Genomic DNA, 115343 nt, shown 5'->3' on the forward strand with positions numbered 1-115343 from the left:
CGAATGTGGGCAGGTCCGGCTTCGGGAGCCCCAGCTCGCGGTAGATGTCCTTCGTCAGGTTTTCGCCGAAGAGGCGAAGCTTGACGAGCGCGCTTGCTGGGTCTGCGTGAGCATACGACTCCGCAAATCCGCCAAGGCCAGCAAGTTCGGGCCAGCCGTCACGCAGGATTTCAAAATTGAGAGACTTCATGCCATCGCCTCCGCAAGAGCGGCGTCGAATGCAGCACGATTGGCCACCACGACCGGGATTTCGTGGGGGTTATCCAGCTTGTCGGCGACATCCAGACGGAGGCGCTTCTGGAAATAGTAGAGCAGTGCTTTGCGCACCATCACTTCGGTGCGCCCATCCTTCATTTCATAGTCTTGGGCTATGATCGACCGCTGGCTCTCGCTCAAGGCTGGATTGGGCGCGAGCGCCACCGCGAAGCGATCATGCCAAAGCTTATCCTCCTTCGCGGATGCGACCGACAGTCCATGCTTTCGGGTCTTCATGCATCGTGACAAGATGAAGTCTTTGAACTTTTGATCGACGTGACAGAATGCACGGACATGCCAGCGTAGTCCGTCATTGCCGAGCGCATGGGGTGAAATCTGCCTCCACTCGGGGGCAGGCTTCTTGGCACTCATCGACTGGTAGAAGATCTCGATGGAGTGGCCTTCCCGCGCGGCTTTGAGGACATCGCGAAGGATGCCAGCCTCCACGCGCCGATGTGGAATAGGCAGAGCATCGTGCTCGGGTGCCGATGCAAGCCAGGCCTCGGTCACACCAGATGCTCCCCCGTTCGACTCGCGCAGATGAGCGAGGTACGTGGACGCATTGGGCTGCATGAACACGGGTTTGAATTCATCAGCCGCCTTATAGCGTTTGGCACTCTTGTCGTAGATTAGGTTTCCGGGTGCCTTGTCCTCGTAGAGTGTCAGGTCCTTGGAGGCTTGGGGCACGGAGACGCCAAACTGGTCGACGATGTCGGCGCGGTTGATCCCGCCCTCCCAGAAGAGGCGGAACTCAATGAACTCCAACCGTTTTTCGACACCCCAGCGCATGGCAGGCCCTCGTTGAGCTGACGGGACAAGAGCGCCCACCAGAATCGTTTGATGATGGGTATATAAACTATACGCGTGTTGACGATCAACCCCTTCGCGCGATGTTTTTTTGGAGGGAGTTCAGGCTGCGGTGCTTACCGAAAAGCGCTGGCGCTGCTCGTTCCACGCTGTGGGAAATGACTCTAGCGTCAGCGACAGCGTCACCTCCGGCCCCTGCTTCCCGTCCACGATCGCCTCGACGATGTCCGGCGCTAGCAGCGTCAGGCGCAGGACGCGGGTCATGTAGGATGGTGCGATCCCCTCTCGCCCGGCCAGTTCGGCGATGGTGGCAAACTCCCCGGAATCCAGCATGCGCTTCCACCGGAAGGCGCGTGCCAGCGCCTTGACCAATGTGTTGTCCGGCGTTCGCTCTGGTCGGACACGGTCGGGCATCTGCATCTCCTTGCGCCCTCCGCGCTTCACGATGCGGAATGGCACGTGGATTGTAACCGTCTCGGGGACCGCCGTCGGGCGGGTCATGCCGCTGCTCCGATGCTGCCAGACAGCATCTCGCGCGCGAGCCCTCCGAGGCCGTCCATCCGGAGCCGGAAGTTGAGCCCGTTCGTGCCGATATCGACGCGCTCGACCAGCAGCGTGACTATGCGCGCCTGCTCGGCGGGGAAGAGTTCGTCCCACAGCGGATCGAGCCGCTGCAACGCCGCGCGGGCGTCGGCCTCGGAGACGTCGTCGGCGTGGGCACGCGCCGCCTTCCAAGTCCCCGCAACAATTTCAGGCTGCCGGAACACGGCACGGAGTTGGTCGATGACCGCGGCCTCGATCTCCCCTGCTGGCACGCGGCCCACGGGGCATGACCCGGCACCATGCTTCAGGACTGTCTGGCTGACGTAGTAGCGGTAGAGCCTGTCGCCCTTGCGGGTATGCGTCGGTGAGAACGCGGCGCCATCGGGCCCGAACAGCAGCCCCTTCAGCAGCGCGGGCGTGTCGGCGCGAGTGCGTGCGGCGCGCTTTCTGGGGCTCTCCTGCAGGATGGCGTGCACGCGGTCCCAAGTCTCGCGGTCGATGATCGCGTCGTGTTCGCCAGGATAGCTCTCGCCCTTGTGGACCGCCTGGCCGATGTAGGCGCGGTTGCTGAGCATCCGATAGATGTATTTCTTGTCGATCCTGTTCCCGCGCGGGGTGCGTATGCCGCGGGCGCCGACCTCGCGCGCCAGTTCCGTGCAGGAACCGATCTCGAGGAAGCTGGCGAAGATCCAGCGCACATTCGTTGCGGCTTCTTCGTCGACCACCAGTTTCCGATTCTCGACGCGGTAGCCGTAGGGCGGGAGGCCGCCCATCCACATGCCCTTCTTCCGGCTGGCGGCCACCTTGTCCCGGATACGCTCGGCTGTTACCTCGCGTTCGAACTGGGCGAAGCTGAGCAGGATGTTCAGCGTCAGCCGCCCCATGGACGTGGTGGTGTTGAACGACTGCGTGACCGAGACGAAGGTCACGCCGTTGCGGTCGAACACCTCCACCAGCTTGGCAAAATCGGCCAGCGACCGGGAGAGACGGTCGATCTTGTAGACCACGACCACATCAACGAGCCCGTCCTCGATGTCAGTCATCAGCCGTTTCAGGCCCGGGCGCTCCAGCGTGCCGCCAGACACTCCGCCATCGTCATACTGATCGCGCACCAGCACCCAGCCCTGCGACCGCTGGCTGGCGATGTAGGCCTCGCAGGCCTCGCGCTGGGCATCAAGGGAGTTGAATGCCTGATCGAGCCCTTCCTCGGAGGATTTGCGGGTGTAGACCGCGCAGCGCAGCTTGCGCGGCGTGGCTGGCGTGTCATCTGGCCGGGTCATGAGCGCGCCCTTGCGTTCTTGAGGCCGAAGAACACCCAGCCATTCCAGCGCGTGCCGGTGATGGCGCGCGCGATGGCGGAGAGCGAACGATACGGCCGGCCCTGCCACTCGAACCCGCCGCGCGTGACGGTCACCTCATGCTCGACCCCCTGCCATTCGCGGATCAGCCGCGTGCCGGCGATGGGCATGAGATCGGCGCGGATGCGCCGTATGGTGATGTTGCCGCCGTCGAGCTCTTCTCCCAGCCGCTCCAGCCTGCGCAGGGTCTCAGGTTTAAGCCCGCCATAGGCAAGCTCCTGGATGCGATAGGCCAGGCGGGTCTCGAGATAGCGGCGGTTGAAGGGCGGCGCCTCGCTGTCATACAGGTCGCGCCACTGCTTCTTGAGTTCCAGCGTGGGCGTCGATTTCAGCGCCGCGAGGCGCGCGGGGATGGGGTCATGTGTGGTCATGCGTTCTCCGTCTGGTCCGGATTTGCATGACGCCATGGGGTGGCCGCACAGTGTAGGCGAACGTCTCCACTATTGTCACAAGCCGCGCCGCGCTGGCGCTGGCGCAGCCGGATGAGACCCAGCGCCAGCAGGTCGCAGACAGCCGCGCGCCGCTCGGCAGGGGTCATGAGATGTGAGGCAAGTGGGTTCATCATCGCTTTCCCGGGTCTGAACCGGGACCATGACGGGCCTGCAGCGCACGCGCCACGCCTATCGGCGTGCTATCCAAGCGCAGCGAGGAAGAAAGCAGGGATGCGAAAACCGGCCCCGCGACCGATCAGATCGTCCCTTTCGCCCACATCAGGCGCTCGCTCGACAGGGTCTCCTCCCCGTCCCAACGGTAAGCGGCGAGCAGGCCGCCTGGCCGGGCGACGCTGTAATCAAGGCAGCAGACATTCGGTGAGCGGGTGAGTTCGGGCGCTCCGTTTCTGGCGGACATCCAGTAGTGACTGAAGAAGACCGGCTTCTCGTCATCGCCATAGCTCAGGGCGCTGTCCGGTGAGCCCTCAAGGTGGGCAATGGCGTCATAGAGCGGGGCTGTGCCGATAACGGCGTCGCGCCAGCTCGACCCTTCGCTCCACCATTTGAGCCTGGCTTCCTTACGGACATGGCCGTCCTTGTCTTCAAAACTGACGTTGTCGGGCAGTTTGATCTCGGCGCCTTTGAGGATGACATCGACCGCCTCTCCAAGGGGGCGCCCGGTGTCGGCCGCTTCCTGCCAGACGTCGCTCCTGTCTGGTCCAGCCAGCACGAGCGGATCTGCGAGGCGATCGATATGGGCTTGGCTCCAGCAGGCATGAACGGCGCGCAGCCCGGGCAGTTCGATCCATAGGGGCAGGCTGGCGAACCACGCGAGGTCCTTGCGCATGCGGTCGCGCGCCTCTGGCCCCGCATGATACTCGCGCAGGAAGGCCACGTGCTGGCCAATATTCTTGTCGCTGCGCGCGCGCAGATGCCGGCCGGGAACCTGCGGGTCCTCCATGGAAAAATGCACCGCATTGAGCTCGTGATTGCCCATGAGGCAGACCGCTTCGCCGGCCTCGACCATGGATCTTACGGTCTGGACGACGCCCATATTGCTGGGGCCACGGTCCACGAGGTCTCCCAGGAACAGGGCCTTGCGCCCCTCACTGTGGCGCCAGATCCCGCTCATGCGGTCATAGCCAAGCTCGAGAAGCAGTCGCTCGAGCGGCGCGAGATGACCATGAATATCGCCGATCACATCGATGCCCTGTGCGCTCGACAGAAGGTCATTCGGGTCGATGTTGGCAGGGGCCATGGTATGTCCTCAACAGGGCGCTGCGCGGATGCTCGCGGCGCGGGATAGTAGGTGTGGGCTCACCTATCTGGCGATCTCCACCAGGATAGGGCAGTGGTCGGAGGGACGCGTTGGGCCTGTCTCGGTGAATGTGGTCTCAGCGAACGATCCCATCACCTTGCGGGTGAAGGCGTGCTCGTTGAGCACCAGAAAATCGATGAACTCGCTGTAGCGCGGATCGCAGGCAGGACGGATGCCGGCGCCGGCGATATGAAGAGCGTAAGGATCGCCGTCATTAAGCCCGCGCCAGACCTCGTCGCCGTCCATCTCGAAGCGCCGGTTGAAATCACCCCCGACGACAACGGCGCGCCCCGAGGCGCTGCGCATATCCACCCAGTCTTCCAGAACCTCCGCCTGCGCAAAAAGGGTCGGGCATACATTGGACGTGTCGCCCTGATGGCATCCCGAAGCGAGATGCACGCTCATGATGTCGAGAGGCTCGCCCTCCGCCAGCGAGATCGCCACGCCGTGGCGCATCCGGCCTGAGCCGCGCACATCCAGCTGCGCAAAATCAGGCAGGCGCACGTGGGCAAGGCTGTCGCGGATCGCGATGGCGGTGTTCTGGGCGCGCAGGCGCGAGCCGTCATCGCGGCCGCGGCACAGCGGATAATCGCCAGAGGCAGGGCGCTCCTCGACATGGAAGGACCAGCCCGGGCCGAACACGCGCTCGAGCGCGGCCTCGCCGTCGATCTCCTGGAGGAGCCATATGTCGGCATCGACCTGGCGGATGTAATCGGCCACGCGATCCAGACCGGCCTCGTCGCGCGGGGCGCAGCCTGCGCCGAACTCAGCGGTGAGGTGCTCGATATTCCAGGCAGCGATGCGCAGCGTGGAGGCCTCACTGGCCGGCGTGGCTGTATCGGTGGGCGCCTCGCAGGCTCCCAGCAGCATCGCGGCGCCAAAGCTCAGGACAAAGCGCATCATGGGCAGGCCTCCTCTGATATCGGTTGGCTGAGCGATAGCCTCCGCCACGAAGGCGCACAACCGCCCTTCGGGCTTTCTGGCGAGCGATGCCTGTTTGCCCTGGCAGCCCGCGCGCCATGTGTTGCCATGCGGTGACAGCCAGATCCGGGGCCTCGGGTTAAGGTTTGCGCCTCGTTGAGTGCAGGCCGACAAGGGGGGCATGATGTTCGGACGCCGCAGGGCTGGCACGGTCGGGCTGGTCGGGTTTCAGCAGATACTCGGTGTGGGCGGCGCGCTGACGCTGGCCAATGTCCTCAAGGATTTGATCTTCTGGACCGACATGATCCGCACCATTCTCGGGGGATGGGCGGAGTTCGTGCAGACCTGGCTGTGGCCAGTCGCCGCATTCCTGTTTGGCTGGGTGTTCGAGCTTCTACAGCTCGAGCTTACCGCCTTCTGGAAGGACTATCTGACCATCGGGCTCCTGTTCGCGGCCGGGTTCCTGCGTCATTTCTGGCTGGTGGTTCGTCGCATAGACGAGGAGGCGGACGAAGATCTGGGATTTGATGTCACCATTCCTTTCCCAGTCTACATGTCGCCTGCCTTGCGCTGGGCGCCGCTGATCCTGACGCCCCTGTCGATCGTGGCCTGGCCGGCCACCCTGGTCCTGTTTGCCGGGATGATGGTCCTGTCACGCGAGGATGTGCGCTTTGTCATTTATGGGCTGGTGTCGATCCTGCTGCCGCTGATCTATCTTGGCCTGCTGATCGCCCTGAACGAGCTGGTTCTCAAGTAAGACAGGACAGGGCAGATCATGGGGTTGTTCAATCGGCGCACATTGATCCTGCCGCGCATGGTGCGCATCAAGCCGGGCCGGTTTATTATGGGCTCGCCGGAAAGCGAGACCGCATACCGCGACTCTGAATCCCCCCAGCATGAGGTGAAGATCGATTACGCCTTCGAGGTGGGCAAATATCCTGTGACCTTTCGCGAATGGGATTCAGCGGCGCGCCTTGGAGCCTGTGAAGGATACCTTCCGCCCGATAGGGGGTGGGGCCGGGGCTGGAAGCCGGTTATCAATGTGAGCTGGGAGGACGCGCAGGCCTATATTCGTTTCCTCAATGAGCGCACGGGCCGACGCTATCGCCTGCTGACGGAGGCCGAGTGGGAGTATTGCTGCCGGGCGGGCACGACGACGGCCTACGCTTTTGGCGATACTCTCACCAGCCGCAAGCAGGGTGTCGTTTTCAGCTATAACCGGACGGTTGAGGTCAGGCACCTCTGGGCCAACAAATGGGGGCTCGTGAGCATGCATGGCAATGTGTTTGAGTGGGTCGAGGACTGCTGGAATGACAGCTATGAGGGCGCGCCATCGGACGGCTCTGAACGCACAACCGGGAATTGCTCTATCCGCGTCTACCGCGGCGGTTCGTGGTTCAACTTTCCGCTGTTCCTGCGCTCCGCGTCCCGCGGCAGGAACGCGTCTGGCTACCGGAAATTCCCGCACGTCGGGTTCCGTCTTGCGAGGACGCTTCCCGATTAGGGAAGCGGTTAACTGTTGGCTTTTTTACCTGTTTACCTGTGGCCATGACGAGAGGGGGCGCTGAAGCGCTGAGTGTGGGCGTAAGCGCCCCCGTCCCGCAAATCGTGTCGCCGGTTCGGGCAATAAGCCGCTGACCAGCAGGCAGCGCGCCCGCGCGACATGGACCTCAAACCAGGACGTCACAGTCGCCTTGCAGCCCATATCACCCGCCCGACGATATTGACCTCCTCGGCGTCGCGCTCATAGGTGCGGTATTCGGGATTGACCGAGTGGATGATGACGCGCGGCGGTTCGGAGTGGGCGATGTGCTCGACGCGCTTGGCTACCAGACCCATGCCATCCCAGACCACGAAGATGCCTGGCGGCACGGGGATGCGCTGGCTGGTGTCGATGAGGATGCGGTCGCCGGATGACAGCACCGGCTCCATGGAATCCCCATCGATCGTGATCATGCGCAGGTCTGCTGCGCGCGCGCGGAACTCATGTCGGATGAGAGGGTCGGGTAGGAGCCAGGTCTCGCTCGCCTCCTCGAGCCCCTCGTTGATCGCGCCGGGACCGGCTGAGGCGCGCACATCGATCTCGGCGATGGGCGAGAACCCTTCAGGATAGACAAGCTCGCGTCTCGCGGCCCGGCGCGGCTCGCGTTCGCCATGGCCGGCGCGCCGGGGGAGCCTGCGGGCATTGCGCAGGCTGTCCTCGCTGACGCCGAACAGCTCCGCCAGTCCCTCGCGCACGTCCTCGGGCAGGACCTTGGGTGAGCCGCGATAGATGTACTGGTGCAGATAGGCCGCGTTGCGCCCGATCGCGAGCGAGGCGTTCTTCAGGTCCGTGCCCTTGTCCTCGATGAGGTTGAGCACCCGGATCCGGATGGGATCGAGCTCCATCGCGCTAACTCCCTGTCACTGTTAGATAGGAAATATACAACATCTTCCAATTGACGCAAGTGCGACCGATTGATTAGATGCTTCCTATCATGACGAGTCTCACCGATCAGTTCCGCGCCCGGGTCGACGCCTTTCTGGAGGCGACCGGGTTCAAGCCCACCGAGTTCGGCCGTCAGGCCGTGGGGGACCCGTCTTTCGTTCTGGGACTGCGCAGGGGGCGGTCTCCGACGCTGGCCACGGCTGACCGGGTGCTGGCGTTCATCACGCAGGTCGAAGCGGCTGAAGCGCGCCGCCACGCCAATAGGACAAGACGATGACAGATATTCCTATCAGACATCTCCACCAGGTCGATCTGGCGCGCCGCTGGAAGCTGTCGCCGCGCACACTGGAGCGCTGGCGCTGGCTGGGGTGCGGGCCTGCCTATCTGAAAGTGGGCGGGCGGGTGCTCTACCGGCTGGAGGATGTGGAGGCCTATGAGGCCGCCAGCATCAACGCGTGCGCAGCGCCTCAGGGCGGTGCCTCATGAGCGCGCCAGCCATACGGCGTCCTGCCGGTGCGATCAGCGATGTGGAGCTGTGCGCGTGGATCGCGCAGGCCGAGCCGGGCGCCTGGCTGGAATACCATCGCGGCTTTCTGGTCATCGACGCCATGGCGGGCATCTCGAAGCTGCCTGGGCCTGACCGGCGACGTCTTGAAGCGCTCGCCGCAGCCGCCCATCGCGCCTTCCATGAAGGCCTCGTCCATCTCGTCCAGGTGCGCATCGTGCCTGACTGCTTTGCCTATGTCGCCATCGCAAGGCCGCGCCCGGCCGCTGCGCCGGTGCGTCTCAACACGCTGCTGGCGCTGAGCGAGGCCGCATGACCCCCCAACACAGGAGACCTTTCATGGTTGATCACGCCAACGCGCCAGGTCTTGACGATCTGGCCAGCCTCTCGCGCGGGGAGATCGCGGCGCTTCCCGCCGCAATGCTCGCAGACCTCCAGGGAGAGCTCGCCGCGGCGTCTGCCCGTCTCAAGACGCTGTCCAGCCGCCTCACCGGAGCCCTTGAGGCGCGCTATGGCGCACGCGCGCTCGAGGCCCTGCGCTGCGATGACCGCGATACGGGCACGGTCCGGCTGGACGATGAGGGCCTCACCGTCATCGCCGATCTGCCCAAGCGGGTGGAATGGGATCAGGCAAAGCTTGCCCGCATCGCCGCCAATATCGCCGCCTCCGGCGAGGACCCGGGCGAGTTCATCGACACGAAGCTGTCGGTCTCCGAGCGCAGGTACGCCGCCCTGCCTCAGGCCTGGCGCAAGGGGTTCGAGCCCGCGCGCACCGTGAAGACCGGCGCGCTGAAAATCGTGATCGTCCTACAGGGGCGTAGCCAATGAGCGCACTGGCCCCCCTCAACCAGACGATCGAAGGCCTCCCGGGCCTGGTTGACCGCGCCGCAGCCATGCTGGCCGGCGCCAAGACGGCCGCCGAGGTGCTCGAGGCGCGCGAGGTTGCCGGGCTCATCTACGATGCGGCAAAGCGTGCGGCCAGGTTGAGCCTCGCCAAAACCGCCCATGATGAGCTGATCGCCGCCGCCCATCGCGCACAGGCTGATGCGCTCGAGATCGAGGCCGCGGCCAAGCGGCGCCTCGCCGATGAATACGACGCCGCGCAGGCGCGCGGGGAAGTGGCTGTCGGCCGCCCGAAAAGTCTCGCAGACGGCAAGAGTTTGCAGCCCACCGTATCCGACCTTGGTCTCCGGCATGACCAGATCCACGACGCCCGCCTGATCCGTGACGCGGAAGCCGCCGACCCGGGCCTTGTGCGCCGCACCCTCGATGAGCGGCTTGCGCGCGGCGAGGAGCCGACGCGGTCTGCGGTTCGCCGTGCCGCGCAAGATCGTCTTCAGCGCTCGCTCGACCGGCTCCAGCGCGTCCAGGAGAGCGTCCGGCGCCTTGAGGAGGATCGCCCGCCGCCACTGACCCCTGAGCAGAGAGCCCGCCAGGTCGCGGTGTTCGGCACGCCAGAGGATCGCGCCATTCACGAGCGCCTCGTCGAGATCGTCGAGCGCATCGATGAGCAACCAAGCCCCGCGGAGGCGGTGCGCCGCATCCCTCCGGCCTCACGCCATGCCGTCGAAACCGCGCCCATCCGGCGCGCGGCGGCCTGGCTCACCGACTTCACCACATTCTACGAACAGGAGGCCCAGAATGGGACAGATGCGACTGAATGATGTTGTCGCCGAGATTGTCGGCGGGGTGATCGCCGGTCACGCGATCAACAAGCGCCAGGCGGCTGTCGACCGCTGGGACGACATTGATGCCGACGGCCAGTATCTCGCCGGGATCGACGGTGTCGTGGCCCGGATCGACCAGCGCGCCCGCAGACTCAGGCTCAAGGCGGAGCGGTTGCCCACGCCCGGACAGCCGCTGCTGCCCTTCCAGCTGCCCGTGGCCGTGGCCATGGATCTTGAAGGCACGACGCTTGTGGCCACGCGCCAGTTGACGCGGGAAGGTTTCGAGCGGGCCATCGAGATCCGCCGTTTGCAGATCACGAACGATCAACATGCGCTGCGTGAATGGCGCAATGCGCTGCGCCAGGCAGACCGGTTCTGGGCCGCAAACCCGAGCTGGAGCTTCGGCGAGTGTCTTGATGCGATCGTCGCGCAGAGCGCCGTAATCGGTCTACCGCAAGGGGGTGCGCAATGACCGGCGCGCTTCCCATTATCACCGCCGATCAGCGTCTCGCCGAGCAACGTGGCGTCAAGGGTGTGATCTTCGGCAGGTCCGGGATCGGCAAGACCTCGCTTCTCTGGACGCTTGATCCCGCCACCACGCTCTTCATTGACCTGGAGGCGGGCGACCTCGCCATCGAGGGCTGGCCCGGCGACAGCGTCCGGCCGCGCACATGGGCCGAATGCCGTGATTTCGCGGTTTTCATCGGCGGACCCAATCCCGCGCTGCGCGACGATCAGGTCTACAGCGCCGCCCATTTCGCGGCGGTGCGCGAGCGCTTCGGCGATCGGGCGGCGCTCGACCGCTACCACACGGTCTTCATCGACTCGATCACTGTCGCGGGGCGGCTCTGCTTCCAGTGGTGCAAGGGTCAGCCAGAGGCTTTCTCGGACAAGACCGGCAAGCCTGATGTCCGCGGCGCCTACGGCCTGCACGGCCGCGAGATGATCGCGTGGCTCACCCACCTGCAGCACACGCGGGCGAAGAATGTCTGGTTCGTCGGGATCCTCGACGAGAAGCTCGACGACTTCAACCGCAAGGTTTTCGTGCCGCAGATCGACGGCTCGAAGACCGGCCTCGAGCTGCCGGGCATCGTCGATCAGGTCATCACCATGGCCGAGATCAAGGGCGAGGATGGCAAGCTGCAGCGCGGCTTTGTCTGCCAGACCCTCAACCAGTGGGGCTATCCCGCCAAGGATCGCTCCGGACGGCTTGATCTGCTGGAGACCCCGCATCTTGGCCGCCTGATGGAGAAGATCCGAGGGCCCGTCGCGCCAGCGCTCAAGCGCCTGACCTACCAGCCGCCAAGCCTTCCCGCGCCGCCCACCGACGCTTCCACCCCTTCTGAAAACACCTGAACAAGGAGAGCCCAGCCATGTCTGCATCCTGGAACGACTTCAACGACGCCAAGCAGAACGCCAACATCATTCCCAAGGGCACACTGGCCAAGGTGCGCCTGACCATCCGCCCGGGCGGGTTCGACGATCCGGCGCAGGGCTGGACCGGCGGATACGCCATGCGCGGGACGACCGGTTCGGTTTACCTCTCTGGTGAGTTCACGGTTCTCGAAGGACCCTACGCCCGGCGCAAGATCTTCACCCTGATCGGGCTCTACAGCCCGAAGGGACCGGACTGGGCGAACATGGGCCGCAGCCTCGTGCGCGGCATGCTGAACTCCGCGCGCGGTATTTCCGACAAGGACAACTCCGCTCAGGCCCAGGCCGCCCGCCGCATCAGCGGCTTTGCCGATCTCGACGGGCTGGAGTTCGTCGCAAAGATCGATGTCGGCACGGACACCTATGGCGATGAGAAGAACGAGATCCGCGCAGCGGTGACGCCCGATCACAAGGAGTATGCCGCGCTGATGGGCACGGTCACGCCGCAGTTCACCGCCGCCCCGGCGCAGGGCCATTCCCCGCAGCAGCCCTCCACGGCGACCCAGCCCAGCCAGCCCGCGTCCGCCCCCGGCGCCGCCAATCGGCCGAGCTGGGCGCAGTAAGGAGGAGACCGGCCATGCGCCTGCGCCCCCGCCAGAAAACCTTTGTCGAGCGCAGCGTGGCCGCGCTCGCCTCCCGCGGCAACACGCTGGGTGTGGCGCCCACCGGCGCGGGAAAGACCATCATGCTCTCCGCTGTCACGGGAGAGTTGATCGGCGACGGCGCGAAGGCCTGCGTGCTTGCCCATCGCGACGAGCTGACGGCGCAGAACCGCGCCAAGTTCCAGCGCGTGGCGCCGGGCGTCACCACCTCGGTGATCGACGCCACGGAGAAATCCTGGAACGGTCAGGTCGCTTTCGCCATGGCGCCCACGCTGGGGCGGGCCTCGAACCTTGCCGACATGCCGCGCGTTGACCTGCTGGTCATTGATGAAGCCCACCACGCTGTTGCCGAAAGCTACCGGCGCATCATTGACCGGGTGCGCGGGGCCAATTCGGAGGCCCGCATATTCGGCGTCACGGCGACACCCAACCGGGGTGACCGGAAGGGCCTGCGCGAGGTTTTTGACAACGTGGCCGACCAGGTGCGTCTGGGCGAACTGATCGCCTCGGGCCACCTGGTGGCGCCGCGCACCTTTGTCATCGATGTCGGCGTGCAGGATGAGTTGCGCTCGGTGCGCAAGACCATGTCGGATTTCGACATGGCTGAGGTGGCGGGCATCATGGACCGCGCGCCTGTCACTGATGAGGTGATCCGCCACTGGAAGGAAAAGGCGGGCGACCGGCAGACCGTGGTGTTCTGCTCCACCGTCGCGCATGCCGATCACGTCACCGACGCGTTCAGGGCGGCGGGTGTTTGCGCCGCGCTGATCCATGGCGATCTGGCGGCCGAAACCCGCAAGGCGATCCTCGCCGGTTACGCAGCGGGGGACATCCGCGTCATTGTCAACGTGGCGGTGCTCACTGAGGGCTGGGACCACCCGCCCACGGCCTGCGTCGTGCTGCTGCGGCCCAGCTCCTACAAGTCCACCATGATCCAGATGGTCGGGCGTGGCTTGCGCACGGTGGATCCCGAAGAATACCCCGACATCGTGAAAACCGACTGCGTGGTGCTGGATTTCGGCACCTCCAGCCTGATCCACGGCACGCTGGAACAGGATGTGGATCTCGACGGCAAGACCGAGACCGGCAAGGCGCCAACAAGAACCTGCCCGGCCTGTGAAGCGCAGATACCGCTGGCCGCCACCGAGTGCCCCCTCTGCGGTGAGGTCTTTGCGCAAGAGGATACGGACGCGAGCGAAGACGGTTCCATGGCCCCCCTGTCGGGCTTCATGATGACCGAGATTGATCTGCTCAAGCGTTCCAGCTTCGCCTGGACCGACCTGTTTGGTACCGACGACGCCCTCATGGCCACGGGCTTCACGGCCTGGGTCGGCATCTTCTGGCTGGATGGTGTCTGGTACGCCATCGGCGCAGCGAAGGGCGAACGCCCGCGCCTGTTGGGTGTCGGCGAGCGCACGGTCTGCCTGGCGCAGGCCGACGACTGGCTGAACACGCACGAGACCGACGAAAGCGCCTTCAAGACCCGTTCGTGGCTGCGCCAGCCGCCGACCGAAAAGCAGCTGCAATACCTGGCGCCCGAGTGCCGCCATGACTTTGGTCTGACGCGCTATCGCGCCTCGGCGCTGATGACGTTCGGCTTCAACAAGCACGCCATCCGCCAGCTGATCGGCAAGGCAGCCTCGCCCGAACGGAGGGCAGCATGACGACGGAGCTCGGTCTTCATGCCCCATGCCAAGCCGTCGCGGGAGCGCTGGGCCATGGTTGACCTTACGCAGCAGGAGAAGGCGGCGATCCGCGCCGCCATCACGCCGGTTGCCGAGATCATGGAGGAGATCGGCTGGCAGGCCCGGTTCTCCGATCTCTCGGAAACGCAGGTCCTGACGCTCATCGAGGTCGCCGTGGGCGGCTTCCAGGACGCCATGCGCGCCACAGCGCACAGCAGCGACATGGAGATTCCCTTTTGATGCTGGACTATAACCGACGCCCCAGCTTCGCCGAACGCGTCAACGAGAAAGTCGATCTGGCGCTGGTTGGCCAGAATGCGGCTCGTCCCGCACGCGATTATCTGGGCGGCTCCCGCCTTGGTCACCCCTGTGAGCGAGCGCTCCAGTTCGAGTTTACCGCCACGCCCAAGGATCAGGGCCAGGACTTCTCCGGGCAGACCCTTCGGATATTCGCGCTGGGTCATGTCCTTGAGGATCTGGCCGTCGCCTGGCTGCGCGGCGCTGGGTTTGATCTCTACACCCGCAAGGGTAACCGGCCCGATGGCGGCCAGTTCGGCTTCTCGGTCGCGGGCGGCCGCATCCGCGGTCATGTCGACGGCATCATCGCCGCCGTTCCCCAGCCGCTGAGCATCGGCGTTCCCGCCCTGTGGGAATGCAAGACGATGAACGCCAAGAACTGGCGCGCCTGCGTCAAGGACGGGGTCACTGTCTCCAAGCCCGTCTACGCGGCCCAGATCGCTGTGTACCAGGCGTACATGGAGCCGCAGGTCCCGGGCATTTGCGAGAACCCGGCACTGTTCACAGCGGTCAACAAGGACACGGCGGAACTCCACCATGAGCTGGTGGCGTTCGACGCAGGGCTCGCGCAGCGCATGTCCGACCGTGCTGTGCGCATCCTGCAGGCCACCGACGCTGGGGAACTGCTGCCGCGCATCGCCGCCACGCCCGATTTCTTCGAATGCCGGATGTGCGCATGGGCGACCCGCTGCTGGGGGCTGGCGTCATGAGCGAGGACAACATCATCCACTTCAACCCCTGGCGCGATTTCAACGATGCCGCGCCGCAGGCTGATCCCTTCGACGCGGAGCCGGATACCGGGCAGCTCGCCGTCTTTCTCGGCGTCGTCTTCAGCTATTGCGAGGGGCTGATCCCCGTGCGCGGCTTTGTCGACAAGGGTCAGGGCCGCGGCGGCAAGCCGCACAACATCTGGATCCCGGCCGACGATACCGCGCCTGACAAGCTCGCGACCTTTGCTGCCTGGGCGAACCGCGAGGGCGCTGCGGTCTATGTCATCCCCGGCACAGTCGCCGAGCAGGGTCAGGCGCGCGCCGCAGACGTTTTGCAGATGCAGGCCATCGTGGTCGATCTCGACGCGGGCGACATTCCAGCCAAGCTCGACCATGTCGTCCGCCACCTCGGCGCGCCCACGCTGATCATCGAGAGCGGCGGGCGCACGCCCGAAGGCGCGGCAAAGCTGCACGCCTGGTGGCAGCTGTCCGAACCTGCGGTAGGTGAGGATCTGGCCACCCTGTGCCGTCTGCGCGGCGAGATCGCGGTGAAGGTCGGGGGCGACACGCATTTCCGCTCCGCGCACCAGCCGATCCGCGCGCCCGGCACGGTCTACCACAAGCACGGCCAGCAGCGCCTCGTGCAGATCCGTGAACATCGCGCGGTGGAGGTGGACCTTGGCGATTTCGCCGAGAAGGTCGCGCAGATGCCTGCGCTGCCGGGCGTGGGCTTTGCAGGCGACCCGGCGGCTACAGCGCCGAAACCCGGCATCGAGGCAGTGCTCACCACACCGGTGCGCGAAGGCGCGGTTGACGACTGGTCCCGGTTCCAGGGGGCCAGCGCCGCCATCGGCCATTTCGTGCGCATGGTGCATGAAGGCCGCCTGGATCCTGACGAGGGTTGGGAGGCGATCTGCGGCTACAACGCCGCCATGCTGCGCCCATCCTGGCCGCTTGACCGGCTGCAGGCCGAGGCCGATCGGCTCTGGGCGCTGCACGTGAAGCGCAACGGCCCCCCGCTCCTGCGCGCCGATCATGCCGAGACGTCATCCAGACCGCTGCCAACCTTCACCCTCGGCGCGCTCCTGGATGACACCAGTGCGATGCCCGACGACATCATTGCACCGCGGGTGCTGACGCCAGGCGGTCTTCTGGTGCTGGGCGGCGCGCCCAAGGTCGGCAAGAGCGACTTCCTGATCTCCTGGCTGGTGCACATGGCGGCAGGCGTGCCGTTCCTCGGCTTCACGCCGCCCAGGCCGCTGCGCGTGTTCTACCTGCAGGCCGAGATCCAGTATCATTATCTGCGCGAGCGCATGCAGCAGATCGCGCTGCCCGCAGGCGTTATCGCCGCCGCGCGCGACACCTTCGTAGCCACGCCGAAACTGAAGCTCCTGCTCGATGCGGAGGGCGTCGCCCGCGTCACCGAGGCGATCGGCGCGGCGTTCCCCGATGCGCCGCCAGACATCATTGTCATCGACCCCATCCGCAATCTCTTCGACGGCGGACCGGAGGGCGGCGGCGAAAACGACAACTCCGCCATGATGTTCTTCCTGAGGGACCGGGTTGAGCCCTTGCGCGAAGCGGTCAATCCCGATGCCGGCGTCATCCTCGCCCACCACACCCGCAAGGCCAGCAAGCAGCAGGTCAAGGACGATCCCTTCCTTGCCCTATCCGGCGCCAGCGCGCTGCGTGGGTTCTACACCACGGGGCTGCTCATGCACCGCCCCGATGAGGACAGCAGCGTGCGCAGGCTCGAGATCGAGCTTCGCAACGGCCCCGCACTGCCGGGCAAGCTGATCGACAAGGTGAAGGGCGAATGGGTCGAGTTGAACCCGCTGAACGAGCGCCTCGTGCGCAAGGAGGTCGGCGCCAGGCTTGATGCTGAACGGCTGCGCAAGCACGACGTCATCCTCGGCATTTTGCTGGACGAGGCGGCCGGCGAGCGCCTCTACACCGCCATGCAGTTCGCCGAGACCTTCGAAAACCGGGGCGGTCTTGGCAGCAAGCACACCATCCGTGAACGCCTCTCTGTGCTCGCCACCAAGGGGTTCGTGAAGTTCCTGCGCGATCCTTCCGGGTTCGGCTTCCCCGTTACCCGGTCGCGGTTCGGCTATCTCTGCGTCCAGGGCATGCAGTTCGGCGCACCCGTCGATCATATCGATCCGGCCACTGGCGAGGTCACCACAACCGCGCGTCCGGTCCAGCCCAGCCACTTCAAATGCCCCCAATCGGGGCTCTGCCTGCAGGTCGAAAACCCCGCTGTCTGGGTCTACCCGGAGGGGCTCGAAGACGACCTAACTCATATGAGTGAGGCCTGACTCATATGACAGCGCTAACAGTGCATTCAACGAAATCAATGGGTTGCGGGAAAATAAGAGTTAGGTCCCTAACTCATGCCCGAAGACTTCGTGAAGTCTTATTTTCCAATAATTTCAGCCACTTGCCCTTCCGGGAACAGTTAGGTGTCAAACCCCCATACTACGTATGGGGAGGCCACCCTGCAGGGTTGGCCTCTCCTCCCATACGTATGGCTCAGCCGCGCGCGCCGCCGTGACGGCCTGTTGTGCCTGATCCGACGGCGGCGGCCCCGTACCGCCCAGCACCAGGCCGCCGCCGTCTTCCACCACGACCAGCCACCGTCAAAGGAGACCCATCATGGCTGACCTGACTCTGATCACGAATCCTGACGGCGCAAGGATTGAATCGCTGCCGCTCGACACGCCGCGCCGGCGCACCATCCTCGCGCTCGACCTCGGCACCAGCACCGGCTGGGCATTGCGCAGCCATGACGGCCTTATCACCAGCGGCACGCTCTCGCTGCGCCCCAGCCGCTATGACGGTGGCGGCATGAGGTATCTGCGCTTCTCAGGCTGGCTTGCCGAGCTAGACCGGCTCTCCGGTCCGGTCGCCGCCATCTGGTTCGAGGAGGTGCGCCGCCACGCCGGCACTGACGCCGCCCACATCTATGGCGGCTTCCTGGCGACACTGACCGCATGGTGTGAACGCGAGAGCGTGCCCTATCAGGGTGTCCCGGTCGGCACGATCAAGCGTCACGCCACCGGCAAGGGCAATGCGCCCAAGGACGCCATGATCGCAGCGGTTCGCGCGCGCGGGTTCTCACCCGCCGATGACAATGAGGCCGACGCCATCGCCATCCTTCTGTGGGCCATCGAGACCCGGGGAGGTGTGCTGTGAGGTGGGCGCCGCGCGGATACGGCGGCACGCGCCGGGATCCCGATCAGGTCAAGCGCGAGGGCTGGCGCGAGCAACGCGTCCTGGCGGTGTCGCTGGATGATGATCGCCTGACCTGGCCCGAGCGCGAGATGATCCGGCAACTCGGCGAGAAGCTCTATGGACCGCGCCATTCTCGGCGGGAGGCGCGTCATGACTGATCGCGACTGGACTGCCGATGATGTCGCTGACCATTTCGAGGAAGCGTTCCGAACCCTGCGCAAGCTGCCGCCGGTCAAGGCGCAGGGCTATTTCAGTACCTGGCCACAGATCGTACGCACCCGTCAGGAGATCGCGGCCATGGAGCCCCGGCCGATGCGGGTGCGCCCGTCACCCGCTGCGATCACCCGGCTGGAACAGACCTTCGACTGGATGCTTTGGATCGAGGAGGAGGAGCGCAAGCTGGTCTGGGGCCGGGCAGCGCGCGTGCCGTGGAAACAGCTGTGCTGGAGCATGGGCTGCGATCGCACCACTGCATGGCGACGCTGGCAGATCGCGCTGACCAAGATCGCAGCGCGCCTCAACGCCAACAGCCCAAGAAGTGTTGCAACACTTTTGTATTCGACACCTGCAACAGATCAGTGCTAGAAATGATGCATCGTGGGGAGAGTGCGCCGAAGGGCCCGCTCTCCCTTTTTCTTGAGCTGGATCCCGCCCTGGACCCCGGAGTCCATGGCGGAGTCCAGACGTGCCAGCGCACCGCGGTTTGCAAGGGTCACTCGCCTGCCGTCTGCCCTTGTGAAAACCGTCTCTGGAAGCAGTTTTCAGACGGTTTTTCCGGTTCAAACGGTGACCGGTTGACCGAAAAAACAGTCTCCGCCCTCTCGTAAGCCATTGATTGTACGGTTCCTTTCCGTTCACTTCGTATGCTGGCGGGCTAAGCGCGGCATATCGCTAGCGACAGGGCCGGATTTCTGGGAAGCCACCCGGAAGCCGGATCCACCCGCATCCTGCCTAAACTCCAGATAACACGAGCCTTTTCATCTGGACACCAATGGTGACCGCTGGACCCCGAATGGAGTCCAGCAGGGCATCCGGAGTCCGGAAGCCACCGGTATCCACCCAACACACGGAACCATGTCCGCCATGACGCTGAGCTTCGCACCAGACGCGATCGAGCTGTGGCCGCTTGCGCGCCTGCAGCCCTATGCGAAGAACGCGAAGGCGCATGGCGTTGATCAGGTCGCCAAGATCGCCGCCAGCATGGCCGAGTTCGGCTGGACCGTGCCCTGCCTCGTGGGCGAGGACGGTGAGCTGATCGCGGGCCATGGCCGCGTGCTGGCGGCCGCGCAGCTCGGGCTGACCGAGGCGCCGGTAATCGTGCTGGGGCATCTGACGGAAGCGCAGCGGCGAGCTTACCGCATCGCGGACAATAAACTGACGGAACTCGGAACCTGGGACGAGGCGCTGCTCTCGGCCGAACTGAATGACCTCCTGGCGGAGGAGTTCGACCTGTCGCTGGTCGGGTTCTCCGACGGGGAGCTGGACAAGCTGCTGGCGTTCGTGCCGGAGGGCGAAGGTGAGGACGGTGGCGGCGGCTCCGTGCCGCCCGTCACCATCCCCGAACCTCCCCGCAACCCGGCCTCGCGCACGAGCGATCTGTGGATCCTCGGTGACCATCGGCTGCTCTGCGGCGACAGCACGAACCACGCCGATGTCCGCCGTCTGATGAATGGCGAGCGCGCCGTCCTGTTCGCGACGGACCCGCCGTATCTCGTGGACTATGACGGCTCGAACCACCTGACGCGCAACAAAGATTGGTCGCAGTCCTACGGCGTGACCTGGGACGACAGCTCGCAGGGCGCCGAGCTCTATGACGGGTTCATCGGCGCGGCTGTGGCTGAAGCCATCACCGGGGATGCGGCCTGGTATTGCTGGCACGCCTCGCGCCGCCAGGCGATGCTGGAGGCGTGCTGGGAAAAAGCCGGCGCGTTCGTTCACCAGCAGATCATCTGGGTGAAGGACCGCGGCGTGCTCACCCGGTCCCATTACCTCTGGAAGCACGAGCCGTGCTTCATGGGGTGGCGCCGTCCGCACCGTCCGCCAAAAGTGGCCGAAGAGACGCTGCCATCGACATGGGCGCTGCCAAGTTTCGCGAAGGACGACCGCCCGGACCACCCGACCCCGAAGCCGCTCGACGCCTTCGGGATCCCGATGCGCCAGCACGTTGCCCGCGGCGGTCTCTGCTACGAGCCGTTCTGCGGCTCAGGCTCGCAGATCATGGCCGGTGAGGCCAATGGCCGGCGCGTGTTCGCGATGGAGATCAGCCCGGCCTATGTCGATGTCGCCGTCGAGCGCTGGCAGGCGGACACGGGACGCGAGGCGATCCTGGACGGTGATGGGCGGACATTCGCCGCTGTGAAAGCGGAACGGCTAGGCGAGACAGTACCCGAGGCGGATGCCGCATGAAACAGTCGCGCGCGATGTCCATGATCGAGGCGCTGGCCAATGTCACTGTTGGCTATGGCGTGGCCGTGCTTACCCAGATCGCGGTATTCGCGCTGTTTGGGCTATCTGTGTCGCTGGTCCAGAACCTGATGATGGGCGGGCTGTTCACAGTGGTGAGCATCATACGCTCTTATACCCTGCGCCGGGTGTTCGAGAGGCTGGGCACGAGAACCGCCTGAGTGCGGTGTAATATGTTGCGCTGCGCTCGTGAGTGAGGCAGCTTTTGCGGTATGCCCCGACTCAGGGACGATCCATCACCGGGCCTTCTCGGGCCAAGCGATCAAACTCGACCGGTCAGGTCTGTGGCCCCGAGTGTTCATCCCTCGTCACTTTTGCCATCCAACCTTGATGCTGGCCTGCGCGCACTGGACGATCAGGAGCTGGCGCGCCTGGTGACGGCGGTCGATCAGGAGATGAAGCGCAGGTCCCTGCAAGCTGGCGCGCCGTCTGCAGCGCAGCCTGCGGCGCGTTCTTCAACTGCTCGCCGGTCCGCGCAGTCGGCCCAGCCGGACATCCCGACCGGTCGGGCGAACATGATACGCGCCGCTTTCAAAGCCGGGCTCAAGCCGGCCATGATTGCACGTCAGCTGAAGATCGATCCTGCTGTGGTGCGCGCTGTGCTGGCCGGAGAGGACCGCAAGCGTTGATGGTCTCGAAACGAAGCGCTTTCACACGACGGGCAACCGCCGCCCCAAGGGACGGCGGCCTAGATCGAGCCCGGGTGGGGTGGGTCAGTCGCTGATGGCGTAGATCCGCCCGCGTCCCTCGACCTTGTGCGACGTGATCGTCAGGCCCAGCTTCTTCTTGAGCGCGCCGGACATGGCTCCGCGCACAGTGTGCGACTGCCATCCGGTCGCTGCTGCGATCTCCTCGATGGTTGCGCCCCCCGGCGCGCGCAGCATGGCGATCAGCGTGGCCTGCTTGGTGCCCTCGCGCAGTGTGGGGGTCTTGGGAAGCTCGGCCTGCGCATGCTCGGGCTCGATGCCAATGGCGGCGAGGCCCGCGTCGGTGGCGATCAGCGTGACGCCATGCCCGTCGCCGCTCTCGCGCCAGACAGGATCGTTCTTGTGCATGTCGGCGTCGACCTCTTCGAGGAGGCCCTTGGCGAGCATCGCGCCGACCACCCTGGCGGCTGCTCCGCCGCGCAGGGTCTCGGGCAGCGGCAGGGCGATGCGCCCTTCACGCTCCGCGGCGGCCTTGAGGATCAGGGTCTGAGTGTTGGAAAGCTGGGTCATGGGTCGTCTCCGTGATCGGGGCGCGCGGGATGTGCGCCCTTCTACGACCCCAAGCCCGCCATGGCGGGCGAGAGGCGTGAGGCGTTGGCGTTCAGGCCTGCGCCATCGGGATCCGCATGACGCGCCCCGGCGATCTGGCGCGCATCACGCAGGCCCCACGGTGTAGCTGTGTGCCCCGTCAGCGCGCTTCAGGCGGTTGGCTTCGTGCATGGCTTCCAGCGGCGTCAGATGCCCGCTGATCAGTTGCTCGTTCTGAGGGGTGGCGCCGCGTGTCAGGCGGTCGCAGCGATAGACCGCCCAAGGCATGTTCGTTCGCGCGCTCATGACGCGCCCCCGTGTGCGGCGGCGATGGCCAGCGCCATGTCGAGGCTTGGCGCGGTCATGGGATCACCGCTGAGCGTGCATCCATAGACCCAGAAGGTCTCACCCCATGGCTCAAGGCTGCGCCAGATCTCGATGCGGTCATGGGCGAACACCCGGCTCATGGGGCGCACTCGCCTTCGCTGAACGCCGCGTCGGTGACGCGCGTCAGGAGCTCGGCGTAGTGCGCGAGGGTTCCCACATGGCCCCAGTTGATCTCGTCGGGGCTGGCGTTGAAGTGCTCGTCGCTCAGGCTTGCGAGCCGGGCGAGCATGGCGTCGATCTCGGCCTTTCTGGCGATGAAGGCGTCGATGGCTCTGGGCGTGTCATGGGTCTGGGTCATGGCGGTCTCCCGTGTGTGCTGGTGACCCCATACAGGCTCTGTCCGCGCGGCTTATCAACTCAATAAGCACCTGTTCTGGAACAATAATCGGAGCGCGCCATGCAGGGGATGAGCGAGCGCCAGTACGCCGCCCATGCGGGGCTTTCGCGCGGCGCGATCCAGAAGGCCAAGGCCGCCGGGCGGCTGGTGTTGTTGCCCGACGGCTCCATCGACGCGCCGGCCAGTGATGTGCGCCGCGCCGGGATGACCGACCCCTCCAGAACCAGAAAGTCACCGGCGCCCGAGCTGAAACCCGTCCCCGAAGCGGCCGTTACTGCAGTCGGCGACACCCTGCGCGAAGAGGGGTTGCCCAGCCCGGCTGCGGGCGGCGCCACAACATTCCTGCAGGCCAGGACCGCCAACGAGGTGCTGAAAGCGCAGGAGCGCCGCATCCGGCTTCAGATGCTCAAGGGCGAGCTGATCGAACGCAGTCGCGCCAGCGCGCTCGTGTTCCGCCTGGCGCGCGAGGAACGCGATGCGTGGGTCAACTGGCCGGCGCGCGCGGCGGCATTGATGGCCGCGGAGCTGACGGCGGCTCTGGGAGAGGGGATCGAGGTGGAGACGGCGCTGATGCAGAAGGTTCTCCAGGCCCATGTCCGCGCCCAGCTCGAAAGCCTTGCCGAGATCCGCGCTGAGTTTGGGTGAGGACGTCATCGGGTTCGACGGGGCTGAGGATCTGTTGCGCGCCTGGTCGCGCGCGATACGTCCCGATCCCGACCTGACGGTTTCCCAGTGGGCCGACCGGCATCGCTGGCTCTCGTCGCGCGCTTCGGCGGAACCGGGCCGGTACCGCACGGCGCGCACGCCCTACATGCGCGAGATCATGGATGCGCTCTCGCCCTCGAGCCCGGCACAGCGCGTGGTGTTCATGAAGGCGGCTCAGGTGGGCGCGACAGAAGCTGGCAATAACTGGATCGGGTTTGCGATCCATCAGGCGCCGGGCCCGATGCTGGCGGTCCAGCCGACAGTGGAGCTCGCCAAGCGCAACTCGCGCCAGCGCATCGACCCGCTGATCGAGGAGAGCCCGGAGCTTCGCGAACGGGTCAAGCCTGCACGCTCGCGCGACGCGGGCAACACCATGCTGTCCAAGGAGTTCGCGGGCGGCATCCTGATCATGACGGGCGCGAACTCGGCCGTTGGCCTGCGATCGACCCCGGCGCGCTACATCTTCCTTGATGAGGTCGACGCCTATCCGGGCTCGGCCGACGAGGAAGGCGATCCGGTCACGCTGGCCGAAGCGCGCTCGCTGACATTCGCCCACCGGCGCAAGGTGTTCCTGGTCTCGACGCCGACGATCCGGGGCCTCAGCCGCATCGAGCGCGAGTACGAGGCGAGCGACCAGAGGCGCTATCACGTGGCGTGCCCCCATTGCGGCCATGAGCAGTGGCTGAAGTTCGAGCGGCTGCGCTGGGACAAGGGCCGGCCCGAGACGGCCGCCTACAACTGCGAGGGCTGCGAGCAGCCTATCGCCGAGCATCACAAGACGGCGATGCTGGAGGCGGGCGAGTGGCGTGCGACCGCCACGTCAGTCGATCCCGGCACGGTGGGCTATCACCTGTCGGCGCTCTATTCGCCGGTGGGCTGGCTCAGCTGGGAGCAGATCGCGCGCAGCTGGGAAGCGGCTCAGGGTTCTGATGAGGCCATCAAGGCGTTCCGCAACACGATCCTTGGCGAGACCTGGATGGAAACCGGTGAAGCGCCTGACTGGCAGCGTCTGGCTGAGCGGCGCGAGAGCTGGAAAGCTGGCGTCGTGCCGTCAGGCGGTCTGTTCCTGACCGCCGGGGCCGATGTGCAGAAGGACCGTATCGAGGTTGATGTCTGGGCCTGGGGCCGCGGGCTGGAGAGCTGGCTCATCGATCACATCGTCATCGAGGGCGGGCCGGGCGATGCCGCCTGCTGGAAAAAGCTGACGGATCTTCTCGGGCGCACATGGGAGCATGAGAACGGCCAGCACCTCACCCTGGCCCGGTTCGCCATCGATACAGGGTTCGAGACCAGCGCCGTCTATGGCTGGGCGCGGGCTGTGGGGTTCTCGCAGGTCGCACCCGTAAAGGGACTGGAAGGGTTCAACCGCTCAAGCCCTGTGACGGGCCCGACCTATGTGGACGCCACCATCGCAGGCAAGCGCCTTCGCCGCGGGGCGCGCCTCTGGACGGTTGCGACCTCGACGTTCAAGGCCGAGACCTACCGGTTCCTGCGTCAGGATCGCCCAACGCCCGAAGAGATCGACGCGGGCGCCTCGTTCCCGGCGGGAACGGTGCATCTGCCAGCATGGACTGACGGCGAATGGCTCAAGCAGTTCACCGCCGAGCAGCTGGTCACGGTACGCACAAGGCGCGGGTTCTCCAGGCTCGAATGGCAGAAGCTGCGCGAGCGCAACGAGGCGCTCGACTGCCGGGTCTATGCGCGCGCGGCCGCCTGGATCGCCGGCGCAGACCGCTGGCCCGAGGCGCGCTGGCGCGAGATGGAGGATCAGCTTGGCGCCAGAACCGGCGCACCCGATGACCAGCCTGCGGTGCGCGCCGCCAGCGCGCGCGCCGTGGCGGCGCGGCGCTCGGTACGTTCGCGCTATATGGACTAGGCAGCCCTGCGCACGGCGTCCTGGCTCGCTTGCGCAGGTGCTCCAGCCAGCTGGTTGTCGCGTGCAGGTGCCAGCATCATCTCGTGCAGCGCCGCGTCATCACACCTCGCATAGGCCAGGACCCTTAGAAGGGCAGCCGATATCCGTTTCCACATCATCTCCTCCCACCACCGGAGGCGTTGCGTGTTTTATGGCTCAGCGCGTGCGCTGGCTCTTGTGGAACGCCTCGAGGGAGACTTTGCGGCGCTCTATGATGGAACGCAAGATGGGTAGCCGAAGAACCACAACGGGCGGCACCAAAGGTGCCGCCCGAAGGGGTAGTAATTATCGCACTCTGAAGACCCGCCCGGGCAGGGTGGGACGCTTTAAAGAGCGAATCTTCATTGGTTAGCGTCGGGCAGACGAACGCCCGCGGCAAGAGAAATCCTTTTGTGACCACAAGCGCCATCTGATCTTGACCCATCGCGAACCTGTCGCGCACGGGCCTGTGCCGTGTGGTCCGGCTGGCCAGTGTGGAAGATGTGTCCCTCAACCTCTCGGGCGGCGCACAGGGGGGGGTGCGCCGCCCGATCTTCGGGCCGGGATGTCCGGACGCTGACTTCACGGGTGCGGGCCGTTGTCAACATCCGTGCATGAAGGGTGGCGCCTGCTGTCCGGCCCGGCAATCAGCTCTTCCTATTGTGCTTTACAATCGATTGACGCGGCTTGGCCTGAACGCGGCCAGGCCCTGGAGGCGCACGCCATGGCCACCATCACCGAGCTTCGCGCCCGGCGTGAGGCGCTTTTGGCGCAGCGGTCCTCGGGCGTGGCGCGGGTGAGCTATGACGGGCGCACGGTTGACTATCGCAGCATGGCCGAGATCGACCGGGCCATCGAGGCGCTTGAGCGCGAGATCGCCGCTGGTGAGGGCCGCGCCATCGTGCGCCAGGTGCGTGTGACCACCTCGAAGGGTCTGTGATCCATGGGACTGTTCGAACGGTTCACCCGCCGGGGCTCTGGCGGGCCGGCGGGCGTGCGCGCGCGGCTCGAAGGCGCGATGGCAAGGCGGCGCCTGCGCGGCTGGAACCCGCCGCTTGAGAACATCAACGCTCTGGTCGCGTCAGGGGGCCCGCGGCTTCTGGCGCGGGCACGCGAGCTGTCGGTCACCAGCGGCTATGCCGCCAATGCCTGCGAGGCGTTCGCCTCCAACCTCATCGGCGACGGGATCAAGCCCTCTTCGCTGATCGAGGATGCGCGCGTTCGTGAGCGGGTGCAGAAGCTGTGGCTGGCCTGGACCGATGAGGCTGACGCTGACGGGCTGACGGATTTCTATGGCCTGCAGGCCATGGTCGCGCGCGAGATGTTCGTGGCGGGCGAGTGTTTTGTGCGCCTGCGCCCGCGCCGGGCCGGGGACGGGCTCCTCGTGCCGCTTCAGCTCCAGCTTCTGCAGTCGGAGATGCTGCCGTTCGAGAAGACGCAAACGGCGGCTAACGGCAACCGCATCCGGTGCGGGATCGAGTTCGATGCGATCGGCAGGCGCGTGGCCTATCACTTCCGCCGGCGCCATCCCGGCGACAGCACCGATCAGCGTGTCGCCATACCCGAGACGGTGCGGGTTCCGGCCGAAGAGGTGCTGCACATCTACCGGCCCATCGATGCGGGCCAGATCAGGGGTCTGCCCCATGTGGCGCCGGCCATGGTGCGCCTGTTCCTGCTCGACCAGTACGACGACGCCGAGCTTGATCGCAAGAAGACCGCGGCGATGTTTGCGGGGTTCATCACCAAGACCGCGCCTGAAGAAGCGATCATGGGGGAAGGTCAGGCCGATCCTGATGGCGGCGCGATCGCGAGCCTCGAGCCTGGCACCATGCAGGTCCTCCTGCCGGGCGAGGACGTGAAGTTCTCAAGTCCCGCCGATGTGGGCGGGGGCTATGAGGCGTTCCAGTACCGCACGCTTCTGGCGGTCTCGGCCTCGCTGGGCCTGCCCTATCATCTGGTTACCGGCGATGTGCGCCAGGCCAACTACTCCTCCCTGCGCGCCGAGCTCGTTGAGTTCCGCCGGCGCGTCCAGCAGCTCCAGCATGGCGTCATCGCCTATCAGCTGTGCCGGCCTGTTTGGCTGCGCTGGCTGGAGAGCGCGCAGCTTGCAGGCGCGCTCGAGCTTGATGATCCGGCAGGGGCGCGCGCGGTGCAGTGGATCGCGCCGCGATGGGACTGGGTCGATCCGCTCAAGGACATTCAGGCTCAGGTGCTCGCCATGGAGGCGGGCATCACCTCGCGGCGCAAGGTGGTGGAGGCTACCGGCTACGACATCGAGGAGGTCGACCGCGAGAACGCGGCCGACGCCGCACGCGCTCAGGCTCTCGCGCTGAGCTATCGCGCAAGTCCCGGCGAGACCCAGGGCGCGCGCGCCACCCCGGCCGGGCGTCCCCAGCCGGCTTCCAGCAGCGATCAGGAGTAACACCATGCCAGGCTGGTATGAGATATGCGCCCGGGCGACCGGCGTGCAGATCACCATCTATGACGAGATCGGCGCCTTCGGGGTGTCGGCCAAGGGCTTCCTCGCCGAGCTTGGCGCGGCGCCCGAAGGCGCGCCGATCGATCTGCGGCTCAACAGCCCGGGCGGCTCGGTATTCGACGCGGTCGCGATCCACAATGCCCTGCGCCGCCATACCGGCGCGGTGACGGTCTGGATCGATGGCATCGCGGCCTCGGCGGCCTCCTATGTGGCGATGGCGGGCGACGAGATCGTCATGCCCGCGAATGCCTTTCTCATGATCCATGATCCGTCCGGTCTGGTGGCGGGCACGGCGGGCGACATGCGCGCCATGGCCGAGGCGCTCGACAGGATCAAGACCACGCTGGTGCGCGGCTATGCGGGCCGTACAGGCCGGCCTGAGGACGAGATCGCGGCGCTGATGTCGGCCGAGACCTGGTTTGATGCGGGCGAGGCGCTCGCCGCCGGGCTTGCAACGCGCCTTGCTGACCCGGTGCGCATGGCCGCGAGGTTCGACATCGCAAGATTCCGCAACGCGCCGCCAGAGCTGGTCGAGGCGGTCACTGCGCCAGAGGCCGAGGAGCCGCCCGCTGCGCAGGCCGATCAGGAAAGTCTCGCAAACGACAAGGCTTTTGATCTGGCGCAGGACAACGCCGAGCTCCCACAAGACGCCTCGGCGCAGGGCGACGATACCAGCAGCCCTTCGCCCGACCCCGACCCTGCTCCCGACACCGGGCCGGACACTGGCGCCATCCGCGCGCAGGGCGTGGCCCATGCGCGCGCGGTGATCGATCTGTGCCAGCTCGCCGGCCAGCCGCAGATGGCGGGGCGGTTCCTCGAAGAGGATGTCAGCCTCGAGGCGGTGCGCGCCCGGCTCCTGGCCCTCAAGGCAGAGGCCTCGCCCGAGATCACCGCCCATCACCCCCAGCCTGGACCATCCCCGTCCGCGCGCCCCTGGAGCGAGATCCTCGCCTCCACTTTCAAGCTGAAAGGATGACCCCATGACTACCCTCACTGAAGGACGCCATACCGGCGGTTTTCTTGTCTGGGAGGTGCTGCGCGACTACACGCGCGAGACCGTCACCATCGCCTCGGGCGCAGGCAGGCTCGAGCCGGGCACGGTGCTCGGCAGGATCACCTCCGGCGGCAAATACACCGTGCTGGCTCCGGCCGCGTCCAACGGCAGCCAGAACGCGGCCGCGATCCTCTGGGGTCATGTGGATGCAGCCGATGGTGACGCTCCCGGCGTCGTGCTGGTGCGTGGCCCCGCTATCGTGAACCGCCACGAGATCATCTGGCCCGACGCCATCACCGAAGGCCAGACCACGACCGCCAACACGGCGCTCGCAGCCCTTGGCATCCTTGTGCGCTGAGCCGCGGCGCATCGATTTTTCTGACATACAGGAGGTTGGCGCATGGCCACCATGGACATCTTCGAAGGCGATGCCTTCTCCATCATCGAGCTCACCCGCGCGCTCGAGAACATCCCGTTCAAGCCCGCCATCCTGTCAGGCTCTGGCCTGTTCGGATCGCGCGGGGTGCGCACGCGCACCGTCATGATCGAGAGCCGCGACGGCACGCTCTCGCTGATCCCGTTCTCCGAGCGCGGCTCGGCCTATGAGAGCCAGATCCCCGAACGGCGCGAGATGCGTGCGTTCGTGTGCCGCCAGTTCAAGAAGCAGGACGTGCTGTGGGCCTCCGAGATCCAGGCGATCCGCGAGTTCGGCTCCGAGAGCGCGGTCCAGCAGGTGCAGACGGAAGTGGCGCGCAAGCTCGGCCGGCTGCGCAACGACGCCGAGGCCACATTCGAGTTCCACCTGTTCAACGGCATCCAGGGCGTCGTCAAGGATCCGCGCGACGGCGCCACGGTCATCAACTACTACACCGAGTTCGCCATCACCCCGGCAGCCGAGGTCGACTTCGATCTCGATAATGCGACCCCAGCCTCGGGCGCCCTGCGCAAGCGCTGTCAGGCGATGATCGAGAGCGTCGAGGACACGCTTGGCGGCCTTGCGTCGGGACAGGTCCAGCTGCGTGCTGAATGCGGCTCGGCCTTCTTTGCCGATCTGGTCGCTCACAAGGAGGTGCGCGAGACCTATCTCAACACCGCCGCGGCCGCCGACCTCAGGGGCCGTGTGGGCGAGGAGGTCAGCTTTGGCGGCATCTCGTTCCGGCGCTATCGCGGCGGGCTGGGGTTCGGCGTGCCCACCGACAAGGCCTACATCTATCCTGAAGGCGTCGAGGGCCTGTTCGAGATCTATTATGCGCCCGCCGACACGTTCGAGACGGTCAACACGCTGGGTCTGCCTCTCTATGCGCGCATGATCCCTGACCGTGACCGCGACGAGTGGGTGCGCCTCGAGATCGAGAGCAATCCTCTGCCCATCTGCACGCGCCCGCAGGTCCTGCGCAGCGCAAGGCGCACGTGATGAGCGCGTTTGCTCATGCCATCGAGGCGCTGTTCGCCGACGGGTTCCTGGCCCGGCCTGTGACCATCCAGCCCCATGATGAGGCGGCGCGCGACATCCCGGCCATGGTGCGCCGGGCCGATGAGCTCGCCAGCCTTGGTGAGGCTTCCCTGTGGAGCGAGGCCACGCGCGTTGATGTGCGCGTCAGCGACTGGCCTGCTCCGCGCCCCGGGGACACGGTGGTGCTTGATGGCGCGGCCCATGTCATCGAGGGCGAGCCGGTGCGCGACCGCGAGCGTCTGACCTGGACGCTGAGCCTTCGCGCATCATGAGGCTGGAGCTCTCCACGATCGGCTCGGTCGCCGGGGCCATGGCGCAGGAGGTCGCAGCGGCCGAGGCCGCCATGAGCCGGGCGGTGAGCGAGGCCAGCGAAGGGCTCAAGGGCGAGCTGCGCAGCCAGATCACTCAGGCTGGTCTGGGCGCGCGCCTTGCGCGCACCTGGCGCTCGCGCGTCTTTCCCGACGGGCGCGACAGCATCACCGCGGCCGGGCTCGTCTGGTCCAAGGCGCCGGGCATCATCCAGATGCATGATCTCGGCGTGGTCATCCGCTCGCGCTCAGGCGTGTTCCTGGCCATCCCCACCCCGGCGGCGGGGCGTTATGGCGATGGCGGGCGCCGGATCACGCCGGGCCTATGGGAGCGCCGGCACGGCCAGCGCCTGCGGTTTGTCTACCGGCGCGGCGCCGCCTCGCTGCTGGTGGCGCAGATGCGCGCGCGCACCGGTCAGCGCGGCGGGTTCGCGCCCGCCAGCGCTAGCGCACTTCGATCCGGGCGCGGTCTTGTGAGTGTGCCCATCTTCATCCTCGTGCCCCAGGTCACCCTGAGAAAGCGACTGGACGTGGCCGGCGCATCCGTGCGCTGGCGCGACCGTCTGGCCGAGCTTGCCGTGCGCCGGTGGGGCGATGGCCTTCAGGCGGCGCCGTCTGGCTCGGACCCCGCCAGACGATAGCTGGTTCGCCTGCTGCCGCCGGGATTGCGGATGAGGAGGCTGCGGGCAAGAAGGTCGTTGATGTCGCGCTGTGCGGTGTCGACGGAACATCCTGCCAGAGACGCCCATTTCCTGGCTGTCAGATTGCCCTCAAACCCGTCGAGAAAGCGGTTGAGGACATCCTTCTGCCGGGCCGAAAGGGGCTCGTGCGCGGCGCGCTGCCAGAAGTCCGCCTTGCGCAGGACCCCCGTGCTGTCAGCTTCGGCGTCATCGATGGCTCTGCCAAAGCACTCCAGAAACCATGCCAGCCAGAGCGTGACGTCCAGCGAGCCTTTCTGGGTGCGCTCTAGCATCTCATAGTATCTCGCGCGTTCACGCTGGATGCGCGCTGACATGCTGTAGAAGCGCTGGCCGGATCCTTCCATCTGCGCGATGGCCAGATCGGCGACGGCGCGGGCGATGCGGCCATTGCCATCCTCGAAGGGATGGATGGTCACGAACCACAGATGGGCAATGGCGCTGCGCACCAGTGCGTCCATCGGCGGCGTATCGTTGAACCAGGCCAGGAAGCGCTCCATCTCTTGCGCCACCTGATCAGCAGGCGGCGCCTGAAAATGGACCTTCTGGCGCCCGAGCGGGCCGGAGACGACCTGCATCGGTCCGTCATGATCGGTGCGCCACGCGCCGACCGCAATCTTGTGAAGTCCCGAATAGCCCGTCGGGAACAGAGCGCCATGCCAGCCGAACAGGCGCTCGCTGGTCAGAGGCGCACGGTGATTATGCATGGCGTCGAGCATCATCTCGACCACGCCTTCAACACGCCGGTCTGATGGCCCTGAGCCACCTTGCGGAAGGCCAAGCCGGCGCGCAACGGAGGACCTGACGCTGGAAAGGTCAAGCAGCTCGCCTTCGATCTGGCTGCTCCTGAGCACATCTTCGACCGTTGCACGAAACTCCGCCTCGAGCTGCAGATCAAAGCCGAGACGCTTCATCTGGCCGAGGAATCGGCCCTGCCTGTGACGGGCATCGCCCAGCCGGGCGAGTAGTTGCGCGCCGTCCCACGTGAATGCCGGCCAGGCGGTGTGCTCCCAGATATACATGATTTCTCCGCAGGATTTGCCGGGAAAGCTATGCCCTCCTGCGGATAAAGACAAGATTTTTGCCGCATGAAGTGCGGAGAAAATCGCTTCATTCGCCGCAGATCATGAGACACGGGATGACCAGCCGCCGCGAATCCGTCCTCAGCGCCCTGCATCAGGCCCTCTCGGGCGGGCTTGCAGCAAGGGTGGTGCGCAATGAGGTCCTGCCCGAGAAGGTCGCGTCTCAAGGTCTTGTCATCGTGCGCGATGGCGAGCCGGGCGAGCCGGACGTGACCCTCAATCCGCGCACGGAATATTATGCTCACAGGGCGGAGATCGAAGCCTATGTGCCGCGCCCGCCCACGGGCGGGGGCGAGGCCGGGCTTGACGCGCTCATAGAGGCCATCGCGAGCGCGCTGCGCCCCGATCCTTCGCTCGGCGGGCTATGCGAGATGCTCAACCTGTCTGCGCCGGAGACGGGCGTGCTGGGAACAGAGGGCGCTGCGCCCTTTCTGAGCGCCCGTATGACCGTGACGCTCGAATACCTGGTGAGCGATCCGCTCACGCCCTGACCCCTATCCATACGAGGAGTGATCCCATGTCCAAGGTGCGCGCTTACGGCGCGGACGCCACGCTGAAGGCTTGCCGCGAGGCGAGCTATGGCGCAGCGCCGGTGTCGGGCTATCGAAGCCTCGACTTCAAATCCACCGATCTGTCCTCGGCCCAGCCGCTGGGAGACGACCCGCTCCTGGGGCGTGGGCGCAACGCGCAGGATCCCTATCGCGGCCTCATCACCGATGAGGGCCAGCTGGAGATACCGCTCGATCTGCGCGGAACCGGGTTCTGGCTGACCGGCCTGTTTGGCGATCCCGTGACGACGCCGGTCAAGGCATCGGGATCGATCGCCTTTGCCGCCAACCCGGCGCCCGGGGCGACACTGACGCTGAACGGCACGGTCCGGACCTTCGTCTCCGGCACGCCATCGGGTGATGAGACCGGGATCCAGGCGACGGTCACCCAGACCCTCGATCAGCTGGTCAGCGACCTCAATGCGTCCGCCGATGGCGAGATCGCCAAATGCACATATTCCCGGCCGACCAGCACGCAGACGCTGGTGATCGTTTTCGACACGGCGGGGCCGACCGGCAACAGCTTCACCCTCGCGGCATCCGCCGGTGCCGTCTCGGGCCCCACGCTGACCGGCGGTGGCTATGCCCATGTCTGGGAAAGTGGCGCGGATGATATCCCGAGCTACACCATCGAGATCGGCCATCCCAAGCTCACCACGCCGGTGTTCTTCCGCCATCTCGGCACGGTGATGGAGAGCCTCAATTTCGAGATGGGCCAGGAGGGGCCGGCCAATGCCCGCCTCCAGCTCGTGGCGCAGGGCGAGGAGCCGTTCGCCGCGACGGTCGATGCCAGTCCCGAAGCCTTCTCGCTGCGCCGGTTTGCCCAAGGTCGCGGCTTCATCCGGCGCGCCGGCCAGCCGTTGGCAGGCGTCACTGGCGGCAGCCTCACTTTCTCCAATAATCTCGAACGGGTGCGGGTGATCCGCGAGGACGGCAGGATCGAGGCGGCCGATCCCACTTTCGCGTCTGCCGAAGGCTCGATGACGGTGCGTTTTGATGGCGCGACGCTGGTGGCCGAGGCCGCCAATGGCGATTCCGTCGCGCTCGAATACGGGTTCAGCTTTCCCGACGGATACGCGCTGCGGTTCGAGCTGCCGCGCGTCTTCCTTCCCAAACCCAAATACGCCGTCTCCGGCCCCGGCGGGGTCGAGGCGAGCTTCGACTGGCGCGCCGCCTTCGACGACAACGAGGACACGATGCTGCGCGCCCACCTCCTGAACGATGTCACCAGCTATGTATGACTGTTGTCAGCGGCCGCACCACAGCCCGATATTTTCGGTTTTGCCAGATGTATTATAATTAAACGCAGCAATAATGGTAAATATTGTTACGCCTCAATGCCGCTGTCTACACTATTAACAACATGGCCACGAACTTTCATGAAGCGAATGGCGCGTTGAGCGGTTTCTACGATCATGTGATCATAAACGCTCCCCATTTCCCTGATTGCGTTGAACCTTGAGTTCAGGTCTTCATGGACAGCATTTTTGAGGGGCGCGGCCCTTTTTGTGAGGGCGGCTATCATGAGGAAGTCTGCTTTCTTTATTCCATTGGCCTTGCAAAGCAATAAGAGCCCATCAGGACTATCGTGGTCCATGGCCCGTTTCACGACATGTGTGCTGACATTGGCCAGTTCGGCAAAACCAACCTGAAACTCAAGAGTCTTGCCTTCTTTCAAAAGTGATATCAAAAGCGACACGTCAAGCGCGTGGCGTACCCGAGTGACATCAAGACGCTTGCGCGCGGCTTCCACCTCAGATTCCACAAGGAGACGCTTGGCCAGGCGCTCGTGTGACGCTGCTAGGGCAGCTTCCAGGACTGCCGGTTTGAGGCCCTCAAAACGTTCAATGATCTGCTCGCGCAATTCGCTTTCCACGATGGTAATGAGGTCCGCCAGTAGATCGGCGGGCGTATTGGAGCGGCGCACCAATGAGCCCTGGATGATGGGGCTGTGCTCGGCGCGCTCTGTCGCGATTTCGAAGGTAAACCGGTCGACTTTTGCGCCCTCGTTCAGTATGAGGCGCGCCAGACTTGTATCATCGCCTTTGACCGCGATCGCCCTTGAAACCTTTTCGGATACGCTTTCGCGCTCGGCAATTGCGCGAATGTGCTCTTGATTTTGTTTTTCAACAATATTGACGAGATCATCATCATTTAAAACAGAGGATCGAAGCAGTATCGGCCCTGCGACCGCTATGGCATCCATCGCCAGTTGCAAAACAAGTTCATGTGGCGCTTGGGCGCAATCGGCCAAGCGTTCGGATAGCGTCGCTCGGGCATGCTCGTTCACCTTTTTGGCAAGAGACTGCAGAAGCGCGTCAAACTCGGCATAGATGGTGGAATTTTGCGATGGGATCTCTTCAATGAAGAGGTCGGTTACGTCTCTAAGCATCTGTCGCCTGGACTCAGGTGATGTTTCCTGTGACAGGGCAGCCAGTCTATGAAGATTTTGCGAAGGCTTCTTCATTTTTCCTGCCTCCCGATCCCGCTCAGACAGTACGTATGATCAATAAACCATAAAGGTGAAAGAATACTTTCGCGCAGGTAACCAAAACAAAGGATGAATCCATGATCCGTCTTGATCTTTCGCGCGAGCCACGCTGGCTCGATCTCGGCCACGGCGTGCGCGTGCGCATGGGGCCGCTCACCACATCCCTGATGGCGGCGGCGCGCAGCGACCCCTCCGTCACCAGCCTGCCAGACGGAGCCTCGAACGAGACCATCGCTGTCGCCATGGCCAGGGCCCTCGCACGGCTGGTCGTGCTGGAATGGGAAGGTGTCGGCGATGCAGACGGCCATCCTGTGCCGGTCACGCCCGAAGGCATTGATGCCCTGCTGGACATCCTGCCGCTCTTTGAGGCCTTCCAGCTGCGCTACGTCTCGAAGGGGCTCATGCTGGATGAAGAAAAAAACGCCTGCGCGCCCTTGCCGAATGGCACTTCAGCGGGGGCGACCGGTACTGCCGGTCCTGCCGGGGCATCTGCGCCGAGTGCCCCGCCGTCCTGAACCGCCCCCATACGCTTGAAGGCTGGCAGGTCTGGGATCTGGCCTTGCGGCTCACCGGCCAGATCCGCGTCATCCCCGGTGCGGTCCTGGGGCTCGACATGAATGCGGCACTCGCGATCGCCGGGGCGCTTGGGCTCGACACGCTCATCTGCGCCGAGCTCCTGCCGGATATCGAGGCGGTGATGGTGCGCGGCCTCAATGCGCAAATGAAGGCTGAATACGATGGCTGAGAAAAGGGTGTCCGTGCGCCTGGCGGTCGTCGGCGGCCGCGAAGTGCGCGCCGAACTGCACGGCATCGGCGATGCGGGCGAACAGGGCATGCGCCGTCTGTCGCGCGAGATGGATGCGGCCAACACGCGCGTCGCTGCCTTCTATCGCCGGGTCCAGATCGCCGCGGCTGCGGCGGCTGCCGCCTTTGCAGCGGGCGCAGCAGCCATGATCCGCTCAGGGCTCCAGGTCGTCGATGCGCAGGCCAAGCTCGCCCAGTCGCTTGGCACCACCGTGGAGAGCATTCAGGTGCTCGAACGCGCCGGCGAACTGGCCGGCGTCTCCATGTCGGGCATCGAGCAGGCCACCAAGGATCTCACGCGCCGCCTCAGCCAGGCAGCCGCCGGGACCGGTCCTGCCGTCGCGGCGCTCGAACGCCTCGGGCTCTCGGCCACCGCCCTCATCGCCCTGCCGCTCGATGAGCGTGTGGCCCGCATCAATCAGGCAATCGAGGACTTCGTGCCCGCGGCCGAGCGTGCAGCGGTCGCCGGGCAGCTGTTCGGCGAGGAAGGCAGCATCGCCATCTCCCGGATCGACACAGCCACGCTGCGGCAGGCGACGCAGGACATTCGCGATTTCGGCGTGGTCGTGTCCGAGCAGGACGCTGATCAGATCGAGCGGACGAACGATGCCATCTCCCGCCTCGGTCTGATCTGGCGGGGACTGTCCAACCAGCTGGCTGTCGCGGCCGCACCGGCGCTCGAAGCGGTCGCCGACGCGCTTGCGTCGGTCTCGCGCACGACCGGTCCTCTGGGGCAGGCGATCTCACTCCTGTTCGACAATCTGGGGCGTCTGGCCTCGATCGCGGCGGCTTTCGCCGCCTTCATGGCGGGCCGCTTCGTGGCCGGCATGGTCGTGGCCGCCGCCTCGGTGCGCGGGCTTGCCACCGCGCTTGTGCTCCTGCGTGGGGCGCTCATCCGCACCGGCATCGGCGCGCTCGTGGTGGCCGCAGGCGAGCTGATCTACCAGTTCTCGCGCCTCGTGCAGGCGACAGGCGGCTTTGGCGCCGCGCTCAACCTCCTTGGCGACGTGGCGCGCGAGGTCTGGGACCGGATGGGCCTTGTCGTGGAGGCTCTTCGCAATCGCATCTCATCCGCCTGGCTCTCCATCCTGGCCAGTACTGCAGACGCGCTTGCAGCCTCGCTCGAGGCTGTCGTGGGGTTCGCCAACCGCACCATCAATGTCTTTGAGGGCGCGTTCAGCGCCATGGCGGCGATCTGGGGCGCGCTGCCGGGCGTCATCGGTGACGTTACCATCCGCGCCGCCAACACGCTGATCGCAGGCGTGCAGGCCATGCTCAACCGGGCCGCGCGCGCCATCAACGCGCTGCTCGATGACGTCAATGGCGCGCTTGGCGCGCTCGGCTTCGAGCGCACGATCCGGTTCATTCCCGAGCTGGATCTGGCCCGCATCGAGAACCGGTTCGCCGGGGCGGCCGAGCGCGCCGGAACAGCCGCGCGCGAGGCTTTCACGGGGGCCTTCGACACCGATGCGTTCGAGGTTCCAGATATGGGGCTCGACCGGTTCTCCGAGACCGCGCGCGACCTCGCCGCGCGCACACGTGAGGCTGCTGACGCGTTTGGTGATCTTGCACAGGCTCCGCTGGCGTCCGTTGCGGCCCTGCGTGAGGCGATGGCGGGTGTGACCCCTGAGATCGACGAGGCGGCTGACGCCGCCCTGAGACTGGACGAGGCGTTCGAGGCGATCGGCGGCGCAGGTGATGGTGCGGGCGATGGCGAAGGTGCAGGCGGGTCCGCCGCGCGTGCCGCTGAGGCCAGCCGGGCCGCCGGTGAGGCAGCAGTCACTGCCGCTGCACACGCGGTGACCGGCTGGGCCGCGGTGCGCGAGGAGCTGTCGCGTTACGCCAGTGAGGCAATGGACTGGGGCAGGGATCTGGGCAGCGCTCTCACGAGCGCCTTTCGCCGCGCCGAGGACGCCGTTGCCAGCTTTGTGACCAGCGGCAGGTTCGACTTCAAGGCGCTCGCCGACAGCATCCTGGCTGACATCACAAGGATCGCAGTTCGCTCTGCGATCCTGGGACCACTGGCCAATGCGCTCGGCGGCCTCGGTGGCGGTGGCGGGATCTTCGCCAATCTGTTCAGCGGCGCAGGCAAGATGCTGGCAGGCATCTTTCATGCGGGCGGCATCGTTGGCGCGCCTGCCCCCCAGCGGCTCGTGCCCGCGCTCGCCTTTGCCGGCGCGCCCCGCCTGCATGGCAGCGGCATGGCGGGCGGACGGGCGGGCCTGCGCAGCGACGAGGTTCCCGCCATCCTGCAGCGCGGCGAGATGGTGCTCTCGCGCGCCCAGCTGGCCGCCATGGGATCGGGCGGCGCACGGTCGGTGCCCGTCAATGTGGTGATGAACATCTCGACGCCTGACGCCAGCAGCTTCCGCTACGCCCAAGGCCAGATCGCCGCTGACGCCGCGCGCGCCATGGAGCGGGCGCGGCGTAATCTCTGACGGACATGGGCCATGAGCGGATTTCACGAGGTGCAGTTTCCGCCCGACATCTCCTACGGGGCGTCGGGCGGGCCGGGCTATTCGACGACCGTGGTGACCACCGTGTCGGGGCACGAGCGCCGTAACGCCAACTGGGCCGCCGCGCGCGGCAGATGGAACGTGGCCCATGGCCTGAAGAAGCGTGAACAGGTCGCTACGCTGATCGCGTTCTTCCGCGCGCGCAGGGGCAGGGCCTATGGCTTCCGGTTCAGGGACTGGACCGATTATCAGGCGCTCGCCCAGCTCATCGGCGTTGGCGATGGGGCGACCAAGACCTTCCAGCTCATCAAGCGCTACGCCAGCGGCGGTGAGATCGAGGCCCGCATCATCGCCAAGCCGGTCACTGGCACGGTGAAGATCACCCTTGACGGCGTTGAGGCGGCCTCAGGCTGGAGCGTGAACACGTCGACGGGCCTCGTGACCTTCACGACCGCGCCGCCGTCGGGTGTGCAGGTGACGGCGGATTTCGAGTTCGACGTACCGGTCCGGTTCGACAGCGACCAGATGGATATCACCATCGAGACCTATCAGCTGGGCAGCTGGGGACAGATCCCGGTGCTGGAGATACGCCCATGAAGTCCACCTCACCTGCGCTCGCCGCCCACCTGGCAGGGCCTGTCACCACGCTTGCCACCTGCTGGCGCATCACGCGCGTGGATGGCCGCGAGTTCTTCTTCACCGACCATGACCGCGATCTGCCCTTTGAAGGTCAGACTTACAAGGCAAGTTCTGGCTATTCGCGTACGGCCATCTCCAATGATGCAAGCCTCAGCGTCGACAATCTCGATGTCGAGGGCGTGTTCGATGACGAGGCCATCATTGAGGAGGAGCTGCGCGCGGGTCTGTTTGATCAGGCCGAGGCGCGCATCTTCCTCATCAACTGGGCCGATCCATCCATGGGCGCCCTTCGCATGCGCCGGGGCTGGTTCGGCGAGGTGGTGCTGAGCGAACAGGGCGTGTTCCGCACCGAGTTGCGTGGGCTGAGCCAGGCGCTCTCCCAGCGCATCGGCGAGCTCTACAGTCCTGAATGCCGCGCAGACCTTGGCGATCACCGCTGCAGGGTGGCGATCACCGATCCTGCCTGGACCCGTCCTGGAACCGTGCTCGCCGTCACATCGCGCGCGCAGTTCACCGCTGATGTGGACGCGCCGGACGCCGCGGATGGCTGGTTTGCGGGCGGGGTGCTCACCTGGGAGACCGGCTCCAACGCCGGTCGCTCCATCGAGGTGAAAGCCTGGAACCAGTCGGGCGGCGAGATCGAGCTCTTCCTGCCCATGCCGTACGCCATAGAGGCTGGCGACGCGTTCGCCATCCATCCCGGCTGCGACAAGCGCCTCGATACCTGCATCACCCGCTTCGCCAACGTCCTCAACTTCCGCGGCGAGCCGTACGTGCCCGGGCAGGACGCAATGATGAGCTATCCCGATGCCCGATGAGATCATCACCTCTGAGAGGATTGTCACCGAGGCGCGCGGCTGGCTGGGTGTGCCCTGGCGCCATCAGGGGCGCACGCGCTGCGGCGTTGACTGCGTGGGGCTGGTGGTGTGCGTCGCGCGTGGGCTTCATCTGTCTGACTATGACAGCATGGGTTATGGCCGCCGCGCGCAGGGGCAGGGGTTCGTGGCGCATTTCCGGGACAACATGGACGCCGTCGCGATCCCCGACGCCCGCTCCGGCGACGTGCTCGTCTTTGCTGATCACGCCTATCCCTGCCATTGCGGCTTCCTGACCGAACGGCTTGGCCATCCCCATCTCCTGCACGCCCATGCGACGCGCCGCAAGGTGATCGAGGAGCCCTATGCCGGCGAATGGCCCGCAAATATCAGGTTCGCCTTCCGTTTTCGCCCCATTGGTGTGTGATCCATGGCCATTCTTGTTGCAGCAGGCGGCGCCGCGCTGGGCTCCGCTGTCGGTCTCGGCTGGCAGGCAGGCTGGCTTGCAGGCTCGGCCATTGGCAGCCTGCTGTTTCCGGCCAGAGGCCAGAACATCACCACCGAAGGCCCGCGCCTTGGCGATCTGACGGTCTCCTCTTCGGCCTATGGTGCAGCGATTGCGATCGGTTACGGCACGCTGCGCATGGCCGGCAACATGATCTGGTCGTCCGGGATCCGTGAGCAGCAGAACGTCACGCGCGCGCGATCTGGCGGCAAGGGCGCGGCCACCGCGACCCAGACCTCTGTGAGCTACGCGTATTTCGCCTCGTTCGCGCTGAGCTTTGGCGAAGGTCCTGCGCAGGACGTGCTGCGCATCTGGGCTGACGGCAAGCTGATCTACGACAAGACCGGATCGAGCCCGGATGTCGCCAGAGCGAGCCTGCGCTTTCGTTTCCACGCAGGCAGCGAGACCCAGCTGCCCGATCCGCTGATCGAAGCGTATGTGGGAGAGGGGCGCGCACCGGCCCATCGCGGGCTGTGCGTCATCGTGTTCGAGGATCTGGCGCTGGCTGATTATGGCAACCGCATCCCGAACATCACCGCCGAGATCACGTACAGACGCGCAGACCAGAAGCCCTGGCAGGTCATCGATTTCATCACGCCGGCTGAGGGGGGATATCTTGCCGGCTATCAGTCCGGCGAGCTCGGCGTGGACTGGCGGCGCGGGCACGGATATTTCCTGACCACCAGCCTGGACCCGCTGGAGGCGGGCGTGCGCCGGTTCAGTCTGCGCACCATGGCCGAGGACCGTCAGGCGCGCATGGCCGATATCGCCAGCGCCGAGCCCGCCGGCTCGCCCTCCACCCTGTTCTGCGGCGAGGACGGCCATCTCTATCTGACGGTCGGGACCGGCAATACCCGGCCCATCATCCGCATCGAGCCCAATGCGCTAAAGGAGGTGGCCCGGTTCGGCTCCGGGGGAACCGGGCTCTCCAACACCACCACCAGCTTTGCGGCGGTGCGGTGGATGGCGATGATCTCGGCTTATGGTCCTGCGGGACGCGCAGACTTCCTGCTCACGGGCGGTCTCTTTGACGATGTGGGCCTCCTGAGCGCGCACGACATGAGCTATGTCTGGGGCGCAGGGGAGAGCGTGGACGAGCCGCGCGTGCGCGGCGTGGCGGCCGGGGCCGTGAACGAGGGCACAGGCGAAGGCTGGATTCTGGCCAGCGCCACCAGCGGCGATCATGAGAGCCTCGGTCTCTACCGCCTGCAGGTCTCGGCGCTGGCGCGCCATGACGCTCTGACCGGCCAGACCCTCGGCGTGACCTTCGAGAAAATGGCCGGGTTTTCCGCCAGCGATATCGAGCCGGGTGTAACGGGTTTCTTCACAAGTGCAGGCGCGCTTGCCTATGACGTCACAGACGACAGCGTCATCTTTCAGGTGCGCATGTCCAATGCGGGCTCGGCTGGCACGATCTACGTGATCAAGTGGCGCGCGGATGCGGGGATCGTCTGGAAGACCGCTGTCCCCGTCGAGATCAACCAGGACGGATCGTTTTTCGCTCAGGCCCGCCTGCGGGGTCAGCGCTGGACGCTGATGCGCTCGGCGCGCGTCATCCAGCTCGACACGGCCACGGGCGAACTTGTCCTCGACGAGATCTGGCCGTCGCAGGTCAGCGAGCTTGGCGCGCAGGTCTATGACGCGGTCACCGACACGCTTCTGGTGCGCGCCAGCAATGGCTGGGCGCGCCTCTTCCTCAATCGCGGCGGCGGCGAGGGTGAAGCGCTCTCCTCCATCGTTGCCGATCTGTGCGCGCGCGCTGGGCTGGGGCTGGCCGACATCGATGTGGGCGAGCTCACCATGTCCGTGCCCGGTTATGTGATCGCGCGCCAGACCAGCGTGCGCGGCGCCATAGAGCCGCTGGCGCAGGCCTTCTTCTTCGACGCCGCCGAGAGCGATGACACGCTGCGCTTTCGCACCCGGGGGCGCGCGCCGGTCGCCGCGATCGAGGCTCACCACCTCCTGGCGCTCAACGGCCGGACGGGGGAGAGCTGGCGCGAGCGCCGCACCCAGGAGGTCGAACTGCCCGAGCGCGTGTCGGTCGCGTACATGGACCGCGATCGCGACTATGCTCAGGGCGTGCAGAGCGAGAAGCGCGCCTCGCTGCCGCTGGCCGCCATGCACTCGCGCAACCAGACAAGCCTGGAGCTGGCGCTGGCGCTGGACGCCACCACCGCCAAGCGTATCGCCGCCAGGACGCTCTTCAGCGCGTGGGTCGAGCGCAGCGCCTGTGAGGCTGAGCTTGCGCCCGAATGGCTGAGGCTTGATCCGACCGATGTGGTCGATGTGGTGTTCGCGTCCGGATCGGTCTTCCGCACACGGATCAGCCGCCTTGATGTGGGCGCGGACTTCTCGCTGGCGATGAAGGGCGTGTCGCAGGACGCGGCCAGCTATGTCTCCTCGGTGATCGCTGATGGCGGGGCGGGCGCCCCCGTGCAGACGATCGGCGCTGACGCCGCCACGCGTCTCATCCTGCCTGATCTGCCGCTCCTGCGTGATGTCGATGACGCGGGCGGTGCGGGCTCGCGGGTCTATTATCTGATGGCCGGGTTCGGCGGTCCGGGCTGGCCCGGCGCTGCGCTTTACAGCAGCGCGGACGGTTCCGCATGGGCGCAGGCCGGGCGGGCCCTGAGCGAGGCGGCCTGGGGCGCTGCGGTCAATGCGCTGGGCGCGCCGCGATCGGCGTTCTGCACAGATGAAGACAACGCCCTGCGGGTGTTCATGACCACGGGCGGCGAGCGCCTCGAAAGCGTCACGCAGGAGGCTCTGGTCAATGGCGCCAATGGCGCCCTGTTGCTCAAGGCCAATGGCGAGCCGGAAATCATCCAGTTCCGCGATGTCACCCTGAACCCGGATGGGTCCTACACGCTCACCGGCCTCCTGCGCGGGCGGCGCGGCACGGACGTGTTTGTTGAGGGCCATGCGGCCGGGGAGCTCTTTGTCCTGCTCGACCCCGACGATGTCGAGACGCTGGTCACGGCGCTTGGCGATCTGGGCCTTATGCGGTCCTGGCGGGCGGTGGGGTTCGGCACGCTGTTCGAGGACGCCGAGACGCTGGTCCAGAGCCAGACGGGCCGTGACCTCAAGCCCTATGCGCCGTGGAACGTGCGCGCGGTGAAGAGCGGCAGCCCGGCGGATATCACGCTCAGCTGGATCCGTCGCACGCGCATTGGCGGCGAGCTGAAGGACGGGACCGGGCTCGTCCCCCTCGGCGAGGCGAGTGAAGCCTATGAGATCGACATCCTCGATGGTCCCGGCGGCGCGGTGAAGCGCACGCTGACGGCTTCGAGCCCCAGCGTGGTCTACGCCCATGCCGACATCCTGGCCGATTTCGGCGCGACGCCGGCTGTCCTGTCTGTCGCCGTTTACCAGCTAAGCGCCGTTGTGGGGCGCGGATTCCCGCGCGCCGTCACATTGGACATTCCATAGCGGAGATCACCTGATGCCGAGCCCCAACCTCGCCGTGACCCATGTGGCGGCCGCCCAGAACCAGAAGGAGGTCACGATCAATGACGCCATCGACGCCCTTGATCGCGCCCTGACCGACACGCTGGCGCTTGATCTGTCGACCGGCGCGCTGACGCTCACCGCCGCGCAGTTTCGCGGACATATGGCGCTGCGCCCGGCTGCTGCGCTTTCGGGACCTGCGACGGTCACCGTGCCTGCGCTGCGCCGGCTGTTTGCGGTTCTGAACACGGATGCGGTCCATGGGCTGACTGTCCAGCGCGGCACGGCGAGCGTGCTGCTGGTTCCAGGCGAAAGCGCCGTGCTGATCTGTGACGGATCGGCCAACGGCCTGTTGCGCGCTGGCTCCGGGGCGCCGGTCTATGATTTCGGGATGGTCGCCAATGAGACGCCTGCAGCGGGCGCGGTGCTGGGCAAGGTGGTCATGCCGCGCGCGCTTGTCATCCCGGCCTCGCTGGCCGGGTCGGTCGCCCATGCCGATACGCTCCCCGATGACGCGTTCGAGATCACCCTTACCCGCAATGGAACCGCCGTGGGCTCTGTCACGATCAACCCGGACGCCAGCGTGGATCTCTCCACCGCTGGCGGCGCGCCCGTCACTATCACGCCCGGCGACATCATCCGCTTCCTGGCGCCCGCCGCGGCGGATGCGTCGATCGCAGGGATATCCCTCACCATAGCCGCAAGGCGCATCCCATGACGCTCCTGTTCACATCGCTGTTCTCGACCGGGGCCATGGCGGCCCCGCCGGTCCCGCCCGAGCCGGAATTTGTCTGGACCACGAACCTCCTCTACCGGTTCAGCGCCAGCGAAGGCGCTGCGAGCGATGATGAGGGCTCGCCCGCCAGCGATGGCGACCCGGTTGCCCGCTGGCTAAATCTTGGTTCAGCCGAGGACGCAGTCCAGACCACGCCGGCGCGCCGGCCCGTCTATCGCACGGGCGGGCTCAATGGACGGCCCTACATCGCGTGTGACCGCGCCCTCGAGCAGTATTTTGAGGATCTGGCGTTCGCCCAGCCCTCCGGGTTCTCCAGCTTCAATCCGTTCACGGTCTTTGTGGTGACGGACGCCGTGGGGGAGCTCGATCAGTTCCCGGCGATCCTCGGCTCGCCCGCCACCAACGGCGGCAAGATGGGCTTCTACTTCCGCGATCCCGAAGGCGGCCAGATCCACTGGATCAAGTCGCAGATCCGCGTCGGCAATGTGGTCAGTCCCCAGCTCATCATGGCGGCGGCTGGACGCAATGCGGCTGGAACCACATCCTCAAGCCATGTGCGCTTCTGGGTGCGCCAGAACCGGGCAGGGCTCTGGGAGGCGGCCTCCCAGACCTCCAACATCGTCAGCACCGCCATCGCCTCCACCCAGTTCCTGCGCTCGACCGGCTTGTCCACCGGCGGCCTCTTCCACGGGCGGCTCTACGAGTTCCTTTTCTATGAAGGCACGCTTGATGACGCGGCGACCTTCGCCATCGAGGACTGGCTCATCGCGCGCTACGCCATCGCGTAAGCCTGCCGCCTCCATCCATCCCGGCACAGCAGGGCAGATGACATGACCCATACAGAGCGGCCGCCTGACAGGCTGGAATCCATGACGGCGGGGGATCTTGAACGCCTGCTCGAGCGCGCCGCGCAAACCGGCGCGCGCCGGGCGCTGCGCGAGGCCGGTCTCGACGGCCAGGACGCCGCCGAGGACATACGCCATCTGCGCTCACTGCTCGCAGGGCTTCGGATGGCGAGCCGCACCGCCGTCCAGACCAGCGTGCGCATCATCACCACCGCCATGCTGCTCGCCTTGATGACCGGCATCGCCATCAGGATCGGACTGTTCGGCAACGGCTCCTGAACCGCTGACGCCCGCACCATCGCCCATCAGCCCGCCCTCCCGGCGGGTTTTTTCATGTCCGGAGATCATCCATGACCACGACCTGCTTTGCACACTGGCGCGATGTGCCAGCCAGCCTCTGGCGCTGGCCGAACTTCAGCCCCGCCGAGATCGCCTGCCGCGGCACGGGCGCGTTGCGCATCCATGAAGATGCGCTCGACAGGCTCCAGGCGCTGCGCGACCAGCTGGGCAAGCCGCTCATCATCCGCTCGGCCTATCGCAGTGCGGCCCACAACCGCGCCATCGGTGGCTCGCCCCGCTCAAAGCACATGGACGGCGCCGCGTTCGACATCGCCATGGCCAACCACGATCCAGCAGCGTTCGAAGCGGCAGCGCGGGAGGCCGGGTTCCTCGGGTTCGGTTTCTATCCGCGCTCGGGGTTCATCCACATCGATCTGGGACCAGCGCGCACGTGGGGCGAGCGGTTCGACGTGCGGGACGCTGGCTTCGCACCAGAAATCCCGTCGGCACGCGAGACGCTGGCTGACAGCCGCACTATGAAAGGCAGCGGGGCGGCTGGCGTAGCGACGCTGGGCGCGGCGGGCGTGGAGGTCGCACAAACCGTTCTGGCCGAGACCCAGTCTGCGGTCCTGCCGCTCGTACCGTATCTGGACACCTTGCGCTGGGTGCTCATCGCCGTGGCGCTCGCGGGCGTCGCCGTCACGATCTACGCCCGCCTTGATGACTGGAAGCGGGGGCAGCGATGATCGCCTATCTCTCAGGTCGCTCAGTTCTCCCTATCCGGTCGTGGCTGGATTTTTCCGTTGTTTTCGAGGGTTGTGCGGGTTGGGCTGAGCACTGGCCCCGCCGCCATGAGGCTTGGAAGGGTGGTTTCAGATAAAAACCGCTCGAGCCGCCCTGCTCGGCTTCGCAGCATTCGCGGATGAGCAATCCCTACCGCTATTTCAAGACGGTGCCCGAGATCAGTCGCCTTGTGGTGATGATCGACCCAGCCCCCTGAATTCCGGCCAGGGGCGGGTAGAGTCCTTCGAGCAGCGAGCTTCATTCAGGCGAAGCGAGAGTCGAGGCGGGATTGGGTCCGGGGCGATCTAGCCGGTGAATGCGACTGAGAGGTTGTCAACGAGCCCCGGGTGGCCAGCTGAGCTGAGAGACGGGCTCCCATCAGTTTGACGGCTGAGCAGGCGGGTCAGTTGCACCCATCACGGCGGCGCGCCAAATTGGCAAACCGCATCGGGGCGGATCAATGACCTGCCAGGGCCTGAAACGGCGCGCAGCAGTCTGGTCCGCAATGCCAGAGCCGTTGAGATTTGGGAGCAGGGATTGCTGACATCTAAACGCATTCGCGCCGAAGCGCTGGCCCCGCTTCTGCGACCTGATCCGTCCAAGGCGGCCTCGCTTCAGGAGCAGCTAAGGCGCGCTATCATCAACGCTCTCTCCCTTGGCACCATCGCGCCCGGCGCCGGGCTGCCGTCTTCGCGTACGCTGTCTGAGGCCCTGAGTGTCTCGCGCAACACGGTCACGCTCGCCTATCAGAGGCTGGTGGCGGACGGGCATCTGGAGGCGCGTGAACGCAGCGGCATTTATGCGCCGCAAGCCCCGCTTGGGCCACGCGCCGCAGATCTGGTCCGCCGTCAGCGGTCAGCAGGACCGTCCGAGCGAACGCCCTTCAGGCCGCCGGTCGAGACCCATGAGAGCGATGTGTTTCTCTGCCCGCCGGACTGGCAGAGCTACCGCTTTCCGTTCATCGAAGGGCGGTTCGACCGGTCCCTCTTCCCCATTTCTGAATGGCGTGAAGCTAGCAAGCTGGCGCTCGCGGCGGCTGAAGTTGAGGCGTGGTCGCGCGACAATGGCGAAGCCGATGATGAAATGCTGATCGAAGAGATCCGCACCAAGCTCCTGCCACGCCGTGGAATCGCCGCCGCACGTGATGAAATCTTGATCACTGTTGGCGAGCAGCAGGCCCTGTTTCTGGCCGTAGAGCTTTTCGCCGCGCCCGGCGTCGTCGCCGGCGTAGAGAATCCAGGCCTGCCGGAAGTGCGCGACCTGATGCGCCGGCGCGGGGCCAGTCTGCGCGCCGTGCCTGTGGATGAAGAGGGTGTTCAGGTCGGCTTCGATCTTGAGGCTTGCAGCCTGGTCCATGTCTCCCCCAGCCGACAGCGCCCGACCGGGGTGACTCTGTCCAAGGCGCGCCGTGAGGCGTTGATGGCCCAGGTCCGCGCCCGCAAGCTTGTCGTCATTGAAGATGATTACGAGTGCGAGATGAATTATATCGGCGCCACAGCGTCGGCCCTTCGGTCGATGCCGGGGGGCGAACGTGTGGTCTATGTGGCCAGTCTGTCCAGGGTTCTGGCTCCAGGCGTGCGCCTGGGTTTCATGGTGGCGGACGCCCCGGTGATCGCCGCAGCGCGCCGGATCCGCAGCCTGACCACGCGCCGCCCGTCGCCGAACAATCAGCGCGCGGCGGCGTTCTTTCTGGCGCTCGGGCACTATGACTCCACGGTCAAACGCCTCAGTGCGATCTGCGAAGAACGCCTGATCGCCCTGCGGGACGCCTTGAACCATTATCGGCCCATGTCGATCGCCGTCGCTCCAGTCCGGGGCGGCACGTGCTACTGGGTTCACGGACCGCATGGCCTTGAGGTTGACGCGCTGGTGGAGGCCGCGCGCGCACGCGGGATCCTGATTGAATCAGCACGGTTCTATTTCGACGATCCCTCCCAGGCGAAGGGCGCGTTCCGCCTGGGTGTGACAAGTCTTCCCGCCGCCCGCATCCGTGAAGGTGTCGCACAGCTGTCAGAAGCGATCCGGGATCTCGCCGCCAAGCCGGCCCCGGTCCAGCGACAGCCTCTTGAAGGCAAGGCGGTTCGCGACGCTCTTTCGGGCGCCAGCCTCCTCTACCAGACCGTCTATGGCGATCCGTGCACGATCGAGCTGCATGCCGATGGCCGCATGACCGGGCGCGCCGGCTACGCCAACGAAGACCGCGACGAAGGCCGGTGGTGGATTGAGGGCAATACCTGGCATCGCAAGTGGGATAGCTGGGCTTATGGCGAGACGGCCGGGTTCGGTGTTTCGCTGGAGGGCGACCGCTTGTCTTGGCTCAACGACAAGGGCGAGCGCGTGGACGGGGCGGTTTTGATCTCGACTGATGTTCATACCGCATCTGGCGCCAAATAAACTTCCCATCTGGCGCTAAGGTCGTCGTCATCCCCCTGTCATCCTGACCATCGACGACATTCATCGCGCGTCGATTTCGGGAGTGCGCAGATGGCGACGCTTGGCCTGGCTGCAATACAGATCGCCGGATGCAAATCCGGTAATCTGGAGCGTATTGAAAGAGAAATCGCTACGGCGGCCAAGCGCTTTCCCTGGGTGTCGATGGTTGTCATAGGTGAGCTGGCCATCCATGGCCCCGGGCTCGACTTTTGCGAACCTGAATGTGGCGACACCGAAACCCGCCTGTGCGCCCTGGCGCGCCATCTCGGTATCTGGCTCATCCCCGGCTCGCTCTACGTCAAGCGCTTCGACAAGATCTACAACTCCACCCCGGTGATCGGCCCGGACGGCGTGGTCGTGGCCCGCTACGACAAAATGTTTCCCTTCCTGCCCTATGAGACCGGGGTCACGCCCGGTGAGCGCCCTGTCACGTTCGACGTGCCGGGCGCGGGCCGCTGCGGCGTGATGATCTGCTACGATATCTGGTTCCCCGAGGTCACGCGCACGCTGGCCGCCATGGGCGCCGAGGTCATTGTGGTGCCGACCATGACCAACACGATCGACCGCGATGTGGAGTTGTCGATCGCGCGGGCCAGCGCGGCGATCAATCAAGCCATCATGGTCGATGTGAATGTCGGCGGCGAGCAGGGATACGGCCGTTCGGCGTTTTACGGGCCGGGCGGAGACCTGATCCACGAATGTGGCTCCGGTCCTGAAGTCGTGGCGCTGGAGCTTGATTTTGAACAGGTGCGCCGGACCCGGTCACGAGGCTGGCACGGGCTCGGCCAGACCCTGAAGAGCTTCCGCGACATGCCGGCGGCCTATCCGTTCCATGGGGATCCCGTGCGGCGCCGCCAAGCGTTGGGCGAGCTCGGCCCCCTGGAGATTCCCTCGCGATCCGGCGACGGCGATACCGGGTCAAAGCCCTCGAATGGAAAGCGTTTTCGCGTCGTAGACTAGTGGTCCAGGCCTCACCAGGCGACCACAGATCAATTCACAGGGGAGACTAAAGCCATGGCTGTATGGGGAAAAACAACACGACGCGGCGGTCTTGCGGCCGCACTGCTCGCCGGCACCGCCCTGTCCTCGGGCCCGGCGCTAGCCCAAGACGCCGCCGCCGAGGCGGATCAGGAACGCGACGTTATCACCGTCACCTCCACCCGGCGGGCGGAAAACATTCTGGACGTGCCGTACAATATCTCGGCGGTCTCGGGGGAAGATATCGCGGGCTCGATCACACTGGACGCCGCCGAATTGCTGCGATCCATCCCAGGCGTGAGCCTGATCGATCAGGGACCGCGCAATGGCGCGCAGTTCAACTCCATCCGCATTCGCGGCCTCAATGTCGACAGCTCGGCCCTCGGCGACTTCGCCGTGCCCTCAGTGGCGACGGTCTCGACCTATGTCAACGAGACGCCGGTTTACGCCAACCTTGCGCTGATTGATTTGGAGCGGGTTGAAGTGCTGCGCGGCCCGCAGGCGACCCTTTACGGATCCGGCTCGCTGGGCGGGACGGTGAAATACCTCACCCGGGCACCGCAGCTGGGCGAGCTCGAGGGAAGCGCCGGGCTCACCGGCTCCAGCGTCGACGGCTCTGGCGGCATCGGTCTGGCGTTCAGTGCAATCGCCAACATCCCGTTGGGCGAGCGCGCCGCGATCCGGATCAATCTTTACGAACAGGACTATCCAGGGCTTACAGACTACACCAATCTCTATGTCCTGGACACCAATGGCGTACCCGTAGCGCCCGGCGGGCTGTTTACATTCGGCCCGACCGCCACCAACTACCGCGTTGAGGAAGACGCTGACACGTTCAAGAGCACCTACATCCGCGTCAGTGCCCTGTTCCAGCCGACGGACCGTATTGATCTGACGGTCAATTACTTCAACCAGAGCGACGATGTCGGGGGGCGGCGCCAGCCGTCATCGGGTCCAAACGGGTTCGGAGGTGTGTTTGGCGAGTACGAAAACGGTGCCGTCATCGCTGAGCCGTCCGAGCGGGATTTCTACCTGGCCTCGCTGGAAGCCAATATCGACCTGGGTTTTGCGACCCTGACCTCGGCGACCTCGGTCTACGAAAATGAAGGCTCCAGCGAGAGCGACAATACCGGCTTCTACGCCAACAACTTCGCGGCCTTCTATTATTCCTATCCGCGCCCGCTCTACACCGCGGACCGGACCTTCTCCGATGAATCCTTCGTACAGGAGTTCCGGCTGGTCTCAAACGGGGAGCGCCGCTTCGACTATGTGGTCGGCGCGTTCTATCAAAGCCAGACTCGTAGCGCGAGCCAGGTCAGCGATCTCGTCGGTTTTGAGCTCTACGCCGATAACCTGTTCCCGCCCTTCGACTTTGTCTCCACCGACAATGTGTTCACCTATCAACGCGCTGAGGATTTTGAAGACTTCGCCGTCTTCGGCGAGTTGACCTGGAATGTGAGCGAGCGTCTGAGTCTGACCGGCGGCCTGCGCTGGTTTGACAATAACTCGGATGTGAACACCTTCGTGCGCGTCGGCGCATATGACGCCTTTGCCGGCTCCGTCACGACGCCGTTCGAAAGCTCCGAAGACGATGTCCTGTTCAAGCTGAACGCCGCCTATGAGTTCGGCGATGACGACCTGTTCTTCGCAACGGTCTCCGAGGGTTATCGCCGCGGCGGCAATAATGGCGTTCCGATCATCGGCCGCTTCGCCAACGATCCGGCCTGGACAACCTACCAGTCGGATTCTGTGGTCAACTATGAGGTAGGCGTGAAGGGCACATGGAACGGAATCCGCTACGACGCCAGCGCCTTCCTGATTGACTGGAAAAACCCCCAGTTCAACACGTCGGCCCCGGTCGGGTCATTCTTCGCGGTGGTCAACGGTGATGAAGCTGCAACCTCTGGCTTGGAGCTCCAGCTGTCGGGACGGTTCACCGATGCAATCGGCTATGCGTTCGGATACGCTTACGTCAATGCCGAACTCACTGCAGACCTGTTCGAGCCCGGATTTGTCGGGGTTGGAGCCCCGGTCCTGGTGGCCCAGGACGGAGCGCCTCTGCCGGGCATTCCCGAGCACATGCTCAATGTCGCGCTCGACTACATCCAGCCGATCAATGAGCGCTTCACCTTCATTGGCCGCCTTGACGGCTTCTATCAGAGCGAAACCCAGAACGTGCTGGACCCGGGCGTGCTGCAATCGGCCGAGTTCGGCGGTTTCTCGATCTGGGATCTTACCGCGACGCTGGAATCCGGTCGCTGGTCCGCCTCCTTCTTCATGAAGAATATCTTCAACCAAGAAGGGGTCACCGGCGCCTTCACTCCTGATGCGTTCGGACCCGCTCCAGCCGACCAGTACTTCGGGAGCAATAGCCGCACATTTATCGCCCTGCCGCGTACGATCGGCCTGGCGCTGAATGTGAATTTCTAGGCGGCGCGCGGGCGGATCATGACAGGTCCGCCTGCACCGCATCCCATGGCGTCCGCACCCGCCTCTCCTTCAGGCCGACGTGGTCCAGAGAGCCTGGAGCGCGCGGCGCATGCGTCGCTGGCCCGGCGCAACGCAGAGCAGGCGGCGGCGCAGGCGCACACCCTTCGCAGCACTTTCCCGGAACGTGTTTCGGGATGGATTTTCGGCGCCCAGGCCGCCCAGATCGTCGGCGACCTCGATGGCATGCACTCACTGGCGAAAGCGGGATTGGCCCACGCCCCTGGGCGCGCTGATATCGGCTTTCTTCTGGCGGATGCCGAGCGCATGACCGGGAATGTCGCCGGCGCGCGGGCCCGGTTGAAGGACCTGGAACCCGGCCTTCCCAATTCGCCATCGCCCTGGGCTTTGCTGAGCTCAAAATACGCCGAACTCGGCCAGTTTCAGGACGCTTTGCGCGCTGCAACCCATCTTCAGGCGCTCAATGGCGGCGCGCGCAATGGGCGCGCCCTGGCGGCGGGTGCGCTGACCGCCCTTGGCTGCCTGGAGGAGGCCGAAGCCCTATACGATGGGTTGATCGCGAGCGGCGAAGTAGACACCGATCCCTATTATCAACGCGCCGTGCTGCGCCGCGCGCGCCCGGGCGAGTCCTCCCTGGATCAGACGCGCCGCCGGCTGGCGCGGGAATCCGACGGGTCGCCCGCCTCCGTCCCGCTCCACTTTGCGATGGCAAAACTTCTTGAAGATATTGGCGAAATCGACGCCGCATTCGACCATCTCCTCGCCGGATCCAGGGCCCGCCGGGCGCGCCTGAGCTATCGCGTGGAAGACGACGAAGCGGCGGTGGACGCGATCATCGCGACCTTCAACGCTGACTGGCTGTCCCGCATCTCCAGGGCCGGCCCGGCGCACGGGACCGTGTTCGTCATGGGCTTGCCGCGCTCAGGGACCACGCTGGTGGAGCGCATGGTGTCCAGCCATTCAGAAATCGCAAGCCTGGGCGAAATCAATGATCTGGCCTATGCGGTCATGCACGCTGCCGGACCCGCCGCGGGCAAGGCCGGGCTGATCCGCCAGTCCGCCAGCGCCGACATGGCCCGGCTGGGCGCCCACTATCTGGGTGCGGCGCGCGGTTATGGCGTGAACGCGCCAGTGCTGGTCGACAAGACCCCGGCGAATTTCCTCTATGCCGGGCTGATCGCCGCCGCCTTGCCCGGCGCGCGTATAATTCATCTTCGCCGCCATCCGGCGGCCAGCGGCTACGCCATGTTCAAGACGCTTTTTCGAATGGGCTATCCATTTTCCTACGATCTTGAGGAGACGGCGCGCTACATCGCAGCCCACCGCCGCCTCATGGATCATTGGCAGGGTTTGATGGCGGACCAGATCCTTGAGGTGGATTATGAGACCTTGGTGGGGGCGCCAGAGCCGCAAGTGCGGCGCATGCTCGACCATTTGGGGCTCGACTGGGAGCCGGAGTGCCTGGCCTTCCATGAAAACCCCGCCCCCACAGCGACAGCAAGCGCCGCTCAGGTCCGCGAGCCGATCCATACCGGTTCGCGCGATCAGTGGCGGGCGCTGGCGCATCGCCTGACGCCCCTGACCGACACGCTTGAGAGCCTTGGAGTGACCCAATGATGAGATCCTTCGGCGCCGCCCTGGCGAGCGGATTGCTTCTGGCTTTCGCAGCCCAGGCGGAGCCCATCTTCAGCGACGATTTCCAGGATGGCGACGCCCAGGGTTGGGGCGCGGGCGGTGAGGGCGATGTGCGTGTGTCGGTGTATGCTGGAAATGCTTCCCTGCGCCTCACCGAGCGCGCCATGGCGTTTGCCGCCGTCACCACTGCAGGCTATGATCAGGTGCGCGCCAGCGCAGCCTTTGCCGCGGCCGACCTTGAGCGCGGAGAAGCATGCGTTTTTGAAGTCACCGTCGATGACGGTGCGAGCTGGCTTGAAGTCCTGCGCGTCGCCGATGGCCAGGATGATGGCGTGACGCTGCACAGGGGCTCGCTGGCGGATGCATCCCTGAACGACGCCGCGCGGGTGATCCTGCGCGCCCGAGTCGAGGGCAGCGCCGACAATGATCAGTGCTGGCTTGATGATGTTGAGGTCACCGGGCGGTGGATGGCCGACGCGGCAGCGGGTGCCGCGTTCGAGTTCGATGTTTCTTTCCTGACTGGCGAAGACGCACTGGGCTTTCCGGTGGATGCCGGTTTGTACGCGCCGTCCGCTGAGGCGGGAGAAGCGGAGGCGGGCCTTGAAGGCCGGCTGCGGATCGACCCGGGCGATCAGTCCACCATCCGGGTCCTTCGCGACCGCTTCGAGTTCGAGGGCCTTCCCGACACTCGCATCGGCGTGCCGCCTATAATCGAGACCGATGTGACGACCCGTGACGGGCGCCTGCTGCCGGCGCAGCGCGGCCTGGTCACGTCCAGCCACCCGTTCTGGGATGTGGTGCTGACGCCAGGGCGGGTCTGGCGCGAGCCGGGCGACGGCGAATGGAGCCGCGCCGCTCTGCCCTTCGCCCTGGTGGAGAAGAACGCAAACTGCGTCCACAATGGCCTACTAACCTTCCTGTTCAAGCCCGACGGCTCGACCTCCAGAGCAGCCTGGCAGATCGGTTCGGAAACCTGCGCCTACTTCCAGTTCGACGCCTGGGGCGTGGCGCAGGCCGCCTTTGGGCCCGGAGACATCGCGGCGCGTGAAGCTGTGCACGCCCGCGACCGGGCGGAGCTTGAGGCGCGATTGCCCCTGCGGGCAATCTCCGAACTCGCCGCGGTCTATCCCGGCGTGGACGTGTCCGCCTTCGGCTCCCCCCAGGATGTCGATCCTGACGCCATGACCGCCTTCGGGGTGATCGCGGACAGCGTGCACTATGCGGGCGGATGTGAGACCCGCTTTGGCGCCTATCCCTATTGCGACGCGCTCGTGCTGCCGTCCTACTCGCTGGCGAAAACCCTGTTCGGGGGTTTGGGCCTGATACAGCTGGACGCGCGCTATCCCGGCGCGCGCAGCGCCCTGATCGCCGATTATGTGCCCGAGTGCGCGGCCGAGGGCGGCTGGGACGGCATCACGTTCGAGCACGCCCTCGACATGGCCACGGGGCGCTATGAAAGCACGGCCACCGAAGCCGATGAAAACGCGGCGGTGGAAGATGACTTCTTCCTCGTCGGATCCCATGCCGAGAAGGCTGCGCTGGCATGCTCGCGCTATCCGGTCCGCGAGGCGCCGGGGCGCACCTGGGTCTATCACACCACCGACACCTATCTTCTTGGCACGGCCATGCAGAACTTCCTGCAAGCCCGCGAAGGCGCCCAGGCCGACATCTACCGCGATCTTCTGGTGGAGCCGCTCTGGCGTCCGTTGGGCCTCTCGGCGACGCTGGATGAAACCCGGCGCACATCCGATGAGCGCGCCCAGCCCTTCGTCGGATGGGGGCTTATCATGCAGCGTGGGGATCTGGCGCGCCTGCTCCAGTTCCTGGGTGCGGATGGCGGCGCAGTTAACGGACGCCAGGTTGTGAATTCCCAATGGCTGGCGGCGGCGCTGCAAAAAAATCCTGAAGACCCCGGCCTGCCCGCACCTGAAGCGCCCCTCGCTTACAATGACGGCGTCTGGTCCTGGGACATCCAGGCCTATGGCGGCTGCACCGCACCGACCCCGACGCCCTTCATGTCCGGCTTTGGCGGCATCGCCGGCGTGCTGATCCCCAACGGCACCGCCTATTATTATGTCAGCGACGGGTACCAGTTCCGGTGGGCGCGCGCCGCCGTGGCCACCAACGCCATCACGCCCTTTTGCACAGGAACAGCCCCATGAGCGATCCGACACCCCGGGCCACGCCCTCGCGCGGCCTGCCCACCGCCGCGCCGGATGGTCTGACCGCCGCGGCGCTGCTAGCTTTTCTGGCCACAGCCGGATTATTCTATGTGAACATCATGGCCGCCATCGTGGACGGGCTGGTCTCCGGACTGGGCCTCACGGATAGTCAGGCCGGCTTAATTGGATCGGTGAACATTTATGGTGCCTCCGTGGGGGCGCTTGCAGCGGTCTTCATCGTCAAGCACCTACACTGGCGCCCGGTCGCCCTGGTCTGTCTGGCGGTGCTGATTGTCATGGATCTGGGCTCGATCCCGATCTCCTCCGCTGAGGTCCTGATGCCCATGCGCGTCGTGCACGGCTTCTTCGGCGGCGTGCTCACCGGGACGGCCTTCGCCGTGATTGCACGAACGGCCAACCCTGATCGCGCGTTCGGCATGTTGCTGTTCGTCCAGTTCGGGCTGGGCGGGCTCGGCGTCATGGTCCTGCCCCCGCTGGTGCCGCAGTTCGGCGCCCAGGCGATGTTCATTGCGCTGGCGCTGTTCTCCCTCGCCACCCTGATCATAACGCCCTTCCTGGACCGCTATCCGCCCGACCGGGCCGTGCGCAAGGTCGCCGGGACTGAGGACGGCAAGGTGCAATGGACGCCCCTGGCGCTGACCCTCCTTGCGATCTTCCTGTTTCAGGCCGCAAACATGGGTCTGCTCGCTTACATCATCCGGCTTGGAATCGATTACGGGCTGGACCGCGCCTACGTCTCCACGGCGCTGGGGCTTGCGACCTGGGTCGCGCTGCTTGGCCCTTTCCTTGTCATGGTGCTCGGCTTGCGCTTCGGCCGCGCACCGCTGTTCATCGCCGCGATGGCGCTGACGCTGGGAGGGACCGCGATCTTCCACTATAGCGGCGATCCCATCGCCTACATGGTCGCCAATTGCGGGACCGGCATCACCTGGGGCTTCGTCATCGCCTATCTACTGGGCATGAGCGCGGAGTTCGACAAGGCCGGCCGTGCTTCAGCGTTCGGCGGTTTCATCTCCAAGATCGGCCTGGCCACTGGCCCGCTGGCAGCGGGCTGGATGCTGGGCGCCGGGATGGGGTTCGGCACCCTGATCAATGGCGCACTGATCATGCTGGCCTTGAGCGCCGCCGTCATGGTCATTCCGGCGCGGGCGCTTGATCGGCACCGCAGCGCCGCCGCTGTACCCTGAACTGGAGCGACTGAAGCCGCCAAACTGGCTCTATTGAATCAGCAAGACAGCCCTATCATGGAGCCGTCCCAGTGCGGAGATGCCAGCGTGCCGTTTGACTTCCACACCCTGAAGGACGCCTTCATCGATGGGGGCTGGACGCCGGCGGTCAATGGCGCGCGCTTTGCGGTGTGCAATCCGGCTGATGGCGAGGTCATCTGCGAAGTTGCTGACTGTGGTGAATCCGAAACCCTCGCCGCCGTCGCCGCCGCCGATGCGGCACAAGCCGGCTGGGCGGCGAAACCGGCGGCCGAGCGCAGCGCGATTCTGCGGCGCTGGCGCGACCTGATGGTGGAACACGCCGATGCACTGGCGGCGCTGCTCACCGCGGAGAACGGCAAACCGCTGGCCGAGGCGCGCGGCGAGGTCCTGTATGGAGCGTCGTATCTGGAATGGTTCGCCGAGGAGGCCAAGCGCCTGTATGGCGACGTCATCCCGTCGGGCTCGCCCTCCAACCGGATCCTGGTGATCAGGCAGCCGGTCGGGGTCTGCGCCGCCATCACGCCGTGGAATTTTCCCAACGCCATGTTGATGCGAAAGGCCGCCGCTGCGCTTGGCGCAGGGTGCACGTTGGTGGCCAAGCCGGCCGAGGACACGCCCCTGTCGGCCCTGGCCGCCGTAGCCCTGGCGCACGAGGCTGGGCTGCCGCCGGGGGTGTTCAACGTTGTGACGACGGCGCAACCCGCAGCAGTGGGCGCGGTGCTGACGAGCCACCCGCGCGTGCGGAAGATCACCTTCACCGGCTCGACGGACGTCGGCAAAATCCTGCTCCAGCAGTCTGCGACGACGGTCAAGCGCGTCTCCATGGAATTGGGCGGCAATGCGCCCTTCCTGGTGTTCGCCGATGCGGATCTGGACGCCGCCATCGAGGGCGCGCTCGCCTCGAAGTTCCGCAATGCCGGACAGACCTGCGTGTGCGCGAACCGGATGCTGATCGAGCGCTCGGTCCTGCCGGAGTTCGCCCGCCGCCTGGCTGAGCGGGCGACGGCCCTGAAGGTTGGCGACGGACGGGTGCACGGGACTGAGGTGGGCCCCCTGATCAACGCCGCAGCGCTTGAGAAAGTCGAGCGTCTGGTGGCCGAGGCGCTCGCGGCCGGCGCGCGGCTTCGCGCCGGCGGCCAGCGTGATGGTGCGGGCGATCTGTTCTACGCCCCGACGGTTCTGGAGGGAGTCACGGCGGACATGGCGGTGGCGCGCGAGGAGATATTCGGTCCGGTGGCTCCGCTGATCGCCTTCGATGAGGAAGACGAAGCTGTCGCCGTGGCTAATGACACGCCCTACGGGCTCGCCGCCTATGTCTATACGCGCGATCTGGGCCGGGCGTTCCGGGTCGGGGAAGCGCTGGAGTGCGGGATGGTCGGGATCAATGAAGGCATCCTGTCCACGGCCGCCGCGCCGTTTGGCGGGATCAAGCAATCGGGCTACGGGCGCGAAGGCTCGCGCCATGGCCTGGATGACTATGTGGATATCAAATACATGCTGATGGGAGGGCTGGGCACCTGACGCGCCGGCCATGGAGTGACGCCATGACTTCTGCTGACCTGCTTCGTGAACGCGACCTAGATGCGTTGATGCATCCGGCGACGAATTTCGTCGCGCATCGTGCCAAGGGCCCGCTGATCATGGACTCCGCCAAGGGCGTGTACATCACCGATGTCTCGGGCAAACAGTACATCGAGGGCATGGCGGGCCTTTGGTGCACGGCGCTGGGCTATGGCGTCGAGGAGCTGGTGGAGGCCGCGCGCGAGCAGATGGCCAAGCTCAGTTACGCCCACATGTTCGCCAGCCGCTCCCATGAACCCGGCATCGAGCTCGCCGCCAAGCTGAAATCCCTCGTTCCCATCGCCGACGCTCGGGTCTTCTTCGGCAATTCCGGCAGCGACGCCAATGACACCCAGGTCAAGATGATCTGGTATTACAACAACGCCATCGGGCGGCCCCAAAAGAAGAAAATTATCGCGCGCACCGGCGGGTATCACGGGGTCACTATCGCCAGCGCCAGCATGACCGGCCTGCCGGTCAATCACGCCGACTTCGATCTGCCGATTGATCGCTTCCTGCACACCACCAAGCCGCACTTCTACCGCGAAGGCCGTCCCGGCGAGGACGAGGCCGCGTTCACGGCCCGGCTGGTGAAGGACCTCGAAGACCTCATCGAACGCGAAGGGGCGCACACCATCGCAGGCTTCATCGCCGAGCCCCTGATCGGGGCTGGCGGCGTGGTCCTTCCACCCGAAGGCTATTTCCCGGCGATCCAGGCGGTGCTGGACCGCCACGACATCATGCTCATCGACGATGAAGTCGTGTGCGGTTTTCACAGGACCAACAATCCGTTCGGCGCACAGACCTTTGACATGAAGCCTGCGACCATGACCCTCGCCAAGGCGCTGTCTTCAGCTTACCTGCCGATCTCGGCGACGATCATCCCCGGGGATATGTACGAGCCGATGATTGCGCGCAGCCAGGCCAACAACGCCTTCGGCCATGGCTATACCTATAGCGGCCACCCGGTCGCCGCGGCGCTGTCGCTGAGAAACCTCGAACTCATGGAGCGCTGGGGCATCGCGGGCCATGTCGCCGCCATGAGCCCGATTTTCGAAGGCCGTTTCGCGCGCCTCAAAGATCATCCGCTTGTGGGCGAGGTGCGCGCCGCCGGCATGATCGGCGCAGCCGAGCTGGTGAAGAACAAGGCCGACAAGAGCCGGTTCGACAAGGTTGGACCCGTGGGCATGAAATGCTTCGAGTTCGCCCTCGATGAAGGGCTGATCGTGCGCAATATCGGCGACAGCATCGCCCTTTGCCCGCCCCTGGTGATCACCGACTCCGAATTGACCGAGCTGTTTGACCGCCTGGACCGCGCCCTGAACCGGACGCTGGATTGGTGCCGCAAAGAGAACATGCTGGCCGCCTGACAGTGGGCTCATGGAAGCGTTGCCACCGGCGCCGCTGGCTCTGTCAGATTAAACCGGCTTGAGTTGGGCGGGTCTGTTTCATAGCCTCCACCGATGAGAAATCCCTTCCGCTATTTCAAGACTTCGCCCAAGATCACCGGCCTTGCGGTGATGAGATCATCCACTTGGCGGCGGTGTGTCAGGGCTCTGCGTGTCTCCTACTCAGAGAGGGTTGGGCGTCAGGCCCTCTCCCACCGCCATTACGCAGAACTTCTCAGCGCTGCTCTCGGTTTCGGGGTGGCGTCCCCTATCGCGAAGTGCATCGATGTGCCTTCCCGCACCGCTTGGCTCGTCGGTTCGATGGCGGCAGCAAGCGGTGGCGTGGCTGTGGGCAACTCCGCGGCGATGCTGCGGCATTTCGTCCCGCTTTCGCTTACATCCTTTGCCGCGCCAATAGCCGGTGATACTCGGTTTGGCATGATGTCTTCAGCGTATCGGAAGATAGCGCGCCTGCTGGCGGTGTTGGCCGTCTCCCTGCAAGCCATGCTGCCGGGTGCATTGGCACATGCCGAAGCGAAGGGCGCGGATGTTTCTCGTTACATCTGTGCTTCTGGGGGGCAGATCTCCCCCGAGATGCGCGCTGCAGTGCAGCTTCTCGCAGACCTGGCGGGCGACCCAACACCTGCCGAGGACCCTTCGCTTGGCGATTGTCCTCTGTGCACGCTGGTGCACGGAGTGCCGTTGCCACAGCCGGTCGCGATCCCCGCGCCAACGGCCCTTGTGCAAGGCGTCAATCTTGTCCGTCGCGGGCTGGCGATCTCAGGCGCGGTTCAAGGACCGCCTCTCGGCCCGCGCGGCCCACCCACTCACATCTGAAGCAAGACCTGAACTCGCGGTCCCGGCTCCGGGCTGCTGCTTCGCGCGTGTGACCCACGCGATTCCTTCAGTTTGTGAAACACTTAACATGCAATCGAAACTCTCCTGCCGCCTCCTGACCGGAGCGGCACTCCTCGCGCTTGGCGCACCTGCTCATGCGCAAGACACCTTGCCCCCCCGCGCCGAAACGCCGATTGAAACGATCATCGTCATCGGCTCTCGCCCGTCCGACGACGTGAGCCAGATAACCATCGAGCCTACGCGTGAGGGGCGGCTTTCCACCTTGCCCGACCTCTTTCGTGCCGCACCGGGTGTCATCAATGAGGCCAATTTCGGCGGGATCGATCACCCTCGCTTCGCGATCCGCGGGTCCGGGCTTCAGCGCGGTACACAGCCAGCCGGACGCGGGATCGAGCTGCGCCTCGATGGCGTCCCGATGACGTATGCCGACACGAGCTTCGATTTCGTCGAGTGGATCGATCCCCTGATGTTCGATGGCGTCTCGATTCTGCGGGGCGGCCGCGGAGTTCAGGGTGGCGCGTCCGCCCTCGGCGGCATTGTCGATTTCCGGGGCGTGGATGGATCGGGACCATTTGAGCTCCTCGGGCGTGGCGAAACCGGAAGCTTCGACTACCGCCGTGGCCAGTTGGCGGCCAGGGGCGGTGATGAGGTGACAGGCTTCGGTACGCTGACCTGGTTCTCCCAGGATGGTTTTCGTGATCATAACGAGCAGCAGGCGCTTCGAGGTTATGCCAATATGACTGCGCGCTTGGCACCCGCATGGACGATGCGGGCCGGTGTATTGGTAAGCGACAGCGAACTGGAACTTCCTGGCCCGCAAACCCTTGCCCAGATCGAAAGCGGCTCGACTGCTGCACAACCGGCCAACGTCACCGGCGATTGGCGGCGCTTCTCGGAGCGTGGGCGGGTTACCGCAGGTGTCTCGTATGACGCGGCCGGAACGACCGTCGATGTCGATTTTGGCGTCATGCATACGGATACGGAATTCCGTCGGCGCGATATTCTGATGGATGAGAGCTTCGACTTTTCTGCGCTCGGACGGTGGCGCCAGGCGGTCGGTGAGACCTCGATTGGCCTCGATCTGATCTATCAATCAGGCGATCGGGAGCAGGAACTTTTCCTGAATGGCGGCGGGACGCTTCCAACATTCACGGGTGAGACCGGGCTTCAATGGGCGGACAACACGCTCAATGCCTCGCGCTTGACTGTGCAAGCCGTGGCCAGCGCGCCCCTGAGCGACGCTCTGACGCTAGACCTGGTCGGCGGATGGAACCGTCATAGCCGCGAGATCGAAGAAAACTTCTCGACCAGCTTCCGCCCGGCCGCCGAGTTCGACCGCGACTATGACGCCGTCACCGGGCTCGCCCTTCTCTCTTACGAGGCAACTCCGAACCTGACCGTCTTCGGCGGCCTGAGCCATGTCATGGAGCCTCCGACATTCGACGTGCTGCTCATTAACGTTGCCGGCACGGGTTCGGGCGCGGCCCTTGTGTCCGGGGGAAATCCGCGCCGTCCAATCATCGTTGATCTTGACGAGCAGCAGGCGACGACGCTTGAAGCCGGGGTGAAGGGAACGGTCGGCCCGGTTGACATCGATCTCACACTGTATCGCTCTTGGCTAGACGGCGAGATCGTTTCGACGAGTGATTTCGTAACCCAGACCGTGACGTCGGTGGGCAACGCGGATCGCACCACGCGCTGGGGGATCGAAGCGTCGCTCAAGGCAGGACTTGCGGAGGACTTACTCCTGTCAGGCGATCGGCTTTCTCTGGGCCTTGACTGGACGTGGACCGATGCGCGTTTCGACAATGATTCAACCTTTGGCGACAATCGTCTCCCGATCATTGCGGCGAATGTGGTGAACTTGTCACTGGGATACATCGAACCTGGCGGTCTGTTCGGGGGAGTGTTTCTAACCGGCGTCCCCGAAGGCGGTTTTGCGGACTATGCCAACACGGTTCAGGCAGACGGCTATTTCACCCTTGGTGCGCGGCTGGGCTATGAAACCGAGCGATTTCTTGTGTTTATCGAGGGTCGCAACCTGACCGACGAGCGCTATGCATCGACCGTTATCACGGCCCAGAACAATCTTTCAGGAGCCGATCGGGCAGCGTTCGCGTCCGGCGAGCCGGCCGCAGTTACTTTCGGCTTTGAATTGCAGTTCTGAGCACTTGTCGGCAAGCGATTGAAGCGTTTGAATGGTTGAAGCGAAGAAGCGGGCAGCCAACAGGTCTGCCCGCTTCGTTCATTGGTTTGGCCATCGCCGTCCCCTCACATGAACTTGTCGCGCAAGGCTGCGCATGCGGCAAAGTGCGAAGGAATGAACGGGAGTTGTAGGCGATTCGCCATGGCTTATGAGAGAGTTAGTGGATGAGGTCTCTCCCTCCGCCACAGCCCTTGGGGAATCGTGTCTCCACATCCGGCTGCGACCGGATTTTCTCGTTGTTTTCGAGGGATATGCGTCAGGGCGGGATTGTCAGAGGAAACCGGCTTGAGGCGGGCGGGGCGGTTTCGTAGCTTTTTTGGATGAGAAATCCGTTTCGCTATTTCAAGACATCGCCCGAGGTGATCCGCCTTGTGGTGATGATGTATGTCCGTTTCCCGCTGTCGCTGCGGAACGTGGAGGATCTGCTCCACGAGCGCGGTGTTGATGTGAGCCACGAGACGGTGCGTTTCTGGTGGAATCGGTTCGGGCCGATGTTCGCTGCGCAGATCCGGCGCAAGCACGCTGACCGGCTGCGGGCCTGGCCGCAATGGCGATGGCATCTGGACGAGATGTTCGTGAAGATAAATGGCGAGACCCACTATCTCTGGCGCGCTGTTGATCACGAGGGTGAAGTGCTCGAGGCTTATGTCACCAAGCGTCGGGATCGCAAGGCAGCATTGAGGTTCTTGCGCAAGGCGATGAAGCGCTATGGCCGGCCGGAGGTGGTCGTCACCGATCGGCTACGCAGCTATAAGGCGGCGATGGGCGAGATCGGCAATGAGGCACGCCAGGAGACGGGGCGTTGGCTCAATAACAGAGCCGAGAACAGCCACCTTCCCTTGCGAAAACGGGAGCGGGCGATGCTCCGGTTCCGGCGGATGCGAAGTCTGCAGACCTTTGCCGCAGTGCACTCCTCCGTCCACAACCACTTCAACCAGGAACGCCACCTCTACAGCCGAGAGAACTTCAAAGAAAACCGGAACGCGGCCCTGGCCGAATGGCGGCAGCTCGCCGCCTGATCAAGGCCGACGCCACCCAAGCCGAGACCCGTTCGCGTTCGTCTGATAGCACCCCGACAAGCCTTCCTCCTTGTAGATGCGTCTGAGCTTCTTCTGGTTCATCACGATGCCCTCCCGCTCAAGCATGAGCCCTATGCGCCGATAGCCGAACCGGCGGCGAACAGCCGCGATCTCGCGCATGCGCGAGCGCGCCTCCGTGTTGTCCGGGACGACCTCTCGTCTGACGGTTTTCGGATCGACGCTGACCAGGCGGCATGCCCGGCGCTGAGAGATCGCGTAGGTCTCGATCACCTCCAGCGCCGTAGCCCGTTTCGCTTGGGGCGTCGTCAGCTCTTTCCCAGCAGGTCTTTCAGGATCGACACATCCAGCATGCTGTCAGCCAGAAGCTTCTTGAGCCGAGCATTCTCAGCCTCAAGCGTCTTCAGCTTGCGCGCGTCCGACACATCCATGCCGCCGAACTTCGCCTTCCATTTGTAGAATGTCGCCGTGCTGACCCCATGGCGGCGGCAGACCTCCGCCGTCGCCATACCACTCTCCTGATCAGCCAGGATCGCGATGATCTGTTCCTCGGTGAACCTGCTCTTGCGCATCGTCTGTCTTTTTGTGACAGACTCTCCATTCAAATGCGGGACCAAACGGGTCTCAGGTCAATGCCCTTAGGTATATTTTATTACAATCTCACGTTTTCCGACGAATCAAATTGTAGATCGTCAATCTGATGCTCTTTTGGCAAAGCAAAACATAATGCGTACAATCGCTCCATAACAAACTCTTTTCTAGCATATTTCCATTCTACTCCCTTCATTGCGAACGACCAAAAATCAAAAATATGACTTAATATTGAGCTGTGGTATCCAACATCTTCATATATATTACGCGCATTCTTTAGAAATTCACTCAATTTTTTAGCGTCCTGATCTAATGTTATGGATTCCATGATTTCTTGATAGCCAGCGAGAGCAGTAGAAAGCATAATCATTGAATAATTTGTCGCTCTAATTATGTGATGCGACATTGCCCTTAATTCTTTTCTATCTGTTGATTGGGCGTCATACATTCTGATTTTTGAAAGAGTGTCCACGATAAAAGAGAAATTTTCTGCTGACTGGTTAAGCTTCCATTGATAATATATCAAACCCTTCCACGAAAAAATTGCCTCGTCAAAGTCACCCTTGCTCATTTTCATTGCAGCTCTAAGTGGCTCCAGTCGGGAATCACCGCGTCGCGACATGAAGGCGGTTGCGAGACGATTTGTTGCCTCCCCGACTCCCTTACTCATCGCCAAACTGGTAATCTTAGAAAGATCACTGGCCACATTTGAACGCATAGAAAATAAATCTCTTTCAGATATGTCTATAATTCCCTTTGGTAAGTCGATATCTTCATATTCTGCCCGCTCAGACAACAAAAAGGGGTCAAAACTTGGTATTTCATTCAATAGCATAAGCAGCTTTTCATCGCTGTAAGAAATATTACTGTTCACATCTATTCCTAAATGCTTATGTAATTTATTTGAAAAATTTTTTTCCCCAATAAATATTGATAATCCCCCCATATTCAGGTCATTAGATACGAAGGGAAATATTATTTTTGTTGCGCTGTATTCGTTCACTTCGAACAGCTCTTTCTCTTGTTCGCGAACATTGTGCTTTATTATAAATGCTTTATTTAGGAAGGGGTGTTTAAAAATACCAATTTTATAAGAATTGAATTCAGCTTTACCGACTTCACCAGCTTCTGCTTTATCAACTTCACCATTTGATAAATTATATTTTTCATTCAATCTATCTACATCTAAAACTCGGCTGGTAGAGCCATACATTCTAGCAAGCGCTAACGACCGCACACCGGATGTGGGAATTGTAGGCATAGGGACACACCTCGATTGTTCCGGAGAGAAAAAACACCCTGACTTATTAAGGGCACGATAATACAGCGCAGATTCCGCAATCATAATCACGCTAGTCGGTGCTGTAAGGCGTATGTGGACTATGGCAAAAGGATGGCCGCGGCAAGTGCTATCCAGTTGTGACCACAAGCACTATCTGAATTTGGCCTATGGCAAACCAGGGGCCCACGCCGCTGTGCGGGCCGCCGAGACCCTCAGCGGGCAACGAGGCCGCGTTCAAATCGCAGACGCGATCAAAGGTTGAAAAAGGGCAAGCATAGCTGGAAGATCTGCGGGCGGCACTGAGGGAGCGTCGCCCGACGCAATGCTTCAATAATTTGTATTCCCACCTCGTGAATGAGAAGACGAAGTCGAAAACTACGGTAAGAGCATATCATCTACATCCTACGGCTGCATCCGACATCATGTGAATGTTTGACAATCTGATGCACTCGGCAGCATAAAAAAGTAAGGGGCGTTCGGGTACCGAGTGAGAATTTCGATGTCAGGGTCGAGTTCGCCATCTGTGATGTTTGTGTCGCACTTGTTGATTGGGGCGCAAAACGTACTTTGGTGACATGCTTTACCGTTAATTGATGCGCACCTTTGCTCTGCCCCCAGGAAATTGGATCGTTCGAAGTTGGAGTTTTCCGCTACGTTTTCCTGGGCTGGGATAGGAGCGGATGACCATGAAGGCATCGAAGTTCACTGAGGCGCAGAAGGCGTTCATCCTGAAGCAGGGTGAGTCCGGGACGCCGGTTGCGGAGATCTGCCGCAAGGCTGGTATCAGCCAGGCGACCTACTTCAACTGGAAAAAGAAATACGGCGGGCTGCTGCCGGACGAGATGCGCCGGCTGAAGCAGCTGGAGGACGAGAACACACGACTGAAGAAGATTGTCGCTGATCTGACGCTTGACCGGGAGATGTTGCAGGATGTGATCCGCCGAAAGCTCTAAGGCCTGTCCGCAAGCGCGAGCTGGTTGACGGGATGCTGGTGGACTGGGGCGTGTCGATCCGAAGGGCCTGCCGGGTCCTTCCCCTCGACACTTCGACCTACCACTACCAGTCCCGCCGACCCGGCCAGGCCGGCCTTGAGCAGAGAATACGCGAGATCTGCCAGACCCGTGTGCGCTACGGCTATCGCCGGGTTCACGTCCTGCTTCGCCGGGAGGGATGGGTGGTGAACATCAAGAAGACCCGCAGAATCTACAGCGAGTTAGGCCTTCAGCTGCGCAACAAGCATCCCAAGCGGCGCGTGAAGGCCAAGCTTCGCGAGGACCGCCGGGAAGCGGCCGGTCCGAATGAAGTCTGGGCGATGGACTTCGTCCACGACCAGCTCGCCATGGGGTCGAAGCTGCGCATTCTGACAGTGGGGGACACCCACTCACGCTACTGCCCGGCAGCTGATCCGCGGTTCACCTATCGCGGCGAGGACGTCGTTCAGACGCTAGAACGCGTCTGTAGCCAGATCGGCTATCCTGGAACGATCCGGGTCGACAATGGCAGCGAGTTCATCTCGCGCGACCTGGATCTCTGGGCTTACGCCAACGGGGTTACGCTCGACTTCTCCCGGCCCGGAAAGCCGACGGATAACGGCTTCATCGAAGCCTTCAACAGCAAGCTTCGAGCCGAGTGCCTGAACACGCACTGGTTCATGAGCCTTGCCGACGCCCGCGAAAAGCTGGAGGCTTGGCGCAGAGACTACAACGAGGTCAGACCTCACAGCGCGATCGGGTACAACGTCCCAGCCGACCTGCATAATCACTGCGGCATGGCCAGCCCGCCGCCGTGATCAAAGCCGGAAAACTCCAGCTTCCGGCGATCCAGCGTTGGGGCTCAGTGCAGAAAGGGTCAGACTCTACTAACTCACGGCCCGGATCAGGGGGCCGGGTCATGAGCTTTTGATCGGGAGCCCAGCTTGTCCGAAGACCGGGGCCCAGTTTTTAGATTGCGCTCCAGGTGCCCTGCGCTGAGGCGCGCGCATCCGGCCTGGGGACTGTGCCAAAATCAATCACATTTTGAGCGCCCGCGGCACAATGATCAATTCTGGCGGTCCCGGTCGTTATGCTTACTGTTGGATTAAGAACATAATTCGTTGAAAATTCTTATTATCAAAATTTAAATGATGAACATCAAACCATTAAAATCTGGCTGCTATATTGCGGCGTCTCCTCTGCCCGCCATCTCCGGCGGTGTGACGAACAAGAGGAGACAACCATGTATCGTCAGATGATGACCGCAGGCCTGCTGGCTTCGGTGTCCATGCTGGGTTTTGCCGCCGGTGCACAAGCCCAGACCAATAACGTGCAAAACAATCAGACCAACTGGGCCCAGACCCGTGCCCAGCTCAATGCCGACATCAACTCGGTCAGCGAGTCGGTGAGCCTGACCTCGGCTGCCATCGGCAACTCGTTCAGCGCTGAGCTGGGTGGCGTGACCAACCTGACCAACAACCAACGTAATGACAGGAATGTTCAGGCCAGCGCCTATCTCAATGCTCATGATGCGCTGGGCGGGCTGAACGCTACTGTTGCGGCGATTGGCAACTCGGCTTCAGTGGAGGTCGATGCGCTGGGCGCCAGCGGCGTGAGCCGGCTGAACAACCGGCAGGACATTTTCGGCAATCGCCAAGTCTATTCCTACCTGACGATTGACGCGTCCGACATCCAGGCCCCCGACGCCAGCGATGTGGCGATCGATGGCACCGTAGCCTCCATCGCCAACTCGCTCTCGGTCACAGGAAGCGGCAATATCGAGGCGAGAAACCTGCAGCGTTTCCGCGGGGACTCCCAGTCCTTTCTGAACGCTGATCTCAATGACGTCACCGGCTCGGTGAACCTCACCTCGGCGGCCATGGGCAACTCCGCGTCCTACGATATCTCGGACTCGGCCCGTTTCAGCCTGAACAACACCCAGTTTGCTGACTGGGATCCGCAGGCCTGGTCGAATGTGGGCGTCGGCGACATCAACGGCGATTTCAGTTCGACCACGGCGGCGATCTCCAACTCGCTGAGCGTGTCTACCCTGCCGGAAACGGCCTCGCTAAACATCAACAGCAACCAGGTGAACAACGCCTATACCGGCGCAACCGCCAACATCAACCTGGGCGATGTGACCGGGGCGGTGTCCATCACGACCGCTGCCATCAGCAACTCGGTCAGCATCAACAATCTGCCGCGTTAAACCCGCACTGAAACCGGGCGGTGCGCCATGCGTGCCGCCCGGTATTTTTCCTTACCTTCCATTAGACCAAATTTAACCCGCCTAGCCTAATCTGCACCGGTGAGCACGCAGGCGCACCACTTTGCAGGGATGGGGCATGACGATTGACCTTTATCGCAGCGATAGCGCAGGCGGCGCTACGCCGGCTGAACCCGCCCCGATATCCCTGCCATTGTTCGGCCTAAGGGTGCTGCTGGCCGAGGATGATCCGCTTAATGCCATGGTTGTCAGGCTGATCCTCACACGCAATGGTGCCAGCGTGCACCATGTCCCCAATGGTGTCCAGGCTGTCCGGCTTGCGGCCGAGGTCCACTTCGACTGTGCAGTTTTTGACGTGCGCATGCCGCACCTGACCGGTCCGCAGGCAGCGGCGGTGATCAGGCGCAACCCCGCCGCGCCCGACGACCTGCCCATCATCGCACTTACAGCCAATAACAGCCCTGCAGACCGCGACCACTGCCTCGCTGCTGGGATGGATGTGTTCCTCACCAAGCCCGTGTGCGAAACCTCACTGATTGAGGCGATCGTGCAATTATGTGCCGCAACGGCACACCGGTCGAGCGGCAGCGGGCGGGGCGCGGACCGTTCCAACACAGGCTGATTGGCTGACAACGACCGTCCGCGCCAGGGGCCGGTCGCATCAGGAACCTGGCACTTCCGGCCTGATGGACGCCGTGCGCCTCCCGGGCCTGGCCCTGGCACATGGCTTGCGAGCGCTTCCTCTGTCAAAGAGGATAACTCGCATGCGAATGTTCACAGCCCTTTCTGCAATCGCCCTAGCGCTGGTATCGGCCAGCGTCAGCCATGCGCAGCAGGGCGATCCGATGCTCCAGCCCTACGGCATGGCACCCGGCAGCATGACCACCCATTACACCCCGCCGGCGCGCGACCAGCAGGGCAACCGCGTTGTGGTCAACGGTCAGATTGTGGACATGAGCGGGCGGCGCGCGGCACCATCGAGCCCCGCAGCGAACTTCTCTGGCGGCGTGGCGGCCATGGGGCCGTCCTCCTTGCGCCAGACATCGCTCAATGCCGTAGCGATTGGCAACTTCGTCGAGATATCCGGTGCGCGCAACTCAACCTTTGTCATTAACCAGCGCAATTACGGCCGCCAAACCGCATCGGCCAGCATCGGCGGCTCGGGAGGGGTGGCTGCGGCTGGCGCCGCGCCCCAACAAGCCAACGGCTGGCCGCTCCTCGATACCCAGGACGGACAGCTCGCGGGGCAGCATTCGGGATCAATCAATCAGCACAACTCCGGCACGCAAGCTGCTTTGACCCACGGACATTAGAGCGGCGTCCTACCAGTCTGGATCGTATCCGCATGCGGGGAAGTAGTTGGCTCATTCGTTGGGCGTGAAGGTTTCGGAGATGCGTCCGATAGTGTTCCAGAGCCCATCGACGGTGCGTTCGGCGGCCTTTCGCAGCATGGCCTTGAGCTTTGCGAAGGCCTTCTCGATGGGGTTGAAGTCGGGGCTGTAAGGCGGCAGGAAGACCAGGCTGGCCCCGGCCGCCTCGATCAGCGCTTGGACGCGCGGCCCTTTGTGGCTAGACAGATTGTCCATGATCACGATGTCGCCGGGCCGCAGCTCTGGGACCAGCACCTGCTCGACATAGGCCTCGAAGGCGTCGCGGTTGATCGTTCCGGACAGCACGAACGGAGCGATCATGCTGCGCAGCGTGAGTGCGCTGACGAAGGTGGTGGTGCGCCAGTGTCCGTGAGGCATGCCCATGCGCAGCCGTTCGCCACGCGGGCAGCGCCCATGGGTGCGAGGCATGTTCGTCTTCGCCCAGGTCTCGTCGATGAACACCAGGCGCTCCGGGTCGAGATCGGGCTGAGCGTTGAACGAGGCCCTGCGCCGCTTCATCACGTCCGGACGGTTCTGTTCGGCCGCATGGCCAGTCTTTATGGGATGGCCCGCCCCTTTTCCCCGGCTTCGGATACGATGCCGGTTCATGAGCAGGGAAAGGAGCGGACCGATGTCTATTTTTATTCTTGGTGTGGATCTGGGCAAGAACGCTTGCAGCATAGTGGGTGTCGATGCATCAGGTGCTGTTGTTGTACGCAGGACGATGCGTCGTCAGACGCTGATCGACTATGTCGCCAAGCTGCCAGCTTGCGTGGTCGCGATGGAAGCCTGTTGCGGCGCTCATTATCTGGGACGCGTTTTTGCCAAGCAGGGGCACGAGATCAGGCTGATGTCGCCCGAGTACGTGCGCCCCTATGTTAAGGCACACAAGAACGATGATCGCGATGCTGAAGGGATCGCCGAAGCGGCCTCGCGTCCAACGATGCGCTTTGTCGAGCTAAAGAGCCAGGAGCAGCTGGATATCCAGACGCTTCACCGGGTCCGCTCGCGACTGGTGGCCGAGCGGAGGAGCCTGATCAACCAGCTGCGGGCGATCCTGCTGGAGCGCGGGACCCTTTTCCCGGTCGGACGCCGCAAGCTGGAACTGGGTATCGATGGCATGCTGACCGATGAGGGGGCGGCATTGTCTCCACGCCTGCGCCAACTGGTGGGCGAACTGCGCACTGAATGGCGCGAGCTCGATGCCCGGATCGAAGCCCTGAACGGCGAGTTCATCGAACTGGCGCGCAATGATCCTGCGGCACGGAGGCTCACCTCCATTCCTTGCATCGGGGTCTTGAATGCAACGGCGCTGATTGCAGCCGTCGGCAACGCCAGCAGCTTTACAAAAGCCCGCGATCTTGGCGTCTGGCTTGGACTTGTGCCTCGACAACACACCACCGGCGGCAAGCCACGCCTGCTTGGCATCTCAAAACGCGGCAACACCTATTTGCGCACCTTGCTTATCCACGGCGCCAGGGCGGCGCTGCCTTCGCTGTCGCAAAGCGACACCCCGCTGGGGCGATGGCTCACGGCTATGATCGAGCGCGGCGTCCACCGCAATGCTGTCGTGGTTGCGCTGGCCAACAAACTGGCCCGCATCGCTTGGGCCGCTCTGCGCAAAGGCGCGACCTTCGAACGCGGCCACCCTGTGGGGGCATAACGAGACCGGCCGATTGTCCCTGCGGGGGCAGGCTAACGTTGTTTGCAGGAAGGATCGAGGAGATGGCCTGACAGTTGATCGGCGTTTGGAAAGCCCGGCCAAAAAAATGGCACTTGTTGCCGGCGTCTTTATTGTGGCTCCGAACGCGCGGATCTCCATCTTGGCCGTGAGCATGCTCACGAGACCGTATACGTTGACGCAGACTGTTCAGACGATCTCAAAATCCAGCTTGCAAACGGGGCGGGCCATACGTTTTTTGCGCGTGATGCCGTGACGCTTCAGGAACCGATGGATCGTGCCATAGCCGAAGGTGTGACTACGTTCAGCCAGAGCAGCCCGTAGCTCCTCGATCGTGATGTCGCCTGTCTCGTCGAGAAGGGACAGGATCAGCGCAGCCTGCGCCTCCACCCGTCCAGAGCGGCGATCTCCACCCAGTGGCCCGGGGCGCACGTCGCCCTGCTCGCGATCCAGTCGGCGCCAGCGGCTGACACTGGCTGCGCTGACCCCAAATCGCGCCGCAGCCTCGCGGTGGTTCGCTCCTGCCTTCACCGCGGCGAAGACACGGCTGCGAAGATCTACAGATAAAGCCTTGGACATGTCCGCCGGCCTCCCGTCCGGGAAGACAGTGTGAATCAGAGTTCGAACCCCGTGGGAATCCCAAATCCGATTCAATCAGGCAGGATCACGCTCTAGGGCCATTGTTTTGGTCTTCCGGCTCTTCAGCAAAAGTTGGCGCTGCCTTGCGCCTCAAGCAGACACAATTCGAATAGCTTAGGTGCTGTTGACAAAGTACCGGAACCACAGGCGGATTGAAGCGAGATGGATGAAGCCGAGATAGCTGTCGGCGGTCTTGTCGTAGCGTGTGGCGAGGCGGCGTGAGCAGCGCAGCTTGTTGAAGCACCGCTCGATGCGGTTTCTCAGCCCATAGACGAAGTCGTCGATCTGGACGGGGTTCTTGCGGTTTCGGCGCGCCGGGATCATCGGCACGGCGCCGGCGGCTTCCAGCGATGTTCGGATATTGTCGCTGTCATAGCCTTTGTCGGCCAGCAGGACGCGCGGGACTGGGCCATGCGCGGCCATCACCGCCTCATAACCTTTGTAGTCGGAGACTTCACCGCCGGTGATCTCAGCGGCTATGGGCAGCCCTTCAGCGTTGGTGCGAAGGTGTATTTTGGTCGTGAAGCCACCTTTTGAGCGCCCAAAACCCTGTTTTTGAGTCCCCCTTTAGCGCCCGCAGCCTGATGGTGCGCGCGAACGATAGTGGAATCGACCATTTGAAGACTGTCGGGTACGGCCCCGCTCTCGCCCAGCGCTTCCAACATCACCTCCCACACGCCTGACAGCGTCCAGCGGCGGAACTGGCGGTAGACCCGCGTCCACGGACCGAAATAGTCGTGAAGATCACGCCAGGGCGCGCCGGTGCGCGCGATCCAGAACACGCCGTCCAGCACGCGGCGATGATCAGAAGGCGGGCGGCCCCGCTTGCCTCCGGTCGCCACCACGAAAGGCGCAAAGAACGCCCACTCCTCGTCCGTCATCAAACCGCGAACCAAGACCACCTCCCAAAAGCCAGTCTTGAATCACGCTTCGGGCGGGTTGGGAATCCACTTCGTCAACAGGTCCTAAGCTCGCAACGCTGCGGATCGGATTGCGATCAGGGTTGCTACGAACCTAGGGCCGCTACCTAGTGGCCACCAAGCGGCGGACGCTTTGCACTAAAAAATCGGCGATGACAGGCTTTGTGATGAAAGCGTCCATACCGGCCGCCACGCACATCTGCCGTTCGCTATCTGCCTGATGGGCGGTCAGCCCGATGATCGGCACGCGGCCCGCCGGCCCGTCGTGGGCACGCACACGCCGCGCCGCCTCCACCCCGCCCATGACCGGCATCTTCATGTCGAATATGGCGCAATCAACCGCGAGCAGTGGATTCAAGATGATATCAAGGGCGGCCTTGCCGGTCTCAACTATCAACACCTCCGCGCCATGCCGACGCAGCATAAAGCCGATGATCTTAGCATTAACCGGATCATCCTCGGCGACGAGAATTCTTAACTCCTTCAGCAGAGTCTCCGATCCAGTCTGGATTCTGGCGGCCTGACCGAGTTCGTCCGGCGACACCGCCCGCAGCACTTTGCTCAGCGATGCTGGTCTCAGGGGCGAAGTTAGCCACTTGAAGGCGCCGCCGGCCGCCTCTGATTTTATGTTACCTTTACTATGGGTAATGATCATGAAGCGACTGAGCCGGTCGGCAAAGTCATCCTTGATTGAATCCATATAGACTTCTGAAGCGATCACGGAGGCGTTCTCCTGCGACAGCGCTTCATCCAGGGATTTGAAATTGATGATCCTGGCACGCCCGTTCATTTGTTCGATCGTTCTCTGCAGCGCATAGCCCTGCAGGTGATTGGCCGGTAGGATCACGCACCCCATCTGGCTTAGGGCCGCATCCTCCGGCATCGGCTCCTGTGCCGGGGCGGGAAGGGTAATCTGAAACTCGGCCCCTTTCCCGAGTGAAGATCGGACATTGATCGTACCGCCCGCACTTGTAACCAGACGCTGCACAATGGCCAGACCCAGCCCAGATCCGGGGACCGCGGACCGCTCGGCAGCGCCACGTTCAAACGGGATGAACAGCCGAGCCTGTTCTGTTGGTGAAATACCCGGCCCCGTATCGATAATGGAGAATTTCAGCTCGCCCGTGTCGTAGGTCACATGGATCAGCACGCCACCCTCTTCGGTAAACTTGACGGCGTTGCCGGCGACATTGAAGAGGATTTGCTTGAGCCGCTTTTCGTCCGACTCGATGATTTTAGGCACCGATGTTTCAACGACATAATCTAGGGTCAGTCGCTTGTCCGAGGCTTTAAATCCAAGGATCTCGATCGTGCTCTCGATTAACCCGCGGATGTCGACTGGCTCTTTCAGAAAGCCGATCTCACCCGCTTCAATGCGGGCCAGATCCAGAATATCATCAATGATACCCAACGCGTGCTCTGAAGCCTTTCGGATTAACTCAACATAATTTTTTTGGTCATTGGCAAGAGAAGTTTCCATTAACAGGTTTGATGCACCAATCAGCCCCGACAACGGTGTGCGCAACTCATGCGTTACCGAGGCAAGGATGATTTCACGGGCGCGAACGAGGCTCGGATCGCTCAATTCTGATTCGGACATGTCTGGGTTTGGGACGAAGCGTTTGACGCAAATGCCCACTTCATCATGGCAGGTCTCCCATGTCATCTCCTGTTTGCTCAGGCTTTCCGTGTTACGCCGGCCAAGGGCCAATGCGAGCTCGCCAGCGAAGGGCTCAAACTTGCCCCCACGGAACTCATTCACCCGCTCCCCCAGAAATCTATCGAAATAATCGCAAATATATATAATGCGACCGCGGTTTAATAGAACAAATCCGCCAACATCAGAGTTTTTCATTTAATAGTTTCACTTTATTATTCCAAATTTTGGATAGCGCCAAATGATTGATTTTTGATAAATGGCGCATTGAGATCAGGCGCTGAATCGCCAGACTTGATCGGCGCCCTTCGCGAGGAGGGCGCAGCCGCATGTGGGATGGCGGCGGTCACGGCGCCCGGCGCGTTCGACCCGCTCCGGGCGGCCCTTTCGAATTGGGAGCCGAGGGTCGCAGCGCTGGCGCAAGCGCCGCACGGGGCGCTGCCATTGATCACCCTTGGGTGGAGCGGAACCTGAACGCGAACTTCATCCTGGCAGGCCATTGCCCGGCATAAGGCTCCTTTATAACTTTTCGATGCGGCGCATGGGCGTGGAGGAGGGGATGGCCGAACCGATGGTTGAGCTGAGTGTCAACTTCATGTTAGCTGAAAGGCTGGGTGTGGATAAAGGCCTCAGCCGCCCCGGCGCGAACCCGCCGATATTGATGGAGTCAAAAAGAGCCAGGCTGTTGGACAGGAGACCGATCTGAGCGCTCATGATGCTGGTCTGGGTCTGCACCATGGACTGGGCCAGCTGGTTGTGGACCTGGGCCGCCACCTGAAGCGCCCCAACCCGCTCAATATCGCGATTGACCAGCCGGGAGATCCCGGCGTCGATGATGTCGGTCATGCGCTGCTGCATGCTCATCCGGGCCGAGATAGAGCGTGATGCGCCGCCGTATTGCTGCGCGACCTGCCGGACATTGCCCAGCGACTGGTCAAGGGCCGACATCTTTGAGGCCCAATCCGCCGTGGCGATCTCTGGCCGCCAGTTATGCACCCCCCGCTTCATCGCATTGGTTGCCTGCGCCACCTCTTGACCATCCAGAACCCGGTCCCAAACTGCCAGATCGCTAAAGCGGCCATTGTGCAGCCTGATGACGCCATCCTCTATTTGGGTTGGAAGCGGTGTATTGATGCTCGCGATCAGCGTCCCATCAAAGTAGAGCTTTAGATCTCCACGCGTTTCACCCTCACCACTTTGTGTGAAGGTTATATTGGCCCAATCACCAGGCTTGAGTGTGCCGCCTGTTGAAAAGATGAAATCTTGCGCTCCCACCGTTAGTAAAATATTGCCAGTCGTTTTTTGCGTCATTAATCCAACGTATCTAGCAGACCCAGTTGTCCAATTATACTTAGAATAAATAAAATTTGTTATGTCCGATTCATTGTTTATTAAATCAATTTTTAAATTGAATGACATAGTTCGATTTAAATAATGAGGAATCGAGTAAGAATTATTTGCTTAAAATAATGGGTCTTCCGCATTGGCGGACTGGTCTTTATTTGGCCCATCAAAAGAAAAATTAGAGCTGCCATTCAAAGGCTGCAAAACCGCGCCGCCAAAGCCGTTCGTCCAGGCCACTGGGTTAAGGCTGCCTTCGAAGTCAAAGGCAGCGCGCAGGTTTTCCAGGGCCGGAGGAACAAGAAGATCGATATCGCTGATCGCGCCTGTAATCCCTGGCCGCAAATCGACAGCGTTGATGCTCATCCCGCCCGGCAGGGCCACATCACCGGACTGGCTGGCCGCTTCCGGATTGATGAGATTGCGCGAGCCGAATGTCGCCATTTCGGTGATCTGTCTTATGCGCGGGACCAACGCGCCATACTCCTGTGCCAGCTTGGCGCGATGATCCTCTGATAGGCTTGCGTCCTGCAGGCGCACCGACAGCGTCTTCATCTCCATGAGCGTGTCCTCGATAGCCTCCACGGCGGCGAGGGTCACGTTGACGAGCCCGTCGGCCCGCTCCAGCGCACGGATCTGGTTGAGATGGTTCAGGCGCTGGCTGATTGCATTTGTCACCTGGATGGCCGAAACGGCATCCATGGACATGGCTGGGCGCTGGCCATAAGATATCGCGCTCGCAACCGCGGACGATTGCAAGGCTTGCGCTCTCGACACTGCAATGAGGGGCGCGGCATACGCCGACACCGATGTCATGACCGCTCCCTTCTAGAGCCGTTGCGCAAGCAAGCACTTCATTTCACTTCCTGTCATTATAGGCACTTTCCTAAGAATAAGTGTCTTTATGCGTGCTCCTCCGCCATCATTGGTCAAGTGATCCAGTTGAGCTGCCGCGCGTATCCGCGCCATCAAATACAAGGACCTGTTGACGAAGTGGATTCCCAACCCGCCCGAAGCGTGATTCAAGACTGGCTTTTGGGAGGTGGTCTTGGTTCGCGGTTTGATGACGGACGAGGAGTGGGCGTTCTTTGCGCCTTTCGTGGTGGCGACCGGAGGCAAGCGGGGCCGCCCGCCTTCTGATCATCGCCGCGTGCTGGACGGCGTGTTCTGGATCGCGCGCACCGGCGCGCCCTGGCGTGATCTTCACGACTATTTCGGTCCGTGGACGCGGGTCTACCGCCAGTTCCGCCGCTGGACGCTGTCAGGCGTGTGGGAGGTGATGTTGGAAGCGCTGGGCGAGAGCGGGGCCGTACCCGACAGTCTTCAAATGGTCGATTCCACTATCGTTCGCGCGCACCATCAGGCTGCGGGCGCTAAAGGGGGACTCAAAAACAGGGTTTTGGGCGCTCAAAAGGTGGCTTCACGACCAAAATACACCTTCGCACCAACGCTGAAGGGCTGCCCATAGCCGCTGAGATCACCGGCGGTGAAGTCTCCGACTACAAAGGTTATGAGGCGGTGATGGCCGCGCATGGCCCAGTCCCGCGCGTCCTGCTGGCCGACAAAGGCTATGACAGCGACAATATCCGAACATCGCTGGAAGCCGCCGGCGCCGTGCCGATGATCCCGGCGCGCCGAAACCGCAAGAACCCCGTCCAGATCGACGACTTCGTCTATGGGCTGAGAAACCGCATCGAGCGGTGCTTCAACAAGCTGCGCTGCTCACGCCGCCTCGCCACACGCTACGACAAGACCGCCGACAGCTATCTCGGCTTCATCCATCTCGCTTCAATCCGCCTGTGGTTCCGGTACTTTGTCAACAGCACCTAGGGTCCAAACCCAATCAGCCTGTTGATGGACATGTGTAAATCATGATTCCAACGGCTGGAGGCTGTTGGAGGATGGTGTATGGCGCGGCTGTTTTGGCTGAGTGATGCGCAATGGGCGCTGATTGAACCGCATGTTCCGAGGAACCAGCCTGGGGCGCGGCGTGTCGATGACCGGCGCGTGATCTCGAGCATCATTCATGTCCTGAAGACCGGCTCCCGATGGTGCGACTGCCCGCCCGAATACGGTCCCTCGACAACGATCTACAACCGGTTCAATCGCTGGTCCCGTCGGCGCTTCTGGGCCAATCTCGTCGAAGCTCTGGCGGTGTCCGGGGCGGTCACGAAATCGACCTCCATCGACAGCACCTACGTGAAAGCGCACCGCTCGGCCCACGGTGGAGTTCGAGAGCGAAGCTGTCGGACGGGGCGAAAAATCAGGCGATCGGCCTCTCGCGCGGCGGCCAGACGACCAAGGTCCACGCACTCACCGACACGCTCGGGCGGCCCTACGCCTTCGACCTGACGCCGGGCCATGCATCTGACGTGAAGGCCGCGGGCCTGTTGCTCCACCGCGCGGCAGGCGCGCGCTACCTCATCGCCGACAAGGGCTATGACGCCAACGCGATCCGCAAAAGCCTGCGCCAGGAGGGCAAGGTCCCCGTCATCCCGGGCCGCATCAACCGCAAGCGCAAGATCGTCTACGACAAGGCCAGATACCGCGACCGCCACCTCGTCGAAAACGCCTTCTGCCGCATCAAGGACTTCAGGCGCGTCGACACACGCTACGACAAACTCGCCAGAAACTTCCTATCAGCCGTCGCCCTCGCCGTCCTCGTCGCCTTCTGGTTATGAATGAGTCTGGACCCTAGGTCGAGGGGGGGGCACCCGACCCTCACTGAGCGGGGCAACGGCTTACAGAGTACGCGCGAGCAACCGGGAGCGAAACGACGCTTGAGCTGAGTCGCGCCCCCCGCCCTTTCGCGCTGAGGTGACACTATCCAGGGCTTGCCTGGCCGGAGGGAAATTGTCGCAAAATGTGACAAATCCCCAAAGCATGTGACAGATTGAATCAGGAAAGTCAGGCGGCGCGATAAGGCTAATCGCCAATTTACGATCGGCCGTCTTTGGTAAGCACATTATTTTTTATTTTACCATTAATTTCCCTAGGCCAATAATTGGCTTCGATCTTGCGGCCATTTATTTACCCGCTCTGTCTGGCGGCTTGACGGATAAGAGGAAACAACTATGCATCGTGAAACGACGTCCGCAGGCCTGATGAAGCTCGGGTGCCGCGTCCACTTCAGACGATCGAACAGTCAGGCTGTGAAAGGGCCATGGGTTTCCCGGCAGCGGCACCGCTTCACCCCGCAGCGAGCCGTCACCATGGCTCTGGTGCCATGGGATGCCCCAAAACCGGTTCGCTCAGTCAGAACGCCCTCCCGGAAACAAAAGCCAGATAAAGCAGCGCTTGAACCACAAACGATTTCTTCATCCACAAATATTATATGGCTGATCAAAATACGGTGCCTTTTCGTACTTTTTGGGAAGAGAAAGCGGCCTGCGAACGACTGTCATTCACTGAAAAAATTTTGGGTGAATAAATACGTGACCCTATATTTCCAATCCAATGATAGGCGACACGTTTTTTTTAAAGCATTTTAGGAAACTCGAAATGGACCTGAAAAAACTCCGGCATTTTCATTGCGCTGTCAAATATGGCTCGATATCCGCTGCCGCGCAGGCCGTCGGCGTCACACAGCAGGCCCTGTCCCGGTCGATCGCACTCCTCGAAGAGGAAGTGGGTGTGGAGCTACTTGAAAGAACGAGGACAGGCGTCAGCCCGACGCCTCGCGGGAATGACTTTTACAAGCTTTCCAGCCGCCTGGTGAGCGAGTTTGATGATGAGATGGCAAACTTCCTTGGCTCGGTTTCGCTCAGCAAGGTCATTGAGTTCGGCATTTCAGACGCGTGCATGATTGGACCTGGCATTACACCCTTCCTGAAAGCTCTGGAGCGGGTCGGAATCAAGGCCGCAAACCACAATGTAGCATTGAATTCAATTATTGGACAAAAGGTTCACTCGGGTCAATTTGAATTCGCTGTTGCGGCATATAATGAAAGTGAGATCCAAAACGCTTTATTCACAAAGATTGGAGACCTTCGACTCTTCGTTGTTTCGCATTGTAGTGACACGGCCAGTCAGATCGCAGCCAGCCCCAATTTGAAATCGCGTATTACAATAATTGGCAATCAGGAATACTCTGTTGCTGACAGAATTTTTTATCAGAGCTTTATTGATGCATCTAGCGCAACTCCAGAGATCGGCCACAGGGGCAACTGCAAGGGAACAATCCGCGATATATTAAAGACCATCAAATCCGCACACTTTTTTCTCTGCACCGATGCGAACATTGCAGAACATTTTTGGGGTGGCCATTGCCGTGAGGTCAGCTGGGCAAATGAAACCGTACCATACGGCCTTTTGACCAACCGGTCATCACCTGTATCACTGGACTGGCCCACCTTTAGCGAATACAGCGCTCGCTACTGCGGGCGCAGACAAACTCGATAGGCCGTTTCATCGCGCACCTATGCATCCTGTTTTGAGGCGATCGCACCCGGAAAGGCGCACTCCATGCGTTTCGCCGCCGCGCCTCATGACCACACGGGCATTGAAGTTCCCCGGCAGTCCGCACGGGCCAAGCGCTCCGGGCGCGTATTCGGAGCCTGCCAGCTTGCTTCAGTCGCCACAGCCTGATGCACAGACTTGAACTGCCTCGGTCCGGATGTCATGGTCGTCACTGATAGCGGCTGCAAGCGGGGGCGATCCCGTAGGGGTCATCGTTAGATGCGGGCGTAGCGTCGGGTTATGGGCACACACCCCTAAAAATAGGGGGGGCGCTTTGAAAATTTTATCTACAGGCTTTTCGTGTCCAACCGACTTTAGGCGCGAAGAGGTTAGGTTGTTTTAATTTGGCTCACAAAAGGAACTGGCACTCTTTATTTGAGATAGCGAGGCTCATTTGGATATAAATTGGATTCAAGGACTTATCGATTTTCTGCCACAGGGAGCTGTTGTACACGCGCCGGATGGGCAGATCGTAGCGGCCAACACATCTGCCTGCGATTTGCTTGGCTTGAGTCATGACGTTTTGCTGGGTCGTGATTCCATGGACCCGAGATGGCAAGCGCTGCATCCGGATGGAACAGCGTTCGCTGGTCCCTGCCACCCAGCCATGCTGGCGATAGAGACCGGGCTTCCGGTTCCACCCACCCCTATGGGCGTATCCATTCCTAATGCAGGCATAACCTGGCTTTCTGTGTCTGCGGCGCCCTTAAAGTGGTCAGACGGGATAACTGAATTAGGCAGTATCGCGCTGTTTGTGCGCCAAAGTAGCCCACTCGATCAGTTTGATCCAGTTAAACTGGATCAAATTCCAAGGCTGAATATTTATCTGTTTATGAAGCAGCAATTTACTCGCCTGCGCGTCGCCGTCCTAGCTCTCGAACGCGCAGCTCCAATGGAAAACCTGGGGGAAATCGTTGCCACCAGCCAGACCTCCCTTCAAGCGCTGCATCAGATTGATCGCTGGGTCAGGGCATACGAGGTGGCGACGGGTGCCAATGGGCCGCTCCCGGCAGCATGCGACGAGATTGTAACCCACATTACAAACATGCACGCTGAAAATACGCATATTATGTTCAATCTTCGAGCGTCCGATCATCCGAATAGAACAGGTCACTTGTCAATCGCGGCAACGATGATTGATGTCATGAGCGCGCTGCTTGGCCCTACAGACCGCGTTGCCATATCGGACCACTCTACTTGGGACGCGTCGGGGGCCGGGATCAGAATGACTACGTCCTACGAATATGTCCATTGCGAGAGCTATTTTAAGGGCGACATGAACGAAATAACATCGGGCCTGAGGGCTGTATTTAGAGAGCAACTTTGCCTGCATGAAATTTTACAATATTTAATGAAAATATATAATGCTACGATCTATTTTGAACGTGATAGTAAATTTGTTTCTATAATTATTCTTTAAAACAAGCGCAACGAAAACCAAAATTCCAAATTATTAAATCCGTAATTGATATAAATTTCACTATCCACCCAATAAAACCATAAGAACAACAACCAAACATGAAACAAAGAAGAGTTTTCCCAACTGATCTCTCATTTTTAAAAACCCAATTATTTTGCGCTGCGTTCTTATAGCGCCAGCTGAAAGGCGTTGAACATAATTAATTTGTACGAACAAGCACTGCAGGCCTCCAGAACAATTGGGACATGTCACGACCTGGACGCCGCAGGCCAGTCTTGCAAAGTTGTACGTGCTGCGGGGGGCCTGGTTTCGATGTAGATTGTTATGCCGCAAATCCGCTTGGCGCCACACCAGGCCTGTTTGGGCAATGACAAGAATAGCCGGCGTGGCTTTTGCCTCGTCGCAGGTAAAAGCTGTCCAGGTTTCCTGCTTGCTCTCGTCTCGCCATGTGGATCGATAGGGCTTTGGCATCCACCCCGGCCGATCGCGCCAGGGGCGGCCAGCAACTCGCCAGGAGCACGTAACCCTCCTGCAGTGTGGCAGAGCGCGCCCCTTAAGGGCGCTGTACCAGCCGGCCTACGTCAGCCAGCACGCACTGTCGTATGAACTGGAGTGCGCGGGCTTGGAGAAACGATCCAAACCAAACCGAGTGCGCCTTCGCGCGTACTGGGCCTCAAGGCGCTGAAGCGCCATGGCGCAGACTCAATCATACGATTGATCATTCGGGTCAGTGCGGCGCTTTGCGGTCAGCGGAGTCGGGAACAACACCATCGTGCCGCTGCAAGAAGCCAACCAGATTAATCGACTGGACAGGGCGGCACAGTCCGTAACCCTGAGCGTGGTCGGCACCGAGCAATCTGACGATCTTGAGCGTCTCCTCATCCTCAATGCCCTCGGTGGTCAGTTTGAGGCCAAGGTGGTGAGCCAGATCTATCGTTGACTTGACCAGCAAGCGGTCTCGGCATTGTGCAGGCAGATCTTTGACAAACGCTCTGTCAAGTTTGAGTTCATCGGCCGGGATGCGCTTGAGATAGGCAAGAGAAGAGTGCCCCGTCCCATAATCGTCAATCGAAATTTTTGCGCCCGATTGACGCCATGTTTCAAACGATTCCAACGCAGCTTCCAGATCATGCATAATCGCACTTTCGGTAACTTCAAATATCAGGCCTCCGGATGATTGCTTTGCTATTTTGGCAGCAAAGTTGACAAAATTCGGATCATTGCAAAGAGCGCCCGATATATTGACTGCAATTGCAATGGGGAACCCCGCATCCCTGAAATTCGCTTGATCGTTGAGAGCTTGTTTCAGAGACCATTCTGTTAGCTTGCGAATCTGTCCGGTTTCTTCGCTTAGCGGGATGTAGACGTCAGGAGAAATATAGCCATGGCTCGGGTCGGTCCAACGCATGAGGGCTTCTGCACTATCGAAGCGCCCCGTGTGCAGATTAAACTTTGGCTGATAGTGAAGCTTTATGTCTCCGCTTGAGAGGCTGGAGCTCAGTCGGCTCAGAATAGTGAGGTTCTGCAAGCAGGCCTCCTGACCGACCGGATCATGGATCACAAACAAGCGGCGCTCTTGCTCTGCTTTTGTAGCAGCGGCTAGCGCATGCCGGAAATCCCCGACAGCTAGAGTTCCCGCAGTGTTTGCGGCCGCGCCGAACGTCAAGTGGATATCAATCACGATACCAGCAACTTCGACCGCGTCGCTAAGGAGGTTTTTGATCCTGGCTATGTCAGCATTCAGCGTTTGATGATCGACAGCACCGCCGTGCCCGCCATCCAGGATCACACACAGTGTCCCCGGGGCGATCACACCGATTTGATCACGCCTGTAATGCGCCCACAGAAGCGCGCTCAAGACCGGGAGCAGACCGGCTGCAGGCACAGTGCCGAGTGCGGACTGCAACTGCACGTACCGGTGCACTTTGATTGCAAGCGCGTATGTGGATCGCCCGGCCTCCTTGTATTGGCGCACCTGGTGCACCAGCGCTTCGCTCGTTGGCAACCGCGTGTCACGGTCGGTATACAGCGCGTCTTTTAGCGCCAGCTTCCGGGCGCGCTCAACGCGATAGCGTGAATATGCCAGGATCAGGAGGCCGACGATCAGTGCGAGGATGCCTGAGAAGGTTGTGAGCCTGGCGCGCTCGGCTATGGCGGCGGTGCGGACATCCTGCTCGAGCCTTTCAGCGCGCAATTGTTGCAGCTGGAAATTCTGCTCCGCAAAATTGTACTCGGCAGCGACCACAGCCGAGCTGGCGGAGGCAGCGATGTCGCGCGCCTGGTCATCGAGACGCTTGAACGACTGCAAATGAGCCAGCGCCGCCGCCGGCTCGCCCAGCCGCTCAAAGACCTCCACCGCCAGTTCATGGAACTCAAGATAGTGCTGTGGTGTCGCATCGAGGCTCAGGCCGGAGAAGGTCTGCTCAAGGGCGGCTCTTGCACCTCGCAGGTCGCCCCGGCCGGAAGCGATCAGCGCCTCAACCCCGCTCATCGTTCGGCTCCAGTCGGAATCGCCTAGGTCCGGGGCCTGTTCCCTTGCCCGCTCAAGAGTATGGGCGGCCTCTTCCAGATCTCCTCCCAGAACATGCAATGCGCTGATATTGCTTAGAATTCTGACGCTCAAAATCGAACTGTTCAGGGCCAGCGCCATGTCCAGCGCGGCACGGTAATCCGAAAGCGCATCTTCAAACCGGTTCAATTGTCTGTAAACATTGGCGCGATTGTTGAGGGCAGCAAGATCGAGTGAATTGTCGCGATGACGGTCCATGGCCCGGTTGTAGAAATTGAGCGCTTCATCATATTGTCTGGCCTCCGTGTAAATCCAGCCAAGTCCTTGCAACGCCATGGCCTCACTTCTGGGCGAGTCCAGAAGCTGAAAAATTTCACGCGCAGCGACAAAGGCCGCCAGCGCCGCCTCAAAGTCGGGCTGAAGCATGGCGATGCGGGCACGGGACATGAGGATATCGCCCCGCAGCTGGCTGGGCGGCGCGTCCGCGCCCAGAGTATCGACGGCATACTCCAGGGCCGCGGCCGCCTCGGCCGGGTGCCCAAGACGCATCAGGGACTCCGCTTCAAGCCACCGCGCCTGTGCAGTGCGCTCACGATACGCCTCGGACTGGGGTGAGCCCGCAGCCTCATAAGCGCCAAGCGCAGCGTCCAGGGCCGCCTGGGGGTCCGCCATCATGGCGGCGCGCGCCTCCTGAATGCGCGCGTCGTACGCCTCCGCGGCGACGCGATCATCGCTCCTGGCAGCGCCTTGGCTCGCCAACAAGACCAAAGACGCAAGAATTGACACCAGGCCCATGACGTCCCCCTTCTACTGCGGGGACCGTCGCGCGCGCGAACTAACGACTGCTTAAGGCTGGCAGCACAATCAAATTGTGCTTACCGCACTTTCATTGTCGAAAACGCCTTCTGCCGCATCAAGGACTTCAGGCGCATCGACACACGCTACGACAAACTCGCCAGAAACTTCCTATCAGCCGTCGCCCTCGCCGTCCTCGTCGCCTTCTGGTTATGAATGAGTCTGGACCCTAGGCTTTGCTTCGGTTGGCGTTCCCTCAGCGCCGCCCGAAGCATTTCTAGCTCCATCTTGCCCATCCAGAACCGTGATCGCGTTTGTGCCTTGTGCGCAGCCGCATTGCCTGCTGAGGGCGTGCGCGACCTGCAAGGGCTCGTGCGCAGCACGTTCACCGCGGGCCATACTCAGATAGCGCTTGTAGTCACAACAGGAATTAACTTGCCGTGGGCGTTCGTGTGCCCGAACCTAACCGATGAAGGGCAGATCTTCCAAACGTCCCATTCCGCGTGGATTTGTTCTTCACATTGCGAACATTACCATCCCTTCGGGCGGCGTCTCTGGCGCCGCCCGCCTTGTTTCCTGGCACGCCTATCCTGCAATCCATCATAGGGCACCGCAATGTCTCTTTTGAGGCGTTCCGCAAGAGCCAACGCACGCGCTGAGCCATACAACACGCAACACCTCCGGTGGTGGGAGACGTTCATGTGGAAACGAATACCGGCTGCCCTTCTAAGGGGCCTAGCCTATGCTAGATGTTTAGTCTCAAGGTGTGATGGATTGCATCATTCATGAACCGGTTTGGCTCCTCGGTCCAGCATTTGACGATGTGCTCGTATGGTGTGAGGCCGCGGAGGGCTTTCAGCCTTTCCGCATAGTTATAGGCCGCGACGAAGGTCTCGAGATGCTGGCGCAGCGCGTCGTGGCTAGAGTAATAATAACGCCGAACGGCAGCTTCTTTCAGTGTGCGGTTCATGCGTTCGACCTGGCCATTCGTCCACGGGTGGTTTGGCCTGGTCAGACGGTGATCGATATCAAGCTCAGCGCAAGCGAGATCGAAGGAATGTCAACGGAATAGCTCTCCTTTGGCGCGCATCCGCTGGATCTCGCAGACCGTCCAGCCAATGGGGAGTAGCTCAGGCACCCCTGATCCGCGCTGTGATGCAGTCATGTCAATGCGCCAAGTTTTCAGGATTGAAGTCGCGTACGAGCATGGGTATGGGAGCTGATAACGTATTAGGACCTGTTGACGAAGTGGATTCCCAACCCGCCCGAAGCGTGATTCAAGACTGGCTTTTGGGAGGTGGTCTTGGTTCGCGGTTTGATGACGGACGAGGAGTGGGCGTTCTTTGCGCCTTTCGTGGTGGCGACCGGAGGCAAGCGGGGCCGCCCGCCTTCTGATCATCGCCGCGTGCTGGACGGCGTGTTCTGGATCGCGCGCACCGGCGCGCCCTGGCGTGATCTTCACGACTATTTCGGTCCGTGGACGCGGGTCTACCGCCAGTTCCGCCGCTGGACGCTGTCAGGCGTGTGGGAGGTGATGTTGGAAGCGCTGGGCGAGAGCGGGGCCGTACCCGACAGTCTTCAAATGGTCGATTCCACTATCGTTCGCGCGCACCATCAGGCTGCGGGCGCTAAAGGGGGACTCAAAAACAGGGTTTTGGGCGCTCAAAAGGTGGCTTCACGACCAAAATACACCTTCGCACCAACGCTGAAGGGCTGCCCATAGCCGCTGAGATCACCGGCGGTGAAGTCTCCGACTACAAAGGTTATGAGGCGGTAATGGCCGCGCATGGCTCAGTCCCGCGCGTCCTGCTGGCCGACAAAGGCTATGACAGCGACAATATCCGAACATCGCTGGAAGCCGCCGGCGCCGTGCCGATGATCCCGGCGCGCCGAAACCGCAAGAACCCCGTCCAGATCGACGACTTCGTCTATGGGCTGAGAAACCGCATCGAGCGGTGCTTCAACAAGCTGCGCTGCTCACGCCGCCTCGCCACACGCTACGACAAGACCGCCGACAGCTATCTCGGCTTCATCCATCTCGCTTCAATCCGCCTGTGGTTCCGGTACTTTGTCAACAGCACCTAGCTTATCGGGTGGTTTATGAGCAGCACTTCTATCACCAGGACTGGAAAGATCGGCATCCCTGACGGCTGTGAAGATTTATCGTTCTTCATGGGGGAGAAATGCTCCGTAGAGGGGGCCATTCTCGAGGTGGGCGGCCCCGCCCGGATCGATGGCCAGTTCAGCGGCAAACTACGCGCTGTTCACCTGATCGTGGGCGAGCAGGGACGTGTTGCAGGCGACATTTCGAGCGAGACCGCCGACATTATGGGCAGTGTGGAAGACACGCTGATCCTGTCAGGAAAGCTGATCATTCGTGAGGCGGGCAAGATTGAAGGCACCATTACCTATGGCTCACTGCAAGCCCATGAAGGTGCCCAGCTCATTGGCCAGATCAACACTCAGGGCCCCTCCAATCGCTCCTAAGGGTGTCTTCGCTCAGCAATCTGCAGATGGCCATCGCCCAGTCGGCGCCCGATGCTGACCCGGGGTCAGACGCCAAGGGCGACAAAAGCGAAGGCGCCAATAGCTAGAGTGGCCCGCATTGCTGATGTGCTGACATTGGGACAGTTCGGGGAACAGTCGTGACCTGCACCACCGTCATGTTTGCAAACGCAAAAGGTGGCACCGGCAAGAGTACGATTGCGTTCCTCAGCGCCCTTCACTACGCCGCGACACGCAATGCCCGGGTGTGTGTCGTCGATTTCGATCGTCTGCGCACGACCTATAACGCCTTGCGCCGGTTTGCCGATTCGGGCGTGAAGTCCTTTTATCTTGCAGACGAGTATGGCGAAGGCCACAAGGTCTCGCCCGAAGCTGTGCGCTCCGCGCTGGACGGCTGCCGCGCCGACAGCGACACGCTGTTTGTCGACACGCCTTCCGGGTTTCCTGCGGGCACGATGGTCCCGGCTATCGCACCCGGTCTGATTTTTGTTCCGGTGTCTGTGTCGGACGCTGACATCATAGCCACCAGGGCCTACCTGCCCGAGCTTGAAGATGCGGCGGCTCGCGTGACCGAGCTGACCGGCTTTTGGCCGCAGATCGTGGTCGTGCCCAACCAAGTCTTCAGCGAGGACGACGCCAAGCGCATCCGCGATATTTTCCGCGACCGCTCCATCCAGATCGCTTCGACGCTGGCCTTCTCGCGCGTTCTGCGCGATGTCTTCCACTTTGAGCCTGGCGACACGAACATCGCATCCGTGTTCCGCGACGATGGGGACTTCTTCCAATGGATGTCGTCAGAGATTTTCGCGCTTCAGAAGCAGACGCGGTGAAAGCGGTGCGTATTGACCACGGAGTGGTGTCAGAGAAATGCGAACGAGTCTTAGCTTACTGGAAGCTCGCCCATTTCACGCGGCAGGTTGACTCCGCTTAGCAAGGTCCACGTCGCGTTACAACTCGAGCATTCCGTCGCCACACGCCCGCGCCTGCCCCCTCATTACGACGTAGTCGGCGAGCATCTGAGCGATCGCTGACCCCTCTGGCAGCAGATTGATCTCGTCGGCCGCGCGCGCCTGGAGCGCACGGCTGCGGATGAGCTTCCCGCACGGTCACCGCGAGACCACCACGCTGGTGGCCGGGCTGCGCATTACCGGAATGGTCGCGCCAATGGTGCTGGATGGCCCGATCAACGGCGACTGGTTCGAGGCCTATGTGGCCCAGGTGCTCGTGCCAGAGCTGCGCCCCGGCGACATCGTCGTGATGGACAAACTGTCGAGCCACAAACGGGCGGCGGTGCGCCAGCGTATCGAGGCGGCCGGTGCCAGCCTGCGCTTCCTCCCTCCATACAGCCCCGACTTCAATCCCATAGAAAAGGCGTTCTCACGCCTCAAGGCCATGCTGCGCAAAGCCGGCGAGCGAACCGTCAGCGGCTTGTGGGACCTGATTGGCAAGCTCGTCGAGATCTTCCAGCTCGACGAATGCGCCAACTACTTCAAATCCTGCCGATATGAACCCGAATGAATGGAAACCGCTCTAATTATACCGCCCAGAATTGTTGGCCTGCCATGCGCTTTCGGTTTGTCAGGCAGCGGGTCTCATCCCCTAGGTGTAAACCTGTAGGGCTGGCAATACTGATCACGCGCCGAGAGCTGCTCGCAAAGTTGTCTTGCCGCGTGTTCGTCAGGCAGCGGTCCTGCGATCAGCCGGAAAAATCGGCCTTGGGGACCGCTACCTCGCAGCTCCACTTCGTCGATCCCTGGGCTCAAGCCAACGAGTAAGGGCCCGTAAGCCTCTAGGATCGAGTTCCATCCCGAATTCATGTGCTCTCGTTGACGATAAGATTCCAGATGTACCGAGTAAATGTGGGTTGGGTTGGCGGGGGGGGGCGAGTGTGGCGCAGGCCTCCTGTTCAAATCCTGCGTATCAGAAGAGTGATCTGAACTGACGGAAGCCGAAATCTGAGCAGACTGGGCGTTTGCCGGCAGGGCGGCCTGGGCGGTGATGGCCTGCGCGTCTGCCCCGCGCCGCTCGAACGTCCCACTAGCGGCGATGGCGCGTGCGGCCTGTTCGCCCAGACATTCGACCGGATCGAGATTATAAAGGGCGGCGACGAACTCGAACACAGCGCGGTCAATCATGGTCCTGACTGCGGTCTGGACCGGCTCTAGAGACCGGCCGCCTGCATTGATGTCGATGACGCCTCCAGTCAGGAACTGGAACACGCCTGTTTCCACTTCCCGCCCAATAATTTGTTTGCGGAAGGCGCGCACGGACAGCACGTCACTTGAGCGCACATCGATCAGCCGCAGGTCTATCCCGACATCGACAACGAAGTTGTTGATACCAAGGGCTCCTGCGCCACCCGTGGCGGAGTCGCTGCCAACAAACAAGTTCGCGCCACTCGAGCGGATATTGGGATTAAATTCAGTCAGACCGCCCACAATATAGAGGTCAGCGCCCTGCATCTGACCGAGCTGAACCTCACGCAGTTGTGTGTCGCTGTCTCGCACCAGCCCGCTCTGGGTGTATCCCAGCTCGGCCTGAATCACGCCCATATCGAAGCGCTCCACAACTCTCATGCCAGCGTCTGCGAGCGCGGTCATGGCCATCAGTGCGGCGCCCTGGGTCAGCCGGCGCCCAGAAAAATAATCGTTCGCTCCCGTGAAATCCGTGATGTGCCCGACGGCGATCCGGGGTGGCGGAAAGGCTTGCGTGCGCGCATGGTCTGCCAAGCATTGCAGAGCCTCAGTATATTGTGTCTCAAGCACGACTTCCGCCGGCCCTTGCAAGGGCTGCACGGGCTCAGACATGCTAGATGTGGCGCAGGCCGACAGGGTCAGAGCAGCCAAGGCTGAACCGATTGCCGCGCTGACGCGTCGCGTTGAATGGGCCATGCTCATCTTGATCATTCCTTGTATCCGACAGGTCCAATTTAGGACAAAAAAGCTTTCCATTGCGTGTTGAACCGCGGCGCACGGCCGAACCGGCGGCGGTGCTGGTTGATCAGTTGATGTGTCATTTCATGCGGGCTCAGGCTGATGCTGTACTGCGCGCCCATGACAATGACGCCGCTCTCTTCAACCTCGATCTGAGCCTGCTCGACCTCGGATCGAATGCAGTGGCAGGCAGCATATTTAAGCACGGGCGCCCCCTCGCGGGCTTCTGAGAGCAATCGGATCACACCCGCGCACGCAGGCAAGTCCCCGAACCAGGCGTGGTGGCAAGTGAAAACCTCTGACCATCTGCGCGTGATCACAGCCCGTCTCCGGCATCTGACGATAAGGTTGAAAGAAAACCAGGCGGCACGTATGGCGCACCGCCCGGCTGGCCTATCCGCCTAGCGCGGCAGGTTGCTGATGCTCACCGAGTTGCCGATGGCCGCGGTGGTCAGCGACACGGCTCCGGTCACATCGCCAAGCTGGATATTGGCGGTGGCGCCAGTATAGGCGTTGTTCATCTGCTGGCTGTTGATGTTCAGTGAAGCCGTTTCCGGCAGGGTAGACACGCTCAGCGAGTTGGAGATCGCCGCCGTGGTCGAGCTGAAATCGCCGTTGATGTCGCCCACGTTCACATTCGACCAGGCCTGCGGGTCATAATTGGCCCACTGGGTGTTGGTCAGGCTGAACTGGGATGAATCGCCGATATCATAGGACGCGGAGTTGGCGATGGCGGCGGAGGTGAAGTTCACCGAGCCGGTGACATTGTTGAGGTCGGCGTTCAGGAAGGACTGAACATCACCATGGAAGTGCTGGAAGTTGGTGGCCTCCATATTTCCGCTTCCGGTGACCGAGAGTGAGTTGGCGATGGAGGCCACGGTGCCATCGATCGCCACATCGCTGGCGTCGGGGGCCTGGATGTCCGAGGCGTCAATGGTCAGGTGGGAGTGGAACTGACGGTTCCAAACCGCACGCTGGTCGTTGTTGACGGTGCTCAGGCCCGAGGCGCCCAGGCCATCGACCTCTATGGAGGCCGAGTTGCCGATGGTGGCCACCGTGGCGTTCAGCCCGCCCAGCGCGTCATGGGCGTTGATGTAGGCGGTGGCCGAGGCGTTGTTGTCGGCGCGCTGGACATTGTTCAGCGTGGTCACGCCGCCCAGCTCGGCGCTGAACGAGTTGCCGATGGCAGCCGAGGTCAGGCTCACCGACTCGCTCACAGAGTTGATGTCTGCATTGAGCTGCGCGCGCGTCTGGGCCCAGTTGTTCTGGTTGTTGCGCACATTGTTGGTCTGGGCTTCCGCAGCCGCGGCGAGGCCCAGCATGGACACCGAAGCCAGCAAGCCCGCCGTCATCATCTGACGATACATGGTTGTCTCCTTTTGTTCGTCACACCGCCGGACGTGGCGGGCAGAGGGGACATCGCAATATGGAAGCCAGTTACTGGGTTGGCGCAATTAATTGTTAAATGAAAATGAATGCGTCTACAAAGGAAAACCGAGCGTAAATTAGCGATTAGTCTTACTGCGCCGCCTCGCTTTCCAGTTGGGATATGGCACATGCCTGCCGGTCTTGTGCCATTTTGCGACAATCGCCTGCTGGCGAACCAAGTCTTTTTGCGGTTGGGACGCCCACCGGGCACCAAGGATGGACTGTTCAGGGGGAGGTGTCAGAGAAAAACTGAGCTACTCCCTGAAATTCGGACACTGACGTCGGCTACGATTTGCTGTCTGCTGACCCTCGACGATGAGGAGATCACAGATGTCGAAACGCAAGCAGCATGCGCCTGAGTTCAAGGCGAAAGTGGCGCTGGAGGCGCTGAATGGCGAAGAGACCGCGGCTGAGCTGGCGAGCCGGTTTGAGGTTCATCCCACGATGATCCATCAGTGGAAGCGCGCGCTTCTGGAGGGCGCGCCCGGCGTCTTTGAACGTGGAGGCAGGCGCAAGCCGGACATCGACGAGGCCCAGGTCCATGAGCTTCACGCGAAGATCGGCGAGCTGGCGGTCGCCAACGATTTTTTGTCCAGAAAGCTCAAGCCCTGGGGCGGGAAGTGGTGAGGGATCGAGCCGCCACTGGTTCGAGGCTGATCCCGAACCGCGATGATCGAGCCGAGCCACCCAGCCCTGTCGATCGGCCGGCAATGTGTCCTGCTGTCGCTTGCCTGGTCCTCGTTCTACTACACGCCTAAAGGCGAGAGCGAGACGAACCTGGCTTTGATGCGCCAGATCGACGAGCAGTTCCTGGAGACGCCGTTCCATGGTGTGCGCCAGATGTGCTGGCATCTGCGCAACGGTGGCCACCAGGTAAATCAGAAGCGCGTACGCCGGCTGATGCGCCTGATGGGCCTGATGCCCATCTACCAGAAGCCCGATACCAGCAGGCCGGCCAAGGGACACAAGATCTATCCCTATCTCTTGCACGGCCTGCGCGTGGATCGGCTGGGCCAGGTCTGGTGCGCGGACATCACCTATCTGCCGATGCGGCGCGGCTTCCTGTACCTGGTCGCGATCATGGACTGGCATACCCGCAAGGTGCTCGCCTGGCGCATCTCCAACACGCTTGAGGCCGGGTTCTGCGTGGAGGCGCTGAACGAGGCGGTCTGCCGGTTCGGGCCGCCGGAGATCATGAACGCCGACCAGGGCAGCCAGTTCACGTCGTTGGTCTGGACCGACACGCTCAAGCGGGCGGGCATCCGCATATACATGGACGGCAAAGGGCGCTGTATCGACAACATCTTCATCGAACGCCTGTGGCGATCCCTGAAGTATGAGGGCGTTTACCTGCATGCTTGGGAGACCGGTTCGCAGGCAAAGGCGGTGCTCTGCCCCCAGGAAATTGGATCGTTTGAAGTTGGAGTTTTCCGCTACGTTTTCCTGGGCTGGGATAGGAGCGGATGACCATGAAGGCATCGAAGTTCACTGAGGCGCAGAAGGCGTTCATCCTGAAGCAGGGTGAGTCCGGAACGCCGGTTGCGGAGATCTGCCGCAAGGCTGGTATCAGTCAGGCGACCTACTTCAACTGGAAAAAGAAATACGGCGGGCTGCTGCCGGACGAGATGCGCCGGCTGAAGCAGCTGGAGGACGAGAACACACGACTGAAGAAGATTGTCGCTGATCTGACGCTTGACCGGGAGATGTTGCAGGATGTGATCCGCCGAAAGCTCTAAGGCCTGTCCGCAAGCGCGAGCTGGTTGACGGGATGCTGGTGGACTGGGGCGTGTCGATCCGAAGGGCCTGCCGGGTCCTTCCCCTCGACACTTCGACCTACCACTACCAGTCCCGCCGACCCGGCCAGGCCGGCCTTGAGCAGAGAATACGCGAGATCTGCCAGACCCGTGTGCGCTACGGCTATCGCCGGGTTCACGTCCTGCTTCGCCGGGAGGGATGGGTGGTGAACATCAAGAAGACCCGCAGAATCTACAGCGAGTTAGGCCTTCAGCTGCGCAACAAGCATCCCAAGCGGCGCGTGAAGGCCAAGCTTCGCGAGGACCGCCGGGAAGCGGCCGGTCCGAATGAAGTCTGGGCGATGGACTTCGTCCACGACCAGCTCGCCATGGGGTCGAAGCTGCGCATTCTGACAGTGGGGGACACCCACTCACGCTACTGCCCGGCAGCTGATCCGCGGTTCACCTATCGCGGCGAGGACGTCGTTCAGACGCTAGAAGGCGTCTGTAGCCAGATCGGCTATCCTGGAACGATCCGGGTCGACAATGGCAGCGAGTTCATCTCGCGCGACCTGGATCTCTGGGCTTACGCCAACGGGGTTACGCTCGACTTCTCCCGACCCGGAAAGCCGACGGATAACGGCTTCATCGAAGCCTTCAACAGCAAGCTTCGAGCCGAGTGCCTGAACACGCACTGGTTCATGAGCCTTGCCGACGCCCGCGAAAAGCTGGAGGCTTGGCGCAGAGACTACAACGAGGTCAGACCTCATAGCGCGATCGGGTACAACGTCCCGGCCGACCTGCATAATCACTGCGGCATGGCCAGCCCGCCGCCGTGATCAAAGCCGGAAAACTCCAGCTTCCGGCGATCCAGCGTTGGGGCTCAGTGCAAATCAACCCTGGACTCTCGCTTCGGCTGGATGAAAGTCGGGGGTCACGTCACGGGAGACGATTGGACGTTCGTCAAAGTTGCTTGCGTCCCAACCCATTTGACCGTTTAATATAAGCAAATTTCCTTCTAAAAGGAGTATGCATGAAGCGTTTTTTCCAGATGCGACCCGTGAAATTGGTTGGTTTTTTAGCGTCAGTCCTGTCACTTGCTTGCACAACGATCATCCCGGCATCCGCATGCACTGGCATCTCGCTTCGGGCGTCAGACGGCAGCCGGATTGTCGCCCGTACCGTCGAGTGGGCTCTTAGCGATGCAGACCACGACACGCTTGTGCTGTTTCCGCGCGATCATCAGTTTACAGCCCAGACCCCGGAGGGTTTTAACGGACTCTCCTGGACGGGGCGCTACGGTTTCATTTCGCTGGGCGCTTATGGGGAGCCGTACGGGCCTGACGGCATGAACGAAGCCGGTCTGTACGTGGGAATGTACTATTTTCCTGAGTACGCGAGTTTTGCGCCTTACGAGGCATCACAGGCAGCGCGATCCCTCAGCGTCGGCGACCTGATGCGATGGATGCTATCGTCCTTTGCGACTGTTGACGAGGTGCGCGTCAATATTGAGGCGGTGCGCGTTGTAAATGTCGAAGATCCGCGTTTCGGCGGTGCCCCTTTGCCCTTCCATTGGAAAATTGAAGACCCGAGTGGTGCCAGCATTGTTATCGAGATTGTCAATGGCGGGAAGGTGCAAATCCATGAAAGCTTCATGGGTGTTATCACCAACTCCCCCGATTACGGCTGGCATTTGACTAATTTGCGAAACTATCTTGGCCTGTCACCTGTGGCGGAGCTTCCGGTCGAAATCGCTGGGGAGACCTTTGCGCCGTTTGGGGCGGGCACCGGGCTTCGGGGCCTGCCCGGTGATTTTACCCCCCCTTCCAGATTTGTGCGCGCGGTAGCGCTAAGCGCCTCTGGCAGACCACTTGAGACCGGCAATGAAGCGGTTTTCGAGGCGTTTCGCATCCTCGACAGCTTCAACATCCCCGTCGGTGCAACGGGGCCGACCGACACCATCGCCGCCGACATTGAGAGTGCCACCCAGATAACGACCGCATGGGATCTAACCGCCCGCAGAATGTTCTTTCACACGATGTCTGATCGCGAGGTTCGCACCATCGACCTGAACCGTATCGACTTCGACACTCCGGGCATGCGGATAATCACTGAGGGGGCAAGCGCACGTCAGACGGTAAGAGACATCACGCCTTAAACGCCGTCTACCACCCCTCGGGCAGGCTGACCGCGTTTGACTATGGCTGTCCCCCGTCAGCACCTATGGCACAGGTTTGGGGTTGTGATTTAAGGAGGATTTGGGTCTCGTCGCAGTGACGAAGGAACGAAGATGAGCTCCAAATCCACAAAGCCCAAAGCCCCTGCTGCAACCGTTGTGAAGGACATTCGCCGAGCGACCCGGCGACACTTCTCGGCTGAAGACAAGATCCGCATTGTTCTGGAAGGTCTGCGCGGTGACGACAGCATCGCCGAGCTGTGCCGCAAGGAAGGCATAGCCCAGAGCCTTTATTATACTTGGTCGAAGGAGTTCATGGAGGCTGGCAAGCGCCGACTGGCGGGCGACACGGCGCGTGCTGCCACCAGTGACGAGGTCAAGGACCTGCGCCATCAGGCGCGTGACCGGAAAGAATGCGTGGCTGATCTGACCTTGGAGAACCGTCTGCTCAAAAAAAGCATGATCGCGGATGGGGAGGACGACGCATGAGGTACCCCGCATCCGAGAAGCTCGAGATCATCAGGATCGTCGAGCAGTCGCACCTGCCTGCCAAGGTCACGCTCGACAAGCTGGGTATAGCCCGTCGGACCTTTTATCGCTGGTATGACCGGTATCTGGAAGGCGGACCTGAAGCGCTAGAGGACCGGCCATCAGCGCCAAGCAGGGTGTGGAACCGCATCCCCGCCGAGATGCATGACCAGATTATCGAACTGGCGCTGGAGCAGTCCGAGCTGAGCCCGCGCGAGCTGGCTGTGCGGTTCACCGACGAGACGCGTTACTTCGTGTCGGAGGCGACGGTCTATCGCCTGCTGAAGGCCCATGATCTGATCACCAGCCCGGCCTATGTCGTGATCAAGGCCGCCGACCAGTTCCACACCAAGACCACCCGGCCGAACGAGATGTGGCAGACCGACTTTACCTACTTCAAGATCATCGGCTGGGGCTGGATGTATCTGTCAACCGTGCTCGACGACTTCTCGCGCTACATCATCGCCTGGAAGCTTTGCACCAATATGCGGGCCGAGGACGTGACCGACACGCTGGACCTCGCTCTCGCGGCTTCCGGCTGCGACCAGGTGAACGTCCATCACAAGCCGCGCCTTCTGTCGGATAATGGCCCTTGTTACATCGCCGGCGAGCTCGCCGAATACATCGAGGCCCAGCGTATGAGCCATGTGCGCGGTGCGCCGTTCCATCCCCAGACGCAGGGCAAGATCGAGCGCTGGCACCAGACCATGAAGAACCGCATCCTGCTGGAAAACTACTTCCTGCCCGGCGATCTTGAGACCCAGATCGAAGCGTTCGTCGAACATTACAATCACCAACGCTACCACGAGAGCCTGAACAACGTGACGCCCGCCGACGCCTACTTCGGCAGGGCCCCAGCCATCATCAAAGAGCGTGAAAGGATCAAGCGACAGACCATCGAACATCGACGCTTGCAACACCGAAAGCACGCCGCCTAATATCAACCAACCAGACGAGGCCGATGCTCCACTAATCTACGATCCCATCTGTGCCAAATGTTCTGACGACGGACAGATCGCGCCAGAGCGATTCTCCTTAAGCCACAGCCCACGTGGGACGTGATCGACGTTGAAGCGACGCCCATCCGCGATCTGCTTTTACTTTATGCTCTGCCGCTGGCTGCAATCGGCCCGGTTGCAGGCTTTTTAGGCGGGCAGATATTCGGCCGGGGTATGGGCGTGTTGGGCACAGTCTACCGGCCGTCGTTCTTCAACGCGGCGTCTGCGGCCGTTATCCAGTATGTTTTCGCCATCATCGGCGTGGTGGTACTGGGTTTCATCATTCATGCGTTCGCCCGCCAGTTTGGCGGCGTCCCCAACCGCAACCAGGCATTCAAAGTCGCGATCTACGGTTCGACCGCCGCCTGGCTCGCCGGAATTTTCCAGCTCGTGCCGGCCCTGTCCGCGCTCGGCATTGTCGGGTTATACAGCCTCTATCTGCTCTATCTCGGCTTGCCCAGGCTGATGAAGGCACCCCGGGAAAAGGCGATGATATACTTGGCCGTTGTGATCATTGCGGCTGTGATGGTGTGGGTTGTCGCGGGCGCTCTGGGCGCGGCGCTGACGCCCCGCATGGTGCCATAAGGCCTTCAAGGACGCCGCATGACCTGTTTCCAGCCTGACCTTGTCCCGATCACGCACGCTCCCGAACGCCGGAATCGGAAATATGTGATTTTTCATAACAAGGCTGGCGCCCCGCGCAATGAGCGCTATTATCACCGTCTGCCAAATTCGGAGGAGCAGGCTTTATGAGAACCACCAGTTTCTTTGCTGCACTGATCGCATCCACGGCCCTGGCCGCTTGCGGTGACAGCGGCGAACAGCCCGCCAGCGGGACGCAGCCCAACGAACCGGAACTGACGGGCACGCAGATGTCAGCACCCGAACCTGCCGAAACGCCGGCTGCTGAAGAGCCCATGGCCGAAGAACCGGTTGCTGAAGAGCCCGTTTCCGAGGAGCCTGCCGCTGAAGAGCCGGCGTCTGAGGAGCCTGCCGCTGAAGAGCCGGCGTCTGAAACCCCTCCCGCCGGTTCCGGTGGCGCGGGTGAGGGCGAGTATCTGATAGCGGGGCTGACCGGTGATCCGGCGGCGGGCCGCCGCGTCTTCGTGCGCTGCCAGACCTGCCACGTGATCGAGGAAGGCGTGAATCGCGTAGGCCCCTCTCTCTACGGGATTTTCGGTCGTACTGCCGGTACGGTTGAAGGGTTCCGCTACTCCAACGCCAACGCCAATTCCGGTGTGGTGTGGGATGCGGAGAATATGTTCGAGTATCTCGAAAATCCGCGGGCGTTCATTCCCGGCACGATCATGGCTTTCCCCGGCATCCGCAGCGAGCAAGAGCGGGCCGATGTGATCGCCTACATCAAGGATAATGGCGGCGTCGCTCAGTAAGCGATGACCTCACGCCGCGCCCCGGCGCCGGCGGATAATATCCCAGAGATGGAATACGAAAGCGGCGGCCAATACGGCCGCCGTTATCGTATGGGGTGCTCCGGTGAGTGCGCCGCGCAACGCCAGCATCAGCATGACCCCGGGTGCGATCAGCAAGGCGACATCGGTGAGGCTCATGGCTCCGCGCAGGCGGGGAAACACCGCCAGCACGATAACCTCCACCACGACCACAAGCAGGATAAAATCGACCACCCGTCCTGACGTGAACAGGTCCGACACAAGCTCTGTCATGACTGCCGCATCAGCGCGGGGAGAGACCCAGCAAGTGGGCCATGTCCTTGAAAAATATCTTGGCGTGCGCACCCGGATCGCGGCGCACCAGCTCTTTCTCCATATAGCCTTGCCAGGTCAGACGCTGGACATCCTCGTCGGCGCAGATCTTCACAAAACGCTCACGGCGCTTGTCGTTGCGGTACCAGAAATGCTGCATGATCCCGAGGATAAAGAAGACCCGGCCATGTGCCTTCATGAAGCGCTTGCGCACGTTGGCAAGTGCCTTGGCGTTGCCGGTGGCGAGGAATTCCAGCGCGCCTTCGGCGGCCATTTCCCCGGATGTCATGGCGTAGAAAATGCCTTCGCCTGAGGATGGTGCGACGGCACCGGCGGCGTCGCCGGCGAGGACCAGGTCACGGCCATTATCCCACCGGGGTGCCGGTTTGTAGGGCAGGGGAGCACCCTCGCGCCGGACCACTTCGCAATCTGCCAGACCGGCCGATTCGCGCAAGGATTTCACTGCGCCGCGTAGCGAGAAGCCCTTCACCTGGCTGCCTGTCCCCACGCTTGCCACGGCACCGTGGGGGAAGACCCAGCCATAGAAGTCCGGGGATATCTTGCCGTCATAATACACGTCGCAGCGCTGGGGATCGTAATGGCTCTGGCTGCCCGCTTCGGGCGCGCGCACGATTTCATGATAGGCGAACACGCTCTTGACCTTTTCGGCACCCTTCACGGTCTGCTGGGCGAGTTTGGAGCGTGCGCCATCGGCGGCAATGACGACCCGGGCGCGCACACGCACGGCTTCCTCGGGTGCCTCAGTGGGAGAAAACACAATGATTGCAGCGCCTTGTTCGTCGCGCTCCATGGCCTCGACCGCGCCATTGCGGCGCTGCGCGCCCGCGCTGGCAGCCCGCTCGCGCAGGAACTCGTCAAAATGCTCGCGATCGACCATGCCGACATAGCCTTCGCCGATCGGCATATCCACTTCGAGCCCCGAGGGGGCGAGGATACGCGCGCCCTGTGTACGAGCGACGATCTGGGATTCGGGGATGTTGTAGGTGCGGATAAGTTTGGGTGGCACGGCCCCGCCGCATGGCTTGATGCGCCCGGGTTTGTCGATCAGCAGAACGGAGGCGCCGGCCTCGGCGATTTTCTGGGCGGCTGTGGCACCGGCCGGTCCGCCGCCCACAACGACGGCGTCATAACTCTTCACCGTGTCTGTCACTATCCACCTCCCAAGGCGTTCGATTCGGAGAATATCTCGGTGTCATTCGGGGTCATGAGGCCGGCTTTCGGTGTCATGAGGCCGGTTTTCGGGGTCATCAGACCGGATTTCGGGGTCATGAGACGGCTGTCCATGTCCGCAGCGCGCCTTTTGGTGCCGAAGACGGGATTTCGGACGCACTTTTGCGGGATGGGCGCCGGCCCTGTCATGATCCGGGGGCCTGGTTGAGAGCCGACAGCGCAAAGGCGCTCGCCAGCATGCCCAGAACATAGAGCGTGACCCCGGTCGCATTGTACCAGGGTGCCAGCGCCTTGGGGTCGCGCATCAGGCGCACCATCAGTCCGAGCTGGACTGCCAGCGACAGGCCGACAATGCCGGCGTGAACCGGCTGACCCCAGATCGCGAGCAGGGCGATCACGACGAATTGCGGCGCGGCCATGGTGGCGCAGGCGATCCAGGCGGCCTTGCGCGGACCAAGCGCGGCGGGCAGGGATTTGAGCCCCATCTTGATGTCGCCCTCGATCGCCTTGAAGTCGTTGAGCACCATGATGCCGTATGCGCCGAGGCTGTAGAGGACGGCCAGAATGATCGTGCGTGAGTCCGGAAGGGCCTGAGCCATGACGGCGGCACCGGTGAACCAGGCCAGACCCTCATAGGAAATGCCGACCGAAAGCGGACCCCAGACGCCGCTGCGCTTGAGCCGGACCGGCGGCGCGCTATAGGCCCAGGACAGGGCGACGCCGACAGCGGCCGCCACGAACACCCAGACGCCCAGGAAGGACGCCCAGACAAGGCCGGCAATGGACCAGAAAATGGCAATCCACAGACCCCAGCGGCCGGGAATGCGGCCCGACGGGATGGGGCGGTTGGGTTCATTGATGGCGTCGACCTCGCGGTCAAACCAGTCATTGACCGCCTGACTGCCGGCGCACAGCAAAGGGCCCGCCAGCAGGACGCCGAAAATCAGAAGACCGATATTGCCGAGGCTGAACTGGCCGGACGACACAACGCCACAGCCGAACGCCCACATGGGCGGGAACCAGGTGACCGGCTTGGACAGTTCCACGACCGCCAGCAAGGACGTTCGAAGGTCTGGTGACGGCAAGGGGGCTGATCGCTCCATGCCTGTACGCTAAGGCGAACAACGCAGACCGTCAACTAAACTTGACGGTCTGTCAGTGCTCGGATTTGGGCTGCAGTTCGCCGATCTTGTGGCGGTGCATTTTGGCATACAGGCTCTGCCGGCTGAGGCCGAGAATCTCAGCCGCCGAGGCGCGGTTGTCATTGGTCAGAGCCAGCGCAGCCTCGATGCAGCTCTGCTCGATCATGTCCGTGCTTTCGCGCACAATGTCCTTGAGTGCGACCCGTCCGACCAGATCAGACAATTGATCCACCGTGCTGGGCATGGCACCGCCGGCGCGCTGGCGTCCGGCGACAAGGCGCCGGCCGACCGGGCGGATGGAAAAGCCGAACACGTTGCCGGTGGGGCCTGGCGCGGACACGGCAGACACTTCGACCGCCTCGCGCAAATCATGCTGGCTGCGCACCAGGGTGGCAAAATTGCGGATGACGCCATGCTCGCGCAAATTGGCCATCAGCACGTTCACCTCGGTTTCGGTGCGGCCGAGATAGGATTCAATCGGGACGCCCACAGCCGAGTCGATATCGCTGAGCTGGGCGATGTCGGCGAACGCTTCGTTCACCGACAGGATTTTGCCGTCCTCGCCGGTGAGCACCAGCGCGTCCGGCAGGATTGCAGCGAGGCGCGCCATGGAGGCATCGGCTTCGGCTGCGCCATGCGCGTCCTTCGCCGAGACCCGCGCCAGAAAATAGACCTCCCGGCCCTGACGGTAGACCGAAGCGAGCAACTGGCAGGGCTTCTTGGCCCCTTCCGGTGTCAGTTCAATCTTCTCTGTGCGGCCGGTGCGGCGCGCAACAGCCAGGGTCTCACGCACGATATCGGCGGCCTCGGTCCCGAACGCGCCCTCCAGCGAGCGGCCTTCAAGCCGCTGGGACGAGCGTCCGAGCAGGCGCGAGGCTGCCGCGTTCACGTCGGTGATCCGGAACGTGTTGCCGTCAATGATGATCACGCCCTCGGACGCCAGCTGGAACAGCAGGCGGAACCGGGTCTCGGCCTCGCGCACCCGCGCGTAGTCGCGCTCCATGGAGCGCTGGGCTTCGATCAGGCGCTTTTGCATGCGCGAGGCGGCGCGCAGATCACGTCCGACGGCAAGGGTCCAGCCCTCGCGTCCGGCCGGCAGGGTGAAATAACGCACCGGCAGATCCGAACCACTGGGCTGGACGTGATTGACATGGCGCCAGCGCCGTTGGCCGGGCGTTGTCTGAGGGGCAAGCAGCGCGGCGACCTTGTCGCGCGAATCGGCATTGACCAGATCGATCCATTTGCGGCCGATCCAGCTGTCAAACTCATCATCGTCCTCGGAGAACTCGTCACCGGAAAACGCGGCGTCGCGAACGATGCCGCGACTGTCGATCAACAAGGCGAGGTCAGCCGCGTTCGCGGCAAGGTCCGCTGCCGTCTCGTCAGAGAACGCCGAACCGGCGACCTCACGGGATTGGAACCTCGCATTCGGGCCCTCTGAGGCCTTGGTGTCCATGGAATCGCCTTGTGATAATTTCAACTCGATCAACTCGCCTGCACCAGCCTATGGACCAAGCGCTCGGCTGTTACAACCGCCCGCACCCCATCCGTGGCCGTGGCATCGGCACCGATGCGCCGGGCCAGGCCCATGTCTTCATTAAACAACTGACCGCCGACAAGGATGATTATGTCGGGGTTCTGGGATCTTGAGCGGATCAGCTTGATCAAGCCCTTGAGGTCTTTCATCTTCACATCTGAACTCGCCGACAAGCCGACCACGTCAAAATGCGTATCGACGACGGTGGCCACGATATGGTCCATATCCGGGCTTGATTCGCACCGCACGCGCCAGCCGGAACGGGCGAAAAACTCTCCCACCATGACAATCCCGAACACGTGCTGCTCGCCGGGGGCCGGTGCCAGCAGGACCCGTGGCGACGTCTTGCCCGAGCCCATGCTCCAGGGCGCGTCGGCATTGATGCGCTCCAGTACGCGGTGCAGTTTCATCAGACCGATGGTGACATCGGCGAAATCGCACACATCCTCTTCCCACAGTTTTCCAAGATGGCGCGCGGCCGGGGCGAGCAGCTTGAGCAGCACGTCCTCATGGGTCGCCCCGTCAAACAGCAGTCCATTGACCTCGTCGACCAGTGCCTGGGGCTCGCTGCTCACCGTGCGCAGCGCAAAGCTGTTGACCTGCTCGGTCTCGAACGCGGTGGTCTTCACCGCCGGCGCGCGGGCCGGGCCTTCGGCATTGGCGGCTTCGCGGTTGATCAGCATCAGGCGGGGAATAATCTCGGCCTCGATCAGCTTGTCGAGCACCTCTTTGGGCGGCCCGGCCTTATCGAGGTCGCAGGGCCGGGTGCCGCGCCTCCAATTCTTCCAGTCAAGAGATGCCTGAGTCGTGCGGGCCAATCCCGCCAATCCGAACCGGTCAAATTCCGCCTGCGCCATGTTGGATGCCTTCTCTCCCCGGGGTGGCCGTAACCGGCGGAGGGGCTGCCAGGTTCGCCACGCTTTGCTTTTTTGACCGCAGCCGGTTGTGCCAGCGGCGGTGGTGTCAGACCGTATCGGGGCAATAGTGCCCGTGGCCGGCCTGCACAGATATTATCGCAAAGCCTGACAGGTATTTTTGCCGAGTGCCAGAAAATTCGTACCATTTTGTCACGCGCGGTTGACACTCGGGCGTGTAACATGGCCTCGCCGCCGGGACTAGGCCGCCTTGCGCGTTGCGGTGTGCCTGGCCGGGGGCGGGTTCAGGCTGCGCAGGGATTCACTGGCGATTGTGCCGACCACAGCGATCACGACGCGCGCGATGACCGTGAGGAAAACCAGCAGGATCGTGGCCTTGTTCAGATAGATCTCGACGAAGTTATTGTAGCGCGCCGGCAGACCCGTGGTGGTCAGGAAGCGCTCAACGTCCGAGGCCCAGCGCAGCATGGTTTGCAACATGTCCGGGAACTGGAAGGCGAGCACGCCCAGAAACAGATAGGACAAGACGAACGCCAGAAAGAGCGTGATGCTCAAGCGTAGCGACCGGCCGGTCAGCTGACCAAAAAAACGTCCCATGGGCGGACTCCCTCAAGTCTCGACTGGCCCCCTCGGACCTAGTTAAACCTTGCACCCATCATAGCAGAGCGCACAGGGCGCGTCTCGCCGGGCAGGCCAGTTTGTAACCGCTCGCGCTATTCCACCCGCGTGATGCGTGCGGCGCTGCCATCGCCCGTCCAGGCACTGGTCTCGTAGCTCTCGCCCACGGCCAGTTCACGATAGGGCTTGCAGATCTCGTATTCGGGCTCGGTGCGTGAAGCGGCGTGAAACAGGACGCATAGCGTGCGGCCGTCAAACTGCCAGGATCCCGATCGCGGACGGGAGTCCTGATAATCACCCCCGCGGCGGAACTGGGCGGTGTAGCGCCCCTGCCGGGTTTCCACCGCATAGACGCGTCCCTCGGGGCCCAGCGCAGACTGCGCCTGGGCGGTATCGGGCGCGGCCAGCATCAGCATGATGCCGGCGGGCACGGCCAGCGCAGCGGCCAGCATGGTTTTCACTAAACGTCTCATGGCCCTACAACCCCCAAGATCGCGCCCTCACGCAGATTTCACCATCGCGGAGCGCGACGCAAGAGGCGGGCCAGATTGCAATTCGCACAATAAGGCCCCGCGCCGGGATGCGGCGCGGGGTTCGGTGCAGCAAACGTGGTGGGCTACTCGACGCGCAGGAACGTCACATCGGACCCGTCTTGCGACCATTCGGTCGAGACGACCGACTCGCCGACTTCAAGGTTGAACCAGGGTCCGCAATTGGGTTCTTCGATTTCGGCGGCGTCCAGACACAGCACGCCCTCTTCCAGGGTCCATGTCCCGGCGCTGGATGTGCCGCCCGCTTCAAGAACATAGGCGCCGTCAGTCTCGAAACTCATGGTGTAGACCGCGCCGGTCTCGGCACCGGTCACTTCGAACACCTGACCGGCGGGCGAAGCAAAAGAAGCCGACGCCAGCAGCAGGGCTGACGCAGCGCCAAAGAGAACACTCTTCATGACGATTTTCATCCGGGTAGCTCCGGCCATCAGCGCACTGTCCTCGACAGCCGCTCCGGATCGAAGCGGACATTATCACGTCCATTGGCGCGCGCAATCGCCTTTTTAGGCAGGCTGTCACGGCGTTCAGGGCCGGCACACCCAAGTCAGAGTGCGCGCCAGATCAGGACGGCGGCCAGTGCCACGACCAGGGCGATGGCCGAAAAGATCAGCGACCGGCGCAGCACGCGTTCCTGACCCGGCTTGCGCACGCCCTGGCGGGCGTCGGTCTTGTTCGCTTCTTCGGTCATCGGGCGCATCTCCTGTAGCTTCAGCGTGTCCAGCCTAAACGGACGCGCCCCGGACGGCTACCGCCTGCCGGTGTCAATCGGCAGACACCGCAACGACTTCGCAACGGGCAGAAAAAAATGGTTAACGAAGCCTTATGCTCGCCCACATTCACGCGCTATAGTGACCAGAATCGCGGGTTGGCGGCATCAAGGGGGAGGCGCCGGCTCCAGTCCTGAAGGGGTTCGCCATGTCGTTATCCGCCGCCGCCAAAGTGCTCGCCGTCGCTGCCGTGTTCATTGCGGCACCCGCTATCGCCGATAACGCCCGATGGGCCCCGGCCCAGCAGCCGGGATGGGGCGGGTTCTACGCCGCCACACCGCTGGATGAATGCCGCCGCTCGGCCGGGGGCGAGCTGGAATTGCGCGCCTGCCTGTCGCGCCTGCTGCTGGAAGCGGAAAGCCATTACGACATCACCTATCAGCGCCTGATCTCCATGGTCACCGGGCGCGAGGACAGTTTCCAGCGGGCCACAGAGGCCGAGGCGCTGCGCTTTGCGCGCGAAACCTGGCGCAGCTATCTCGATTTCCAGTGTGATTTCGAGGGCGCGATGCTGGGCCAGACCTATGCCGAGCGGAATCTGCAGGCCACGTCCTGCCGCGTGTCGCTGCTGCGCTCCCAGCGCGCGCGCCTGGCGGAACTGGCCGGCCAGATCGATGCCGGCTTTACCCAGCCGGGCTCCCCCGCCAATCCGGGTCAGCCGGGCTGGCCCGCCGACCCCACCCAGTGTGAAGGCCCGTTCTGCGCGGTGGAGACCGAGCGTTTCCAGCAATGGACCGCCAGCTGCCGCCGCGGCGGGATGTGCAGTGCCGATACCACGACGGGCGGGAATGACCGGGCCGATCACCGGCTGGAGCTGCGCGCCCGCCCCACGGGTCAGGGCTATGACATCGTCTTCACGTCCGATCAGCACCCGGTGGATGGCGCGCGCGCCATTTCGGTACGGGTCGACGGGCGCAACCCGATCGTGTTCCGGCCCCAGACCCACTACTCGGCCGACGCGTCGGGTGCGTTCGTGCTGTCTGATCCGGAGTCCACCGCCCGCCTGATCACCGCCATGCGGCGCGGCGGGCGTCTGACCGTCCAGTATGTCGATACGCGCGGCCAGGACCGGCTGGCGACGTTCTCGCTGATGGGTGTGAGCCGGTCGCTGGAGTGGATCGATGTCCGCCTGAACCGCCCGCGCTACTAGAGACGGCCAGCGTCAGGCGCGGCGGCGGGCTTCGGCACGCGGATCGCGAAGAACAGGGCGTAGATCACCGGCACCGCCACCAGCGTGATGATGCTGGCGAAGGCGAGGCCGGAGATGATGGTCATCGCCATGCCCTGGAAGAAGGCGTCGCCCAGGAGCGGCGTCATCCCCAGGATCGTCGTGCCGGCTGCCAGCAGGACCGGCCGCAGACGGCTGACCGAGCCATCCACCAGCGCGCCCCAGGGCGCCTCGCCCTCGCGGATGCGCCGGTCGATTTCGTCGATCAGCACGATGGCGTTCTTGATCAGCATGCCTGACAGCGACAACAGGCCGAGCAAGGCGGTGAAGGAGAAGGCGATGCCCGTCGCGAGCAGGCCCGCCGTCACGCCGACCACCGACATCGGCACGATCAGCCAGACGATGAGCGGCTGACGCACGGTCATGAACAACGCGAAGCTCACCGCCAGCATGACCAGGAAGCTGATCGGCAGCACTCCGCCCAGGGATTCATTGGCCATCTGGTTGGCTTCATATTCGCCGCCCCACTCCACGCGATAGCCGCGCGGCAGCTCCATGGCGCTCACCACGGCGGAGAAGCGGTCGAAGGCCTGGGCTGCGGTCTCGCCGGGCTGAGGATTGGCCTGGACCGTGAGGGTGCGCACCTTGTCGCGGCGCAGGATCAGCGTCTCTTCGGCCTGCAGCGCAAAGCCCGACACCACCTGGCTCATGGGCACGTAGGCGTTCTGTGCCGGGCTCCAGATCAGCCGGTCTGACAGATTGTCGGGCTGGGCGCGTTCGCTGGCCGGCGCGCGCGCCACGATCGGGATGAGATCAATGCCCTCGCGGTAGACGCCGATCTGGTCACCGTCTGTGGCCAGGCGCAGCGCCTCGCCGATATCGCCGCGGGTCACGCCTACTGTGCGCGTGCGCGCCTCGACGATCTGAGGCGTCAGGATCAGCGCCTGATTGCGCCAGTCGGTGCGCAGATCGCGCACGCCGGCCTCCTCGCGCAAGCGCACGATCGCCGTCTCGCCCAGTTCGCGCAGAACACGCGAGTCGGGCCCCTGGAAGCGTGCCTCCAGCTGGGCACCCGAGGGCGGGCCGAACACGATGCGGTCCGAGCGCGCCTGCACATGGGGGTAGTCGAGAGCCAGATAGTCCAGAATGCGCGCCTCCACGTCGGGGATATCGCGCATGTCCTCGGTCTGGACGATCAGCTGGGCGAAGGCGGCATTGGGCTGTTCGGTATTGTAGGTGAGCATGAAGCGCGTGGCGCCGCGGCCGGCAAAGGCATCCACCTGGGTGACGCCCGGCTGTCCGCCGGCCCAGCGCGCCAGATCGCGGGCGAGATCGCGCGAGGCAAGCACGTCCGTGCCCTGGGTCTGGGTCAGGCTGACGAAGAATATCGGCGTGTTGGAATTGGGAAAGAAGGACGCCTTGACGAAGCCGAAGCCCCAATAGCTGGTCACGGTGATGGCGGCCAGGACACCCATCGTGATCCAGCGGCGCTTCAGGGCACCGGTCAGGATCGCGCCATAACCGCGATAGAGCCGCCCGGCATACGGGTCGGCGACCGTGCCGCGTTCCGACTTGAACAGGTGGTAGGCGATCATCGGCCCGACAGTGAGCGCCAGCACCCAGCTGAGCATCAGCGAGATGGCGATCACGGCGAACAGCGAGAACAGAAACTCGCCGGTGGAATCGGGCGACAGGCCAATGCCGGAAAAGGCCATGATGCCGATTACCGTGGCCCCCAGCAGCGGCCATTGCGTGTTGGCAGCGGCGTCCTCGGCGGCCTTCAGGCGCTTGACCCCGCGCTGCACGGCGACCTGCATGTTTTCCGTCACCACCAGGGCGTTATCCACCAGCATGCCCATGGCGATGATCAGCGCGCCCAGCGAGATGCGCTGCATGGTGATGCCGAACACCGACATGAAGAACAAAGTGCCCATGACGGTGAGCAGCAGCACCGAGCCCACGGCCACGCCCGCGCGCCAGCCCATGGTCAGGCACAGAACGCCGATGACGATGGCCACCGACAGCATGAGAGAGATCAGGAAGTCGTTGATGGAGGATTCCACCACCCGGTGCTGCTGGTAGATCGGGGCGATCTCCACGCCCAGCGGCAGCTCCTCGGCGATCAGCGCCAGGCGCGCTTCCACGGCGCGGCCTACATCCACGATATTGGCGCTGGGCAGGCCGGACACGCCCAGCGTGAAGGCCGCCTCGCCATTGTGGAAGATATAGACTTCGGCGCGTTCGACGGGCGCGCGGATCACCTCTCCCAGATCGGACAGGCGCAATGTCTGGCCTGAATCGCGCGGCGAGATGAGCAGGTTGGAGATGGACGCCACCCCGCCGATGGAGCCGGGCATGTTCACGCGCACGCGCAGATCGCCGGCGGTCACCTCGCCTGCGGACACCACGACATTCTCGCTGGAGAGGGTTTCGAGCACCTGTCCCACGGGCAGGCCGAGCCGGGCCAGATTTTCCTGCGGTATCTCGATATAGATGCGCTCCTCGGGCACGCCGTCGGTGGAGACTTTGGACACGCCCTGCGTGACCAGAAGCTCCCGGCGCAAAAGCGCGGCGATGTCGCGCACTTCCGCGTCGGTATAGCCCGGTGCGGTGACGGCGTAGAAAATCCCGTACACATCGCCGAAATCATCAATTACCTGCGGTTCGCGCGCGCCCGGTGGCAGGCCCGGAGCGGCGTCACTCAGCCGCTTGCGCAGCTCGTCCCAGATCTGGGTGAGGTCGCCGGACGCATAGCGGTCAGCGATTTCTACCGTGATCTCGCTGATCCCGGGCTGGCTTTTGGAATAGACCGCATGCAGCTGCGGCATTTGCTGTATGGCGGTTTCCAGCCGCTCGGTGACCTCGCGCTCGACCTCTTCAGCGGACGCGCCGGGATAGGCGGTGTAGACCAGGGCCTGCTTGATGGTGAAGGCGGGGTCTTCCAGCTGGGCGACCGTGTTGATCCCGTAAATCCCGCCGAAGAAGCAGGCCAGGATGACCATCCAGGTCAGCACCGGCTTTTCGATGGACAGGCGCGCCACAGACATGGCCGCATTGGTTCTGGTGTCCGCCATGGCGAATATCCCGAGTGAGTGAAGCCAGCCCTAGCGGCCGGAGGCGAGACCGTTGCGCCCCTGCATGGGCCGGATGCGCATGCCGTCGAACAGGGCGCTGACACCGGTGGTGACAATCTGCTCGCCCGGCTCCAGGCCGTGGCGGATCACCACCATATCGCCGCCCATGGGGCCGATCTCCACATCGCGCGCCCGCACCAGTCCGGCCTCCGGGTCATAGACCCAGACGCGGAACCCCCCGTCCGGTGCCGCGCTGAGCGCCCCGGCGGCGACACGCACCAGTTCCGGATCGGAGCCGGTCAGGGCGTCGAGCGACACCATCACCGTGGCGGTCATGCCCGGCAGGATATTGCCCGGCAAGTCCGGCGGCAGGGCAAACAGGGCGGTGTATGTGCGTGAGGCCGGCTCCGGCTCTGCACCCAGCTCCCTGAAGGTCAGCGGGAACGTCTCGCCGGGCAGGAAGGGGAAACGGGCGGTCAGCTCGGCCGGCTGGGTCTGGTCGACCACGGCCACAATGCTTTCCGGGATCTGGATCGCCACACGCAGCTCGCTCATGTCCTGCAGGCGCGCCACGGGCTGGCCGGCGGAGACGGTGGTGAAATTATCCACCAGCCGGCGCGAGACGAGACCCTGGAAGGGCGCGTTGATGGTGGCATAGCGCAGGTTCTGGCGCGCGGTCTCCAGAGCGACGCTTTGCAGGTCAAACTCGGTCTGGGCCTGTTCCAGCGCCGCATCCGACGCGATGCCGCGTTCGTTCAGCGTCCGCTGACGCTCCAGATTCTGACTGGCCTGCTGGCGCTGTACCTCGGCCTGACGCACGGCGCGGGCGAAGTCGGCGGCGTCCAGCGTCGCGACCACTTCGCCTTCGGGTAGGATCTGGCCCTCGACAACCGGGAAGGCAGACAGCCGCCCGCCCACCTGGAAGGCGAGATCGACGCTCAGGCGCGGCTCGACGCGGCCGACAAACTCGCGCAAGCCGGCGGTCTCCGCGCTGCGCACGGTTTCCACCCGCGCCAGGCGCGGGACAGGTTCTGTCTCAACCGGCTGCGGGCTGCAGGCGGCGACAATCAGCATGACGGCCAGAGAGACCATTATGGCGGCGCGGGTCATTTTGGGGAGGGCTCCGAAACCAGCTGGACGAGCCGGGCTTCAACGGCCTCTTGCTCATCAGGGGTGATCATTTCGAGGCCGAGCAGGTCGGCCAGGTGAATGCCGTCAGCGGCCAATAGCGCGATGCGGGCCATGACCGGATCGGGCGCGCGCCCGATCACATCCTCTCGGATGCGCGCCATCATCTCGCGCACCGGATCGAGCAATTCAGGCGATTCCGCCGCAGCGGCGAGCAGGGCCATCGCCACGTCGCGATTGGCGTGCTTGAAGGTCAGCATGGCTTGCAGCAGGGCGGCCACAGGGTTGGCACCGCTGGCTTCGGCCCCTTCCAGCGCGGCTTCGCAATCGGCCTGCGCCTGGGCGATCAGGCGCGAGACCATGCCCTCGATCAGCGCCTGCTTGGAGGGGAAATTGTACAGCACCCCGCCCTTGGAGAAGCCGCTTTCGCGCACCACCGCGTCAATGGTCAGCCGGCCAGAGCCCTCGCGCGACACCACGCGCTCGGCTGCGTCCAGGATCACGTCGCGCGTCGCCGGGCGGACCGTGTCAGGGCTGGAATCGGCGATGGAGCGGGCGTCGGTCATGGGGCTTCCAAGAAATTGCTGCAGTGCATCTATACCGTCTGGTCGGTTTTGATTTAGACCGACCAGACGGATTGTTCAAGACGCGGCAGATGAGTTTTTCGCCATATCCGGCATGTCTGACGCCCGCGCGCTGTATGACATTTCCTTGAAATTGCGAATCCAGCCGCAGGAATTGCTTTGCTGCGTGCGTCCGGCGCGGTATCGGGGCTGCGAGGGGCGCTGCGCGCCGGTGGAACGGGGATTTTGATGCCGGATCTGGCTTCAGTTGCGATATTGGGCGTGCCGCTCTGGGCACTCATCGGCTTCCTGTTTGCGGCGTATGCCATCGTCGCCAACGACGTGATCCAGACCCTTGGGACCTTCCTCGCCTCCAACGCCAAACGGCCCTGGCTGGTCCTGTGGGCGTTCGCCTCCACGATCATCGTGATCGTGATGGTGTACGGATATTTCGCCTATGATGGCGATATCGCCTACGGACGCCTCAATCGTATCCCGTTCCCGGACACCGGCATCCAGTGGTGGCATGTCCTGCCGCCATTGGCCCTCCTGGTGCTGACCCGCTTCGGCATCCCGGTCTCCACGACATTCCTTGTGCTGACGATCTTTACGCTGACGGGCGGTGCGGCGACAGCCGGTGTGCTGGGCGACATGCTGCTCAAGAGCCTGATCGGCTATGGCGTGGCGTTCGCCACAGGCGGCATCATCTTTGTGGTGATCTCCCGCGCGTTTGAAAAATGGGTGGCACGCACCGAGGTCGATGATGACGGCGATCCGTGGTGGACCGTGCCTGCCGTGGCGGCGCTGATCTGCGTTCTGGTCTATCTGCTGGTCAACGGTCCCGCCCTGCCGAGCGCGGAGAACCTGAACCTGATCGGTGCCGGGGCCGTGGTGGCGTTCGCGGTGCTCGTGGCCTTCTTCACCCGCCGCTTCAATACCTGGTTCGTGCTGCAATGGCTGTCCACGGGGTTCCTGTGGTCGCAATGGCTGATGCAGGACCTGGCCAATATCTTCATCTACCTGCCGCGCGAGACCACATTGCTGCCGGACGGCAGTGTGCAGGTGACCTTCTCCATCGGCCTGTTGATCTTCACCACGCTGCTGATGGTCGGTCTGCACGCCATCATCTTCGCCGCGCGCGGCGGCGAGATTCAGAAGATCGTCCTGCGCAAGACCAATACGGTGGACGTGCGCTCGGCCACGGTGGTGGACTTCCTGTACGGGCTGATCCTGATGTATTTCAAGGAGCTGAACGATATCCCGATGAGCACCACCTATGTCTTCCTGGGTCTGCTGGCAGGCCGGGAGATTGCCATCACCTTCATGACCCGCCTGCAGCCGCGCGGCGCCGCCGTGAAGGACGTGGCCGCCGATATCGGCCGCGCCGGGATCGGCCTGGCGGTGTCGGTGACGCTGGCGCTCATGCTGCCCTTCATGGCGACGGGCCAGTTCCCCGACATGGTGCAGGCGCTGTTTGGCTAGAAGCCCGGCTTGAACACGCCCACCGCGCCGATGGCGATGAGCAGGGCGTAGAGCCCTAGCACCCACAGGCGGGTGCGGTTCATGGCGCGCAGGAGCGGGACCTCGGTTCCGTCGCTGGAGCCGTCCGTGATCAGGCGCTGCAACAGCGGGCCGACGGGCGTGTAGCTCACATCAATCATGATCGCGATGGCGAAGATGGCGGTGAACAGCCCGGCCTTAAGCCCCAGCCAGCCTGGCAGGTCCAGCCATCCGGCCGGGCCGGCGATGGTCAGCGCCACGAAGCCCAGTGTGAGGACGATCTTCAGCCAGAACTCGATTGTTTTGAGCCGCGCGGCCAGCGGGGTTTCGGCGTTGAGATACGCGCCCCACACCAGGGCCAGCCAGCTGAACCCGGCCGCCCAGCTCAAGGCAATGAGCCAGCCTGGCAGTGGCACCCAGCTCACCGCGATCATGGAAATCGACACCGGAACCATCAGCGCCCAGGCGCTGCGCGGTCCCATATCGTTGAGCACCAGGAGGCGCAGGAAGTGCAGGCGCGTCTCCAGCGGTAACTCACGCTTGCGGAAATGCTGTCCGAGGATGAACACGCCGATATCGCCGCCGAGCCAGACAGCGAACAGCACGATATGGCTGAATACCAAAGCGTTGTAGAGCCATTCCGTGCCGATCATGCCGCGCCCCTCCGCCCGATTGTCCGGCGCGCACCAAAGCGCCCGCGGGCGCGCACGTCAACTTTGTTCGGACAAATTGGCAGGAGGCATCAGTCGTATTCGGTGCGCCAGCTGAGCGCGACCGATGCGTCACCATCGCCGCGCAGGCGCGACAGGAGCGAGACAGAGCGCGTCAGCGCCC

At 63.0% G+C, this 115343-nt stretch carries 109 protein-coding genes and 7 pseudogenes (2 of these 116 running past the window's edge); 75 read left to right on the plus strand and 41 right to left on the minus strand.

The annotated features are described in order from the left end of the window. The 7 genes from L2D00_13440 to L2D00_13470 form a co-directional block, all read right to left on the minus strand. Positions 1-190, minus strand: partial view of a DEAD/DEAH box helicase family protein gene (locus L2D00_13440; GenBank protein WBQ12839.1) — the beginning only. It extends 3206 nt beyond the left edge of the window; 190 of the gene's 3396 nt are visible here — the first part of the coding sequence; the start codon lies at positions 188-190; the stop codon falls past the left edge of the window. Beyond that, complete coding sequence (locus tag L2D00_13445) at positions 187-1044, minus strand: WYL domain-containing protein (GenBank protein WBQ12840.1); 858 nt, start codon at positions 1042-1044, stop codon at positions 187-189. Before L2D00_13445 ends, L2D00_13440 begins: the two co-directional genes overlap by 4 nt. A 120-nt stretch (positions 1045-1164) precedes the next feature. Continuing rightward, entirely contained in the window at positions 1165-1476 is a 312-nt protein-coding gene (locus L2D00_13450; protein WBQ12841.1) for a hypothetical protein, read from the minus strand. A gap of 83 nt (positions 1477-1559) precedes the next feature. After that, positions 1560-2885 (minus strand): recombinase family protein, encoded by a 1326-nt coding sequence (locus L2D00_13455; protein ID WBQ12842.1) that lies wholly within the window; start codon positions 2883-2885, stop codon positions 1560-1562. After that, positions 2882-3334 carry a DUF2924 domain-containing protein gene (locus L2D00_13460; GenBank protein ID WBQ12843.1) on the minus strand — a complete coding sequence of 151 codons (453 nt, stop codon included), beginning with the start codon at positions 3332-3334 and terminating at the stop codon, positions 2882-2884. The genes L2D00_13455 and L2D00_13460 overlap by 4 nt, the downstream gene beginning before the upstream one ends. A gap of 316 nt (positions 3335-3650) precedes the next feature. After that, on the minus strand, positions 3651-4652 hold the full coding sequence (locus tag L2D00_13465; protein ID WBQ12844.1) for a metallophosphoesterase: 1002 nt from the start codon (positions 4650-4652) through the stop codon (positions 3651-3653). A gap of 63 nt (positions 4653-4715) precedes the next feature. Beyond that, on the minus strand, positions 4716-5615 hold the full coding sequence (locus L2D00_13470) for an endonuclease/exonuclease/phosphatase family protein (GenBank protein ID WBQ12845.1): 900 nt from the start codon (positions 5613-5615) through the stop codon (positions 4716-4718). 199 nt (positions 5616-5814) lie between these two features. On the opposite strand from L2D00_13470, the gene L2D00_13475 reads away from it, so the two are divergent. Continuing rightward, positions 5815-6390 carry a hypothetical protein gene (locus L2D00_13475; protein ID WBQ12846.1) on the plus strand — a complete coding sequence of 192 codons (576 nt, stop codon included), beginning with the start codon at positions 5815-5817 and terminating at the stop codon, positions 6388-6390. A gap of 18 nt (positions 6391-6408) precedes the next feature. Next, positions 6409-7137, plus strand: a complete 729-nt coding sequence (locus L2D00_13480; protein ID WBQ12847.1) for a formylglycine-generating enzyme family protein — start codon at positions 6409-6411, stop codon at positions 7135-7137. Between the two features lie 179 nt (positions 7138-7316). Here L2D00_13480 and L2D00_13485 read toward each other — a convergent pair whose 3' ends face one another. Continuing rightward, a complete protein-coding gene (locus L2D00_13485; GenBank protein WBQ12848.1) occupies positions 7317-8021 on the minus strand; it encodes a S24 family peptidase in 705 nt (234 codons plus the stop codon). 89 nt (positions 8022-8110) lie between these two features. Between L2D00_13485 and L2D00_13490 the strand changes: the two genes are divergently transcribed. The 18 genes from L2D00_13490 to L2D00_13575 all read left to right on the plus strand — a co-directional run bounded on the left by L2D00_13490 (position 8111) and on the right by L2D00_13575 (position 21287). Further along, on the plus strand, positions 8111-8338 hold the full coding sequence (locus L2D00_13490) for a hypothetical protein (protein WBQ12849.1): 228 nt from the start codon (positions 8111-8113) through the stop codon (positions 8336-8338). Continuing rightward, positions 8335-8547, plus strand: a complete 213-nt coding sequence (locus L2D00_13495; protein WBQ12850.1) for a helix-turn-helix domain-containing protein — start codon at positions 8335-8337, stop codon at positions 8545-8547. The genes L2D00_13490 and L2D00_13495 overlap by 4 nt, the downstream gene beginning before the upstream one ends. Beyond that, a complete protein-coding gene (locus tag L2D00_13500) occupies positions 8544-8882 on the plus strand; it encodes a hypothetical protein (protein ID WBQ12851.1) in 339 nt (112 codons plus the stop codon). Before L2D00_13495 ends, L2D00_13500 begins: the two co-directional genes overlap by 4 nt. Positions 8883-8905: 23 nt before the next feature. Next, on the plus strand, positions 8906-9394 hold the full coding sequence (locus L2D00_13505) for a hypothetical protein (protein ID WBQ12852.1): 489 nt from the start codon (positions 8906-8908) through the stop codon (positions 9392-9394). Beyond that, positions 9391-10230, plus strand: coding sequence for a hypothetical protein (locus L2D00_13510; GenBank protein WBQ12853.1), 840 nt, complete (start codon positions 9391-9393; stop codon positions 10228-10230). The genes L2D00_13505 and L2D00_13510 overlap by 4 nt, the downstream gene beginning before the upstream one ends. Continuing rightward, on the plus strand, positions 10208-10705 hold the full coding sequence (locus L2D00_13515; protein ID WBQ12854.1) for a hypothetical protein: 498 nt from the start codon (positions 10208-10210) through the stop codon (positions 10703-10705). The genes L2D00_13510 and L2D00_13515 overlap by 23 nt, the downstream gene beginning before the upstream one ends. After that, positions 10702-11589, plus strand: coding sequence for an ATP-binding protein (locus L2D00_13520; protein ID WBQ12855.1), 888 nt, complete (start codon positions 10702-10704; stop codon positions 11587-11589). Before L2D00_13515 ends, L2D00_13520 begins: the two co-directional genes overlap by 4 nt. Before the next feature lie 17 nt (positions 11590-11606). After that, positions 11607-12230 (plus strand): hypothetical protein, encoded by a 624-nt coding sequence (locus tag L2D00_13525; protein WBQ12856.1) that lies wholly within the window; start codon positions 11607-11609, stop codon positions 12228-12230. 14 nt (positions 12231-12244) lie between these two features. After that, positions 12245-13933: a DEAD/DEAH box helicase gene (locus L2D00_13530; protein ID WBQ12857.1), complete on the plus strand. Its 1689-nt coding sequence runs from the start codon at positions 12245-12247 to the stop codon at positions 13931-13933. Positions 13934-13987: 54 nt separating this feature from the next. Further along, on the plus strand, positions 13988-14194 hold the full coding sequence (locus tag L2D00_13535) for a DUF6511 domain-containing protein (protein ID WBQ12858.1): 207 nt from the start codon (positions 13988-13990) through the stop codon (positions 14192-14194). Continuing rightward, a complete protein-coding gene (locus L2D00_13540; GenBank protein WBQ12859.1) occupies positions 14194-14961 on the plus strand; it encodes a hypothetical protein in 768 nt (255 codons plus the stop codon). Before L2D00_13535 ends, L2D00_13540 begins: the two co-directional genes overlap by 1 nt. Then, positions 14928-17279, plus strand: a complete 2352-nt coding sequence (locus L2D00_13545; GenBank protein ID WBQ12860.1) for an AAA family ATPase — start codon at positions 14928-14930, stop codon at positions 17277-17279. Before L2D00_13540 ends, L2D00_13545 begins: the two co-directional genes overlap by 34 nt. 337 nt (positions 17280-17616) lie before the next feature. Continuing rightward, on the plus strand, positions 17617-18156 hold the full coding sequence (locus L2D00_13550) for a hypothetical protein (protein WBQ12861.1): 540 nt from the start codon (positions 17617-17619) through the stop codon (positions 18154-18156). Further along, positions 18153-18353, plus strand: a complete 201-nt coding sequence (locus tag L2D00_13555) for a hypothetical protein (protein ID WBQ12862.1) — start codon at positions 18153-18155, stop codon at positions 18351-18353. The genes L2D00_13550 and L2D00_13555 overlap by 4 nt, the downstream gene beginning before the upstream one ends. Continuing rightward, positions 18346-18780: a DUF6362 family protein gene (locus L2D00_13560; GenBank protein WBQ12863.1), complete on the plus strand. Its 435-nt coding sequence runs from the start codon at positions 18346-18348 to the stop codon at positions 18778-18780. Before L2D00_13555 ends, L2D00_13560 begins: the two co-directional genes overlap by 8 nt. Positions 18781-19269: 489 nt before the next feature. Beyond that, on the plus strand, positions 19270-20601 hold the full coding sequence (locus L2D00_13565) for a site-specific DNA-methyltransferase (protein ID WBQ12864.1): 1332 nt from the start codon (positions 19270-19272) through the stop codon (positions 20599-20601). Next, a complete protein-coding gene (locus L2D00_13570; GenBank protein WBQ12865.1) occupies positions 20598-20819 on the plus strand; it encodes a hypothetical protein in 222 nt (73 codons plus the stop codon). The genes L2D00_13565 and L2D00_13570 overlap by 4 nt, the downstream gene beginning before the upstream one ends. 153 nt (positions 20820-20972) lie before the next feature. After that, positions 20973-21287 carry a hypothetical protein gene (locus L2D00_13575; protein ID WBQ12866.1) on the plus strand — a complete coding sequence of 105 codons (315 nt, stop codon included), beginning with the start codon at positions 20973-20975 and terminating at the stop codon, positions 21285-21287. Positions 21288-21371: 84 nt separating this feature from the next. On the opposite strand, the gene L2D00_13580 is transcribed toward L2D00_13575, so the two are convergent. From L2D00_13580 to L2D00_13595, 4 genes are all read right to left on the minus strand, one after another. After that, positions 21372-21875, minus strand: a complete 504-nt coding sequence (locus L2D00_13580) for a DUF3489 domain-containing protein (GenBank protein ID WBQ12867.1) — start codon at positions 21873-21875, stop codon at positions 21372-21374. 144 nt (positions 21876-22019) lie between these two features. Further along, a complete protein-coding gene (locus L2D00_13585) occupies positions 22020-22199 on the minus strand; it encodes a hypothetical protein (protein ID WBQ12868.1) in 180 nt (59 codons plus the stop codon). Next, positions 22196-22360: a hypothetical protein gene (locus L2D00_13590; GenBank protein WBQ12869.1), complete on the minus strand. Its 165-nt coding sequence runs from the start codon at positions 22358-22360 to the stop codon at positions 22196-22198. The genes L2D00_13585 and L2D00_13590 overlap by 4 nt, the downstream gene beginning before the upstream one ends. After that, entirely contained in the window at positions 22357-22578 is a 222-nt protein-coding gene (locus tag L2D00_13595; protein WBQ12870.1) for a hypothetical protein, read from the minus strand. Before L2D00_13595 ends, L2D00_13590 begins: the two co-directional genes overlap by 4 nt. A gap of 99 nt (positions 22579-22677) precedes the next feature. Between L2D00_13595 and L2D00_13600 the strand changes: the two genes are divergently transcribed. From L2D00_13600 to L2D00_13640, 9 genes are all read left to right on the plus strand, one after another. Next, entirely contained in the window at positions 22678-23262 is a 585-nt protein-coding gene (locus tag L2D00_13600) for an elements of external origin (protein ID WBQ12871.1), read from the plus strand. Continuing rightward, complete coding sequence (locus L2D00_13605) at positions 23210-25198, plus strand: phage terminase large subunit family protein (GenBank protein ID WBQ12872.1); 1989 nt, start codon at positions 23210-23212, stop codon at positions 25196-25198. The genes L2D00_13600 and L2D00_13605 overlap by 53 nt, the downstream gene beginning before the upstream one ends. A gap of 742 nt (positions 25199-25940) precedes the next feature. Next, positions 25941-26156 carry a hypothetical protein gene (locus L2D00_13610; protein ID WBQ12873.1) on the plus strand — a complete coding sequence of 72 codons (216 nt, stop codon included), beginning with the start codon at positions 25941-25943 and terminating at the stop codon, positions 26154-26156. Positions 26157-26159: 3 nt separating this feature from the next. Continuing rightward, on the plus strand, positions 26160-27638 hold the full coding sequence (locus tag L2D00_13615; GenBank protein ID WBQ12874.1) for a phage portal protein: 1479 nt from the start codon (positions 26160-26162) through the stop codon (positions 27636-27638). A 4-nt stretch (positions 27639-27642) separates the two neighbouring features. Then, a complete protein-coding gene (locus tag L2D00_13620; GenBank protein WBQ12875.1) occupies positions 27643-28671 on the plus strand; it encodes a Clp protease ClpP in 1029 nt (342 codons plus the stop codon). Positions 28672-28675: 4 nt separating this feature from the next. Beyond that, positions 28676-29047, plus strand: coding sequence for a head decoration protein (locus tag L2D00_13625; GenBank protein WBQ12876.1), 372 nt, complete (start codon positions 28676-28678; stop codon positions 29045-29047). 42 nt (positions 29048-29089) lie between these two features. Continuing rightward, positions 29090-30103, plus strand: a complete 1014-nt coding sequence (locus tag L2D00_13630) for a major capsid protein (GenBank protein ID WBQ12877.1) — start codon at positions 29090-29092, stop codon at positions 30101-30103. Then, complete coding sequence (locus L2D00_13635; protein WBQ12878.1) at positions 30103-30414, plus strand: hypothetical protein; 312 nt, start codon at positions 30103-30105, stop codon at positions 30412-30414. The genes L2D00_13630 and L2D00_13635 overlap by 1 nt, the downstream gene beginning before the upstream one ends. After that, complete coding sequence (locus tag L2D00_13640) at positions 30411-31091, plus strand: DUF6441 family protein (GenBank protein ID WBQ12879.1); 681 nt, start codon at positions 30411-30413, stop codon at positions 31089-31091. The genes L2D00_13635 and L2D00_13640 overlap by 4 nt, the downstream gene beginning before the upstream one ends. Here L2D00_13640 and L2D00_13645 read toward each other — a convergent pair. After that, a complete protein-coding gene (locus L2D00_13645; GenBank protein WBQ12880.1) occupies positions 31052-32170 on the minus strand; it encodes a Fic family protein in 1119 nt (372 codons plus the stop codon). The two genes, L2D00_13640 and L2D00_13645, sit on opposite strands and share 40 nt — an antisense overlap. A gap of 116 nt (positions 32171-32286) precedes the next feature. On the opposite strand from L2D00_13645, the gene L2D00_13650 reads away from it, so the two are divergent. Together L2D00_13650 and L2D00_13655 are read left to right on the plus strand one after the other, a co-directional pair. Further along, a complete protein-coding gene (locus tag L2D00_13650; protein ID WBQ12881.1) occupies positions 32287-32721 on the plus strand; it encodes a hypothetical protein in 435 nt (144 codons plus the stop codon). A 26-nt stretch (positions 32722-32747) separates the two neighbouring features. Continuing rightward, positions 32748-34019 carry a phage tail tube protein gene (locus L2D00_13655; protein ID WBQ12882.1) on the plus strand — a complete coding sequence of 424 codons (1272 nt, stop codon included), beginning with the start codon at positions 32748-32750 and terminating at the stop codon, positions 34017-34019. Positions 34020-34105: 86 nt separating this feature from the next. On the opposite strand, the gene L2D00_13660 is transcribed toward L2D00_13655, so the two are convergent. Further along, complete coding sequence (locus L2D00_13660; GenBank protein ID WBQ12883.1) at positions 34106-35245, minus strand: DUF2336 domain-containing protein; 1140 nt, start codon at positions 35243-35245, stop codon at positions 34106-34108. A gap of 101 nt (positions 35246-35346) precedes the next feature. On the opposite strand from L2D00_13660, the gene L2D00_13665 reads away from it, so the two are divergent. The 21 genes from L2D00_13665 to L2D00_13765 all read left to right on the plus strand — a co-directional run bounded on the left by L2D00_13665 (position 35347) and on the right by L2D00_13765 (position 64494). After that, the gene (locus L2D00_13665) at positions 35347-35784 is read left to right on the plus strand and encodes a hypothetical protein (GenBank protein WBQ12884.1); all 438 of its coding nucleotides are present in this window, start codon (positions 35347-35349) and stop codon (positions 35782-35784) included. 44 nt (positions 35785-35828) lie between these two features. Beyond that, on the plus strand, positions 35829-36014 hold the full coding sequence (locus tag L2D00_13670) for a hypothetical protein (GenBank protein ID WBQ12885.1): 186 nt from the start codon (positions 35829-35831) through the stop codon (positions 36012-36014). Beyond that, a complete protein-coding gene (locus L2D00_13675; protein WBQ12886.1) occupies positions 36007-38511 on the plus strand; it encodes a hypothetical protein in 2505 nt (834 codons plus the stop codon). The genes L2D00_13670 and L2D00_13675 overlap by 8 nt, the downstream gene beginning before the upstream one ends. 12 nt (positions 38512-38523) lie before the next feature. Continuing rightward, complete coding sequence (locus L2D00_13680) at positions 38524-39126, plus strand: DUF2460 domain-containing protein (GenBank protein ID WBQ12887.1); 603 nt, start codon at positions 38524-38526, stop codon at positions 39124-39126. Next, positions 39123-39986, plus strand: coding sequence for a DUF2163 domain-containing protein (locus tag L2D00_13685; protein ID WBQ12888.1), 864 nt, complete (start codon positions 39123-39125; stop codon positions 39984-39986). Before L2D00_13680 ends, L2D00_13685 begins: the two co-directional genes overlap by 4 nt. Beyond that, entirely contained in the window at positions 39976-40410 is a 435-nt protein-coding gene (locus tag L2D00_13690) for an NlpC/P60 family protein (GenBank protein ID WBQ12889.1), read from the plus strand. Before L2D00_13685 ends, L2D00_13690 begins: the two co-directional genes overlap by 11 nt. A 3-nt stretch (positions 40411-40413) precedes the next feature. Then, positions 40414-43917 carry a phage tail protein gene (locus L2D00_13695; protein WBQ12890.1) on the plus strand — a complete coding sequence of 1168 codons (3504 nt, stop codon included), beginning with the start codon at positions 40414-40416 and terminating at the stop codon, positions 43915-43917. A 13-nt stretch (positions 43918-43930) separates the two neighbouring features. Next, positions 43931-44653, plus strand: coding sequence for a hypothetical protein (locus tag L2D00_13700; protein WBQ12891.1), 723 nt, complete (start codon positions 43931-43933; stop codon positions 44651-44653). Then, positions 44650-45459, plus strand: a complete 810-nt coding sequence (locus tag L2D00_13705; GenBank protein ID WBQ12892.1) for a hypothetical protein — start codon at positions 44650-44652, stop codon at positions 45457-45459. The genes L2D00_13700 and L2D00_13705 overlap by 4 nt, the downstream gene beginning before the upstream one ends. A 42-nt stretch (positions 45460-45501) precedes the next feature. Then, entirely contained in the window at positions 45502-45795 is a 294-nt protein-coding gene (locus L2D00_13710) for a DUF6127 family protein (GenBank protein ID WBQ12893.1), read from the plus strand. A 71-nt stretch (positions 45796-45866) separates the two neighbouring features. Continuing rightward, positions 45867-46541, plus strand: a complete 675-nt coding sequence (locus L2D00_13715) for a D-Ala-D-Ala carboxypeptidase family metallohydrolase (protein ID WBQ12894.1) — start codon at positions 45867-45869, stop codon at positions 46539-46541. 574 nt (positions 46542-47115) lie between these two features. Next, positions 47116-48972, plus strand: coding sequence for a PLP-dependent aminotransferase family protein (locus L2D00_13720; GenBank protein WBQ12895.1), 1857 nt, complete (start codon positions 47116-47118; stop codon positions 48970-48972). A 90-nt stretch (positions 48973-49062) separates the two neighbouring features. Beyond that, a complete protein-coding gene (locus L2D00_13725) occupies positions 49063-49971 on the plus strand; it encodes a carbon-nitrogen hydrolase family protein (protein WBQ12896.1) in 909 nt (302 codons plus the stop codon). 54 nt (positions 49972-50025) lie between these two features. Beyond that, entirely contained in the window at positions 50026-52419 is a 2394-nt protein-coding gene (locus tag L2D00_13730) for a TonB-dependent receptor (GenBank protein WBQ12897.1), read from the plus strand. 45 nt (positions 52420-52464) lie between these two features. After that, the gene (locus L2D00_13735) at positions 52465-54054 is read left to right on the plus strand and encodes a sulfotransferase (protein WBQ12898.1); all 1590 of its coding nucleotides are present in this window, start codon (positions 52465-52467) and stop codon (positions 54052-54054) included. Next, entirely contained in the window at positions 54051-56234 is a 2184-nt protein-coding gene (locus L2D00_13740) for a beta-lactamase family protein (protein WBQ12899.1), read from the plus strand. The genes L2D00_13735 and L2D00_13740 overlap by 4 nt, the downstream gene beginning before the upstream one ends. After that, on the plus strand, positions 56231-57442 hold the full coding sequence (locus L2D00_13745; protein ID WBQ12900.1) for an MFS transporter: 1212 nt from the start codon (positions 56231-56233) through the stop codon (positions 57440-57442). The genes L2D00_13740 and L2D00_13745 overlap by 4 nt, the downstream gene beginning before the upstream one ends. A 57-nt stretch (positions 57443-57499) precedes the next feature. Beyond that, positions 57500-58984 (plus strand): NAD-dependent succinate-semialdehyde dehydrogenase, encoded by a 1485-nt coding sequence (locus L2D00_13750; GenBank protein WBQ12901.1) that lies wholly within the window; start codon positions 57500-57502, stop codon positions 58982-58984. Positions 58985-59007: 23 nt separating this feature from the next. Continuing rightward, a complete protein-coding gene (locus L2D00_13755; GenBank protein WBQ12902.1) occupies positions 59008-60393 on the plus strand; it encodes an aminotransferase in 1386 nt (461 codons plus the stop codon). A gap of 943 nt (positions 60394-61336) precedes the next feature. Continuing rightward, a complete protein-coding gene (locus tag L2D00_13760; protein ID WBQ12903.1) occupies positions 61337-63436 on the plus strand; it encodes a TonB-dependent receptor in 2100 nt (699 codons plus the stop codon). Positions 63437-63795: 359 nt separating this feature from the next. Then, positions 63796-64494, plus strand: coding sequence for an IS6 family transposase (locus tag L2D00_13765; GenBank protein ID WBQ12904.1), 699 nt, complete (start codon positions 63796-63798; stop codon positions 64492-64494). Positions 64495-64548: 54 nt separating this feature from the next. Here L2D00_13765 and L2D00_13770 read toward each other — a convergent pair. Then, positions 64549-65084, minus strand: a pseudogene (locus L2D00_13770) (transposase). Between the two features lie 80 nt (positions 65085-65164). Beyond that, positions 65165-66364 carry a hypothetical protein gene (locus L2D00_13775; GenBank protein WBQ12905.1) on the minus strand — a complete coding sequence of 400 codons (1200 nt, stop codon included), beginning with the start codon at positions 66362-66364 and terminating at the stop codon, positions 65165-65167. A 707-nt stretch (positions 66365-67071) separates the two neighbouring features. On the opposite strand from L2D00_13775, the gene L2D00_13780 reads away from it, so the two are divergent. From L2D00_13780 to L2D00_13795, 4 genes are all read left to right on the plus strand, one after another. Next, a protein-coding gene (locus L2D00_13780; GenBank protein ID WBQ12906.1) for an IS3 family transposase occupies positions 67072-68174 on the plus strand; the annotation gives its coding sequence in 2 pieces (ribosomal slippage) (positions 67072-67333 and positions 67333-68174; 1104 coding nt in all). Positions 68175-68599: 425 nt separating this feature from the next. Continuing rightward, a complete protein-coding gene (locus L2D00_13785) occupies positions 68600-69565 on the plus strand; it encodes a hypothetical protein (protein WBQ12907.1) in 966 nt (321 codons plus the stop codon). Positions 69566-69701: 136 nt separating this feature from the next. After that, a complete protein-coding gene (locus tag L2D00_13790) occupies positions 69702-70205 on the plus strand; it encodes a response regulator (GenBank protein WBQ12908.1) in 504 nt (167 codons plus the stop codon). 142 nt (positions 70206-70347) lie between these two features. Next, positions 70348-70896 carry a hypothetical protein gene (locus L2D00_13795; protein ID WBQ12909.1) on the plus strand — a complete coding sequence of 183 codons (549 nt, stop codon included), beginning with the start codon at positions 70348-70350 and terminating at the stop codon, positions 70894-70896. 51 nt (positions 70897-70947) lie between these two features. Here the strand turns inward: L2D00_13795 and L2D00_13800 are convergent. Continuing rightward, positions 70948-71508: pseudogene (locus L2D00_13800) on the minus strand (IS630 family transposase). Positions 71509-71584: 76 nt separating this feature from the next. Here L2D00_13800 and L2D00_13805 point away from each other — a divergent pair. Next, positions 71585-72616 (plus strand): IS110 family transposase, encoded by a 1032-nt coding sequence (locus L2D00_13805; GenBank protein WBQ12910.1) that lies wholly within the window; start codon positions 71585-71587, stop codon positions 72614-72616. 243 nt (positions 72617-72859) lie between these two features. On the opposite strand, the pseudogene L2D00_13810 reads toward L2D00_13805, so the two are convergent. The 5 genes and pseudogenes from L2D00_13810 to L2D00_13830 all read right to left on the minus strand — a co-directional run bounded on the left by L2D00_13810 (position 72860) and on the right by L2D00_13830 (position 77899). Beyond that, positions 72860-73213: pseudogene (locus L2D00_13810) on the minus strand (helix-turn-helix domain-containing protein). Between the two features lie 174 nt (positions 73214-73387). After that, a protein-coding gene (locus L2D00_13815) for an IS5 family transposase (protein WBQ12911.1) occupies positions 73388-74175 on the minus strand; the annotation gives its coding sequence in 2 pieces (ribosomal slippage) (positions 73388-73842 and positions 73842-74175; 789 coding nt in all). A 121-nt stretch (positions 74176-74296) separates the two neighbouring features. Continuing rightward, a complete protein-coding gene (locus L2D00_13820; protein WBQ12912.1) occupies positions 74297-76048 on the minus strand; it encodes an ATP-binding protein in 1752 nt (583 codons plus the stop codon). A 321-nt stretch (positions 76049-76369) separates the two neighbouring features. Further along, a complete protein-coding gene (locus tag L2D00_13825; GenBank protein ID WBQ12913.1) occupies positions 76370-77161 on the minus strand; it encodes a LamG domain-containing protein in 792 nt (263 codons plus the stop codon). Between the two features lie 150 nt (positions 77162-77311). Then, the gene (locus tag L2D00_13830) at positions 77312-77899 is read right to left on the minus strand and encodes a hypothetical protein (protein WBQ12914.1); all 588 of its coding nucleotides are present in this window, start codon (positions 77897-77899) and stop codon (positions 77312-77314) included. Positions 77900-78233: 334 nt separating this feature from the next. Between L2D00_13830 and L2D00_13835 the strand changes: the two genes are divergently transcribed. The 4 genes and pseudogenes from L2D00_13835 to L2D00_13850 all read left to right on the plus strand — a co-directional run bounded on the left by L2D00_13835 (position 78234) and on the right by L2D00_13850 (position 83069). Beyond that, positions 78234-79021 (plus strand): IS5 family transposase gene (locus tag L2D00_13835; GenBank protein ID WBQ12915.1). Its coding sequence is split into 2 segments (ribosomal slippage): positions 78234-78567 and positions 78567-79021, totalling 789 coding nucleotides; the frame shifts between segments, so codons are not numbered across the junction. Positions 79022-79099: 78 nt separating this feature from the next. Continuing rightward, positions 79100-79872 (plus strand): annotated as a pseudogene (locus tag L2D00_13840) (IS5 family transposase). Positions 79873-80692: 820 nt separating this feature from the next. Then, positions 80693-81592, plus strand: a complete 900-nt coding sequence (locus tag L2D00_13845) for a LysR family transcriptional regulator (protein WBQ12916.1) — start codon at positions 80693-80695, stop codon at positions 81590-81592. Between the two features lie 451 nt (positions 81593-82043). Further along, positions 82044-83069, plus strand: a complete 1026-nt coding sequence (locus L2D00_13850) for a hypothetical protein (GenBank protein ID WBQ12917.1) — start codon at positions 82044-82046, stop codon at positions 83067-83069. A gap of 727 nt (positions 83070-83796) precedes the next feature. Here the strand turns inward: L2D00_13850 and L2D00_13855 are convergent. Beyond that, the gene (locus tag L2D00_13855) at positions 83797-86373 is read right to left on the minus strand and encodes an EAL domain-containing protein (GenBank protein WBQ12918.1); all 2577 of its coding nucleotides are present in this window, start codon (positions 86371-86373) and stop codon (positions 83797-83799) included. 93 nt (positions 86374-86466) lie between these two features. Between L2D00_13855 and L2D00_13860 the strand changes: the two are divergent. Then, a pseudogene (locus tag L2D00_13860) lies at positions 86467-86589 on the plus strand (IS5/IS1182 family transposase). A 529-nt stretch (positions 86590-87118) separates the two neighbouring features. Here L2D00_13860 and L2D00_13865 read toward each other — a convergent pair. Next, positions 87119-87445 (minus strand): annotated as a pseudogene (locus L2D00_13865) (integrase core domain-containing protein). Positions 87446-87670: 225 nt separating this feature from the next. On the opposite strand from L2D00_13865, the gene L2D00_13870 reads away from it, so the two are divergent. The 4 genes and pseudogenes from L2D00_13870 (at position 87671) to L2D00_13885 (ending at position 90396) form a co-directional block, all read left to right on the plus strand. Beyond that, a protein-coding gene (locus tag L2D00_13870; protein WBQ12919.1) for an IS5 family transposase occupies positions 87671-88458 on the plus strand; the annotation gives its coding sequence in 2 pieces (ribosomal slippage) (positions 87671-88004 and positions 88004-88458; 789 coding nt in all). 87 nt (positions 88459-88545) lie between these two features. Further along, on the plus strand, positions 88546-88860 hold the full coding sequence (locus tag L2D00_13875; protein ID WBQ12920.1) for a polymer-forming cytoskeletal protein: 315 nt from the start codon (positions 88546-88548) through the stop codon (positions 88858-88860). Between the two features lie 158 nt (positions 88861-89018). Beyond that, positions 89019-89708: a ParA family protein gene (locus L2D00_13880; GenBank protein WBQ12921.1), complete on the plus strand. Its 690-nt coding sequence runs from the start codon at positions 89019-89021 to the stop codon at positions 89706-89708. Positions 89709-89976: 268 nt separating this feature from the next. Continuing rightward, a pseudogene (locus L2D00_13885) lies at positions 89977-90396 on the plus strand (transposase). A 74-nt stretch (positions 90397-90470) separates the two neighbouring features. Here L2D00_13885 and L2D00_13890 read toward each other — a convergent pair. From L2D00_13890 to L2D00_13900, 3 genes are all read right to left on the minus strand, one after another. Beyond that, positions 90471-91784: a hypothetical protein gene (locus L2D00_13890; protein WBQ12922.1), complete on the minus strand. Its 1314-nt coding sequence runs from the start codon at positions 91782-91784 to the stop codon at positions 90471-90473. 23 nt (positions 91785-91807) lie between these two features. Further along, positions 91808-92131: a hypothetical protein gene (locus tag L2D00_13895; protein WBQ12923.1), complete on the minus strand. Its 324-nt coding sequence runs from the start codon at positions 92129-92131 to the stop codon at positions 91808-91810. An 81-nt stretch (positions 92132-92212) separates the two neighbouring features. Then, the gene (locus L2D00_13900) at positions 92213-93178 is read right to left on the minus strand and encodes a hypothetical protein (protein ID WBQ12924.1); all 966 of its coding nucleotides are present in this window, start codon (positions 93176-93178) and stop codon (positions 92213-92215) included. Between the two features lie 391 nt (positions 93179-93569). On the opposite strand from L2D00_13900, the gene L2D00_13905 reads away from it, so the two are divergent. The 7 genes from L2D00_13905 (at position 93570) to L2D00_13935 (ending at position 100065) form a co-directional block, all read left to right on the plus strand. After that, complete coding sequence (locus L2D00_13905; GenBank protein WBQ12925.1) at positions 93570-93866, plus strand: transposase; 297 nt, start codon at positions 93570-93572, stop codon at positions 93864-93866. Positions 93867-93908: 42 nt separating this feature from the next. After that, on the plus strand, positions 93909-94706 hold the full coding sequence (locus L2D00_13910; protein ID WBQ12926.1) for an IS3 family transposase: 798 nt from the start codon (positions 93909-93911) through the stop codon (positions 94704-94706). Between the two features lie 2 nt (positions 94707-94708). Continuing rightward, positions 94709-95811, plus strand: a protein-coding gene (locus tag L2D00_13915) for an IS3 family transposase (protein ID WBQ12927.1) whose coding sequence is annotated in 2 segments (ribosomal slippage) — positions 94709-94970 and positions 94970-95811 — 1104 coding nt in all. Because the reading frame shifts where the segments join, the coding sequence is not laid out codon by codon here. Positions 95812-96005: 194 nt separating this feature from the next. Next, complete coding sequence (locus tag L2D00_13920) at positions 96006-97130, plus strand: choloylglycine hydrolase family protein (GenBank protein ID WBQ12928.1); 1125 nt, start codon at positions 96006-96008, stop codon at positions 97128-97130. A 132-nt stretch (positions 97131-97262) separates the two neighbouring features. Continuing rightward, a protein-coding gene (locus L2D00_13925) for an IS3 family transposase (GenBank protein ID WBQ12929.1) occupies positions 97263-98614 on the plus strand; the annotation gives its coding sequence in 2 pieces (ribosomal slippage) (positions 97263-97598 and positions 97601-98614; 1350 coding nt in all). Positions 98615-98734: 120 nt separating this feature from the next. Continuing rightward, positions 98735-99259: a YIP1 family protein gene (locus L2D00_13930; GenBank protein ID WBQ12930.1), complete on the plus strand. Its 525-nt coding sequence runs from the start codon at positions 98735-98737 to the stop codon at positions 99257-99259. 164 nt (positions 99260-99423) lie between these two features. After that, complete coding sequence (locus L2D00_13935; protein ID WBQ12931.1) at positions 99424-100065, plus strand: c-type cytochrome; 642 nt, start codon at positions 99424-99426, stop codon at positions 100063-100065. A 9-nt stretch (positions 100066-100074) separates the two neighbouring features. Here the strand turns inward: L2D00_13935 and L2D00_13940 are convergent, their stop codons facing one another. From L2D00_13940 to L2D00_13980, 9 genes are all read right to left on the minus strand, one after another. Next, entirely contained in the window at positions 100075-100356 is a 282-nt protein-coding gene (locus L2D00_13940) for a hypothetical protein (GenBank protein WBQ12932.1), read from the minus strand. A 10-nt stretch (positions 100357-100366) separates the two neighbouring features. Beyond that, positions 100367-101566: a geranylgeranyl diphosphate reductase gene (locus L2D00_13945; GenBank protein WBQ12933.1), complete on the minus strand. Its 1200-nt coding sequence runs from the start codon at positions 101564-101566 to the stop codon at positions 100367-100369. A 205-nt stretch (positions 101567-101771) separates the two neighbouring features. Further along, on the minus strand, positions 101772-102689 hold the full coding sequence (gene chlG / locus L2D00_13950; protein ID WBQ12934.1) for a chlorophyll synthase ChlG: 918 nt from the start codon (positions 102687-102689) through the stop codon (positions 101772-101774). A 52-nt stretch (positions 102690-102741) separates the two neighbouring features. Further along, a complete protein-coding gene (gene ppsR, locus L2D00_13955; protein ID WBQ12935.1) occupies positions 102742-104184 on the minus strand; it encodes a transcriptional regulator PpsR in 1443 nt (480 codons plus the stop codon). Positions 104185-104213: 29 nt separating this feature from the next. Next, positions 104214-105122: a cobalamin B12-binding domain-containing protein gene (locus L2D00_13960; protein ID WBQ12936.1), complete on the minus strand. Its 909-nt coding sequence runs from the start codon at positions 105120-105122 to the stop codon at positions 104214-104216. A 258-nt stretch (positions 105123-105380) separates the two neighbouring features. After that, positions 105381-105737, minus strand: coding sequence for a hypothetical protein (locus tag L2D00_13965; protein WBQ12937.1), 357 nt, complete (start codon positions 105735-105737; stop codon positions 105381-105383). Between the two features lie 116 nt (positions 105738-105853). Next, positions 105854-106219, minus strand: coding sequence for a hypothetical protein (locus L2D00_13970; GenBank protein WBQ12938.1), 366 nt, complete (start codon positions 106217-106219; stop codon positions 105854-105856). 155 nt (positions 106220-106374) lie between these two features. After that, positions 106375-106707, minus strand: coding sequence for a hypothetical protein (locus L2D00_13975; GenBank protein WBQ12939.1), 333 nt, complete (start codon positions 106705-106707; stop codon positions 106375-106377). A gap of 146 nt (positions 106708-106853) precedes the next feature. Then, positions 106854-106997 (minus strand): hypothetical protein, encoded by a 144-nt coding sequence (locus L2D00_13980; protein ID WBQ12940.1) that lies wholly within the window; start codon positions 106995-106997, stop codon positions 106854-106856. Between the two features lie 227 nt (positions 106998-107224). On the opposite strand from L2D00_13980, the gene L2D00_13985 reads away from it, so the two are divergent. Further along, entirely contained in the window at positions 107225-108226 is a 1002-nt protein-coding gene (locus L2D00_13985) for a DUF1311 domain-containing protein (protein WBQ12941.1), read from the plus strand. On the opposite strand, the gene L2D00_13990 is transcribed toward L2D00_13985, so the two are convergent. Genes L2D00_13990 through L2D00_14000 form a run of 3 tightly spaced genes read right to left on the minus strand, consistent with a single transcriptional unit; the run spans position 108223 to position 113012 of the window. Next, the gene (locus L2D00_13990) at positions 108223-111318 is read right to left on the minus strand and encodes an efflux RND transporter permease subunit (protein WBQ12942.1); all 3096 of its coding nucleotides are present in this window, start codon (positions 111316-111318) and stop codon (positions 108223-108225) included. The genes L2D00_13985 and L2D00_13990 overlap by 4 nt on opposite strands. Positions 111319-111348: 30 nt before the next feature. After that, positions 111349-112428, minus strand: a complete 1080-nt coding sequence (locus tag L2D00_13995) for an efflux RND transporter periplasmic adaptor subunit (GenBank protein WBQ12943.1) — start codon at positions 112426-112428, stop codon at positions 111349-111351. Beyond that, positions 112425-113012 (minus strand): TetR/AcrR family transcriptional regulator, encoded by a 588-nt coding sequence (locus L2D00_14000; GenBank protein WBQ12944.1) that lies wholly within the window; start codon positions 113010-113012, stop codon positions 112425-112427. Before L2D00_14000 ends, L2D00_13995 begins: the two co-directional genes overlap by 4 nt. A gap of 246 nt (positions 113013-113258) precedes the next feature. On the opposite strand from L2D00_14000, the gene L2D00_14005 reads away from it, so the two are divergent. Then, a complete protein-coding gene (locus L2D00_14005) occupies positions 113259-114491 on the plus strand; it encodes a hypothetical protein (protein ID WBQ12945.1) in 1233 nt (410 codons plus the stop codon). Here L2D00_14005 and L2D00_14010 read toward each other — a convergent pair. Both L2D00_14010 and L2D00_14015 read right to left on the minus strand, forming a co-directional pair. Beyond that, positions 114488-115162, minus strand: a complete 675-nt coding sequence (locus tag L2D00_14010; protein ID WBQ12946.1) for a hypothetical protein — start codon at positions 115160-115162, stop codon at positions 114488-114490. The genes L2D00_14005 and L2D00_14010 overlap by 4 nt on opposite strands. Positions 115163-115251: 89 nt before the next feature. Next, positions 115252-115343, minus strand: the end of a protein-coding gene (locus tag L2D00_14015) for a translocation/assembly module TamB domain-containing protein (protein WBQ12947.1). The gene runs 4036 nt beyond the window's last position; 92 of the gene's 4128 nt are visible here — the last part of the coding sequence; its start codon lies off the right edge, out of view; the stop codon is at positions 115252-115254.

Source organism: Hyphomonadaceae bacterium BL14 (assembly GCA_027627705.1).
GTDB lineage: Bacteria > Pseudomonadota > Alphaproteobacteria > Caulobacterales > Maricaulaceae > Oceanicaulis.

Excerpts from the sequence above, each read along its gene's own strand:
- L2D00_13445 (WBQ12840.1), bottom strand. The coding sequence starts at position 1,044 with ATGCGCTGGGGTGTCGAAAAACGGTTGGAGTTCATTGAGTTCCGCCTC.
- L2D00_13450 (WBQ12841.1), bottom strand. The coding sequence starts at position 1,476 with ATGCCCGACCGTGTCCGACCAGAGCGAACGCCGGACAACACATTGGTC.
- L2D00_13455 (WBQ12842.1), bottom strand. The coding sequence starts at position 2,885 with ATGACCCGGCCAGATGACACGCCAGCCACGCCGCGCAAGCTGCGCTGC.
- L2D00_13460 (WBQ12843.1), bottom strand. The coding sequence starts at position 3,334 with ATGACCACACATGACCCCATCCCCGCGCGCCTCGCGGCGCTGAAATCG.
- L2D00_13465 (WBQ12844.1), bottom strand. The coding sequence starts at position 4,652 with ATGGCCCCTGCCAACATCGACCCGAATGACCTTCTGTCGAGCGCACAG.
- L2D00_13470 (WBQ12845.1), bottom strand. The coding sequence starts at position 5,615 with ATGATGCGCTTTGTCCTGAGCTTTGGCGCCGCGATGCTGCTGGGAGCC.
- L2D00_13475 (WBQ12846.1), top strand. The coding sequence starts at position 5,815 with ATGATGTTCGGACGCCGCAGGGCTGGCACGGTCGGGCTGGTCGGGTTT.
- L2D00_13480 (WBQ12847.1), top strand. The coding sequence starts at position 6,409 with ATGGGGTTGTTCAATCGGCGCACATTGATCCTGCCGCGCATGGTGCGC.
- L2D00_13485 (WBQ12848.1), bottom strand. The coding sequence starts at position 8,021 with ATGGAGCTCGATCCCATCCGGATCCGGGTGCTCAACCTCATCGAGGAC.
- L2D00_13490 (WBQ12849.1), top strand. The coding sequence starts at position 8,111 with ATGACGAGTCTCACCGATCAGTTCCGCGCCCGGGTCGACGCCTTTCTG.
- L2D00_13495 (WBQ12850.1), top strand. The coding sequence starts at position 8,335 with ATGACAGATATTCCTATCAGACATCTCCACCAGGTCGATCTGGCGCGC.
- L2D00_13500 (WBQ12851.1), top strand. The coding sequence starts at position 8,544 with ATGAGCGCGCCAGCCATACGGCGTCCTGCCGGTGCGATCAGCGATGTG.
- L2D00_13505 (WBQ12852.1), top strand. The coding sequence starts at position 8,906 with ATGGTTGATCACGCCAACGCGCCAGGTCTTGACGATCTGGCCAGCCTC.
- L2D00_13510 (WBQ12853.1), top strand. The coding sequence starts at position 9,391 with ATGAGCGCACTGGCCCCCCTCAACCAGACGATCGAAGGCCTCCCGGGC.
- L2D00_13515 (WBQ12854.1), top strand. The coding sequence starts at position 10,208 with ATGGGACAGATGCGACTGAATGATGTTGTCGCCGAGATTGTCGGCGGG.
- L2D00_13520 (WBQ12855.1), top strand. The coding sequence starts at position 10,702 with ATGACCGGCGCGCTTCCCATTATCACCGCCGATCAGCGTCTCGCCGAG.
- L2D00_13525 (WBQ12856.1), top strand. The coding sequence starts at position 11,607 with ATGTCTGCATCCTGGAACGACTTCAACGACGCCAAGCAGAACGCCAAC.
- L2D00_13530 (WBQ12857.1), top strand. The coding sequence starts at position 12,245 with ATGCGCCTGCGCCCCCGCCAGAAAACCTTTGTCGAGCGCAGCGTGGCC.
- L2D00_13535 (WBQ12858.1), top strand. The coding sequence starts at position 13,988 with ATGGTTGACCTTACGCAGCAGGAGAAGGCGGCGATCCGCGCCGCCATC.
- L2D00_13540 (WBQ12859.1), top strand. The coding sequence starts at position 14,194 with ATGCTGGACTATAACCGACGCCCCAGCTTCGCCGAACGCGTCAACGAG.
- L2D00_13545 (WBQ12860.1), top strand. The coding sequence starts at position 14,928 with ATGGGCGACCCGCTGCTGGGGGCTGGCGTCATGAGCGAGGACAACATC.
- L2D00_13550 (WBQ12861.1), top strand. The coding sequence starts at position 17,617 with ATGGCTGACCTGACTCTGATCACGAATCCTGACGGCGCAAGGATTGAA.
- L2D00_13560 (WBQ12863.1), top strand. The coding sequence starts at position 18,346 with ATGACTGATCGCGACTGGACTGCCGATGATGTCGCTGACCATTTCGAG.
- L2D00_13565 (WBQ12864.1), top strand. The coding sequence starts at position 19,270 with ATGTCCGCCATGACGCTGAGCTTCGCACCAGACGCGATCGAGCTGTGG.
- L2D00_13570 (WBQ12865.1), top strand. The coding sequence starts at position 20,598 with ATGAAACAGTCGCGCGCGATGTCCATGATCGAGGCGCTGGCCAATGTC.
- L2D00_13580 (WBQ12867.1), bottom strand. The coding sequence starts at position 21,875 with ATGACCCAGCTTTCCAACACTCAGACCCTGATCCTCAAGGCCGCCGCG.
- L2D00_13585 (WBQ12868.1), bottom strand. The coding sequence starts at position 22,199 with ATGAGCGCGCGAACGAACATGCCTTGGGCGGTCTATCGCTGCGACCGC.
- L2D00_13590 (WBQ12869.1), bottom strand. The coding sequence starts at position 22,360 with ATGAGCCGGGTGTTCGCCCATGACCGCATCGAGATCTGGCGCAGCCTT.
- L2D00_13595 (WBQ12870.1), bottom strand. The coding sequence starts at position 22,578 with ATGACCCAGACCCATGACACGCCCAGAGCCATCGACGCCTTCATCGCC.
- L2D00_13600 (WBQ12871.1), top strand. The coding sequence starts at position 22,678 with ATGCAGGGGATGAGCGAGCGCCAGTACGCCGCCCATGCGGGGCTTTCG.
- L2D00_13605 (WBQ12872.1), top strand. The coding sequence starts at position 23,210 with ATGTCCGCGCCCAGCTCGAAAGCCTTGCCGAGATCCGCGCTGAGTTTG.
- L2D00_13610 (WBQ12873.1), top strand. The coding sequence starts at position 25,941 with ATGGCCACCATCACCGAGCTTCGCGCCCGGCGTGAGGCGCTTTTGGCG.
- L2D00_13615 (WBQ12874.1), top strand. The coding sequence starts at position 26,160 with ATGGGACTGTTCGAACGGTTCACCCGCCGGGGCTCTGGCGGGCCGGCG.
- L2D00_13620 (WBQ12875.1), top strand. The coding sequence starts at position 27,643 with ATGCCAGGCTGGTATGAGATATGCGCCCGGGCGACCGGCGTGCAGATC.
- L2D00_13625 (WBQ12876.1), top strand. The coding sequence starts at position 28,676 with ATGACTACCCTCACTGAAGGACGCCATACCGGCGGTTTTCTTGTCTGG.
- L2D00_13630 (WBQ12877.1), top strand. The coding sequence starts at position 29,090 with ATGGCCACCATGGACATCTTCGAAGGCGATGCCTTCTCCATCATCGAG.
- L2D00_13635 (WBQ12878.1), top strand. The coding sequence starts at position 30,103 with ATGAGCGCGTTTGCTCATGCCATCGAGGCGCTGTTCGCCGACGGGTTC.
- L2D00_13640 (WBQ12879.1), top strand. The coding sequence starts at position 30,411 with ATGAGGCTGGAGCTCTCCACGATCGGCTCGGTCGCCGGGGCCATGGCG.
- L2D00_13645 (WBQ12880.1), bottom strand. The coding sequence starts at position 32,170 with ATGTATATCTGGGAGCACACCGCCTGGCCGGCATTCACGTGGGACGGC.
- L2D00_13650 (WBQ12881.1), top strand. The coding sequence starts at position 32,287 with ATGACCAGCCGCCGCGAATCCGTCCTCAGCGCCCTGCATCAGGCCCTC.
- L2D00_13655 (WBQ12882.1), top strand. The coding sequence starts at position 32,748 with ATGTCCAAGGTGCGCGCTTACGGCGCGGACGCCACGCTGAAGGCTTGC.
- L2D00_13660 (WBQ12883.1), bottom strand. The coding sequence starts at position 35,245 with ATGAAGAAGCCTTCGCAAAATCTTCATAGACTGGCTGCCCTGTCACAG.
- L2D00_13665 (WBQ12884.1), top strand. The coding sequence starts at position 35,347 with ATGATCCGTCTTGATCTTTCGCGCGAGCCACGCTGGCTCGATCTCGGC.
- L2D00_13675 (WBQ12886.1), top strand. The coding sequence starts at position 36,007 with ATGGCTGAGAAAAGGGTGTCCGTGCGCCTGGCGGTCGTCGGCGGCCGC.
- L2D00_13680 (WBQ12887.1), top strand. The coding sequence starts at position 38,524 with ATGAGCGGATTTCACGAGGTGCAGTTTCCGCCCGACATCTCCTACGGG.
- L2D00_13685 (WBQ12888.1), top strand. The coding sequence starts at position 39,123 with ATGAAGTCCACCTCACCTGCGCTCGCCGCCCACCTGGCAGGGCCTGTC.
- L2D00_13690 (WBQ12889.1), top strand. The coding sequence starts at position 39,976 with ATGCCCGATGAGATCATCACCTCTGAGAGGATTGTCACCGAGGCGCGC.
- L2D00_13695 (WBQ12890.1), top strand. The coding sequence starts at position 40,414 with ATGGCCATTCTTGTTGCAGCAGGCGGCGCCGCGCTGGGCTCCGCTGTC.
- L2D00_13700 (WBQ12891.1), top strand. The coding sequence starts at position 43,931 with ATGCCGAGCCCCAACCTCGCCGTGACCCATGTGGCGGCCGCCCAGAAC.
- L2D00_13705 (WBQ12892.1), top strand. The coding sequence starts at position 44,650 with ATGACGCTCCTGTTCACATCGCTGTTCTCGACCGGGGCCATGGCGGCC.
- L2D00_13710 (WBQ12893.1), top strand. The coding sequence starts at position 45,502 with ATGACCCATACAGAGCGGCCGCCTGACAGGCTGGAATCCATGACGGCG.
- L2D00_13715 (WBQ12894.1), top strand. The coding sequence starts at position 45,867 with ATGACCACGACCTGCTTTGCACACTGGCGCGATGTGCCAGCCAGCCTC.
- L2D00_13725 (WBQ12896.1), top strand. The coding sequence starts at position 49,063 with ATGGCGACGCTTGGCCTGGCTGCAATACAGATCGCCGGATGCAAATCC.
- L2D00_13730 (WBQ12897.1), top strand. The coding sequence starts at position 50,026 with ATGGCTGTATGGGGAAAAACAACACGACGCGGCGGTCTTGCGGCCGCA.
- L2D00_13735 (WBQ12898.1), top strand. The coding sequence starts at position 52,465 with ATGGCGTCCGCACCCGCCTCTCCTTCAGGCCGACGTGGTCCAGAGAGC.
- L2D00_13740 (WBQ12899.1), top strand. The coding sequence starts at position 54,051 with ATGATGAGATCCTTCGGCGCCGCCCTGGCGAGCGGATTGCTTCTGGCT.
- L2D00_13745 (WBQ12900.1), top strand. The coding sequence starts at position 56,231 with ATGAGCGATCCGACACCCCGGGCCACGCCCTCGCGCGGCCTGCCCACC.
- L2D00_13750 (WBQ12901.1), top strand. The coding sequence starts at position 57,500 with ATGGAGCCGTCCCAGTGCGGAGATGCCAGCGTGCCGTTTGACTTCCAC.
- L2D00_13755 (WBQ12902.1), top strand. The coding sequence starts at position 59,008 with ATGACTTCTGCTGACCTGCTTCGTGAACGCGACCTAGATGCGTTGATG.
- L2D00_13760 (WBQ12903.1), top strand. The coding sequence starts at position 61,337 with ATGCAATCGAAACTCTCCTGCCGCCTCCTGACCGGAGCGGCACTCCTC.
- L2D00_13765 (WBQ12904.1), top strand. The coding sequence starts at position 63,796 with ATGAGAAATCCGTTTCGCTATTTCAAGACATCGCCCGAGGTGATCCGC.
- L2D00_13775 (WBQ12905.1), bottom strand. The coding sequence starts at position 66,364 with ATGCCTACAATTCCCACATCCGGTGTGCGGTCGTTAGCGCTTGCTAGA.
- L2D00_13785 (WBQ12907.1), top strand. The coding sequence starts at position 68,600 with ATGTATCGTCAGATGATGACCGCAGGCCTGCTGGCTTCGGTGTCCATG.
- L2D00_13790 (WBQ12908.1), top strand. The coding sequence starts at position 69,702 with ATGACGATTGACCTTTATCGCAGCGATAGCGCAGGCGGCGCTACGCCG.
- L2D00_13795 (WBQ12909.1), top strand. The coding sequence starts at position 70,348 with ATGCGAATGTTCACAGCCCTTTCTGCAATCGCCCTAGCGCTGGTATCG.
- L2D00_13805 (WBQ12910.1), top strand. The coding sequence starts at position 71,585 with ATGTCTATTTTTATTCTTGGTGTGGATCTGGGCAAGAACGCTTGCAGC.
- L2D00_13820 (WBQ12912.1), bottom strand. The coding sequence starts at position 76,048 with ATGAAAAACTCTGATGTTGGCGGATTTGTTCTATTAAACCGCGGTCGC.
- L2D00_13825 (WBQ12913.1), bottom strand. The coding sequence starts at position 77,161 with ATGACGCAAAAAACGACTGGCAATATTTTACTAACGGTGGGAGCGCAA.
- L2D00_13830 (WBQ12914.1), bottom strand. The coding sequence starts at position 77,899 with ATGTCCATGGATGCCGTTTCGGCCATCCAGGTGACAAATGCAATCAGC.
- L2D00_13845 (WBQ12916.1), top strand. The coding sequence starts at position 80,693 with ATGGACCTGAAAAAACTCCGGCATTTTCATTGCGCTGTCAAATATGGC.
- L2D00_13855 (WBQ12918.1), bottom strand. The coding sequence starts at position 86,373 with ATGGGCCTGGTGTCAATTCTTGCGTCTTTGGTCTTGTTGGCGAGCCAA.
- L2D00_13875 (WBQ12920.1), top strand. The coding sequence starts at position 88,546 with ATGGGGGAGAAATGCTCCGTAGAGGGGGCCATTCTCGAGGTGGGCGGC.
- L2D00_13890 (WBQ12922.1), bottom strand. The coding sequence starts at position 91,784 with ATGATCAAGATGAGCATGGCCCATTCAACGCGACGCGTCAGCGCGGCA.
- L2D00_13900 (WBQ12924.1), bottom strand. The coding sequence starts at position 93,178 with ATGTATCGTCAGATGATGACGGCGGGCTTGCTGGCTTCGGTGTCCATG.
- L2D00_13905 (WBQ12925.1), top strand. The coding sequence starts at position 93,570 with ATGTCGAAACGCAAGCAGCATGCGCCTGAGTTCAAGGCGAAAGTGGCG.
- L2D00_13910 (WBQ12926.1), top strand. The coding sequence starts at position 93,909 with ATGATCGAGCCGAGCCACCCAGCCCTGTCGATCGGCCGGCAATGTGTC.
- L2D00_13920 (WBQ12928.1), top strand. The coding sequence starts at position 96,006 with ATGAAGCGTTTTTTCCAGATGCGACCCGTGAAATTGGTTGGTTTTTTA.
- L2D00_13935 (WBQ12931.1), top strand. The coding sequence starts at position 99,424 with ATGAGAACCACCAGTTTCTTTGCTGCACTGATCGCATCCACGGCCCTG.
- L2D00_13940 (WBQ12932.1), bottom strand. The coding sequence starts at position 100,356 with ATGACAGAGCTTGTGTCGGACCTGTTCACGTCAGGACGGGTGGTCGAT.
- chlG (WBQ12934.1), bottom strand. The coding sequence starts at position 102,689 with ATGGAGCGATCAGCCCCCTTGCCGTCACCAGACCTTCGAACGTCCTTG.
- ppsR (WBQ12935.1), bottom strand. The coding sequence starts at position 104,184 with ATGGACACCAAGGCCTCAGAGGGCCCGAATGCGAGGTTCCAATCCCGT.
- L2D00_13960 (WBQ12936.1), bottom strand. The coding sequence starts at position 105,122 with ATGGCGCAGGCGGAATTTGACCGGTTCGGATTGGCGGGATTGGCCCGC.
- L2D00_13965 (WBQ12937.1), bottom strand. The coding sequence starts at position 105,737 with ATGGGACGTTTTTTTGGTCAGCTGACCGGCCGGTCGCTACGCTTGAGC.
- L2D00_13975 (WBQ12939.1), bottom strand. The coding sequence starts at position 106,707 with ATGAAGAGTGTTCTCTTTGGCGCTGCGTCAGCCCTGCTGCTGGCGTCG.
- L2D00_13980 (WBQ12940.1), bottom strand. The coding sequence starts at position 106,997 with ATGACCGAAGAAGCGAACAAGACCGACGCCCGCCAGGGCGTGCGCAAG.
- L2D00_13985 (WBQ12941.1), top strand. The coding sequence starts at position 107,225 with ATGTCGTTATCCGCCGCCGCCAAAGTGCTCGCCGTCGCTGCCGTGTTC.
- L2D00_13990 (WBQ12942.1), bottom strand. The coding sequence starts at position 111,318 with ATGGCGGACACCAGAACCAATGCGGCCATGTCTGTGGCGCGCCTGTCC.
- L2D00_13995 (WBQ12943.1), bottom strand. The coding sequence starts at position 112,428 with ATGACCCGCGCCGCCATAATGGTCTCTCTGGCCGTCATGCTGATTGTC.
- L2D00_14000 (WBQ12944.1), bottom strand. The coding sequence starts at position 113,012 with ATGACCGACGCCCGCTCCATCGCCGATTCCAGCCCTGACACGGTCCGC.
- L2D00_14005 (WBQ12945.1), top strand. The coding sequence starts at position 113,259 with ATGCCGGATCTGGCTTCAGTTGCGATATTGGGCGTGCCGCTCTGGGCA.
- L2D00_14010 (WBQ12946.1), bottom strand. The coding sequence starts at position 115,162 with ATGATCGGCACGGAATGGCTCTACAACGCTTTGGTATTCAGCCATATC.